This is a genomic window from Streptomyces sp. DS1-CR2 (assembly GCF_055760475.1).
Map to the genome: position 1 here is coordinate 2,412,600 of NZ_CM147085.1, position 110,459 is coordinate 2,523,058.

The following is a 110,459-nucleotide window of genomic DNA, read 5'->3' on the forward strand; positions in this document are numbered from 1 at the left end:
GCGCAAGTCCGTCCTGACGACGATCCTGCTGACGGTGACCGTCGTCATCGTGAGCCTGGTCGTCGGGCTCGGCCTCGCGCTGCTCCTCGACCGGAAGTTCCGCGGCCGCGGCCTCGTGCGCACGCTCCTCATCGCGCCGTTCCTGCTGGTCCCCGTCGCCGCCGCGCTGCTGTGGAAGCACGTCCTGTACAACCCCGAGTACGGGCTCCTCAACGGCCTGCTGCACTACGTCGGCGGCCCCCAGCCCGACTGGATCTCCAACACCCCGCTGCTCGCCGTCGAGACGGCCCTGGTGTGGCAGTGGACGCCGTTCATGATGCTGATCCTGCTCGCGGGCCTGCAGTCGCGCTCCCCCGAACTGATCGAGGCGGCCCGGATGGACGGCGCGGGCAACTGGCAGGTCTTCCGGTATCTGACGCTGCCCCACCTGCGCCGCTACCTCGAACTGGGCGCCCTGCTCGGCTCGGTGTACATCGTGCAGAACTTCGACGCCGTCTTCACGATCACCTCGGGCGGCCTCGGCACCGCCAACCTGCCGTACACCGTCTACCAGAGCTTCTACCAGGCCCACGAGAACGGCCTCGCGTCGGCCGCCGGCGTCCTGGTCGTCATCGGCTCGATCATCATCGCGACGTTCGCGCTGCGCGTGGTGTCGTCGCTGTTCCGCGAGGAGGCGTCCCGCGCATGAATCTCCGTCTACCGCGTGTGAAAGGGCTCGGGCTCGTCGCCTGGCTCGCCGGCATCCTGTTCTTCCTGCCCATCGCCTGGATGGTGCTGACGTCCTTCCACTCGGAGGAGAACGCCGCCACCAACCCGCCCTCGTTCGCGGCCTCCCTCACCCTCGACGGCTACCGTGACTTCTTCGGCACGGCGGGCGGCGCGAGCCCGTGGCCCGCGCTCATCAACTCGACGGTGGCGTCGCTCGCCTCGACGCTGTTCGTCCTGGTCCTGGCCCTGCCGGCCGCCTACGCGCTGTCGATCCGGCCCGTGAAGAAGTGGACCGACGTCCTCTTCTTCTTCCTGTCGACGAAGATGCTCCCCGTCGTAGCGGGCCTCCTGCCGATCTACCTGTTCGCCAAGAGCGCCGGGATGCTCGACAACATCTGGCTCCTGGTCATCCTCTACACCTCGATGAATCTGCCGATCGCGGTGTGGATGATGCAGTCGTTCCTCGCCGAGGTGCCGATCGCGGTCATCGAAGCCGCGCGGATCGACGGGGCGCGCCTGCCGACCCTCCTCGCGCGCGTGGTGGCCCCCATCGCCATGCCGGGCATCGCCGCGACCGCGCTGATCTGCTTCATCTTCAGCTGGAACGAACTCCTCTTCGCGCGCGTGCTCAGCGGTGTCGTCGCCCAGACCGCGCCCGTCTTCCTGACCGGCTTCATCACGAGCCAGGGCCTGTTCCTGGCGAAGGTGTGCGCCGCGTCCCTCGTTGTCTCCCTGCCGGTACTCGCCGCGGGATTCGCCGCCCAGGACAAACTGGTCCAGGGCCTGTCGTTGGGAGCTGTGAAATGAAGGCCGCCGTCATCGAGTCCGCCGGCAAGGCAGTGGTCACGGAGGTCCCCGACCCCACTCCGGGTCCGCGTGACGTCGTCGTGGAGGTCGCGGCGTGCGGGCTGTGCGGCACCGATCTGCACATCCTCCAGGGCGAGTTCGCGCCGACACTGCCGGTGGTGCCCGGTCATGAGTTCGCGGGGGTGGTCGTCGGCCTCGGGCGTGACGTGCGCGAGGTGTCGGTCGGCGACCGCGTCGCCGTCGACCCGTCGCTGTACTGCTACGAGTGCCGTTACTGCCGCTCGGGCCACAACAACCTGTGCGAGCGGTGGGCCGCGATCGGCGTCACCACCGCGGGCGGCGCCGCCCAGTACGCCGTCGCGCCCGTGGCCAACTGCGTACGCCTGCCCGACCACGTGCGCACCGAGGACGCGGCCCTCATCGAGCCCCTGTCGTGCGCCGTGCGCGGCTACGACGTACTGAACTCGCGCCTCGGCTCCCATGTGCTGATCTACGGCTCCGGGACGATGGGCCTGATGATGCTGGAGCTCGCCAAGCGGACCGGCGCCGCAAGCGTCGACGTCGTCGACCTCAACGCGGACCGGCTCGCCACCGCCCGCAAGCTGGGCGTCTCGGGGTCCGGGGCCGACGCGGACGAGCTCGACCGGCCGCAGGGCTGGGACGTCGTCATCGACGCGACGGGCAACGCGGGCGCGATCCAGGACGGTCTCGGGCGCGTCGCGAAGGCGGGGACGTTCCTCCAGTTCGGCGTCGCGGACTACGCGACGCGCGTGTCCGTCGACCCGTACCGGATCTACAACCAGGAGATCACCATCACCGGCTCGATGGCCGTCCTGCACAGCTACGAGCGGGCCGCCGAGCTGTTCGCGGGCGGTGTCCTCGACCCGGACGTGTTCATCAGCGACCGGCTGCCGCTCGACGCGTATCCGCAGGCGCTCGACCAGTTCGCGTCCGGGGTGGGGCGCAAGATCGTGGTGGTGCCGTGAGCCATCGGTGGGAAGTCATCGGCAGGTAAGGGAACGGCAAAGCCGTATCGCTCGTTACCCCGGCATGACCGCTATGACCCCCGGCTCGAACATCCCGCTGTCCACCGCCCGCGTGGCGGTGGACGTCGCCGCCCCGGTGCGGCTCGACGTCTCGGGCCTGCTGCTCACCGCCGACGGCAAGGTACGTTCCGACGACGACTTCATCTTCTACAACCAGCCCTCGGGCCCGGGCGTGACCTACCGCTCGGGCGGCGGCACGGCACCGGACGCGATCGTGGTGGACACGTCCGCCGTGCCGCCAGGCATCGAGAAGATCGTCGTCACCGCGAGCCCGGACGCGGCCGGCCAGACCTTCCAGGGCATCGAGCCCACGGCCACGATCAAGGCCGACGACGGCTCCGTGCTTGCCACGTTCACACCGCCGCAGCTCGGCACCGAGACGGCTCTCGTGATCGTCGAGATCTACCTCCGTAACGGCGCCTGGAAGGCGCGCGCGGTGGGCCAGGGCTATGCCAACGGCCTGGCGGGCATCGCCACGGACTTCGGTGTGAGCGTCGAAGAGCCCGCGGCCCCGGCTCCGGCCCCCGCGCCGGTGCAGCCCGTGCAGGCCATGCCCGCGCCGACCACTCCCCCGGTCGACCCGCGCGTGGCACCGCCCGCGCCCACCGCCGCCCCGCCCGCCCCGCCCGCCGCTCCCGCTCCGGGCGCCGGGAAGATCAATCTGGACAAGGGCCGCGTCAGCCTCCAGAAGAACCAGACGGTGTCCCTGGTCAAGGGCGGACAGCCGCTGCTCTCGCAGGTCAAGATGGGCCTCGGCTGGGAGCCCGCGTTCCGGGGCAAGGACATCGACCTGGACGCGTCGGTCATCGCCTTCGGCCCCCAGCGCAACCACGTGGACAGCTGCTACTTCGGCAAGCTCTCGATCGTGAATGGCGCGATCAAGCACTCCGGCGACAACCTCACGGGCGAGGGCGGCGGGGACGACGAGGTCATCGTCGTCGACCTGGGCCGGCTCCCGCAGGAGGTGACGGGCCTGGTGTTCACGGTGAACTCGTTCTCGGGCCAGAAGTTCACCGAGGTCGCCAAGGCGTACTGCCGGCTCATCGACGCGGCGACGGGCGAGGAGCTGGTCCGCTTCGACCTGACGAACGCGGAGGCGCAGACGGGCGTGATGATGGCGAAGCTGATCCGCCAGTTCTCCGGCGAGTGGGACATGACGGCCATGGGCGACTTCGTGAAGTCGCGGACGGTGCGCGGCATGGTCAAGCCGGCGGCACAGGCGCTCTGAGAACGGCCTGCGGCACAGGCTCCCCCGAGGACGGCAGTCCCTCGCTCATGCGAGCGAGGGGTTGCCGCCGGGATCCGGGGCGTCACGAGGGGTGACGGGCGGACACGACAGAGGCGGCCGGCGGCACGGAAACCCGTGCTGCCGGCCGCCTCATGGCGTCAGCCAACGAACCCGTGGACACGACCCCCGAATCCAGGGCGCCGGTTCCGAAGCGTCGGATACGTCAGAGCTTGGACAGCTTGGAGAACGGGCTCAGGAATCGGCCCTGCTGCCCGGCGAAGTCGATGAGCACGGCTTCCTCGCCCTCGACTCCGATGATCCTGCCGAGGCCGTACTGATCATGGGAAACGCGGTCGCCCACGGCGAACTGCTCTACCGGCGGAGCGGGCTTTGCCGGAACGTTGAAGGGGCTGCCCGGAAGTTGGCGGCGCGTACTGGGGGGCCTTGTCATTCAACGAGTATGCGCCCCGCGCGCCCACGGACACTACGTCTACGTCCTCACACTTCGGTGACGATGTCGGTGAAACACCCCTCTCGACCTGCGCTCACCTGCGCCTGAGCCCTCCGGCGTGGGCTTTTGCAGCGACGCAGATCACTGGAACAGGGCGCTGTAGGCGTTCAGGGCGGGCTGACCACCGAGGTGGGCGTACAGGACGGTCGCGTCGGGGCCGATCTCGCCCCGGGCGACCAGGTCGATCATCCCGGCCATCGACTTTCCCTCGTACACGGGATCCGGGAACCCTCCGGTGCCTGCCTGGCGTCGCAGTGATCGTCGGCGGTACTCGGCGGCCCGGGTCTTCCGGTCCTCCCTGCCCGCCGGCGGCGAGCCGCGGTACCGCTGTTCGAAGCCGTACAGGAGGATGGCGTTCCATGGTGCGTCTCGCGGGTTACCGCCTCGTCAGTCAGCTCGGCGACGGCGGCACGGGGACCGCGCACCTGGCGCGCTCACCGGCGGGCCGGGTCGTGGTGGTCAGGACAGTGCGGGAGCCTCTCGCCGCCGAGCCGCAGTTCAGGGCGCGGTACCGGTGGGAGACCGAGGCGGCGCGGGCCGTGCGGGGGCCCTTCACCGCGGCCGTGCTCGACGCCGACCCCGAGGCGGCGGTGCCCTGGACCGCGGCGGAGTTCTGCGTGGGCCCCTCGCTGTCCGAGGCCGTGGCGGCGCTCGGCCTGCCTGACCCGGGTGCCCTCGCCGCGATCGGCGCCTCGCTCGCCGGAGCGCTCACGGCGATCCATGCGACGGGGCTCGTGCACGGCGATCTCAAGCCGGCGAACGTCGTCGTGACGGCCGCCGGGCCCAAGGTCATCGACTTCGGGGTCGCGAAGGCGGCGGTCCCGGGCGGCGGAACACCCGGCATCGGCGAGCCGGCCGCTGAACCGGCCGGCTCCCCCGGCTTCATGGCGCCCGAGCAGATCACCCACGCCGTCCCGGCCGGCGCCCCCGCGGACGTGTTCGCGCTCGGCGCGCTGCTCGGCCTCTGCGCGACGGGCCGCAATCCGCACGGCGCGGGCAACGCCCCGCACGTCATCCACCGCACGCTGCACGAGGAGCCCGACCTGGTCGGAGTCCCGGACCAGGAGTGGGAGGCGTTCCTCGGCAGCTGCCTGGCCAAGTCCCCTTACGCCCGTCCGACGGTCCCCGAGGTCCTGGCGTGGTGCGTGGCCCGGGCGACCCCGTATCCCTGGTGGGAGCAGGAGGAGGTCGCGGCCCTCATCCACGTACACGAGGAGTCGCTCGCGGAGAGGCTGTCGGCGGAGGAGCAGGACTGATCCGGGGACGACCGCGGCCGACGCGCACGGCAGGTGCGTGCGCGTCGGCCGGAGGTCAGCCGTCAGCCGTCAGTCGTCAGTCATTTCGGTGGAGCGTGATCAGTTCGAGCGCTGGCGCTTCCACGGCCCCGTGATGGCGAGCATGATGCCCGGGGTCTGGATGTTCGCGTAGAGGGTCCGGCCGTCGGGCGAGAACGTGACGCCCGTGAACTCGCTGTACTCCGGCTCCTGTTCGGTGCCGATGTTCAGCTCGTTGCGCGCGATCGGGTACGTGCGTCCGCTGTCGGTCGCGCCGAACAGGTGCTGGATGCCGTTGCCGTCCTCGGCGATGACGAGGCCGCCGTACGGGGAGACCGTGATGTTGTCCGGGCCGTCGAAGGCACCGGCCCCCGACGCGTCAGCCGGGTCCGCGTTCACGCCGAGCAGGACCTTGAGCGTCAGGGTGCGGCGCTTGGGGTCGTAGAACCAGACCTGTCCGTCGTGCTGGACGGGGCTCTCCTCACGGGCGAACGAGGAGACGATGTACGTGCCGCCGTCGGCCCACCACATGCCTTCGAGCTTGCGGGCGCGGGTGACCTCACCGGCGGCGAACTGCTTGCGCACGGAGACCGTCTTGGCGTCGCGGTCGGGCACGTCTACCCAGTCGACGCCGTAGACCGTGCCGATCTGTGTGGCGCGCGACAGGTCGTCGACGAAACGGCCGCCGGAGTCGAAGCACTTGGTGGCCTGGAGGACGCCCGCGTCGTCGGCGAGCGTGCGCAGCTTGCCTCGGCCGTGCTGGAAGCCCTTCGGCGGGGTCCAGCGGTAGAGCAGGCCGTTGGGGCCGGACGCGTCCTCGGTGAGGTAGGCGTGGCCGCGCTTGGGGTCGATCACGACGGCCTCGTGGGCGTACCGGCCGAAGGCCTTGACCGGCTTGGGCTCGCGATTCGCGCGGCGGTCCGCGGGGTCGACCTCGAAGACGTAGCCGTGGTCCTTGGTCATGCCGTTGGCGCCGGCCTTGTCCTCGGTCTCCTCGCAGGTCAGCCAGGTGTCCCAAGGGGTGCGCCCGCCGGCGCAGTTGGTGGCGGTGCCGGCGATGCCGACCCACTCGGCGACCTGTCCGTCGCGGCGGACCTCGACGACGGTGCAGCCACCGGCCGCGGCCGGGTCGTAGACGAGACCCTCGGCGAGCGGGACCGGGTACTTCGCCTTGGTGCGGGCGCCCCCGATCTCGTGGTTGTTGACGAGCAGCGTGGCGCCGCGGGGACCGTCGAAGGTGGCGGTGCCGTCGTGGTTGGACGGGGTGGACTCGCCCGACTCCAGGGTCGTCTTGCCCGTGTACGTGATGACGCGGTACGAGAATCCGGCGGGCAGCGCGAGCAGGCCCTTCGGGTCGTCCATGAGCGGGCCGTAGCCGACACCGTGGTGGCCCTCGGTGTGCGCGACGTCCCCGTATTCACCTTCGGCGGCGTCCCCTTCGGCGGCCAGCGCACCGGGAGCGGTGGCGAGCGCGCCGACGGTGCCGGCCAGGGCGATGCCCGCGCCCGTGGCGGCGGAGCGTCTCGTGAAGTCCCTGCGGGTGAGCGACATGGTGTCTCCTGTGACCGGGTTGCTGTGGCGGTGGAGCGGGCGCTGATGCTGTTTCGGCCACACGTTCCCTGCCATGCCTGAACGGCGGCTGAACTCCGCACGACGTCGACAGAGCGAACACGTTCACGGTCGTCGGCGGGTGCGACGGGCGGTACGCGAAAGGGGGCGGGGCGCCCTCGCGCCCCGCCCCCTGACCGTCCCGGCGTCGCTGTCCGGCTATCCGCCCTGCGCGGACCGCGCCTTGAACGCCGCCTTGCGGGCCTCCTTGGCCACCTTCTTGTCGGGGTGCAGACGCCCCATCGCCTCCAGGACGTCCGCCGTCGCCGGGTGGTCCACCTTCCAGGCCGCCGCGAAGAACCCGCGGTGCTGGGCCGCGAGCCCCTCGACCAGGCCCTGGAGCTCGTCGGAGTTGCCCTCCAGGGCGAGCTGCGCGGCGATCGTGTCGACGGTGAGCCAGAAGATCAGGGACTCCGGCGGCGCGGGCACGTCGCTCGCCCCGCGCTCGGCGAGCCAGACCCGCGCGAGACCGCCCAGTTCCGCGTTGTCGAGCACCTCCCTGAGCGCCGGCTCCGCCTCGCCGCCCACGAGGGACAGCGCCTGCTGGCAGCGCAGCCGCCGCAGCGGCGCCCCGGCGTCCGCGCCGCGCGCCGCGGCCAGCAACTCCCGTGCCGCCACGAGCGGTTGGCGCCGTGTGAGCCACTGCTCGATCTCGTCCTGCGCGGCGGCCTGCGGGAAAGACGACGTGCCGTCGAGCAGCGTGTCGGCGCCCTTGTCCGCGAGGTCGCCTACGACGGGCGCGTCGAGGCCCGCGTCGATCATGCGCGCGCGGACGCCGTAGAGCCCGAGCGGGGTGAGGCGCACCATGCCGTACCGCGTGACGTCCGAGTCGTCGAAGGCGTCGGGCTCGTCGGCCCCCTCACCCTCCCCGATCTCCGCCATCAGGGCCTCGTCGACCGGCTGGAACTCGACGAGCCCCACCGGGACGAGCAGCCGGAACTGGTCGTCCAGCTTCAGCATCGCGTCCGACACCTGCTCCAGGACGTCGTCCGTGGGTTCGCCCACGCCGTCGGGCACGATCATCGACGCGGCGAGGGCGGGCAGCGGGACGGGCTCGTCGCCGGCGCCGCCCTCGGTGACGGTCAGGAGATAGAGGTTGCCGAGGACGCCTTCGAGGAAGTCTGCCTCCGCCTCGGGGTCCCAGTCGAGCTGCGAGAAATCGACCTCGCCGGTCTCCTCCAGGACGTCGACGAGGTCGTCCAGGTCCGGGATGCTCGCGTCGGCGAGCGCGGTGTCCAGGGCGCCGAGCCAGAGGGCGAGGATGTCCTGCGGGCTGCCGGAGGCGACGACGGCGAGGTCCTCGCCCGCGGCGACGGTGCCCTCCTCCTCGTCCACGATCTCCACGAGCCCGGTGTCGACCGCGACCCGCCAGGCCTCGCTGGCGTCGGCGGCCCCTTCGGCATCGGCGCCGAGCCCGAGTTCGAGCGCCGCGGCGGGCAGCTGTTCCTCGACGAGTTCGCCGCCCGCGCCGACCCGGGTCGCGGGTCCCGCCCAGCGGGCGAGCCGCACCGCGCGGGAGAGCAGCGGGGTGGCGAGGGCGTCGCGCGCGAGTTCCGCTTCGGAGCGCAGCCTCGCCGGCGGCAGGGGGGAGCTGTCTGACATCGCCTTGTTCTCCTCCGGACGTGTTGTGCGACCGCTCAGCCTAGACGGATTTGGCAGCATGCCGCCCGGTTCATGTACCCGTCAGGAACCGTACACCGCTGAAACCTTGACAACTCCCCTTGCTCCACAAGACATTTACGCGCGTAGAAGAGCACGGAGCGGCCCGCTCGCTCCACCCTCGTCCCGGCGCCTCACACACGTCCCCGGAGGGACCCCTTGCCGAGCAAGAACTCGTCACGCCTCGCCGCGCTGACCGTCGCCGCCGTCTGCTCCACCGTCTCCACCGTCGTCCTCACCTCGCCCGCGCACGCGGACGCGATACGCATCCATGACATCCAGGGCGCGACCCGGATGTCCCCGCTGGCCGGGAAGCAGGTCACGGACGTGGCCGGCGTGGTCACGGGGGTCAGAAGCTACGGCTCGTCCAAGGGCTTCTGGATCGAGGACACGGCGCCCGACGCCGACCCCGCCACGAGCGAGGGCGTCTTCGTCTTCACCAGCTCAGCCCCGAAGGCCGTCACCGGCGACGCGGTGACGGTCTCGGGCACGGTCTCGGAGTACGTCCCCGGCGGCGCCTCGTCGGGCAACCAGTCCGTCACGGAGATCACCAAGCCGACGGTCACGGTCGTCTCGTCGGGCAACGCGCTCCCGGCCGCCACCGTCATCGACGCGAAGTCGGTCCCCGCCGCGTACGCTCCGGCCGGCGACCCGGCGGCGAACGGCTCGGTCAACGCGCTGCCGCTGCGCCCGTCGACGTACGCCCTCGACCTCTACGAGTCCCTGGAGGGCATGAACGTACGCGTCGGCTCCTCCCGCGTCGTCACCGCCTCCGACGCGTACGCCGAGCTGTGGGTGACGGTCAAGCCGCACGAGAACCCCACGCGCCGCGGCGGCACCGTCTACGGCTCGTACGGGTCCCAGAACACGGGCCGCCTGCAGATCCAGTCGCTCGGCACGGTCGCCGACTTCCCGGCCGCGAACGTCGGGGACACCCTGGCGGGACGGACCGAAGGACCCCTGGACTACACCCAGTTCGGCGGTTACACGCTGGTCGCGCGGGAGCTCGGCACCCTGGACAAGGGGGGCCTGGAGCGGGAGACGACGCGGAAGCAGAAGCGCGGCGAGCTGGCCGTGGCCACGTACAACGTCGAGAACCTGGATCCGGGCGACGGCACGTTCGCCGCGCACGCGACCGCGATCGTCGACCACCTCCAGTCCCCCGACGTCGTGTCCCTGGAGGAGATCCAGGACAACAACGGCGCGAAGGACGACGGCACGGTCGCCGCGGACGTCACGGTGAACAAGCTGATCGACGCGATCGTCGCCGCGGGCGGCCCGAAGTACGACTGGCGCTCCGTCGACCCGGTCAACGACCAGGACGGCGGCGAACCCGGCGGCAACATCCGCCAGGTGTTCCTCTTCAACCCCGAGCGCGTCTCGTTCACCGACCGCGCGGGCGGCGACTCCACGACGCCGGTGGGCGTGACGCAAACGCACGGGCAGGCCGCGCTGACCGCGTCCCCGGGCCGGATCGCCCCGGCCGACGCGGCGTGGAAGAACAGCCGCAAGCCGCTCGCGGGCGAGTTCGTCTTCCGCGGCAAGACCGTCTTCGTGATCGCCAACCACTTCGCGTCGAAGGGCGGCGACCAGGGCCTGACGGCCCAGTACCAGCCGCCGGCGCGCAGTTCGGAGACCCAGCGCCACGCGCAGGCGGACGCGGTGAACGGCTTCGTGAAGGAGATCCTCGAGGCGCAGAAGAACGCCGACGTCGTCACGCTCGGCGACATCAACGACTTCGAGTTCTCCGGCACGGCGCAGCGCCTGGAGGACGGCGGCACACTGTGGTCCGCGATCAAGTCCCTGCCGAGGAGCGAGCGTTACACGTACGACTACCAGGGCAACAGCCAGGTCCTCGACCAGATCCTGATCAGCCCGTCGATCCGGCACGACGACTTCGCGTACGACAGCGTGCACGTCAACAGCGAGTTCAACGACCAGATCAGCGACCACGACCCGCAGGTGCTGCGGTTCCGTCCCTAGCACCTGCGGGCCTGTCCGTAGCACCTGCGGGCCTGTCCGCAGCACCGGCGGGTTGTCCGGCGGGCGGGGTCGTCAGGCGAAGACCCCGTCCAGCCAGCCGCGCCAGGCGGTCTCGTCCTGCGCGGCGTCGGCGTCCGGCGCGAAGTCGTGGACGACGATGCCGACGGGCGCGCCCCAGCGGCCGCGGCCGAAGATGCGGTACAGGGCGTCGTCGGTGCGCAGGCCGATGAAGTACGGGTTGCGGTAGTCGAGCACGGCTTCCATGGTCTCGCCGCCGGGGCCCCGGACCCGCAGCTTCGTGCCCTCGGCGGCGCCGTCGGGCAGGCCGAGGGCGCGGCCGACGACGACAAGGGCCTCGGTGTTCGCGGACGCGGCGGGCCCGTCGAACATGGTGAAGGCGACGGGGCGGCCCGCGAAGTGCGTCAGGTACTGACGCAGCGTGTGCAGGTAGAAGTCGGTGTGCTTGTCGGCGCCGTCGTAGTAGTCGTCCCAGTTGTCGGTGAAGATCCCGCTGTGGACGTAGCGGACCCAGGCGCGGCGGCCGCCGTCGCGGGCCTCGATGACGTGGTCCAGTTGATTGAGGGTCTGGAACGGGGGCAGCGCGTCCGGGTTGTCCGAGCGGGCGGTGAGGCGGTGCTCCGGATCCCAGGCCGTGATCGTGGCGCCGTGCGGCCCGCGGCCGCCCTCCTTAGGCTCGTACTCCATCGGCCACAGCCAGCCGCCGGTGCCCGAGGTGAGCGCCTCCCAGACCTGCTCGGGGGTGGCGTCGACCTCGAACTCGCGGGCGATCTCGAATTCCCTGGGTTCGTTCGTCATGGCGGTAACTCCTTGGTGCGGTCAGTGCGGTCGGTCTTCGAGGGGCGGTCGGGGCTGCGGATCCTTCACCGAGGGATGCACGGCGATCACCACGCGGTGGTCGCGGCCGCCCTCGGCGGATCCGTCGTGGTATTTGCGGACGAGCGCGCCGATCCCTTGGGTCAGCTCCTCGATGAACGCGGCCCGGTCCGCGGCGGACGCGAACCTGACCTCGCCGTCGAGGGCGTAGGTGGCGAGGCGCTTCTTCGCCTTGGCGGCCCCGGTCAGCAGCGCTCCCACGTCCTGTACGAGGCGTGCCGCGACGGCGAGCAGCCAGCGTGCGGAGAGCTGGTCGCGGGCCCGGTCCGGGTCGGGCTGCACGGCGCCGAGCGCGACCGGTGAGATCACGTACGAGGCGGCCGTGGCCCGCATCAGGCGCTCGGTGACATTGCCCTTGCGCCGCTCCCCCGCCAGCTCGACCAGGCCGTGCTTCTCCAGCGCCTTGAGGTGGTAGTTCACCTTCTGGCGCGGCAGGCCGACCTTGGGGGCGAGCATCGCGGCGGATGCGGGTCCGGCGGCCAGCTCCGCGAGCAGCCGGGCCCTGATCGGGTCGAGGGAGACCGCGGCTGCCGCAGGGTCCTCGATCACGGTGACGTCCAACATGAGTCCACCGTCCCACCGAAAACTTTTTTTGTCCAGGCGACTTGATTGTTCGGCGAGTCACGGCCGCCCGACAGACGCCGTTACGCGGCCGGCCCCGGCACGAGGCTCAGCGCGCGCCAGGCGGAGAAGAAGACGAGGCCGGCGCCGGCTCGGGTGGGATCGGGGTGGCTGGTCGTACGCGCGGTCACGGCTGCCTCCGGGAGTGGACGACGCTTCGGGTGACCTCTCGCTCGCCCACCCTCGAATGTCAACCATGGTTGAGGCCAAGGCCCCGGGAGCAGGCCGGGGGCGCGGGCAGATCACGTGGCGCCACGTGGCGCCACGTGGTGCCACGCGGCGCCACGCGGCGCCATTAGGGGTGCCAGAGTGGACACGACCCGGCATGGCGCCGCTCTGACACAACTCGGCGCCAGCACGTCTCCACAGGTCAGGGCCGCCCCCCTGCCTCCAATCTGCAACCACTCTCCCCATACGCTTGCGCATGGCGCCATCATGGTGCCACTATGGCGTCATGGACCTCACGCCGTATGTCGACAACCTCCGCCGCGAACTCGCGGTGGCCGCCGAAGCCGGCGGCGAAGAAGCCCGCGAGCTGGCCGAACGGCTCACCGCTCCCCTGGAGTCGGCGACCCGCCTGACGATGCTCAATGTGCTCTCCGCCGCGATGGACGAGATCACCCGTGAACTCGCCCCCGGATCGGTCGACGTACGGCTGCGCGGGCTCGACCCCGACTTCGTGGTGACGCGGCCGGCGGCGGACGAGGCGTACGAGGCGGCGTACGAGGACCGGAGCGGGCCCGCCGAGCCGCTCAAGGCGCCGGCCCCGGCGCCCGCCGACGGCGACGACGGCGGCACCGCCCGCGTCAATCTGCGCCTGCCCGCCCACCTCAAGACGCGCGCCGAGGAGGCCGCGAACCGCGAGGGCCTGTCGGTCAACGCGTGGCTGGTACGAGCCGTGTCGGCCGCGGTCGACGGCGGCACCCCGTCACGTGCGCCGGGAGGTACCAAACCCACCCGCACCACCCGCACCGTCGGACAGAGCTTCACGGGCTGGGTGCGCTGACCGCGCCTCCGCCCGCCCGAATTCACCCGGAACTTCACCCTGAGACCCAAGAGGACGGGACAGCCATGCCTTCTTTCGACGCTCCTTTCGACACTCCCGAGCCGATCTCGGCCACCGCCCACGTGGAAGCCGGGTCCATCCGGTTCATCGCCACCGACCGGCTCGACACCCTCGTCGACGTGCAGCCGCGCGACCCGAAGAAGGACCAGCACGTGCGGGCCGCCGAGCAGACCGAAGTGCGGTACGCGGGCGGCCTGTTGACCATCAGGACGCCCAAGGGCCGCCGCCTCATCGGCCCCTCCGGAGTCGTAGACGTGACGGTCGAGCTGCCCACGGGCTCCCAGGTGGAGGTGGCCGGCGCCTGGACCCAGGTGAACGGTGAGGGCCGGCTCGGCGAGGTCCGCGTGAAGACCTCGTCGGGCGATGTCCGCCTCGAGACCAGCGGGCCGCTGCACCTGTCCGCGTCCCACGGCAGCGTCACCGTGGACCACGTCCAGGGGTCTGCCGAGATCACCACCAGCTCCGGCAGCGTGCGCCTCGGCACCGTCGACGGTCAGGCCGTCCTGAAGAACTCCTCCGGTACCACGACCGTCGGCGACGCCCTGGGCGATCTGCGCGTGAACGGCGCCCACGGTGACATCTTCGTCGGGCGCGCAGAGGGCTCGGTCGCGGCCACCACCGCCCACGGCGCCCTGCGCGTCGACGAAGTCGCCCGCGGCACCGTCCAGTTGGAGACCTCCTACGGCGCCATCGAGATCGGCATCCGCGGGGGCACGGCCGCCTGGCTCGACGTGAGTTCGGCCGCCGGCCAGGTGCACAACGGGCTCGGCGCCTCCGACGGCCCCGACAAGTCCGAGGACACCGTCGAGGTCCGCGCCCGGACCAAGTTCGGCAACATCGACATCCGCCGCGCCCGGGCCTGACCCGCCCCAAGTTCCTTACGCCACCGGCCACTTCACCGCCACCACGTCATCGCTCACCACGCCTTCGATTGGGAGGGCTCCATGCCTTCGTCTGTCATGCCCACGCCCAGGTTGGGCAACGGCCAGCAGCCGCCCGCCGCCGTCTCCACCGCCGATCTGCGCAAGTCCTACGGCGACAAGACCGTCCTCGACGGCATCGACCTGCACATCCCGGCCGGCACCGTGTTCGCGCTGCTCGGGCCGAACGGCGCGGGCAAGACCACCGCCGTGCAGATCCTGTCCACGCTCATCTCCGCCGACGGTGGCCAGGCCCAGGTCGCGGGCCACGACGTCGCCACTTCACCGGAAGGCGTGCGTGCCGCAATCGGCGTGACCGGTCAGTTCTCCGCCGTCGACGGGCTGATCACCGGCGAGGAGAACATGTTCCTCATGGCGGACCTGCACCACCTGTCCAAGCGCGAGGGGCGGCGGGTCGCCGCCGAGCTGCTCGAGCGGTTCGACCTGACCGACGCCGCGAAGAAGCCCGCCTCCACCTACTCCGGCGGCATGAAGCGCCGCCTCGACATCGCCATGACGCTGGTCGGCAGCCCGCGGATCATCTTCCTCGACGAACCCACCACCGGCCTCGACCCGCGCGCCCGTCACAACATGTGGGGCATCATCCGCGAGCTGGTCTCCGACGGGGTCACCGTCTTCCTCACCACCCAGTACCTGGATGAGGCCGACGAACTCGCCGACCGCATCGCCGTACTCAACAACGGCAAGATCGCCGCCGAGGGCACCGCCGAGGAACTCAAGCGGCTCATTCCCGGCGGACACATCCGGCTCCGCTTCACCGACCCGGACGCCTACCAGTCCGCCGCCCTCGCACTGCGCGAAGCCCACCGGGACGACGAGGCCCTCGCACTGCAGCTCCCCAGCGACGGCAGCCAGCGCGAGCTGCGCTCCCTCCTCGACTGGCTGGACGCCGCCGCCATCGAGGCGGACGAGCTGACCGTGCACACCCCCGACCTCGACGACGTGTTCTTCGCCCTGACCGGCGGCGCCGGCGTGCCCGCCCAGCCGAACCAGCCGAACCAGCCCAAGGAGACCGCCCGATGAGCTCCCTGTCCCTCGCCGTGCGCGACTCGTCCACGATGCTGCGCCGCAACCTCCTGCACGCGCGGCGCTACCCCTCCATGACGCTGAATCTGCTGCTCACGCCGGTCGTGCTGCTGCTGCTCTTCGTCTACATCTTCGGGGACGTGATGAGCGCGGGCATCAGCGGTGGCGGTGCGGACCGCTCCGCGTACATCGCCTATCTCGTCCCGGGCATCCTGATGCTGACCATCGGCGGCACCACGATCGGCAGCGCGGTGTCCGTCTCCATGGACATGACCGAGGGCATCATCGCCCGCTTCCGTACGATGTCGATCCACCGCGGGTCGGTGCTCATCGGGCACGTCGTCGGGAGCGTGCTGCAATGCGTGATGAGCGTGGTGCTCGTCGGGGCCGTCGCCGTGGCGATCGGGTTCCGCGCCACTGACGCCACCGCCCTGGAGTGGATCCTGGCGGTCGGACTGCTGGCGCTCGTCTCCCTGGCGCTCACGTGGATCGCGGTCGGGATGGGCCTCTCCAGCCCGAACGCGGAGGCGGCCAGCAACAACGCCATGCCGCTGATGGTCCTGCCGCTCCTGTCCAGCGCCTTCGTGCCGGTCGACGCGATGCCGGGCTGGTTCCAGCCGATCGCCGAGTACCAGCCGTTCACCCCGGCCATCGAGACGGTGCGCGGACTGCTGCTCGGCACCGAGATCGGCAACAACGGGTGGCTGGCCGTGGCCTGGTGCGTGGCGCTGGCCGTACTCGGCTACGTCTGGTCGCGCTCGCTCTTCAACAGCATCGGTAAGCGCTGAACACAGAGCACAGAGCACAGAGCACAGGCACACACAAGGGCGGGGCGCCCACTCACCGACAGGGAGTGAGCGCCCCGCCCTACTGCTGTCCCCCGAGCCGCGCGGCGCTGCGCTCCGCCTCGGCGAGGATCGCGTACCGGTCGGCCACGATCGCCTCCGCGTCGGCCACCGCCCGTTCGGCGGCGAGGCGGCGCCCGGCATGTGAGTGCGGGTCCGGCGCGGGGTGCCTGCGGCGCCACCAGCCGTCACACGCGGCGTAGATGCCACTCGTACAGATCAGCAGGGGACCGGCGAGGGCCAGGACGATGTCACGCACCACGGGATCCTTATACGTTTTATATGTCTACGCATACGTGCAACTTCTTCCTGATAACTCGGAATCCGGGCGCACTCCCTGAAGGTCACCCCTCGGCCAATATCCCGGCGGAACTCGGCCACGCACCCTCGACTGCTTAGCAAGACTTGCCGCTACCTCGTAGGGGAATTAAGTGGAGTCGCATGGCCGGGGCGCCGAGACTGCACCTATGAGCCTCACGAACTCCCCGCACCCGCCCTTCGGCCGCGCCCTGTGCGCCATGGTCACGCCGTTCGCCGACGACGGCGCCCTGGACCTGGACGGCGCGCAGCGCCTGGCGGCCCACCTGGTGGCCGAGGGCTGCGACGGTCTCGTCCTGTCCGGCACCACCGGCGAGTCCCCGACGACGTCGGACGAGGAGAAGGCGGCGCTCGTGCGGGCCGTGAAGGACGCGGTCGGGGAGCGGGTCCCGGTCGTCGCGGGCATCGGCACGGCCGACACGCGGCACACCGTCGAGCTGGCGGCCGGGGCCGAAAAGGCGGGCGCGGACGGCCTGTTGGTCGTCAGCCCGTACTACAGCCGCCCGCCGCAGGACGCCATGGAGGCGCACTTCCGCGAGATCGCGGACGCGTCGGGGCTGCCGGTGATGCTGTACGACATCCCGGGCCGCACCGGCACGCGCATCGAGCCGGACACCCTGATCCGGCTGGCGTCCCACCCCCGGATCGTGGCCGTCAAGGACTGCGCGTACGACATGCTCGGCACGCAGAAGGTGCTCGGCGCGACCGGTCTCGCGTACTACGCGGGCTGCGAGGAGTTCGCGCTTCCGCTGTACGCGGTGGGCGGGGCGGGCTTCGTGTCGACGGTCGCGAACGTGGCGCCGCGCGCGCTGCGGGCCGTCCTGGACACCTTCGACGCGGGCGACACCCGGGAGGCGGCCCGGCGCCAGCAACTGGCCGCGCCCCTCGTGGGGTTGATGATGGCGTCCGGCCTGCCGGGCACGGTCACCGCGAAGGCGCTGCTCGGCGCGCTCGGCCTGCCTGCCGGCCCGGTCCGCGCACCACTGCGGCCCGCCGGCCACGAGGTGACCGACGGGCTGCTGTCTGCGTACGAGAGCCTCGTCAGCGCGTAGTGCTGTGCCTTCCCGGGGGACAACCCCCGGACCCCCGGCCGGACAGACGCATCCTCGGTCAGCGCGTCGTGAACTGCGGTGTCCAGCGGCCCGGATAGTCGTCGGACGCCTTGCGGAAGTCGCTGAGCTGGACGACCTTGTCGCTGCCGATGGTGAGCAGGAGCAGCTGGTTGTGGAACTCGCCCTTGCCGCTGCACTTCTTCGGGTCGCAGCCCCAGGCGATGAGCCGCTTGTTGTCGGCCCAGGCGAGCAGCTGCTGCCCCGGCACCTTGGTGATCATCTTGCCGCTGAGCGGATCGACGATCGCCGAGGCGATCTCGTCGCCCTGGCCGGCGAAGTCACCCGCGACGAGCTTGCCGTCCGGCGAGAGCCCCGCCTCCACCCACGACAGATGCTTCTCCACGGCGGGTGTGGCCACCTTGCGGCCGTTGAGGTCGTAGTAGATCCGGCCGGGCTCCATCGGGATCCGCTCGTAGACGAGCTTGCCGTCGTGGCTGAACGCGAGGTCGGCGCGCGCGTTCGGCGACCAGCCCATCTCGTCCTTCCAGAAGGGAAGTTCGTGCCAGTCGGCCTTGCCGGAGGCGACGTCGACGACGGCGAACCCGGTCCGGCTGGCGACCGGCCCCGGCTGGTCCTTGCCGTTCTCGTTCATCTTGTGCGACCAGTACAGATGGTCGGGGCTCTTGGAGTACGTCGTGGCGAGGAGCTTCCTGCCGTCCGGCGAGAACGTCACACCGCCCACGCCCTTGTCGAGCTCGATCCACCGCTCCACCTTGCCGGTGATCAGGTCGAGCAGGCCGATGCGGTCGACGGGCAGCCGCTTCTCCAGGACGGCGGCCGTCCGCATGCCGGGCGCCACGTCCACCCACGACCACCGGGTGGTCCTGTCGTACTTGCCGGTCTTCTGGTTGAGCAGCCCGAAGGTGCGCCGCATCTCGGCGTCCCGGCCCGGCAGCCCGACCTTCTTGTACGTGGAGAACGCGGCCAGCGCCGTGTCTCCCGCCGCGATGAGGTCCCGCGGCGGCGACTGGTCCGGGTGGGCGATGATGTCGCTCTGGTTCATTTGGCTCGCGGGGCGTACGTCCTGGCCGCCCGAGTTCAGGACGGGCACGGCGACCGCGGCGACGACGACCGCGGCCGTGGCGACCGCGGCTCCCGCGATGGCGCGGACCCGGCGGCGGTGCCGCACGGCGAGCACCCGGTCGGCGAAGCCGGACGGTACGGTCGCGCCGTCGGCGGCCTGTTCGCGCAGTGCGTCACGGAGCAGTTCATCGACGTTCACGGACGCACCTCCATGGGCGAGAAGTCACGGGACGGCAGGTCTTCGGCGTCGGCCGGACCGAGCGCGGCGAGCTCGGGCGCGAGGCTGCGCAGCTTGGCGAGCGAGCGGTGCGTGGTCGAGCGCACCGTGCCCACCGAACAGCCGAGCAGGCGGGCGACGTCCGCCTCGGGCAGGTCCTCGAAGTAACGCAGGACGAGTACGGTGCGCTGCCGGGTGGTGAGCCTGGCGAGCGCAGTGCGCATCACGATGCGCAGGTCGGCGGCGTGGGAAGAGTCGACCCCTGTACGACTCTCCGGCGGCTCGGCGACGGTCAGTTCCCGTCCGCGCCACTTCAGGCGCCATCTGCTGATCTGCTGGCGGTAGAGGATCTGCCGTACGTAGGCCTCCGGTTCGTCGATCCGGTGCCAGCGTCCGGCCGCCTTGATCAGCGCGTTCTGGAGCAGGTCCTCGGCGGCGTGCCGGTCGCCCCCGCTGAGGAGCACCGCGGTCCTCAGGAGCGCGGACGACCTGCTCGCCACGAACTCGCGGAAGCTGTCCCAGCGATCCGCACCCGCCTCGCCCGCCGTCTGCCCGGCATACCCCGCTGGTGCTTCCCTGCCCGCATCCATCTTCACCTTCTCTTCCCCGTCGGGCGGCCCTGCTGCCCCCCTGCTGTTCCTGGTGACGCGCGCGGTGCCCCCTCGCTATGCCTGCGTGCGCGAGAAATGCGCGGGACATGGTGCGCGGGATGACGCGAGTGGCCCGCACCGGATGCCGGTGCGGGCCACTTCGGTTGCGGGGTGCGTCAGTTGTGGCTGTGCAGAATCTCGTTCAGGCCGCCCCACACCGCGTTGTTCGGGCGGGCCTCGACGGCGCCGGAGACCGAGTTGCGGCGGAAGAGGATGTTCGAGGCGCCGGACAGGTCGCGGGCCTTGACGATCTCGCCGTCGGGCATCGTGACGCGCGTGCCGGCGGTGACGTACAGGCCGGCCTCGACGACGCACTCGTCGCCGAGGGCGATGCCGACGCCCGCCTCCGCGCCGACGAGACAGCGCTCGCCGATCGTGATGCGGACGTTGCCGCCGCCGGAGAGCGTGCCCATGGTGGAGGCACCGCCGCCGATGTCGGAGCCGTTGCCGACGACGACGCCGGCGGAGATGCGGCCCTCGACCATCGACGTGCCGAGCGTGCCGGCGTTGAAGTTGACGAAGCCCTCGTGCATGACGGTGGTGCCCTCGGCGAGGTGCGCGCCGAGCCGGACGCGGTCGGCGTCGGCGATGCGGACGCCCTTCGGCGCGACGTAGTCCGTCATGCGGGGGAACTTGTCGATGGACGTCACGGAGAGGTACAGGCCCTCGGCGCGGGCGTTGAGGCGGACCTTCTCGACGTCGTCGACGGCGACCGGGCCGAGCGAGGTCCAGGCGACGTTGGCGAGGAGGCCGAAGACGCCGTCCAGGTTCTGCCCGTGCGGCTTGACCAGCCGGTGGGAGAGCAGGTGGAGGCGCAGGTACGCGTCGTGCGCGTCGAGCGGCTTGTCGTCGAGCGAGGCGATGACCGTGCGCACGGCGACGGTCTCCACACCGCGGCGGGCGTCGGTGCCGATGGCCTTCGCGGCGCCCTCGCCGAGCAGTTCGGCGGCGCGCTCGGCGGAGAGCCGCTCGGTGCCGGCCGGGCCCGGCTCGTCCTGGAGGGACGGGGCGGGGAACCAGGTGTCGAGGACAGTGCCGTCGGCGGTGAGCGTGGCGAGGCCTGCGGCGACGGCGCCGGTGGTGCGCTGAGCGGTGGTGCTGGCGGGAGAGTCAGACATGAGTGAAACCTAACCGGAGGTGCGCCGCGGGGGCGAACCGGTACGGCCGGTGTCTCAGGTACCGGGCGCGCCGCGCTCCCCCGGCCGGTCGGCCGCGGCACCGTCCGCGTCCTCGCCGGGCGCTCCGTCGATGACCCGCGCGAGCATGTCGCGCGCGTACTCCTCCTCGTAGACGGCGTCCGTGAGCAGCACCTGGAGGCAGATTCCGTCCATCAGGGCGACCAGCGCGCGGGCCGTGACCGGGTCGGTGCGGCGCGCGAGCCCGGCGGCGAGACCCGCGCACCACTCGGCGGCGACGGGCCGCAGCGCGGGCCTGCGCAGGGCGGCGAGATACAGCTCGTACTCGAGCTCGACGCCGGTGCGGTCACCGGCGAGCCACTCGCCGAGGACCGCGGAGAGCCCGGCGGCGAGCCGGGAGCGCGGCGCCTCGAGGACGGCGCTGCCTTCGACGGCCTTCGCGAACCCCTCGTTGGCCTGGCGCAGCGCGGCGACCAGCAGTTCGTCGAGGGTCTTGAAGTGGTACGTCGTCGAGCCGAGCGGCACATCGGCCTCGGCGGCGACGCTGCGGTGGCTGAGCCCGCCGATGCCCTTCTCGCCCGCCACCCGGATCGCGGCGTCGATGATGCGCTGCCGCCGCTCGGGGTCGTAGCGCCGCGCCATCAGTGGGCGCCGCCCAGGTTGAGCAGCACCACGCCGCCGATGACCAGGGCGATGCCCGCGAGCCGGGCCGCGGTCATCGCCTCGCCGAGGAAGAGCATCCCTATTCCGGCGATGACGGCCGTGCCGACACCGGCCCAGATCGCGTACGCGGTCCCGACCTGCACGGTCTTCAGCGTCTGGGCGAGCAGCGCGAACGCGATCAGATAGCCGGAGACGGTGATCAGGGAGGGCCAGAGCCGGCTGAATCCTTCGCTGTACTTCATGGCGGTGGTGGCGGCCACTTCCGCCGCGATGGCGCCGGAGAGCAGTACGTATCCCATGTGTACGAGTGTACGCAACGTTGTGTACGGGCGTACACAGCACGGTCGGGCTATCGTGTCGCGATCACTGTGGGGGGCCACAGGGACGAGCTACTCCTGGGAGTACGGCGAGATGACGGACATGTGGGGACAGGGACCGGGTCAGGGACCCGGATACGGACCGGGCGGCTACGGCTGGGGCGGTGCCTGGACCCCGCCGCCTCCCCCGCCGCAGCCCGGCGTCATCCCGCTCGCCCCGCTCGGCGTCGACCGGATACTCGGCGGCGCCTTCACCACGATGCGCCGCTACGCGAAGCCGCTGTTCGGCACCGTCCTCATCGTGTACGCGGTGCTCGCCGCGCTCATGGCGGGCGCGCTGGCACTCGCCTACGCGGCCGTCTCCGACGACGTGCGGGCGCTCCTCGACCGGCACACCGAGTTCGAGTGGAGCCACGCGCGGCCGGTGTTCACCGCGTTCGGCGTGGTGTGGGCCGTCGGCATGCTGGCGCTCACGGTCGGCACGGCGTTCATCCAGTCCTCGTGCACCGTGGTGCTGCGCGAGGCGGTGCTCGGCCGACCCGCACGCTTCGGGGCGGTGTGGCGGCGCGCCTGGTCCCGCACCCCTTCGGTGCTCGGCGTGGGCCTGCTGATGGGCCTGATCGCGCTGATTCCGGCGGGCCTGGCCGTGGCGTTCTTCGTGTCGATCGTGGTCATGCTGCTCACGCAGTCGGTCGCGCCGGTCGGCATGCTGTTCCTGCTCCTGGCGGTGACGGTGCCGCTCGTGGTCTGGGTCTACGTCCTGTTCCTGTTCGGCCCGGCGGCCGCCACGCTCGAGGAGGCCGGGCCGATCCAGGCGCTGCGCCGCTCGGCGCGCCTCGTGCGGGGCGCCTGGTGGCGCACGTTCGGCATCTCCCTGCTGGCCGGCGTGATCATGATGGTGGTGTCGCTCGCGGTGCGCGTGCCGCTCCAGATCGCGATGCCCGACACGACTGTGCAGGCGTACGAGCCGGGTCGGAGCGCGTCCGACGTGTTCGAGGCGATGCTGCCGCAGCTGGGCTTCATCATGGCCCTGTCCATGATCCTCAACCTGCTGGTGCAGCTGGTGAGTTCGGTGTTCCTGCCGCTGGTCACCGCGCTGCTCTACATCGACCAGCGCATCCGCAGGGAGGGCCTCGCCCACACCCTGGAGCTCGCGTCCCGGTCCGACGCCTAGGGTCTTTCGTTCGGATCGGGCACCACAAGCGGGCCTGCATGGGCAGGCCCGCTCCACGCCCGCGGACCAGCCGGTGACGCCGAACCAGGCGGCCCTGGACTTCTTCCGCTCCGGGTGCGTGAGGTCCTTGGCCTCGGTACCGTCGCCGTAGAGGCCGGCGGAGCCGTTGTCGGTCAGGAGCTGCGCGCGGGCGCCGGACTGCGTCAGGTCGGGCACGCTCACCACGGCCTCGCAGCCGCCGGGGTCGCTCGTCGGCAGGTCCATCCACTTGACCGGCGCGTGTCCCGCGACGGCGTCCCATTGGTACAAGCCACGGCCCTGCGCGGCGACGGCCACCTGCCGGGTGGCGTCCGACCCGGTGACGGTGACGGTGACGTTCCCGGTGTCGACGAGAACCTTCGGCCACGCGACGTGCGTCAACTACAGGCGTACACACCGCGACCATGAACGAGCACCAGACAGCACGGCCCCCCGTGCCGGGAGCACAGGGGGCCGTACGGGTGTGAATGACCAGAGGGAGCGATCAGACGTTGAAGCCGAGCGCGCGCAGCTGCTCGCGACCCTCGTCGGTGATCTTGTCCGGGCCCCACGGCGGCATCCAGACCCAGTTGATCCGGAGCTCGTTCACGATGCCGTCAGTGGCCGACTTCGCCTGGTCCTCGATGACGTCGGTCAGCGGGCAGGCCGCGGACGTGAGCGTCATGTCGATCGTGGCGATGTTGGCGTCGTCGATGTGGATGCCGTAGATCAAGCCGAGGTTGACGACGTCGATGCCCAGCTCGGGGTCGACGACGTCGTAGAGGGCCTCGCGGACCTCTTCCTCGGACGCCGGCTTGGTGGTCACAGTCTCGCTCATGCCGTCTTCCTCTCCGCGCCGTCCAGCGCCTGGGCCGTCGCGTCCTTCCACGCCATCCAGCTCAGGAGGGCGCACTTCACACGGGCCGGGTACTTGGAGACACCGGCGAACGCGACCGCGTCCTCCAGCACCTCCTCCATCGCGTCGTCGGGCTCGATCCTGCCCCGCGACTGCATCAGCTCCAGGAAGGTCTCCTGGATCTTCTGCGCCTCGGCCAGGTCCTTGCCGACGAGCAGCTCGTTCAGAACAGAGGCCGAAGCCTGGCTGATCGAGCAGCCCTGGCCCTCGTACGAGACGTCACTGATCGTAGAGCCGTCGTACTTCACGCGCAGCGTGATCTCGTCGCCGCACGTCGGATTGACGTGGTGCACCTCGGCGTCGCCATCGCGCAGACCGCGCCCGTGCGGGTGCTTGTAGTGGTCCAGGATGACGTCCTGGTACATCGAATCCAGCTTCACACCAACCAACCTCGCGTCTCTACCAGACCTCGTGCCACGTGCCGTTCCGGCCGGGGGTCCGGGGGTTGTCCCCCGGGATAGCACAGCACGTCCCCAGCCAGCCCCTCAGCCGAAGAAGTTCCGTACGTGCTCCAGGCCGTCGATCAGCGCGTCGATCTCGCCGGGCGTGGAGTACAGATAGAACGACGCTCGCGTCGTCGCAGGAATTCCGTAGCGGAGGCAGACGGGGCGGGCGCAGTGGTGACCCACGCGGACCGCGATGCCTTCCTCGTCCAGAACCTGGCCCACGTCGTGCGGGTGGATGTCACCGAGCGTGAACGAGATCGCGGCGCCGCGGTCCTCGGCCGTGGTGGGACCGATGATCCGCAGGTCCGGGACCTCGAGGAGACGCTTCACCGCGTACTCGGTGATCGCGTGCTCATGCTGGGCGATCTTGTCCATGCCGATCGAGGTCAGGTAGTCCACGGCCGCGCCGAGGCCGACGGCCTGGGCGATCGGGGGCGTACCTGCCTCGAACTTGTGCGGCGCCGGCGCGTACGTCGACGAGTGCATGGAGACGGTCTCGATCATCTCGCCGCCGCCCAGGAAGGGCGGCAGGTCCTCGAGGAGCTCCTGGCGTCCCCACAGGACGCCGATGCCCGTCGGGCCGCACATCTTGTGGCCGGTGAAGGCCACGAAGTCGGCCTGGAGCGCCTGCACGTCGAGCACCATGTGCGGGGCGGCCTGGGACGCGTCGATGAGGACGAGGGCGCCGACCTCCTGGGCGCGGCGCACGATGGCCTCGACCGGGTTGAGGGTGCCCAGGATGTTGGAGACGAGGACGAACGAGACGATCTTCGTCTTCTCGGTGATGATCTCGTCGATGTTGGAGAGGTCGAGGCGGCCGTCGTCGGTCAGCCCGAACCACCGCAGCTTCGCGCCGGTGCGCTGCGAGAGCAGCTGCCACGGCACGATGTTGGAGTGGTGCTCCATCTCCGTGATGACGATCTCGGTCTCGTGGTCCACGCGGTAGGGCTCGTCGGCCCAGCCCAGCATGTTCGCCACGAGGTTGAGCGACTCGGAGGCGTTCTTGGTGAAGATGACCTCGTCGCGGCTCGGCGCATTGATGAAGGCCGCGACCTTGTCACGCGCACCTTCGTACAGCGCCGTGGCCTCCTCGGCGAGCACGTGCACGCCCCGGTGGACGTTGGCGTTGTGCTGCTCGTAGTACTCACTGAGCGTGTCGATGACCTGGCGCGGCGTCTGCGAGGTCGCCGCGTTGTCCAGGTACACGAGCTTCTTGCCGTCGTGAAGTACCCGGTCGAGGATCGGGAAGTCCTTGCGGATCGCCTCGGTGTCGAGGAGGCCCGGCAGCTGTGTCACGCGGATGCGCCGCCCTTCGTGTATGCCTCGTAGCCCTCGGCCTCGAGCTTGTCGGCGAGCTCGGGGCCGCCGGACTCGACGATCCTGCCCTGCGAGAAGACGTGGACGAAGTCCGGCTTGATGTAGCGCAGGATGCGCGTGTAGTGCGTGATCAGCAGGGTGCCGACCTCGCCGGTCTCGCGGACGCGGTTGACGCCCTCGGAGACCTGCCGCAGCGCGTCGACGTCGAGGCCGGAGTCGGTCTCGTCGAGGATCGCGATCTTCGGCTTGAGGAGCTCCATCTGGAGGATCTCGTGGCGCTTCTTCTCGCCGCCGGAGAAGCCCTCGTTCACGTTGCGCTCGGCGAAGGCAGGGTCCATCTGGAGCTGCTCCATCGCGGTCTTGACCTCCTTGACCCACGTGCGCAGCTTGGGGGCCTCGCCGCGGATCGCGGTGGCCGAGGTGCGCAGGAAGTTGGAGACCGAGACGCCGGGGACCTCGACCGGGTACTGCATGGCGAGGAACATGCCGGCGCGGGCGCGCTCGTCGACGGACATCTCGAGGACGTCCTCGCCGTCGAGGGTGACGGTGCCCTGGGTGATCGTGTACTTGGGGTGACCCGCGATGGAGTAGGCGAGGGTCGACTTGCCGGAGCCGTTCGGGCCCATGATGGCGTGCGTCTCGCCCTGCTTCACGGTCAGGTCGACGCCCTTGAGGATCTCCTTGGTGGAGTTGTCGGCCTCGACGGTGACGTGCAGGTCCTTGATTTCAAGCGTTGCCATGGGTGCCTCAGGACTCCTGGGAGAGGGAGACGAGTACGTCGTCCCCTTCGATCTTTACGGGGTAAACGGGGACGGGGCGCGTCGCGGGAAGGCCGGACGGCTTACCGGTGCGGAGGTCGAACGAGGAGCCGTGCAGCCAGCACTCGATCTGGCAGTCCTCCACCTCGCCCTCGGAGAGCGACACGTTCGCGTGCGAGCAGATGTCGTTGATCGCGAACACCTCGCCCTCGGTGTAGACGACCGAGACCGGCGTGCCGTCGAGTTCCACCCGCTTCGGGGTGTCCTCCTCCAGCTCGCTCAATCCGCAGGCCCGGGTGAACCGGGCACGGTCGACGGCCATCAGACGGAAGCCTCCAGCTCGGCCTCGATCTTGGCGAGCAGGCGCTCCTGGACGTCCGGCAGACCGATCTGCTGGACAAGCTCGGCGAAGAAGCCGCGGACCACGAGGCGGCGGGCATCTTCGGCCGAGATGCCGCGCGAGCGCAGGTAGAAGAGCTGCTCGTCGTCGAAGCGGCCGGTCGCCGAGGCGTGGCCGGCGCCGACGATCTCGCCGGTCTCGATCTCCAGGTTCGGGACCGAGTCCACGCGGGCGCCGTCGGTCAGAACCAGGTTGCGGTTCAGCTCGTACGTGTCCGTGCCCTCGGCGGTGGCCTCGATGAGGACGTCACCGATCCACACGGCGTGCGCGTCCTGGCCCTGGAGCGCGCCCTTGTAGGCGACGTTCGACTTGCAGTGCGGGGCGTCGTGGTCGACGAGGAGGCGGTGCTCCTGGTGCTGGCCGGCGTCGGTGAAGTACAGACCGAGCAGCTCGGCCTCGCCGCCGGGACCCGCGTAGTTCACGCGCGGGTGCAGCCGGACGAGGTCACCGCCGAAGGTGACGACGACGGACTTGAAGGAGGCGTCGCGGCCGACGAGCGCGTTGTGCTGCGCGACGTGGACGGCCTTCTCGTCCCAGTCCTGGACGGAGACGACGGTCAGCTTGGCGCCGTCGCCCAGGATGTAGTCGACGTTGGCGGCGAGCACCGCGTCACCGGTGTGGTCGATGACCACGACGGCCTCGGCGAACGCGCCGAGCTCGATGACCTGGTGCGCGAAGGCGGTGCCGCCCTCGCCGTGCACGGCGATGCGGATGGGCTCGGTGAGCACCATCTCCTTGGGGACGGACACGACCGAGGCCTTCTCGAAGGACGAGAACGCCTGGGCGGCGACCCGGTCCACCGGCTTGCCGGCCTTGCCGACGCGGGCGTCGTCGCGCCCGACGGTCTCCTGGGTGACGCCCGCGGGGGCGCTCACCTCGACGCGCAGGCCGCCCTGGGCGACCGCCGTCCCGTCGTGCAGGCCGCGCAGCCGCTCGAGCGGCGTGAACCGCCACTCCTCCTCACGGCCGTGCGGGACCGGGAAGTCCGCGACGTCGTAGGACGGGGGCGCGCTCATGCGCGTCGCGACGGTGGACTCGGCGGCCACCGCGATGGATCCGGCGGTGGTCGAACCCACCGGGATGTTCTGAGCCTCAGCCATGGCTGTCGTGGTGCTCTCTTCCTGGATAAGTCTGGTTCGCTGCCTGTGGGGACGGCCGTCAGCCGACGGCGCCTTCCATCTGCAGCTCGATCAGCCGGTTGAGTTCGAGGGCGTACTCCATCGGCAGCTCCTTCGCGATCGGCTCGACGAAGCCGCGCACGATCATCGCCATCGCCTCGAACTCCGTCATACCGCGGCTCATCAGGTAGAAGAGCTGGTCGTCGGAGACCTTGGAGACCGTCGCCTCGTGGCCCATGGACACGTCGTCCTCGCGGACGTCGACGTACGGGTACGTGTCGGAGCGGGAGATCGTGTCGACGAGCAGCGCGTCGCACAGCACGTTCGACTTGGAGCCGGCGGCACCCTCGCCGATCTCGACCAGACCGCGGTACGAGGTACGGCCGCCGCCACGGGCCACCGACTTCGACACGATGTTGGAGGAGGTGTTGGGCGCCATGTGGACCATCTTGGAGCCGGCGTCCTGGTGCTGCCCCTCGCCCGCGAAGGCGATGGAAAGGGTCTCGCCCTTGGCGTGCTCGCCCATCAGGTAGACGGCCGGGTACTTCATGGTGACCTTGGAGCCGATGTTGCCGTCGATCCACTCCATGGTCGCGCCCTCGTACGCCACGGCGCGCTTGGTGACCAGGTTGTAGACGTTGTTCGACCAGTTCTGGATGGTCGTGTAACGGCAGCGGGCGCCCTTCTTCACGATGATCTCGACCACCGCGGAGTGCAGGGAGTCCGACTGGTAGATCGGCGCCGTGCAGCCCTCGACGTAGTGGACGTAGGCGTCCTCGTCGACGATGATCAGCGTCCGCTCGAACTGGCCCATGTTCTCCGTGTTGATACGGAAGTAGGCCTGGAGCGGGATCTCGACGTGCACGCCCTTGGGGACGTAGATGAAGGATCCGCCGGACCACACGGCCGTGTTCAGCGACGCGAACTTGTTGTCGCCGACCGGGATGACCGTGCCGAAGTACTCCTTGAAGAGCTCCGGGTGCTCCTTCAGGGCCGTGTCGGTGTCCAGGAAGATGACGCCCTGCTCCTCCAGGTCCTCGCGGATCTGGTGGTAGACGACCTCGGACTCGTACTGGGCCGCGACACCGGCGACGAGGCGCTGCTTCTCCGCCTCGGGGATGCCGAGCTTGTCGTACGTGTTCTTGATGTCCTCGGGCAGGTCCTCCCAGGACTGGGCCTGCTTCTCGGTGGACCGCACGAAGTACTTGATGTTGTCGAAGTCGATGCCCGACAGGTCCGAGCCCCAGTTCGGCATGGGCTTCTTGTCGAAGAGGCGCAGTCCCTTGAGGCGGAGCTTGGTCATCCACTCCGGCTCGGACTTCTTGGCCGAGATGTCGCGGACGACGTCCTCGTTGATGCCGCGCTTGGCAGAGGCACCGGCGGCGTCGGAGTCGGCCCAGCCGTATTCGTACTTGCCCAGACCCTCGAGCTCGGGGTGGGCAGTCTCCTCGATGGGGAGCGTCATGCGGGGTTCCTCCCGGCGGTGCTTGCAGATGCGTTTGTGTCGTTTTTTGGGGCGGTGGACTTGGGTGCGATCTTCGGAATGAAGGTCGTACACACCCCGTCGCCGTGGGCGATGGTGGCCAGCCGCTGCACATGTGTGCCGAGCAGCTGGGAGAAGATCTCGGTCTCCGCCTCGCACAGCTGCGGGAACTGCTCGGCGACGTGTGCGACCGGGCAGTGGTGCTGACACAGCTGCTCGCCGACCGGTGCGCTTCGCGCCGTAGCAGCGTACCCGTCGGCGCTCAGGGCCTTGGCGAGGGCTTCCGTGCGCTCCTCGGGGGCGGCGGACTCGACGGCAGCACGGTAGGCACCGGCCTGCTCGGCGATCCTGGCGCGGGCGAAGGCGACGACGGCCTCCTCGCCGCCCTCGCGCTGCGCGATCCAGCGCAGGGCGTCGGCGGCGAGCTTGTCGTACGACTGGTCGAAGGCGTCCCGGCCGCAGTCCGTCAGGGCGAACACCTTGGCGGGACGGCCGCGCGTACGGGCTCCGTAGATCTTCTGTTCACGTGCTTCGACGACCTCGTCGGCGGCCAGCGCGTCGAGATGGCGGCGCACGGCCGCCTGGGTGAGACCGAGGCGGCCGGCCAGATCGGCGACGGTGGACGGGCCGTGGTCCAGGATGGAGCGGGCGACCCGGTTGCGCGTCGAACGCTCACCGGTCGCGATCTCCTCCTGCGGGGCCCCCTGGGGAGCCTCCTGAGCCTCGCCGACGTATTTCACAACGCCATTGTTGCGTAATTCCTCAAGCCCTGACAAGCGGGGTCCGGAACGATCTCCGGTGCACTGCATCACTTAGGCATACCTAAGATGACCTGCGGAAACGATCTTTGATCGATCAATCCGGTGGTGCCGCCCACCTCTGCGAAGAACGCTGCACCCCCTGCCTGCACCCCCTCCCACCGGCCCACTTGTCACCCGGACCACCCTCACCACCGACCTCCGCGCCCTCGGCGTCCTCCCCGGCGAGACCCTCCCCCTCGCTCCACTCCTCTCCTCCCTGAGCGCGCTCGGCCGGGTCTGCGGAGGGGCCGTTTCCGTGGTCCAGGGTCTGCTCGACGCGCTTGGCCCGAACGGGACACTCACCGTCCCCACGCACACCGGCGGCAACTCGACCCGGCCCAGTGGCGCAGGCCCCCCGTGCCTCAGGAGTGGTGGGCCGAGATCCGCGCGTCGATGCCCGCGTCCGACCCGGCAATCACGCCCGGCGACGGCATGGGCGTGATCACCGAGACCGTCGGCCCGAGGCACTGCGCAGCGCGCACCCCCAGACGTCGTACGCGGCGCTCGGGCCGCGGGCCGCGGGCCGCCGCGATCACGGATGGTCACACCACCGACTGCTCCCTCGGGCGAGCACAGTCCGCTGGCCCGCCTGGAGGAACAGAACGCGCGCGTGCTCCTCCTTGGCACGACCTTCGCCACCTGTACGGCCTTCCATCTCGCCGAGTACCGGATGGCCTCCCCGTGGACCGAAAGGGGACGCGCGGTCCTCACCCCCGGTGGCCGGCGCTGGGAGCCGGTGCCCGAGGTCGACGTCAGCGCCGACGGGTTCGACGAACTCGGCGCGGCCTTCGAACGCGACCGCGCGGTCGTACGCGGCCGGGTGGGCGGGGCGGAGGCCCTGCTCTTCCCGGTGGCCGACGCCGTCGCGTACGCCCAGGGATGGCTGGCGAGGCGCCGGACCTGAGCGCCATGGGCCCCGCCCGCCGGGGACTCGTGGCACGTCCTTAGACTTGGCGCTCATGCGAAGCGAGCCCGTCGTCCGGATCCAGAGTCTGGTCAAGCGGTACGGAACCAAGACCGCGGTCGACGGCCTCGATCTGGAGGCCTCGGCCGGCATCACCGCCGTCCTCGGCCCCAACGGCGCCGGAAAGACCACCACGATCGAAACCTGCGAGGGCTACCGCCGTCCGGACGCGGGAACGGTCCGGGTCCTCGGCCTCGACCCCGTCGCCCAGGCGGGCGAACTGCGCCCCCGGATCGGCGTGATGCTGCAGTCCGGAGGCGTCTACTCCGGCGCCCGCGCGGACGAGATGCTCCGCCATACGGCGAAGCTCCACGCGCACCCCCTGGACGTGGACGCGCTGATCGAGCGCCTCGGCCTCGGCAGCTGCGGCCGCACCACGTACCGCAGGCTCTCCGGCGGCCAGCAGCAGCGCCTCGCGCTCGCCATGGCCGTCGTCGGCCGCCCCGAGCTCGTCTTCCTGGACGAGCCGACCGCCGGCCTCGACCCACAGGCACGCCGCGCGACCTGGGACCTCGTACGAGATCTGCGGTCCGACGGCGTCTGCGTCATCCTCACCACGCACCACATGGACGAGGCGGAGGAACTCTCCGACGACGTCGCGATCATCGACGCGGGCCGCGTCATCGCGCAGGGCTCCCCCGAGCAGCTGTGCCGCGGGGGCGCCGAGAACACCCTGCGCTTCTCCGGACGCCCGGGGCTCGATGTCGCCTCGCTCCTCAAGGCCCTCCCGACGGACTCCGCGGCCGCCGAGCTCACCCCCGGCTCGTACCGTGTCAGCGGCGAGGTCGACCCGCAGCTGCTCGCGACGGTGACGTCGTGGTGCGCGCAGCACGGCGTGATGCCGGAGAAGATCTCGGTCGAACGCCACACCCTCGAAGACGTCTTTCTGGAAATGACCGGCAGGGAGCTGCGGGGATGAACAAGGCCCAGCCGACCCCCGGCCGGGGGTCCCGGGGTCGCCCCCCGGGAAGACACAGCCTGGAAATGACCGGCAGGGAGCTGCGCGGATGAGTGTCGCCGGTACGTATACGCCGAAGCCGGGGGCCGCGCCGCTGTCCCGCATGATCGGCGCGCAGGCCGTCCTCGAGACGAAGATGCTCCTGCGCAACGGTGAGCAGCTGCTGCTCACCGTCATCATCCCCACCCTGCTGCTCGTCCTGTTCAGCGCGGTCGACATCGTCGACACGGGCGACGGGAAGGCCGTGGACTTCCTGGCCCCGGGCATCCTCGCGCTCGCCGTCATGTCGACCGCGTTCACGGGCCAGGCCATCGCGACGGGCTTCGAGCGCCGCTACGGCGTACTCAAGCTGCTTGCGTCCTCGCCGCTGCCGCGCTGGGCCCTGATGACCGCGAAGACGCTGTCCGTGCTGGTCACCGAGGTCCTCCAGGTGATCCTCGTGACGGTGATCGCCTTCGCGCTCGGCTGGTCCCCGCAGGGCAACCCGCTCGCCGTGCTGCTCCTGCTCGTCCTCGGCACGGCCGCGTTCTCCGGGCTCGGGCTGCTCATGGCGGGCACGCTCAAGGCGGAGGCGACGCTGGCCGCCGCGAACCTGGTCTTCCTGCTCCTGCTCGTCGGCGGCGGCGTCATCGTGCCGCTCGACAAGTTCCCGGACGCGGCGCAGACCGTCCTCGGGCTGCTGCCGATCTCGGCGCTCTCCGACGGGCTGCGGGACGTCCTTCAGCACGGCGCGGCGATGCCGTGGGGCGACCTCGGGATCCTCGCGGTCTGGGCGGTCCTCGGCCTGGGCGCCGCGGCCCGCTTCTTCCGCTGGGAGTAGGCCGTACGGCACGTGCGGGGCGTCACAATCGTCCCGGATCGGCCCCCTCGTGAAGACATGCACAAGCGGCGCCCTACGATGGGGCCCGTGCCAAACGTGACCCCCGCCGACGCCGCCCGAGCCGTGCGCAACCCGCTCGCCTTCATCGCCGAACGCTGGACCCCCGCTCAGCGGACCGTCCGGCGCGCCGCGCTCTCCGCCGTCGTCATGACGGTGGTCATCGTGGTCACCGGCGGCGCGGTGCGCCTGACGGGCTCGGGCCTCGGCTGCCCGACGTGGCCCAAGTGCACCGACGAGTCCCTCACCGCGACGAGCGCGATGGGCTTCCACGGAGCCATCGAGTTCGGCAACCGCATGCTGACGTACGTCCTGTGCGCCGCGGTCGGCTGGGCGATCATCGCCGCCCGCTCGCAGAAGCCGTGGCGGCGCGGCCTGACCCGGCTCGGCTGGGCCCAGTTCTGGCTCGTCATGGGCAATGCCGTCCTCGGCGGCATCGTCGTCCTCGTCGGCCTCAACCCGTACACGGTCGCGGCCCACTTCCTGCTGTCCACCGCGCTGATCGCGGTCGCCACGGTGATGTGGCAGCGCACGCGTGAGGGTGACGCCGCACCGCGCCCCCTCGTCGGCAAGGCCGTGCGGCAGCTCGTCTGGATCCTGACGACGGCCACGGTGGCGCTGATCATGGTCGGCACGGTGGTGACGGGCTCGGGCCCGCACGCCGGCGACTCCAGCGACGTGGCGCGCATGCCGCTCGACTGGGAGACCATCAGCAAGGTGCACGCCGTCCTGGCCTGGATCGTGGTGACGCTGACGTTCGCCCTGTGGTTCGTCCTCAAGGCGGTCGACGCCCCCAAGGGCCCCCTGCACCGCACCCGCGACCTGTTCCTCGTGCTGCTCGCGCAGGGCGTCATCGGCTACGTCCAGTACTTCACCGACCTGCCCGAGGTCCTCGTCGGCCTGCACATGCTGGGCTCGGCCCTGGTGTGGATCGCGGTCCTGCGGGTCCTGCTGTCACTGCGGGAGCGCCCGCTGGGCACGGCCGATGTCCCGGCCCAGGCGGACCCGGCCCTGACCACCGTCTGACCCGGACAGCCCGCGGCCCGGGTCAGCCGCCCCGCGCGGCGGCGCCCGTGCCGCTGAGGCCGTAGACCCGCTGGGCCGTCACCGAGCCGATCATCCCTGCGACCCGCTGCGCGTCCGCCAGGGACCACGCGCCGTCCGAGACCCAGCCGCCGAGCACCCGCCCGAGCGCCTCGCGGAACAGCCGCGCCCCCACCACATGCAGCTCCGGCAGGCCGTGCGCGCCGCTGGAGAACAGCAGCTTGCCGAACGGGGCGAGTTCCAGGATCTCCGCGAGTACGGCCGCCGCGCGCGCCCCGGTACGGGCGAGCGCCGGACCGAGGTCCGCGTACACATGCGGGAAGATGCCGGCGAGGTGCGCCGCGTGCCGGTGATACGGGTAGCCGTGCAGCAGGATCAGGTCTGTGCCGAGTCCGGCCGTGGCGCGGGCGAAGTCGGTGAGCAGGACCGGGTCGGTGCGGTCGAGGCGCAGGCCGGGTTCGCCGAGTCCCGCGTGAAGTTGCAGCGGCCGGCCCGAGGCCACCGCGATCCACAGGAGATGGCGCAGGAGCACGGGGTCGGTGAGGGGTCCGCCGACGCGGCGCGCGGCGAGCCAGCGTCCCGCGGCTCCGCGCACTTCGCCGGGTCCCGGCGGCTGGGGCGCGAACGCGAGGCCGTGCCGTACGCCCGCCACCGAGGTGAACGCGACGGCGTTCGCGGCCGCGGCGTGCACGGACTCGGCGAGGTTGGCGAGCAGGGACTCGACGGTGCCCGAGGTGTCGGCGACCTGCTCGGCGAGGAGTTCGAGGCGGACGATTTCGTGCGCGTCCGCGTCGCCGGCGGAGGCCATCTCGCGCGGCCCGGTCAGGTCGCCCGGCAGTCCCGTGTCGACCAGGTACGTCGTGATGCCGCTGCCCCGCAGCAGTCTGCGGCCCGACTCCACGACGCCCAGTTCGCGGCGCCGCGCGAGGTAGCGGGCCGGCGGGCAGTGCGGTTCGAGGCCGAGGAGCGGCGGACACCAGCGGCGTACGGCGAAGCCGGTCTGGGTGTCGAAGAAGGTCGTGCCGGGGGCGGGCGGGCGGTCGCCCCGGCCGAGATGGGCCTCGAACGTGCCGAGGCCGAGTTCCGTCCGCAGTACCCCGTGGCAGTACTGGTCCACGAGGGATGGCGTGTCGATCATCCGGGCTCCCGTAGATGGACCGTGTCTCTACCTCTCTACGGTCCTAACGGGTGAACCCTGCGCCAGGTGTTGCACTCGTACACCTGACGCATTGAACGGGCGCTACTTGTTGTTGGACGGGCGCTACTTGTTGCTCGGGCCGCCGAGCTGGATGCCCGCCATGCGGGTCCACTCGTACGGGCCGGTCTTCACCTTGGCGGCGAACTCGCCGTCGAAGTCCTCGTGCATCGTGATGCCGGCCTTTTCCACGGCCTTGCGGGCCACGGTGTCCGAGGGCGCCACCAGATTGCCCCACTCGCCGTCCTCACCGACGAGCGCGATGCGGATGCCGCGCTCCCCCATGTACGCGAGCTGCCCGCCGGCGCCGCCGTGCCGCTTGGCAAACGCGCCGATCTCACGGGCGAGCCGGGCGGCCCTGCGCTCGTCCTTCGCCGCCTGCTTCGGGTCGTCAACCGCTTGAGTGTCTGCCATGGACAAGATGCTACTGAGAGGTAGATCAACAGGCGACGGGCGGGGGGCGTGGCCTTGGCCACTCCCCCCGCCCGTCGGAAAGGTCCTGGTTGGGTCAGCGCAGGAAGGGGTCCACCGCGACCGCCACGAAGAGGATCGAGACGTAGGTGATCGACCAGTGGAAGAGGCGCATCTCCTTCAGCTTCGCGCCCGACACCTCGGCGTTGGCGCGGTTCTGCAGCCCGTGCGCCTCCCACAGCCAGAACCCGCCGGCCAGCAGGGCGACCGCGGTGTAGAACCAGCCGGTGTAGCCGAGCGGCGTCAGGAGCAGGGAGACGGCGACCATCACCCAGCTGTAGATGACGATCTGCTTCGCGACCACCTTGTTCGAGGCCACGACGGGCAGCATCGGCACGCCCACGCGCGCGTAGTCGTCCTTGACCTTCATGGACAGCGGCCAGTAGTGCGGCGGCGTCCAGAAGAACATGACGAGGAAAAGGATGACCGGGGCCCACGACATCGAGTTCGTGACCGCGGACCAGCCGATGAGGACCGGCAGGCAGCCGGCGATGCCGCCCCAGACGATGTTCTGCGAGGTACGGCGCTTCAGGATCATCGTGTAGACGACCACATAGAAGAGGAGCGCGCCGAGCGAGAGCCAGGCGGAGAGCCAGTTGACGGTCAGCCCGAACAGCAGCGTGGAGATGACCGCGAGGGCGATGCCGAAGGCGAGGCACTCCCGGGGGCTGACCATTCCGATGACCAGTGGCCGCTGCGACGTGCGCTCCATGAGCGCGTCGATGTCACGGTCGATGTACATGTTCAGCGCGTTGGCACCGCCCGCGGAGAGGTAGCCGCCGAGGCAGGTGAGGAACACCAGCTTCAGGTCGGGCACACCCTGCTGCGCGAGGAACATGACCGGAACCGTGGTGATCAGCAGCAGTTCGATGATCCGCGGCTTGGTCAGCGCCACGAATGCCTTGAACCGGGCCCCGAGCGGCCGTTGGCTCGGGCTGATGCTCGTCCCGAGTTGCCCCGCTGGACGGGATTCGACGGCCGTCACGCACACCCCTGACAGAGACTCCCAGCAAGCCCCCGGATGTGAAGTCCCGGTAAAGGCTCGCGCGTACCACGCCACTGTAGACGTTGCCTATACCTGGCCCTTCGCGGGGGTCGGTTCGTGTTTCCCAGCCTCCCAGATGAGCAGGTGCGCATTCACTTGTCGAGTGGCGCGGATGCCTGTCAGGAGGCGGATTCCGGCCCGGCCCGGCAGTCTGGATTGAGTCGAAAAAATGCGCGTACTTGCAGGGGTAGGCTCGACAACAGTCGGTGAGCCCATCATCACCGGCATCCGACATGTGGAGAGGAGCCCTGACCCAGGGTGAGCACCAAGCCGACCACCACAGACCTCCAGTGGACCGAGTTGGACCAGCGGGCCGTTGACACCGCTCGTGTCCTGGCCGCGGACGCCGTACAGAAGGTCGGTAACGGCCATCCGGGTACGGCGATGAGCCTGGCACCGGCCGCGTACACCCTCTTTCAGAAGGTGATGCGGCACGACCCGGCGGACGCCGACTGGGTCGGGCGCGACCGGTTCGTGCTGTCCGCGGGACACTCGTCCCTGACCCTTTACATCCAGCTGTACCTGGCCGGTTTCGGCCTCCAGCTCGATGACCTGAAGGCCTTCCGTACCTGGGGCAGCAAGACCCCGGGGCACCCGGAGTACGGGCACACCACGGGCGTGGAGACGACGACCGGGCCGCTCGGCCAGGGTGTCGCCAACGCCGTGGGCATGGCGATGGCCGCCCGCTACGAGCGTGGTCTGTTCGACCCGGAGGCGGCCCCCGGCACCTCCCCGTTCGACCACCACATCTTCGCGATCGCCGGCGACGGCTGCCTCCAGGAGGGCATCTCCTCCGAGGCGTCCTCGATGGCCGGGCACCAGAAGCTCGGGAACCTCGTCCTCCTGTGGGACGACAACCACATCTCGATCGAGGGTGACACGGAGACCGCGGTCTCCGAGGACACCATGAAGCGGTACGAGGCCTACGGCTGGCACGTGCAGCGCGTGGAGCCGAAGGAGAACGGCGACCTCGACCCCGAGGCCCTGTTCGCCGCGCTCGAGGCCGCGAAGGCCGAGACCGGGCGTCCCTCCTTCATCGCGATGCGCTCGATCATCGCCTGGCCCGCGCCGAACGCGCAGAACACCGAGGCCGCGCACGGCTCGGCGCTCGGCGACGACGAGGTCGCGGCCACCAAGCGTGTACTCGGCTTCGACCCGGAGACGTCGTTCGAGGTCGCCGACGAGGTCATCGCGCACACGCGTGAGGCGCTGGACCGCGGTCGCGAGGCGAAGGCCGAGTGGGAGAAGTCGTTCGCCGCCTGGCGCACGGCCAACCCGGAGCGTGCCGCCGAGTACGACCGCATCGAGGCGACCGACCTGCCCGAGGGCTGGGAGTCGCACCTGCCGACCTTCGAGACCGGCAAGGGTGTCGCCACGCGCGCGGCGTCCGGCAAGGTTCTCCAGGCGCTCGGCGCGGTCATCCCGGAGCTGTGGGGCGGCTCTGCCGACCTCGCGGGCTCGAACAACACGACGATCGACAAGACGTCGTCGTTCCTGCCGGCGGACAACCCGCTGCCGGAGGCCGACCCGTACGGCCGCACGATCCACTTCGGCATCCGCGAGCACTCGATGGCCGCCGAGATGAACGGCATCGCGCTGCACGGCAACACCCGCATCTACGGCGGCACCTTCCTGGTGTTCTCCGACTACATGCGCAACTCGGTCCGCCTGTCGGCCCTGATGCACCTGCCGGTCACGTACGTGTGGACGCACGACTCGATCGGTCTGGGCGAGGACGGTCCGACGCACCAGCCGGTCGAGCACCTGGCGGCGCTGCGCGCGATCCCCGGTCTGAACGTCGTCCGCCCCGCGGACGCCAACGAGACCGTGATCGCCTGGCGCGAGATCCTCAAGCGGTACACGAAGGTGTTCGGCAAGGGCGCTCCGCACGGCCTGGTGCTGACCCGTCAGGGTGTGCCGACGTACGAGGCGAACGAGGATGCGGCCAAGGGTGGTTACGTCCTGCTCGACGCCGAGGGTGGCCGGCCTCAGGTGGTCCTGATCGGTACCGGCTCCGAGGTGCATCTCGCCGTCGAGGCGCGCGAGCAGCTCCAGGCCGAGGGGATCCCGACGCGAGTCGTGTCCATGCCGTCGGTCGAGTGGTTCGACGAGCAGGACCAGGAGTACAAGGACTCGGTCCTGCCGCCGTCGGTCAAGGCGCGTGTCGCGGTCGAGGCCGGTATCGGTCTGACGTGGCACCGCTTCGTCGGTGACGCCGGACGGATTGTTTCGCTGGAGCACTTCGGTGCTTCCGCCGACGGCAAGGTCCTCTTCCGGGAGTTCGGTTTCACTGGTGACGCGGTGGCCGCGGCCGCCCGGGAATCGCTCGCCGCAGCCCAGCGCTGACGCTCATATACGACACGTAGGAGATGCATTTTCCATGACAGACGCACTGAAGCGCCTCTCCGAAGAGGGCGTCGCGATCTGGCTGGACGACCTGTCGCGCAAGCGGATCACGTCCGGCAACCTTGCCGAGCTGATCGACCAGCAGCACGTCGTGGGCGTCACGACCAACCCGTCGATCTTCCAGAAGGCGATCTCGCACGGTGACGGCTACGAGCAGCAGCTCGCCGACCTCACCGCCCGCAAGGTCACCGTCGAAGAGGCCATCCGCATGATCACGACGGCGGACGTCCGTGACGCCGCCGACATCCTGCGTCCGGTCTTCGAGGCGACCGGGGGCCAGGACGGCCGCGTGTCGATCGAGGTCGACCCGCGTCTGGCCCACGAGACGGCGGCCACGGTCGCCGAGGCCAAGCAGCTGGCCTGGCTGGTGGACCGCCCCAACACGCTCATCAAGATCCCGGCGACGAAGGCGGGCCTGCCCGCGATCACCGAGGTCATCGGCAAGGGCATCAGCGTGAACGTGACGCTGATCTTCTCGCTGGAGCGCTACCGCGAGGTCATGGACGCGTACCTGGCGGGTCTGGAGAAGGCGAAGGCCGCTGGCCTGGACCTCTCCAAGATCCACTCGGTGGCGTCCTTCTTCGTGTCCCGCGTGGACTCGGAGATCGACAAGCGCCTGGACGCCCTCGGCACCGACGAGGCCAAGGCGCTCAAGGGCAAGGCCGCGCTGGCCAACGCCCGTCTCGCGTACGAGGCGTTCGAGGAGGTCTTCTCTTCGGACCGCTGGGCCGCGCTCGACAAGGCGCAGGCCAACAAGCAGCGTCCCCTGTGGGCGTCGACCGGCGTGAAGGACCCGGCGTACAAGGACACCCTGTACGTCGTGGACCTGGTCGCGCCCGGCACCGTCAACACCATGCCGGAGGCCACGCTCGACGCGACCGCCGACCACGGTGAGATCACCGGCAACACGATCGCCGGGACGTACGACCGGTCCCGCGCGGAGATCGCGGCGGTCGAGAAGCTCGGCATCTCGTACGACGACGTCGTTCAGGTGCTCGAGGACGAGGGCGTCGACAAGTTCGAGACGTCCTGGAACGACCTGCTCAAGTCGACCGAGGCGGAGCTCCAGCGCCTCGCCCCTTCGGAGGGCTGAGATCTTGACCCCAGTTCATGGAGCGAACCCGCTCCGTGACGCCGCAGACCGACGGCTCCCGCGTATCGCGGGGCCGTCGGGCCTGGTCATCTTCGGTGTCACGGGCGATTTGTCCCGTAAAAAGCTGATGCCCGCCGTTTATGACCTCGCCAACCGGGGTCTGCTTCCGCCGGGCTTCTCGCTCATCGGCTTCGCCCGACGCGAATGGGAGGACGAGGACTTCGCGCAGGAGGTGCACGACGCGGTCAAGGAACACGCGCGTACGCCGTTCCGCGAGGAGGTCTGGCAGCAGCTCGTCCAGGGCATGCGCTTCGTCCAGGGCAACTTCGACGACGACGACGCCTTCGAGCGACTGAAGACGACGATGCACGAGCTCGACAAGGCGCAGGGGACGGGCGGCAACTTCGCCTTCTACCTCTCCGTGCCCCCCAAGTTCTTCCCGCAGGTCGTGCAGCAGCTGAAGAAGCACGGCCTCGCGGACGCGCCCGAGGGTTCGTGGCGCCGCGCGGTCATCGAGAAGCCGTTCGGCCACGACCTCGAGTCGGCCAAGGAACTGAACGCGATCGTGCACGAGGTGTTCGCCCCGGACCAGGTGTTCCGGATCGACCACTACCTCGGCAAGGAGACCGTCCAGAACATCCTGGCCCTGCGCTTCGCCAACACCCTCTTCGAGCCGATCTGGAACCGGAGTTACGTCGACCACGTACAGATCACGATGGCTGAGGACATCGGCATCGGCGGCCGTGCCGGCTACTACGACGGCATCGGCGCCGCCCGCGACGTCATCCAGAACCACCTGCTGCAGCTCATGGCGCTGACCGCCATGGAGGAGCCCGCATCCTTCGACGCGGACGCGCTCGTCGCCGAGAAGGCCAAGGTGCTCGGCGCGGTCCGGCTGCCCAAGGAGCTCGGCGACCACACGGTCCGCGGCCAGTACGCGGCCGGGTGGCAGGGTGGCGAGAAGGCCGTCGGCTACCTCCAGGAAGACGGCATCGACCCCAAGTCGAAGACCGACACCTACGCGGCCATAAAGCTGTCGGTCGACAACCGCCGCTGGGCGGGCGTCCCCTTCTACCTGCGCACCGGCAAGCGCCTCGGCCGCCGCGTCACCGAGATCGCCGTCGTCTTCCAGCGCGCGCCCCACTCCCCCTTCGACCACACGGCGACGGAGGAGCTCGGCCAGAACGCGATCGTCATCCGCGTCCAGCCGGACGAGGGCATCACGGTCCGCTTCGGCTCCAAGGTGCCCGGCACCTCCATGGAGATCCGGGACGTGTCGATGGACTTCGCCTACGGCGAGTCGTTCACGGAGTCGAGCCCGGAGGCGTACGAGCGGCTGATCCTGGACGTCCTGCTCGGCGACTCGAACCTCTTCCCGCGCACGGAGGAGGTCGAGCTGTCCTGGAACATCCTCGACCCGATCGAGAAGTACTGGGACAAGCACGGCAAGCCGGCCCAGTACCAGTCCGGCACGTGGGGGCCCGCCGAGGCGGACGAGATGCTCGCACGAGACGGACGGAGCTGGCGCCGGCCATGAAGATCGACCTCACGGACACCACGTCCAGCAAGATCAACAAGGCGCTCATGGAGGGCCGCCGGTCCATCGGCACGCCCGCCGTCGGCATGGTACTCACCCTCGTCATCGTGACCGACGAGGAGAACGCCTACGACGCGCTGAGGGCCGCGAACGAGGCGTCCCGCGAGCACCCCTCGCGGACCCTCGTGGTCATCAAGCGCGTCTCCCGTTCGCCGCGCGACCGTACGACGTCGAGGCTCGACGCCGAGGTGCGCGTCGGCGCGGAGGCGGGGACCGGCGAGACGGTCGTCCTGCGGCTGTACGGCGAGGTCATCAACCACGCCCAGTCGGTCGTCCTGCCGCTGCTCCTGCCGGACGCCCCGGTCGTGGCCTGGTGGCCGGTGAACGCGCCGCTCGACCCGGCCAAGGACCCGCTGGGCGCGCTCGCCCAGCGCCGCGTGACGGACACATACGCGGCGGAGCAGCCCAACGACGAGCTGGAGGCCCGCGCCGGCGCCTACACGCCCGGTGACACGGACCTGTCGTGGACCCGGATCACGCCGTGGCGCTCCATGCTCGCCGCCGCTCTCGACCAGGTGGCCTGCAAGGTCAACTCGGTGGAGGTGGAGGGCGAGGAGTTCAACCCGAGCTGCGAGCTGCTCGCCATGTGGCTCGCGGACCGGCTCGACGTGCCGGTCAAGCGGTCGGTGTCGTCGGGCCCCGGCCTGACGGCCGTACGTATGGAGACGGACTGCGGCGCCATCGTGCTCGACCGTCCGGACGGTTCGCTGGCCACGCTGTCGATCCAGGGGCAGCCGGACCGCGCGGTGGCGCTCAAGCGCCGCGAGACGTCCGAGCTGATCGCGGAGGAACTGCGCCGCCTCGACCCGGACGACACGTACGCTGCCGCGCTGAAGTACGGCGTGCACCGGCTGGGTGAACCGGCGGCGGCGCCGGACGGGCAGGGGCCCGCGGCCGACGCGGACGCTCCTGCGGCCGCTTCCGCTCCCGCGAAGAAGGCGGCGGCCAAGAAGGCGCCCGCCAAGTCCGCCGCCGAGAAGTCCGCTTCGAAGGCGGCCGCCAAGTGATGAGCACGGCACCCCAGTTGGTGGTGCACCGCGACAAGGAGCTGATGGCGCAGGCCGCCGCGGCCCGGCTCATCACGAAGATCGTGGACGCCCAGGCCGCCCGCGGCTACGCGTCCATCGTCCTGACGGGCGGGCGCAACGGCAACGGACTCCTGGCCGCCCTCGCGACCTCTCCCGCCCGGGACGCGGTCGACTGGACGCGCCTCGACCTGTGGTGGGGCGACGAGCGGTTCCTGCCGGACGGCGACCCCGAGCGCAACTACACGCAGGCCCGCGAGGCGCTCCTCGACTCGGTGCCGCTCAACCCGGCCCGGGTCCACCCGATGGCGGCTTCGGACGGCCCGTACGAGGTGGACGCCGCCGCGCAGATCTACGCCGCCGAACTGGCCGCCGCAGCGGGGCCGGAGGACCACGGTCCGGTGCCGACGTTCGACGTGCTGATGCTGGGAGTCGGCCCGGACACGCATGTCGCGTCGCTCTTCCCCGAGCTGCCGGCGGTCCGGGAGACCGAGCGCACCGTCGTCGGTGTGCACGGTGCGCCCAAGCCGCCGCCCACCCGCATCTCGCTCACGCTCCCGGCGATCCGGGCCGCGCGCGAAGTGTGGCTGCTCGCGGCGGGCGAGGACAAGGCGGAGGCCGCGGCCATCGCGCTGTCCGGCGCGGGCGAGATCCAGGCGCCGGCCGCGGGCGCGTACGGCCGCTCGCGCACGCTGTGGCTGCTCGACTCGGCGGCGGCCTCACAGCTCCCGCCCGAGCTGTATCCGCCGCACGTCGCCTGAGGCTCGCCGCGCGCGAAGACACGAACGCAGGGGCCCCGCACCGAAGTTGGCCGGTGCGGGGCCTCTACGCGTGCGCCCTGCGATAGCTGCTGCCGTCACGCTCCCGTACGAGCAGCCCGTCGTTCACGCAGTATCTGCGCAGCGCCGAGGTGTCCTCGTGAACCGTGCGGAACGCGTCGTTGACCTCGCCCTCGGTGTAGGTGCGCTCGGTGTCGAAGAGCGTGTCCGTGAGGTGGACGAGGAGTTCGTGGCGCACGGCGGCGCGGACCGGGATCGAGGTGAGGCGGCCGCGGGCGAAGAACCCCGTGAGGCGGCGCGGCACGGCGGGGTGGATCTCCGCCGGGCGCTCGCGGCGGAACACGGAGGGGTCCGCCCGCAGCGTTCCGTCCGGCCGTCGCTCGACGAGCCCGGTGGAGACGAGTCGTCCCAGGTGCTTGCGGACGGCCGGGGAGTCCTCGTCGCGGGGCGCCAGCTCGTCCAGCACGATCCGCGCGTAGAGCTTCAGTCGTTCGGGGTCGGCGAGCGCGGACATGAGCTGGTCCATGAGGTCCTCCCGGCAGGTGACGCGACCGGAGCAGTGTCACCCGCCACGGGCGGCGGCGCATCCCCATTAGATGCGCCGCCCAGCGATCTAACGGCCCCGCAGTTCGCGGTACTTGGCCACCAGCGCCTTGGTGGACGGGTCGAGTCCCGGCACGTCGGTGCCCTCCGTGAGGGCGGGCTCGATGCGCTTGGCGAGGACCTTGCCGAGCTCGACGCCCCACTGGTCGAAGGAGTCGATGTTCCAGACGGCGCCCTGGACGAACACCTTGTGCTCGTAGAGCGCGATGAGCTGGCCGAGGACGAACGGAGTGAGCCGCTTCGCCAGGACCGTCGTCGTCGGGTGGTTGCCCCGGAACGTCTTGTGCGGCACGAGCTCCTCGGGCACCCCCTCGGCACGGACCTCGGCCGGGGTCTTGCCGAAGGCGAGGGCCTGCGTCTGCGCGAAGAAGTTGGCCATCAGCAGGTCGTGCTGCGCGACGAGTCCCGGCAGCAGGTCCGCCACGGGCTCGGCGAACCCGATGAAGTCCGCCGGGATCAGCTTCGTTCCCTGGTGGATCAGTTGGTAGTAGGCGTGCTGCCCGTTGGTGCCGGGGGTGCCCCAGACGACGGGGCCCGTCTGCCAGTCGACCTCCGTCCCGTCCCGCGTCACCGACTTGCCGTTCGACTCCATGTCGAGCTGCTGGAGGTACGCCGTGAACCGGGAGAGGTAGTGCGAGTACGGGAGCACCGCGTGCGACTGCGCGTCGTGGAAGTTGCCGTACCAGATGCCCAACAGGCCCATCAGGAGAGGGACGTTGGACTCGGCGGGGGCGGTGCGGAAGTGCTCGTCGACGAGGTGGAAGCCGTCGAGCATCTCGCGGAAGGCGTCCGGGCCGATCGCGATCATCAGCGAGAGGCCGATGGCGGAGTCGTACGAGTAGCGGCCGCCGACCCAGTCCCAGAACTCGAACATGTTGGCCGTGTCGATGCCGAAGTCGGAGACCTTCTCCGCGTTCGTCGACAGGGCCACGAAGTGCTTGGCCACGGCATCCTGGCCGGCCCTCAGACCGGTGAGGAGCCAGTTGCGCGCGGAGGTCGCATTGGTGATCGTCTCGATCGTCGTGAACGTCTTCGACGCGATGATGAACAGCGTCTCGGCCGGGTCGAGATCCCGCACGGCCTCGTGCAGGTCCGCACCGTCCACGTTCGACACAAAACGGACCGTCAAGTCCCGGTCCGTGAAGGAGCGGAGCACCTCGTACGCCATCGCCGGACCGAGGTCGGAGCCGCCGATGCCGATGTTCACGACGTTCTTGATGCGCTTGCCGGAGTGGCCCGTCCACTCGCCCGAACGGACCCTGTCCGCGAAGGCAGCCATCTTGTCGAGCACGGCGTGCACCTGCGGGACGACATCGACGCCGTCGACCTCGATCACCGCGTCACGCGGGGCCCGCAGCGCCGTGTGCAGCACCGCCCGGTCCTCGGTCGTATTGATCTTCTCGCCGCGGAACATGGCGTCCCGCAGACCGAAGACATCGGTCGCGGCGGCGAGCTCGCGCAGCAGGCGCAGCGTCTCGTCCGTGACCAGGTGCTTGGAGTAGTCGACGTGCAGATCGCCGACCTGGAGCGTGTAGTCGGAGCCGCGCGCCGGATCGGCGGCGAACAGCTCACGCAGCTGCACGTCTCCGAGTTCTTCCCGGTGCTTGGCGAGCGCCGTCCACTCGGGCATCTGATTGAGCCTGCGGCTTTCTGCGTTCATCTCGGACTTCAGCCTTCTCTCGTACCTGAGTACGTACCTTGCCCCACTGCTTGACCAACCTAATTGATCAGGGCCCGGTATACGGCATCTGTCCGGACCACTACGGCCGAACGAGTCCGGCCGGACACTTGGGTGTGTCCGGCCGGTGCTCAAGTCCTAGATCTCGCCCCGCAGTTTGGCGAGCGCCTCCGCGAGGATCGCCTCGCCGTCCGCGTCACTGCGCCGCTCGCGCACATACGCGAGGTGCGTCTTGTAGGGCTCGGTGCGGGGCGGGTCCGGCGGGTTGTCCCGGTCCTGCCCGGCAGGGAAGCCGCAGCGCGGACAGTCCCAAGTCTCCGGCACCTGCGCGTCGGAGGCGAAGCTCGGCTGCGTCTCGTGCCCGTTGGAGCACCAGAAGGAGATGCGCAGACGCGGCGCGGACTCGCCGCGCTCCGCCTCGCCCATCGGCCCCGCCCCGACCCGACTTCCTCGGATCGCGTTGCCACTTGCCACGGTCGTAACTCCCTGCGTGATGGTGCCGCGGAGCTTGTCGGCGTCTCGCTCCGCCGCGGGCGCCTCAGTCTACGTAAGGCCCAACGCGCGTCCAGTGATTGGAGTTACATCCCCGCCCCTAGACGCAAGCCCCATGATAGGCCGCGCCGGAGGGCGCGTACCGAACATGGGGCCTTATGTGCGCGATGTGCAGGTGTGACGGCGTCAGTTGTTGACCTTCATGAGCAGGCCGAGCACGACAATGCACGCGAACCACAGCAGACCGAGCACGATGGTGATGCGGTCCAGGTTGCGCTCGGCGACCGACGAGCCGCCGACGGACGACTGCATGCCGCCACCGAACATGTCGGAGAGACCGCCACCCTTTCCCTTGTGCATGAGCACAAGGAGCATCAGCAGCAGGCTGAAGACGATCAGGGCGATCGAGAACCCCATAACCACGGCTGGTCCCTACTTCCTGGCAATTCTCTCGGACTGATAGGTACTGCGATGAATCCGTACTGCGACTTATATGTGCTGCGGGGGCCCGGTGAAAAGCCACCCGGCCCCCGCAAGGGTACGACGTAACGCCGCTACCGCATACTCACTGGTCGCGGAACCGGATGATCTTGACGAACTCCTCGGCGTCGAGCGCCGCACCGCCGACGAGGGCGCCGTCGACGTCGGGCTTCGACATGATCTCCGCGACGTTCCCGGACTTCACTGAGCCGCCGTACTGGATGCGGACCTTGTCGGCCAGCTCCTGGGAGTACAGCTCGGCGAGCTTGCCGCGGATCGCCCCGCAGACCTCCTGGGCGTCGTCGGCGCCGCAGACCTTGCCGGTGCCGATCGCCCAGACCGGCTCGTACGCGATCACGACGGTCTCGGCCTGATCGGCCGGGATGTCCTTGAGGCCGCCCTCGACCTGCGACAGCGTGTGGGCGACGTGGTCGCCCGCGTCGCGGACGTGGAGCTCCTCGCCGACGCAGAGGATCGGGGTCAGGCCGTGCTTGAAGGCGGCCTTCACCTTGGCGTTGCAGACTTCATCGGTCTCGTTGTGGTACTGGCGGCGCTCGGAGTGGCCGACTGCCACGAACGTGCACTTGAGCTTGGCGAGCATCGGGCCCGAGATCTCGCCGGTGTAGGCGCCGGAGTCGTGGGCCGAGATGTCCTGGGCGCCGTACTTGATCTTGAGCTTGTCGCCGTCGACCAGGGTCTGTACGGAGCGCAGGTCGGTGAAGGGCGGCAGGACCGCGACCTCGACGGCGTCGTAGTCCTTGTCGGACAGGGCGAAGGCGAGCTTCTGGACGTGGGCGATGGCCTCGAGGTGGTTGAGGTTCATCTTCCAGTTGCCCGCCATCAGCGGCGTGCGGGTGGTCATTGAGGTTCAGTCCTCCAGTGCGGCAAGGCCGGGGAGCGTCTTGCCCTCAAGGTATTCGAGGGAGGCGCCGCCGCCGGTCGAGATGTGGCCGAATGCATTCTCGTCGAAGCCGAGGAGCCGGACGGCCGCGGCCGAGTCGCCACCGCCGACGACCGTGAAGGCCGGGGAGTCGAGGAGCGCCTGGGCGACCGCCCTGGTGCCCTCGGCGTAGTCGGGGTGCTCGAAGACGCCCATGGGGCCGTTCCAGAAGACGGTCCCGGCGTCGGCGAGCTTCGATGCGTACAGCTTGCGGGTCTCCGGACCGATGTCGAGACCCTCCTGGTCGGCCGGGATGGCGTCCGCGGCGACGGTGCTGGGGTTGGCCGGGGCCTTGGTCTTGAGGTCGGGGAACTCCGGCGCGACCAGGACGTCCACGGGGAGCACCAGCTCGACGCCGTTGTCCTCGGCGCGCTTGATGTACTCCTTGACGGCCGGGATCTGGTCCTCCTGGAGGAGGGAGATGCCGACCTCGTGGCCCTGGGCCTTGAGGAAGGTGTAGGCCATGCCGCCGCCGATGAGCAGGCGGTCGGCCTTGCCGAGCAGCTGGTCGATGACGGCGAGCTTGTCGGAGACCTTGGCCCCGCCCAGCGCGACGACGTACGGCCGCTTGACCTCGTCGGTGAGCTTCTTCAGGACGCCGACCTCGGTGGCGATGAGGTAGCCGGCGTAGTGCGGCAGGCGGGCCGGCAGGTCGTACACGGAGGCGTGCTTGCGGTGCACGGCGCCGAAGCCGTCGCCCACGTAGACATCGGCCAGGGCGGCCAGCCGGTCGGCGAACTCGCCGCGCTCGGTGCCGTCCTTCGACGTCTCGCCGGCGTTGAAGCGCAGGTTCTCGATGACGGCGACCTGGCCGGGCTCCAGACCGTCCACCGCGTCGTGGGCAGCGGGGCCGACGGTGTCCTGGGCGAACGCGACCGGCTCGCCGAGGAGCTCGGCGAGGCGCTCGGCGGCAGGCAGCAGCGAGAACGCCGGGTCCGGGGCTCCCTTGGGGCGGCCCAGGTGGGAGGCGACGATCACCTTGGCGCCCGCGTCGGCCAGGGCCTTGACGGTGGGCAGGACGGCGCGGATGCGGCCGTCGTCGGTGATCTGGCCGTCGGCGAGAGGCACGTTGAGGTCGGCGCGGACGAAGACCCGCTTGCCCTCGACCCCTTCGGCGAGAAGTTCGTCGATCGTCTTCATGGCTGGACTCCTGGACTACTTGGGTGGGCTGACGCACAACAGGGCCCGGACGGCGCGTCGTTGCGCGGTCCGGACCCTGTGCTCACATCGAGATGCCTGCTCTGGATTTAGAGCTGGCCGCCGACGAAGACCGTGAGGTCGACGAGACGGTTGGAGTAGCCCCACTCGTTGTCGTACCAGCCGAGGATCTTCACCGAGTTACCTTCCTGGACCATGGTCAGGGAGGAGTCGAAGGTGCAGGACGCCGGGTCGCCGACGATGTCGGAGGACACGATCGGGTCCTCGGTGTAGGACAGGTAGCCCTTGAGGTCGCCGTCCTCGGAGGCCTTCTTGAACGCGGCGTTGACCTCGTCCTTGGTGGTCTCACGCGCCAGGGTGACGACCAGGTCGGTGGCCGAGCCCGTCGGGACCGGGACGCGCATCGCGATGCCGTCGAGCTTGCCCTTGAGCTGCGGGAGGACCAGGGCGGTCGCCTTGGCGGCACCGGTGGTGGTCGGAATGATGTTCTCGGCGGCGGCACGGGCGCGGCGCAGATCCGAGTGCGGGAAGTCCAGGATGCGCTGGTCGTTCGTGTACGCGTGGACCGTGGTCATCAGGCCCTTGACGATGCCGAAGTTCTCGTCGAGAACCTTGGCCATCGGCGCCACACAGTTGGTGGTGCAGGACGCGTTCGAGATGACGTGGTCCGTCGCCGGGTTGTACTGGTCCTGGTTGACGCCCATCACGATGGTGATGTCCTCGTCCTTGGCCGGAGCCGAGATGAGGACCTTCTTGGCGCCGCCGGCGATGTGCTTCTCGGCGTCGGCCTTCTTCGTGAAGATGCCGGTCGACTCGATGACGATGTCGACGCCCAGCTCGCCCCACGGGATGTCCGCGGGGTTGCGCTCGGAAAGGACCTTGATGGTGTGGCCGTCGACGGTGATGGTGTCGGCGGTGTGCGTCACCTCGGCCTTGAGGCGGCCGAGGATGGTGTCGTACTTCAGAAGGTGTGCGGTGGTCGCGGTGTCACCGAGGTCGTTGACAGCCACGATCTCGATGTCTGCACCCTGCTCAAGCAGCGCGCGGAAGTAGTTACGCCCGATGCGGCCAAAGCCGTTGATGCCTACGCGGATCGTCACGAACCGATCTCCTCGTTGGTACGCCGGTTTTAGACGCCGGCGAGTTGTATGGGATGTCCCCGACCGCCTCCGACCCTACCTCTCCGAAGCCCTCCGGGTGACATTGAGTGGGCCCTTGCGCGGCCCGGCGGCCCGTACCGCCCAGTAGGGGCTCGGACCGCCGGGATTCCCGCTCATCTGGCGCTTTTCGCGAAAAGTGAGCGGGGTATTTTGTCCGTTTTTCGGCCTGGCCTTTCTCAGCTCCTCAGGGAGGCCAGCGCCTTCCCCACGAGCACGCTGCGCTCGGCCGCCGTGGCGACGTGTTCGAGACCGAATCCGAGGAGCACGGTGTCCTTGGTGCTGACGGCTCCGTATGTCTTGAACAGTTCACCCGCACGGGCCCAGTTCTTGGTGACGACGGGGCTGCCCGGGGGCGGGCCCGCGACCGTCCAGGCGCCGAACGACGACTCGAAGCCCTCGGTCTCCTTCACGGCGCCGCCGGTCACGACGGACGCGTTGTCGGCGAGGACGCCGTGGCCGCCGCTGCCGGGGTCGGTGATGTAGCTGAGCGAGACCTCGACCGTCTTTCCGGCGTAGGCGCTCAGGTCGAAGGTCACCGGCTTCCAGCCGTCCGAGGCGCCGGTGAGGCTGTTCCAGGAGCCGGAGGTGCCGGTGGCCCTGCAGCCCGCGCTGCCGGGCGTCAGATAGCGCTTGAGAGCCGGGTGCTCCTTGATCAGGAATCCGGCCTCGCACTCGGCGGGGACGGCGTTCGTCGTGGCGCCGCCGGCCTCGGGCAGCGTCGTCCAGTCCTCGGCACCCGCCGTGTGCGCCTCAAGGACCGCGTGGTCGTAGCCGGGCTCGGTGTCCCACAGGAGCTGGAACTTCAGGGCCGGCTTGTCTGCGGCGGAGACCCCGGTGAGGTCGATGGTGCGGGTCAGGCGCTTCCAGCCGTCGTCCGTGTGCACGGCCGCGGCCATGGAGCTGCCCTCGTAGGGGCTGTACGGGTTGGGGGTGCCCGCGTACGCACCGGCGCCCGCGCTCGTGAACTGCGGGTAGTCGGCCTTGGACAGCACGTCGGAGGTGGCCTGGTAGGTCGCGGCGATGTTCAGCGGGTTGCCGGGAGCGTCGCCGAGGCCCGCGGCGGCGCCGGTCAGCACGCCGGATCCGGCGAACTTCGAGGCGCCGGGTGTCGACGTACGCGAGTACGCGCCCAGGTAGTACTGGCTGAAGTCGTTGGTGGTGGTGTCGCCGATGCTGACGGAGCCGCCCGCCTGCTCACCGGCCTCGATCAGCTTGCCGCCCTCGTTGAGGTAGTCGCGCAGGGCGAGCTGGGTGGTGAGGCCGGGGCGGTCGGCGCCCGTGTAGTGGACGACGGTCCTGAAGTGGTCGAGCACCGCGAGTGCGTCCGGGGCGCCCTGCGTGGCGACGTTCCACACGAGCGGGGTGCGGCCGTTCGCCTTCAGCGCGTCCACGTACGCCTTGCTCTGCCCGCCCGTGGCGTCGTTCTCGGCGACGACGAGGGTGTCGGCCCTGGGCCGCTCGGCCACGGTGTACGTGAAGTGGTCGCTGGAGGTGCGCTTCCCGGACTTGCCGCGTCCTGTGAACCAGACCTCGACCTTGTCGCCCGGGTCCGCGCCCTCGATCCTCGCGCGGTACGCGTCGAAGTGGAGGTTGTCCTCGCCGCCGTAGGTCTCGCCGCCCTTCCAGGCGCGCAGGTCCTCGTCGTGCGTACGGCCGCCGTCGACACGGTAGTTGAGCTCCTTGTCGCGCAGCGACCTGCGGGCGGTCACGGAGACTTCCTGGTCGGCGCCGCGCGCGTACGACGTGCTGAAGGCGGCCGGGGTGAAGTCGGGGGCGTCGAGGCCGACCGAGGAGGACGGCTGATCGGGGTGCGCCGCGGTCTCGGCCACGGAGAGCGCGAACGGGACGTTCTTGACGAACTCCTGCTGGATCAGCTTCTCGTCGTCCGGGAAGGTGAAGACCGACTCGCAGTCCTCGGGGCGCCACTGGTCGTCCGGGTCGACGGCCGACGCGGTCTGACATTCACTCATCTCCGGCGTGAACATCCCGATGCCGTTGACGTTGCCCGCGTGCCCGTCGGCCTCGCCGTTGGTGGTGTACAGCTCGGAGGAGACCTGTGGGTGGTAGCCGGGGATCGCGGAGTTCTCGGGGGTTCCGGCGAGCGCCTTGTAGAGCACGTCGTCCGGCGTCGGGGTGGCCACCTGCCAGCCCACTCCGTAGAGCAGCAGCTCGGCCGCGGAGTGGTAGTTGATGGCGTACCGGAAGCCGATGCGCTTCTCGAAGGCGTCGAGGGCCTTCGTCTCGGGCTCGGAGCCGGGGCTCGCGCCGCGATAGGTCTCGCTTGCGGGACTCGGGGACGAACCCTCGTCGTCGTAGCCCCACTTGTAGGCGAAGTTGCGGTTGAGGTCGACGCCGTCGCCCGTGGTGATCGCGCCGTCGCCGTTCACGTCCCGCATGTTCTTGCGCCACTGGCGGTCGCCGTCGGGGTTGAACGTCCAGTCGTATCCGTCGGGGTTGGCGGACAGGACGAACCACATCTCCGTGGAGTCGACGATCTTCTTGATGCGCTTGTCCTTGGAGTAGTTGTCCAAGTAGTAGTGCATCAGGCGGCGGGTCATCTCGGGGGTGATCCACTCGCGGGCGTGCTGGTTGGACATGTAGAGCACGGACGGCTTGGCGCCGTCCCTCGTCGTACGGGCGCCCTTGCTGAGCTTGAGCGCGAGGATGTCCTGGCCCTGGAGCGTCTTGCCGATGGAGACGACCTTGGTGAGGCCGGGGTGCGCCTGGCCCGTCCTGACGATCTCCTCCTGGAGATTGCCCTTGCCGCTGTAGGGGCGGAACACGCCGTCGCCCGCGGCCGCCACGCGCGCTCGCGCCTTGGCGGAGAGCGTGTGCTCGGTGAGCTCGACGCCCTTCCTCTCCAGCTGCTCGGCCTGCTTGTCGGTGAGGTAGACCTCGACCTCGGCCTTCCCCTTCTCGGGGGCCTGTTCGCCGAGTTCGTGTCCGTCCTGTCCGGCCGCGAGGAGCAGGGGTACCTGCTCCTTCGTGACCTCGGCGCGGAACACCTTGACCGGATCGGAGTCCGACCGGGGTGCACCGCGGCTCTCCGCCTGGGCGACGGGCGTCAGTCCCGCGCCTCCCAGTCCGCCCAGTACGAGTGCCGTGGCCGCGAGGATCGATCTCGCTCTTCGTCTCATGAGCCCCCCTTGCAGTTGTGTACCCGCAGTTGTGTACCGCAGAAGCAGTTGCGTACCGCAGAAGCAGGTGAGTAGCGCAGAAGCTGTGGTGAACCGCAGAAGCGGCTGTTTACCGCAGAAGCGAACAGACGCCAGACTCATGACAGTTCATGGTCAAGTCAAGGGCGCGTCAAAGGGGTCCCGTCACGCCTTGCCCGGTCCCCATGGGCAGCGAAAACGCCGGTGCCCGGGCCCCGGCAGGGCGCCGGCACCGGCGTGAGGCATTCCGCTCCGGGGTCAGCCGGCGAGGTTGTCGGCCATCTCCTCGCTGATGTTCGACTCCGTGCCCGGGATGCCCATGTCCTGGGCCCGCTTGTCGGCCATCGCGAGCAGGCGGCGGATGCGGCCCGCGACGGCGTCCTTCGTCAGCGGTGGGTCGGCGAGCGCGCCCAGCTCCTCCAGGGAGGCCTGCTTGTGCTCCATGCGCAGCCGGCCGGCGGCCGCGAGGTGTTCAGGCACCTCGTCGGCGAGGATCTCCAGGGCGCGCTGCACGCGGGCCCCGGCGGCGACGGCGGCGCGCGCCGAGCGGCGCAGGTTCGCGTCGTCGAAGTTGGCCAGGCGGTTGGCGGTGGCGCGGACCTCGCGCCGCATCCGCCGCTCCTCCCAGGCGAGCACCGACTCGTGCGCCCCCATGCGGGTGAGCAGGGCGCCGATGGCGTCCCCGTCCCGTACGACGACACGGTCCACACCCCGTACCTCACGGGCCTTGCCCGCGATCTGGAGGCGGCGTGCGGCCCCGACCAGGGCCAGCGCGGCCTCCGGGCCGGGGCAGGTCACCTCAAGGGAGGAGGAGCGGCCGGGCTCGGTGAGCGAGCCGTGCGCCAGGAAGGCCCCGCGCCAGGCGGCCTCGGCGTCGCAGGTGGCCCCCGAGACCACCTGCGGCGGGAGACCCCGGATCGGGCGGCCGCGGCCGTCGACGAGACCGGTCTGGCGCGCCAGCTGGTCACCGCCGGCCACGACCCGTACGACGAAGCGCGAGCCCCGGCGCAGCCCGCCGGGCGCCATCACGATCAGTTCCGAGCTGTGCCCGAAGATCTCGAGGATGTCCCGCTTCAGCCGTCGTGCCGCCATCGCGGTGTCCAGCTCCGCCTCGATCACGATGCGGCCGCTCACCAGGTGGAGCCCGCCCGCGAAGCGCAGGATGGCCGAGACCTCTGCCTTTCTGCAGCAGGTCCGGGTGACGGGAAGCCGGGAGATCTCGTCCTTCACCGCTGCCGTCATCGCCATGGGCCGATCCTTCCATGCATCCGAAAAATACGGTCGTACGCGGCGGCCAACAGCTCCGGATCGTGCCTCGGAGTCCCGTCGGGCCTGGCCACAGGCGCCAGCTCGACCGCAGCGCCGAAGCCCTCCTTGGCGGCGTCGGTCAGGGACTCGCGGTCGGGCACGGCGGCCTCGTCGGCCAGCACCACGTCCAGGGCGAGTTTAGGGGCGTGTCGTCCCAAAACCTCCAAATGACGCTGCGGTGAGAACCCCTCGGTTTCTCCGGGCTGCGGCGCGAGGTTCAGCGAGAGGACCCTGCGGGCCTTCGTCGCCATCAGCGCGTCGAGCAGCTCGGGCACCAGCAGATGCGGGATGACGGAGGAGAACCAGGAGCCGGGGCCGAGCACCACCCAGTCGGCGTCGAGCACCGCGGCGACTGCCTCGGGGACGGCCGGCGGGTCGTGCGGCACGAGGTGCACGGACTGCACCTCGCCGGGGGTGAGCGCCACCGTGGCCTGGCCGCGCACCGTGTCGATGTCATCGGGGCGGGTCGGGTCGTGCCCCTTGACCAGGGCCTGGAGCTCCAGCGGCACCGCGGACATGGGCAGTACGCGCCCCTGCGCACCCAGCAGCTTGCCGACCAGGTCGAGGGCCTGCACATGGTCGCCGAGCTGCTCCCACAGAGCGACGATGAGCAGATTGCCGACGGCGTGCTCGTGCAGGTCGCCCTGGGACTGGAAACGGTGCTGGATGACGCGGGCCCAGGTCTGGCCCCAGTCGTCGTCGCCGCACAGGGCCGCGAGGGCCTTGCGCAGGTCGCCGGGCGGCAGGACGCCCAGCTCGTCGCGGAGCCGGCCGCTGGAGCCGCCGTCGTCGGCGACGGTCACCACGGCGGTGAGGTCGCCGGTGATGCGCCGCAGGGCCGCCAGTGACGCGGACAGGCCCATGCCGCCGCCGAGGGCGACGACCTTGGGCTGGGCGCCGCGCCGGCGGCCCGTGGGAGGGGTGACCCGGCGGAGCCTGCTGCCGAGCCGGAGGGTGCGACCGGTCATTCGCGGCCCATGTCCCGGTGGACGACCACGGTCTCCACGCCTTCCGCCGCGATGCGCGCGGCGAGCTTCTCCGACATCGCGACGGAGCGGTGCTTGCCTCCGGTGCAGCCGACCGCGATCGTCACGTACCGCTTGCCCTCGCGGCGGTATCCGGCGGCGATGAGCTGGAGCAGCTCGGTGTACCGGTCCAGGAACTCCTTGGCGCCGGGCTGGCCGAAGACGTAGTTCGCCACCTCTTCGTTCAGGCCGGTGAAGGGGCGCAGCTCGGGGACCCAGTGCGGGTTCGGCAGGAAGCGCATGTCGACGACCAGGTCGGCGTCGACGGGCAGGCCGTACTTGAAGCCGAACGACATGACCGTGGCTCGCAGCTCGGGCTCCTCGTCGCCGGCGAACTGGGCGTCCATCTTGGCGCGCAGCTCGTGCACGTTCAGGCTGGAGGTGTCGATGACCAGGTCGGCGTCGCCGCGCAGCTCGCGCAGGAGCGTGCGCTCGGCCGCGATCCCGTCGACGATGCGGCCGTCGCCCTGGAGGGGGTGCGGGCGGCGCACCGACTCGAAGCGGCGCACCAGGGCCTCGTCGGAGGACTCCAGGAAGACGATGCGCCGGGTGACCTGGCGGGACTCCAGGTCGGCGAGGGACTGGTGGAGGTCGTCGAAGAAGCGGCGGCCGCGCACGTCGACGACGACGGCGATCCGGGCGACATTGCCCTGGGAGCGGGCGCCGAGCTCGACCATGGTGGGGATCAGCGCGGGCGGCAGGTTGTCGACGACGAACCAGCCGAGGTCCTCCAGACACTTGGCGGCCGTGGAACGCCCGGCGCCGGACATCCCGGAGATGATCACCAGCTCGGGGATCGCCGCTTCGGGCGCCCCGGGGGTCTCGCTCGTCGTACCCGTACTCACCTGTGCTCCGTCTGTCTCCGCCGCCTGGCCCGCCGGGTCATCGGGGGCCGGCTTTGGTGCCTGTTCGCCCTGCTCGTTCTCGTTCATGGCTCCTGCCCCCGTCGTCCTTCCGAGGTGGCCGCGGCCGTGGCCGTGGGGTCCTCGTCTTCAATGATCTCTCCTGTGGCCGTGTTCACGGCCGGTGCGGCGGGCTCCGCGTTTGCGAAGGCAGCCACGATCGTCTCTGCCGTCTTGCGGCCTATGCCGGGAACCTCGCAGATCTGATCGATTGTGGCCGATCGCAGGCGCTTCACCGAACCGAAGTGCTTGATCAGGGCATGCTTGCGCGCGTCCCCGAGACCGGGCACCTCGTCGAGCGGCCCGGCCCGGAAGCGCTTGGCCCGCTTGGTGCGCTGGTACGTGATCGCGAAGCGGTGGGCCTCGTCACGCACGCGCTGGAGAAGATAGAGGCCCTCGCTGGTGCGCGGAAGGATCACCGGGTCGTCCTCGTCGGGCACCCAGACCTCTTCGAGGCGCTTGGCCAGGCCGCACACCGCGATGTCGTCGATGCCCAGCTCGTCCAGCGCCCGCTTGGCCGCCGCGACCTGCGGCTGCCCGCCGTCGACGACGACCAGCTGGGGCGGGTACGCGAACCGCTTGGGGCGGCCGTCGTCCTCGGTGAGACGGGACTCGATCGGACCGTCCTCGTCCGTCAGCTCGGCGTCGGACCACTCCCCCGACTTCTCCTGCGCCGCCAGATAGCGCTTGAAGCGGCGCGTGATCACCTCGTGCATGGAGCGGACGTCGTCCTGCCCCTCGAAGCCCTTGATCTGGAAGCGCCGGTACTCGCTCTTCCTCGCCAGTCCGTCCTCGAAGACGACCATCGAGGCCACGACGTCGTCGCCCTGGAGGTGGGAGATGTCGTAGCACTCGATGCGCAGCGGGGCGCTGTCCAGCTCGAGAGCCCCGGCGATCTCCTCCAGGGCGCGCGAGCGCGTGGTGAGGTCGGAGGCGCGCTTGGTCTTGTGGAGCGCGAGCGCCTGCTGCGCGTTCCTGTGGACCGTCTCCATGAGGGCCTTCTTGTCGCCGCGCTGCGGGATCCTCAGCGACACGTTCGACCCGCGGCGCGTGGTGAGCCACTCCTGTACGGGTTCCAGGGGCTCGGGCAGCGCGGGCACGAGGACCTCCTTGGGAACGGCGTCCCCGCGCTCCTCGCCGTACAGCTGCTGGAGCGCGTGTTCGACGAGGTCACCGCTGGTGACCGCCTCGACCTTGTCCGTGACCCAGCCGCGCTGGCCGCGCACGCGCCCGCCCCGCACATGGAAGATCTGCACGGCGGCCTCGAGCTCGTCCTCGGCGAGGGCGACCAGGTCGGCGTCCGTGGCGTCGGCGAGGACGACGGCGCTCTTCTCCATCGCCTTGCGCAGCGCCTCTATGTCGTCACGCAGGCGTGCGGCGCGCTCGTACTCCATCTCCTCGGCGGCGTCCGTCATGTCCTTCTCGAGACGGCGGATGTACGTGCCGGTGCGGCCGGTCATGAAGTCGCAGAAGTCCTCCGCCAGTTCGCGGTGCTCCTCGGGCGAGACGCGGCCCACGCAGGGGGCCGAGCACTTGCCGATGTAGCCGAGGAGGCAGGGGCGGCCGGTGCGGGCGGCGTTCTTGAAGACGCCGGCGGAGCAGGTGCGGACCGGGAAGACACGAAGCAGCAGGTCGACGGTGTCACGGATGGCCCAGGCATGCCCGTAGGGACCGAAGTAGCGCACGCCCTTCTTCTTCTGGCCGCGCATGACCTGCACGCGCGGGAACTCCTCGTTCATCGTCACCGCGAGGTAGGGATAGCTCTTGTCGTCGCGGTACTTGACGTTGAACCGGGGATCGTACTCCTTGATCCAGGAGTACTCCAGCTGGAGCGCCTCGACCTCCGTGGACACCACGGTCCACTCCACGGACGCGGCCGTGGTCACCATGGTGCGGGTGCGGGGATGCAGGTTCGCCAGGTCCTGGAAGTAGTTGGCCAGGCGCTGGCGCAGGCTTTTCGCCTTCCCGACGTAGATCACCCGGCGGTGCTCGTCACGGAACCTGTACACCCCTGGGGAGTCCGGGATCTGTCCCGGCTGGGGGCGGTAGCTGGAAGGGTCGGCCATGTCAGACACCCTACTTGCGGCCACCGACAGTGAGGTTGCCCGCGCGATTCCCGGAGCGGTCCGGCGCCCGCCCGGCGAGACGGTTTGCGCAGCGAGTCTTGTCCGGTTCAGATCAACACGCTTCAATGCCGGGTGAATTGGGGCCGCGCACGCCCCGGCCGGACGGCCGTTGTGAGGACGCACGGGGGAGGGCCCTGGATGTCGTACGGCACACAGCACGCGGACGCCGGCGCGCCCGCACTGGAGACGGCCCTGCGGGCGGGGCCCTTCCATGTCGCCCTGCGGGCCGCGATCACCGCGCGCGGGCTGCCGCTGCACCGTGTGCAGCACCATCTGACCCGGCGCGGCGTCACGGTCGGCGTCACCAGTCTGAGCTACTGGCAACAGGGGGCGAGGCGCCCGCAGCGCACCGAGTCGCTGCGGGCGGTGCGCGCCCTGGAGGAGATCCTGGACCTGCCCGACGAGTCCTTGATCCGGCTGCTCGCCAGGGACGAGGAACACACGGCCCGCCAGCGCCCCTCGACCCGCTCCTACCGCTCGCTCGTCGAGGCCTCGGGCGTCCTCGAACAGTTCCTCGCCGAGCTCGGCTCGCCCCCGGACGGCGGCCTGCACACGGTCGGCCACCACGAGCGGGTGCGGATCGGGGCGCGCCGCGAGCTCCTCGGCCTCGACTCCCAGCACATCGTGCGCGCCCACCAGGACGGCGTGGACCGCTATGTGGCCGTCCACCACGGAGACCCGGGATGCAGCACCGATCACATCTCGGTGCGCGCCCTGGAGAACTGCCGGACGGGGCGGGTGCGCCGGCACCGCGGGACGGGCGTCGTCGTGGCGGAGCTGCTCTTCGGCGCGCGGCTGCGGGCCGGCGACACGTTCCTCTTCCGCTACGGCTTCGAGGACGGCACGGCGGGCCCCTCATCGGAGTATCTGCGCGGCTTCGGCGTCGCGGGCGGGCAGTACGCGCTCCAGGTCAGATTCACCGAGGGCGTCCTGCCCGTGCGCTGCCACCGCTTCACCCAGCACTCGGCGGCGGCCCCGCGCGGCGGCCGTCAGGACCTGACGCTCAGCGCGAGCCACCGTGCCGTCCATGTGGTGGAGCCGCAGGTGCGGGCCGGGATCCTGGGGATCGGGTGGGACTGGGAGGCCTGATCGGGGTCCAGGTGCGGTCAGGCCTCCGGGCCCGCGACGATCTTGCCGTTCTTCACCACGACCGGCACCTTCGCCAGCGGCTGCGTCGCCGGGGCGTGCAGCACCTTGCCGGTCTCGGCGTCGAACTTGCTGCCATGGCAGGAACACGTGAGTTCCGTGCCCTCCAGCATGCTGATGGGGCACCCCGCGTGCGTGCAGATGGTGCTGAACGCGGCGTACTTGTCGGCCGCCGGACGGCTGACCACCACGTTCTCGTCCCGGTACAGCTTGACGCCGCCGACGGGCACCTCGTCGGCCTTGCCGAGGTGGACCGGGGCCGTCGGCGCCGCATCCGGGCCGTCGTCCGATCCGCCCGTCGAGCAGGCGGCGATCCCGAGCCCCGCGGTCCCGGCGAGGGCGGCACCCCGCAACACGGTTCGACGGGCGGGCGACGTGCCGGGCATGAGGACTCCAGGGATCGGTCGGGGTGGGGCGGGCCGCTGCTGCACGCCAAGGCGCACATCGGTCGCAGATCCGACCATACCGGTGGGGCACGTGACGGCTCGGGGGACCCTCTCGTCCAGCCTCGGCTTCGCGCCCGCCTCTCTGCTCATGGCCGCGATGGTCGCAACGCTCACGGCCATCTCGGTGGCCACGCTGCGTCCCGACACGAAGGGTCTGCCCGAGTCGGTCCCGGACGTGCCCGCTTCCGGCCGGGGCGGTGTGCCCGAGCCCGCGAGCCTTTAGCCTGTGCCTCGGCCCTGCCCCTCCGATCCACCGCACCCCAGCAGTTCAGCACTCCAGCACTGCCGCACCGCTTGGCCGTTCGGCCCGAAAGGAACCACCCGTGATAGTCGTCGCCGGAGAGGCCCTGATCGACCTCGTGCCGCAGGGCGGGGCCGCCGATGACGGCGGCGACGACCTGCCCGCGCTGGCGCCCCGGCTCGGCGGCGGCCCTTTCAACACCGCGGTGGCCGTCGGCCGGCTCGGCTCCCCCGTGGCCTTCTGCTCACGGGTCTCCCGCGACGCGTTCGGCCAGGCGCTGCTCGGCGGGCTCGCGCGGGCGGGTGTCGATGTGTCGTACGTCCAGCGGGGCGACGAACCGACGACGCTGGCGGTCGCGTCGATCGCCGCGGACGGATCGGCCGGTTACTCGTTCTACGTCGACGGCACGGCCGACCGGCTCTTCTCGGTGCCCGACCGGCTCCCGCCGGGCACACGCGCGGTGTCGTTCGGTACGTGCTCGCTGGTTCTTGAGCCGGGCGCGAGCGCGTACGAGGAGCTGATGCGGTCGGCCTCGGCCCAGGGCGTGTTCACCGCGCTCGACCCGAACATCCGGGCCGCCCTCATCCCCGACCCGGACGCGTACCGGGCGCGCTTCAAGAGCTGGCTCCCCTCGACCGGCCTGCTCAAGCTGTCCGAGGAGGACGCGCAGTGGCTGGGCGGCACCCCGCAGGAGTGGCTGGCCTCGGGGCCCGCGGCCGTCGTGATCACGCGGGGCGGCGACGGCCTGACGGTCTTCACGCAGGGCGGCGCGCGCTACGACGTACCGGGTGAGCGGGTCGATGTCGTCGACACGATCGGTGCGGGCGACACCGTGAACGCGGCGCTGATGCACGGTCTGGCCTCGTGGGACGCGCTGTCCGTGGAGGCGGTGGCGGGCCTGGGCGAGGACGACTGGCGCCGGCTGCTGCGGTTCGCCGCCCGCGCGGCCGCGGTCACCTGCTCGCGGGCGGGCGCCGAACCTCCGTACGCATCCGAACTCCCGCCGCTGTAGCGGCCGTTCACGCGCTCGGGTCGGCTGTTCACGGACTGCCGGTCACCCGTCGACCGCCCGCAGCGCCCCCGGCCTGCGCCCGTTGAGGCGGTCCAGGGCGGACGCCGTGGTGTCGTCGGCCGGGAGGTGGACGACCAGGCTCTGGCCGTCGGCGTCGGACATGGACAGCGTCTCGTAGGCCAGGCGGAGTGTGCCCGCCTCCGGGTGTGCGACGACGTCCACGCCGGTGCGCCGGGGCAGGGAGGGGACGGCGGCGAGCCGGTCGGCGAAGGGCGCCCCCGCGGTGACGGTCAGCTCGTCGGCGAGCGCGGCGACGTGCGGGTCGTGGATCGACGCCCCGTGCCGGAGGTGGGAGACCTGCTCGTCGGCCACGCGGTCCCATTCGGGGTACGCGGTGCGGGCGCGCTCGTCGGTGAAGACGTACCGCACGAGGTTCGGCTGTCGGGCGTCGAGGATGCCGAGTGGGCGCGCGTACCGCTCGTAGGCGTCGGTGTACGCGATGAGGTCGCCGATCCAGTTGACCAGGACCGCAGGGGTGGGTTCGAGGCGGTCGAGGAGGACGCGCACCGTGGGGCGGATCGTGCGCGAGAGGGAAGCGGCCACCGCCCCGGCGCACAGCATGCCGTCCCCGCCGGACTCCTTCACGAGGCGGCGGAGCAGGAAGCGCTCGTCGACGGGGAGGAGCAGCGCGTCGGCGAGGGCGCCGAGGACCGGGGGTGACGGGTTGCGATCGCGGCCCTGTTCGAGACGGGTGAGGTATTCGACGCTGATGCCGGCGAGCGTGGCCAGCTCGGAGCGCCGCAGGCCCGGGGTGCGGCGCCGCGCGCCGGCGGGCAGTCCCACCTCGGCGGGTGTGACGGCTTCGCGCCGGGTGCGCAGATAGGTGCCCAACTCGTTGTCGCTCACCCGTCGAACGTATCAACGTAAGGGGTCGCTGATCGTGGCCCTGTCACTACCAGTCTTGGCCCGGCCTTCCTCCGGTCCGCCGGTGACCGCAGGGTGGACGCATGACCTACAACGACAACTCCGCTGCCGCTGCCACGACTTCGGCCATCGCACTGCCTCTGGTGGCCGGCGACTGGACACTCGACCCGCTGCACTCGGCAGTGAACTTCACCGTCCGACACCTCGGGATCGCGAAGGTGCGGGGGCGCTTCGCGCAGGTGGAGGCCGCGCTGCACATCGGCGAGAGGGTGGACGACATCAGGGTGAACGCCACCATCGCACTGGCCTCGATCGACACGGGCAACGCCGACCGTGACGCGCACGTCCGTCAGGCCGATCTGCTGGACGTGGAGCGCCGTCCGACGATGACCTACGTCTCGCACGGCGTGTCGGGGAAGGGCGACGACTGGTCCCTGGAGGGCGAGTTGACCATCGGTGACGTGACGCGGCCGGTGGCACTCGCCGTGGAGTTCGGCGGGGTGGTGGACGTGCCGATGGACGGGAGCCGGCATGCGGGGTTCGAGGCGACGGGCGAGATCCGGCGGAGCGACTTCGGCCTGGACTTCGGGGCCGGTCTTATTGGTGATGTTGTCAAGATTCAGCTGGACATGCAGTTCGTGGAGCCGCAGGGCCAGGGTGGCTGACAGATGAACGCGTGGCGCCCCACGGGGAGTTCCCGTGGGGCGCCAGGTGTTTTCCGTGCGGTCGCGGACCGCCCGCGGTCAGGCCTTGCCGGCCCGCGTGGACTTGGTCGCGGTCTTCTTGGCGGCCGTGACCTTCTTCGCCGCGGCCTTCGTGGCGGTCTTGCCGACCGGCGTGGTGTTGGCCCTGGCCACCTTCTTCGCCGGGGCCTTCGCGCTCGCCGAGACGGTCTTCTTCGCGGCCACCGTCTTCTTCGTACGCGCCGCGGGCACCGACGCGTCGCTGAACCGGTCGGCGCCGAGGATGTCGCGCAGGAACTTGCCGGTGTGACTGGCCGGTTCGCCCGCGACCTCTTCGGGGGTGCCCTCGGCGACGACGAGGCCGCCGCCGTTACCACCCTCGGGGCCCATGTCGACGACCCAGTCGGCGGTCTTGACGACGTCGAGGTTGTGCTCGATGACGATCACCGAGTTCCCCTTGTCGACGAGGCCCGACAGGACGGAGATGAGCTTGCTGATGTCATCGAAGTGCAGACCGGTGGTCGGCTCGTCGAGAACGTAGACCGTGCGTCCCGTGGACCGCTTCTGCAGCTCACTGGCCAGCTTCACGCGCTGCGCCTCGCCTCCGGAGAGGGTCGGCGCGGACTGCCCGAGCCGGACGTACCCGAGGCCGACGTCGTTCAGCGTGCGCAGGTGGCGGGCGATGCCCGGGACCGCCTCGAAGAAGCCGAGCGCCTCCTCGATGGGCATGTCCAGGACCTCGGCGATGGACTTGCCCTTGTAGTGGACGTCCAGCGTCTCGCGGTTGTAGCGCGCCCCGTGGCAGACCTCGCACGGGACATAGACGTCCGGCAGGAAGTTCATCTCGATCTTGATGGTGCCGTCGCCGGAACAGTTCTCGCAGCGGCCGCCCTTGACGTTGAAGGAGAAGCGTCCGGGCAGATAGCCGCGGACCTTCGCCTCGGTCGTCTCGGCGAACAGCTTGCGGACGTGGTCGAAGACTCCGGTGTACGTCGCCGGGTTCGAGCGCGGGGTGCGGCCGATCGGCGACTGGTCGACGTGCACAACCTTGTCGACGAGATCGTCGCCCGCCACGCGCGTGTGCCGACCGGGAACGCTGCGCGCCCCGTTCAGCTCGCGGGCGAGGTGTGTGTACAGGATGTCGTTGACCAGCGTCGACTTGCCGGAACCGGAGACACCGGTGACCGCGGTCAGGACGCCGAGCGGGAACGACACGTCGATGTCGCGCAGGTTGTTCTCGCGGGCGCCGTGCACGGTCAGCTTGCGGGTCGGGTCCACGGGGCGCCGGATGGCCGGCAGCGGGATGGACTTCTTGCCCGACAGGTACTGGCCGGTGATCGACTCGGCGTTGGCGAGCAGCTCCTTCAAGGGACCGCTGTGGACGACCTTGCCACCGTGCTCACCCGCGCCGGGGCCGATGTCGACGACCCAGTCGGCGACCTTGATGGTGTCCTCGTCGTGCTCGACGACGATGAGCGTGTTGCCCATGTCGCGCAGCCGTACGAGGGTCTCGATCAGGCGGTGGTTGTCGCGCTGGTGCAGGCCGATCGAGGGCTCGTCCAGGACGTAGAGCACGCCGACCAGGCCGGAGCCGATCTGTGTCGCGAGGCGGATGCGCTGGGCCTCGCCGCCGGAGAGGGTGCCGGCCGCGCGGTTGAGCGAGAGGTAGTCGAGGCCTACGTCGACGAGGAACCGCAGCCTCTCGTTGACCTCCTTGAGGACTCGCTCGGCGATCTTCTTGTCGCGCGCGTTGAGCTTCAGCTCGCCCAGGAAGTCCGCGCAGTCGCTGATGGACATCGCGGAGACCTCGGCGATGGACTTCTCCATCACCGTGACGGCGAGAACGATCGGCTTCAGGCGCGTGCCCTCACAGGTGGGGCACGGCACCTCGCGCATGTAGCCCTCGAAGCGCTCGCGGCTGGAGTCGCTCTCGGCCTCGCTGTGGCGCCGCTTGACGAACGGGACGGCGCCTTCGAAGGGGGTCGTGTAGACCCGCTCGCGGCCGTACCGGTTGCGGTAGCGGACCTCGATCTGCGTCTTGTGGCCGTACAGGAGGGCCTTCCTGGCGCGCTGCGGCAGGCCCGCGAAGGGGATGTCGGTCCGGAATCCCAACGCGTCCGCGAGGGCGCCGATGAGGCGTCCGAAGTAGTCCTTGGTGTGCCCGTGCGACCAGGGGTGGATGGCGCCCTCGTCGAGGGACTTTTCCTCGTCCGGGACGATCAGCTCGGGGTCGACCTCCATGCGCGTGCCGATGCCGCTGCAGTCCGGGCAGGCGCCGAAGGGCGAGTTGAAGGAGAAGGAGCGCGGCTCCAGCTCCTCGAAGGACAGGTCGTCGTACGGGCAGTACAGGTGCTCCGAGTACATGCGCTCGCGCTCGGGGTCGTCCTCGGGGAGGTCGACGAAGTCGAGCACGACCATGCCTCCGGAGAGGCCGAGCGCGGTCTCCACGGAGTCGGTCAGGCGGCGCTTGGCGGATTCCTTCACCGTGAGGCGGTCGACGACCACCTCGATGGTGTGCTTCTCCTGCTTCTTCAGGGTGGGCGGTTCCGACAGCTGGATCGTCTGTCCGTCGACCCGGGCGCGGCTGTACCCCTTGGTCTGGAGGTCGGCGAAAAGGTCGACGAACTCGCCCTTGCGCTCGCGCACGAGCGGCGAGAGCACCTGGAAGCGGCTTCCCTCGGGCAGGTCGAGGACCTTGTCGACGATGGCCTGCGGCGACTGGCGCGAGATGGGGCGGCCGCACTCGGGACAGTGCGGCTTGCCGATGCGCGCGAAGAGCAGGCGCAGGTAGTCGTAGACCTCGGTGATGGTGCCGACCGTGGAGCGCGGGTTGCGCGAGGTCGACTTCTGGTCGATCGAGACGGCCGGGGAGAGGCCCTCGATGAAGTCGACGTCCGGCTTGTCCATCTGGCCGAGGAACTGACGGGCGTACGAGGAGAGCGACTCGACGTACCGCCGCTGCCCCTCGGCGAAGATCGTGTCGAAGGCGAGCGACGACTTGCCGGACCCCGACAGACCCGTGAAGACGATGAGCGAGTCGCGCGGGAGGTCGAGCGAGACGTTACGGAGATTGTGCTCGCGCGCGCCACGGACGATGAGACGGTCGGCCACGCCGGTCCGCACCTTTCTTGAGAGGAGCAACAGGGGCGGGGCCCCTGACTTTCGACACTAGGGGGGCCACCGTCAGCGATGGACTGTTTTCCATGGTTGGTAACAAACCCGGACCACCAAGAATGCCCGATGCCGCTTCCGAGCTTATAGCACGTACATTCGATTCTGGGCCTCGGTCGGCCGCCTTCACCCGATCGAGTGGCGGCGCTATTGTCTGCGCCATGAGCGATCATGTGCGCGACCTGGCCTCTGTACGTGAAGCGACCGACCGGCTCCTCACCGCTGTCGGCACGCTGGACAACGCGGCTGTGGCCGAGTCGTCACGGCTTCCCGGCTGGAGCCGGGGCCATGTCCTCGCCCATCTCGCCCGTAACGCGGACGCACTCGCGAACGTCCTCGCCGGCCGGCCCATGTATCCGAGTGCCGAGGCGCGCGACGCGGACATCGAGCGGGACGCGCCGCGCGACCTTCGCGAGCACCTCGATGACCTGCGGACCAGCGCCGCCAGCTTCGATCGCCGGGCCGAGGCCCCGGCCGACTGGGCGCGCACGGTCGAGCTGCGCAACGGCGTCAAGGACTCCGCGTCCCGGATCCCCTTCCGGCGCTGGGCCGAGGTCGAGCTGCACCATGTGGACCTCGGGATCGGGTACGAGCTGGAGGATCTGCCGGAGGAGTTCACACAGCTCGAGATCAACTTCCTTGCCGCGCGCTTCCGCGACCACCCGGGCCTTCCCGCCCTGCTCATCGAGGAGGACGACGGCCGGAGGATCCCGACGGGCGCCGTCCAGGGGCTCTCCCTGGAGCAGATCCAAGGCGGCGAGACGCCCTCGCACGACGTCTTGATCCGCGGCCGTCAGGCGGACCTCCTGGGCTGGCTGGCGGGCCGTCGGGACGGCGCCGGGCTCACCACCGAAGGTGGCGCCCTGCCCGCCCTGCCCCCGCTATAGGCTGAGTCCCATGACGTACAGCGGAGCGGTGAAGGTCGGCGGCCCGGCGGATGTGCACGAGCTGCAGGACCTGATGATCTCCAAGGTCGCGGTCGGCGCGATGAACAACAACGCGTATCTGCTGCGCTGCCGCGCCACCGGCGAGCAGCTCCTGATCGACGCGGCGGCCGACCCGGAGACGCTGCTGACCCTGATCGGGGACGACGGCATCGCGTCCGTCGTCACGACGCATCAGCACGGGGACCACTGGCAGGCGCTCGCCCGGGTCGTGGAGGTCACCGGCGCGCGTACGTACGCGGGCCGTTACGACGCGGAGGGCATCCCGGTGCCCACGGACGTGCTCGTCGAGGACGGGGACACGATCAACGTCGGCCGGGTCTCGCTGACCGCCCGGCATCTGGTCGGCCACACGCCCGGCTCGATCGCCCTCGTCTACGACGACCCGCACGGCCACCCCCATGTCTTCACCGGGGACTGCCTGTTCCCGGGCGGCGTGGGGAACACGTGGAAGGACCCGAAGGCCTTCGCGAGCCTGATCGACGACGTCGAGTCGAAGATCTTCGACCGGCTCCCCGACGAGACATGGGTCTACCCCGGGCACGGGAACGACACGACGCTCGGCGCCGAGCGTCCGCATCTGCCGGAGTGGCGCGAGCGCGGCTGGTGAGTCAACGCCCGGCATCGCCGGGCGTGTTCACTCCACGGACCTTCGAGGACCGGCGGTACTAGACCGTCGCGACGCCGGGCTCCGCGAGGGCCGCCACCCGCTCCACCGCGAACGCGTATCCCTGAACGCCGCATCCGGCGATCACGCCGTCCGCCCGGAGGGACACGTAGGAGTGGTGCCTGAACTCCTCGCGCTGGTGGATGTTGGAGATGTGGACCTCGATGACCGGCAGGCCGTCGCACGCGTTGAGGGCGTCCAGGATCGCGACCGAGGTGTGCGAGTAGGCGGCCGGGTTGATCACGATGCCCACGTGGTTCTGGCGCGCCTCGTGGATCCAGTCCACCAGCTCGCCCTCATGGTTGGACTGCCGGAAGTCGACGCTCCCGCCGTGCACGGCCGCGGCCTTGGCGCACAGGGCCTCGACGTCCGCGAGGGTGTCGGACCCATAGATCTCCGGCTGCCGGCGGCCGAGGAGATTCAGGTTCGGGCCGTTCAGGACCATGATCGGGGCGTTGGCGAGGGTGCGGGGCACAGGGGACCTCCGTGCGTCGGGCGGCTGCTCACCCAGGGTCTATCACGAGGCGTCACGGTGCTGCCCAGCCGTATCACCATGACCGATCACCATGACCGTCACGGCGTGACGGCGAGCTCCACGTACGCGGCGAACACCACGAGGTGGACTCCGCCCTGGAGCGGGGTGGCGCGGCCGGGGACGACGGTCAGCGTGCTCACCAGCATCGTCAGGACCAGCAGCACCATCTGTGTGGCGCCGAGTCCGAGGACGAGGGGCCCCGACAGCCAGAACGAGGCGATGGCGACGGCCGGGATGGTCAGTCCGATACTGGCCATCGCGGAGCCGAGCGCGAGGTTGAGGCTCGTCTGGACGCGGTCGCGGCGGGCCGCGCGCACGGCCGCGATCGTCTCGGGCAGCAGGACGAGGAGCGCGATGATCACGCCGACGACGGAGTGCGGCAATCCGGCAGCCTCGACGCCGGACTCGATCGTCGGGGACACGCCCTTGGCGAGGCCGACGACGGCGACGAGGGCGAGGCCGAGGAAGCCGAGGCTGATCAGGGCGGTGCGGGTGGTGGGCACGTCCGCGTGGTCGGCGTCGATGACGTTGCCCTGCTTGGTGATCGGCAGGAAGTAGTCGCGGTGCCGCACGGTCTGGGTCGCCACGAAGATCCCGTACAGGACGAGCGCCGCGGAGGCCGCGAAGATCAGCTGAGTCGTGGAGAACTCCGGGCCCGGCTTGCTCGTGGTGAACGTCGGCACCACCAGGCAGAGCGTGGCCAAAGTGGCGACGGTGGCGAGTGCGCCGCCAGTTCCCTCGGACTGGAATACGGCGACGCGGTGCCGGAACGCGGCGGTGAGCAGGCTCAGTCCGACGATGCCGTTGCACGTGATCATGACGGCGGCGAAGACGGTGTCGCGGGCGAGGGTGGCGCCCTTCTCGCCGCCGTCGACCATCAGGGTGACGATCAGCGCCACCTCGATGACGGTGACGGCGACGGCGAGTACGAGGGAGCCGAAGGGTTCACCGACGCGGTGGGCCACCACCTCGGCGTGGTGGACGGCCGCGAGGACGGACGCTGCGAGCACGACGGAGACGACGGCGACGACGGCACCGGGCAGTGAGCGGCCCCAGGTGAACACCAGCAGGACGACCGCGAGGACGGGGACGACGGCCGTCCATTGCGTGAGCAGTCTCCGGAGCCCAGCGATCATGCCATTGATGGTGCACCGACGGTGCGGGGGCCGCGACTTCGGGACGGGCCCGTGTGCGTGGGGCCCGAACGAGGGAAGGAGCGCGCGGCCGGCAGCCGCGCGCTCCTTCTCTGTGCCGGGCTCCGAGCCGGGCCTTGTACCGGACCTTGTGCCGGGCTCTGTGCCAGGCGGGTCAGGCCTTGATGCTGTCCTTGCGCGCGCCGTCGGTCGCGCCGCCGTCCTGGTCGCCGTCGTCCCCGCCGTCGAGAGCCTGCTTCTGCGCCTGCTTCTTGGAGGCGATGAGGCTGGCGATGGTGGTGATCGCCAGGACGCCGCAGATGACGGCCAGGGAGACCGGGATGGAGATCTCCGGCACGTGCACCCCGGACTCGTGCAGCGCGTGCAGGACGAGCTTCACGCCGATGAAGCCGAGGATCACCGACAGGCCGTAGCTGAGGTAGACCAGCTTCCTGAGGAGTCCGCCGATGAGGAAGTACAGCTGGCGCAGACCCATCAGCGCGAACGCGTTGGCCGTGAAGACGATGTACGGGTCCTGGGTCAGGCCGAAGATCGCCGGGATCGAGTCCATCGCGAACAGCACGTCGGTCGTGCCGATCGCGAGCATGACGACCATGAGCGGCGTCAGGATCCGCTTGCCGTTGACCCGGATGAACAGCTTCGTGCCGTGGTACCGGTCGGCGACGCCGAACTTCTTCTCGATGGACTTGAGGAGGCGGTTCTCCTCGAACTCGTCTTCCTCGTCGTCCGACATCGCTTCCTGGATGAGCTTCCAGGCGGTGTAGATGAGGAACGCGCCGAAGATGTAGAAGACCCACGAGAAGTTGGCGATGACCGCGGCACCGGCCGCGATGAAGATGGCGCGCAGCACCAGGGCGATCAGCACACCGAACAGCAGGACGCGCTGCTGGAGCTGGGACGGCACCGAGAACTTCGCCATGATCAGGATGAAGACGAAGAGGTTGTCGACGCTCAGCGACTTCTCGGTGATGAAGCCGGCGAAGAACTCGCCCGAAGCCTGTGAGTTCCCCCAGATCAGCAGACCGATCCCGAAGAGGGCGGCCAGCACGATCCAGACGACCGTCCAGATTCCGGCTTCCTTGATCGATACGTCGTGGGGCTTGCGCCCGATGAAGAAGTCGACCGCGATCAGGGCGACCAGACCAAGAATGGTCAGCACCCAAAGGGTCATCGATACGTCCACTGCGCCTCCGGCGTCGTACGGCTACTGATCAGCGTCGTCGCTGCCGGAGGTCTCTTCCACCCGGGCGGCCTCAGCTCGCCTCGGGCCGACGCCCCGGGACCGATGTCAGTCCGTATTGACGGGAACGCCGCGTTCGGGAGTACTCCCCTCCGCTCCTCGGAGCCTACGGGAAAAACCCATGAAACGTAAAGCGTTCGGTAAAGATACGTTCAAAACCGGTGCTCAGAGGAGTCAGATGCCCTGCTCTCGTCGCGCTCTGGCGACCTCTTCGAGGACCTGCTCCAGGATCCGGCTGCCGGGCGGGACATTCGGCGGCTCGTACGTCCACGCGTGTCCCACCCAGGGGTCGGCGAGGTGGTCGTCGGGTACGGGCGTGAGGCGCAGCAGCGCGCGCCAGAGCGGGTCGAGGACCGGTCCGTACTCGGCGGCGTCCTCACGATCGGCGACCATCAGGAGGTGGACGCCGACGGCGGGGCCCTCGTCGGCGAGGTAGCGCAGCCGGGTCACCGCGCGGTCGTCGAAGCCGTGCGGGAAGTCGTTGATGATCAGCAGCTGCTCGGCGGTGTCCAGGTCGGGCGGCAGCGCGTCGGCCGCTCCGCCGCGGACCGCCATCTGCACGAGGTCCACGCGCTGGATGAGCCGCGCGAGCACCTCGGAGACGCCCGCCACCCCGGCGGCCGGCGGCCCGGCGAGCACTCCGGCCCGCACGAGCGGGGCGAGCGCCCCTGCGGCCGACCCGGCCGGGTCGATGACGTGCACGGCGAACTCGCCGGCCGGGTAGACCGCGAGGAGCCGCGCGGCGTGCTCGACGGCGCTCCGCATGGCGCGGCGGCGCAGCTCGTCGGACTCGGTGAGCGCGTCCGCCCCGGAGCGGCCGCTGTCGATCCACATGCCGCGCTCCAGGGGCAGCCGCACGAGCATCGGGATGCGCAGGCCGAGACCGCGGGACTCGGGCAGCTGGAGGTCGCCCAGGCGCAGGGCCATCGGGATCTCCATGGGGCTGCGGTACGCGTGCCAGACCGGGTTGTCCCAGCCCGCGTAGGCCGGGGGCAGGGCGGGCTCGACGACGGCGGACTCGGCGGCCAGCTGGGCGAGGTCGCGGTCGAGGGCCTCTCGCGCCTGATCGACAAGCCGTCCGTGCTTGGTGCGGGCGGCCTCGCGCGCGGCGTCGCCCTGGCCGCCGATCCGGCTGCGCGGGTCGGACAGGGCCTTGTCGAGCTCCTGCTCCATACGGGAGTCCGCGAAGTCGACGGCGCTGCGGTACGCGGCGACGCAGCGGGCCAGGTCCTCGAACATGCCCCACACCTGGTTGTAGAGCCGCTCGTCCATGGACCAGCCTGTCGCGTCTCCGGCGACGGGGACGGCGGGCTCCCCCGGCGCGCCGGGGGAGGCGGCGGGCGCGGGGGCGGGTGGTGCCGGGGCCTGGCGGCCGGGGTGCGTGTAGTCGACCGGGCCCGTGCCGCCCGTCTGGCCGGAGGCGTGGGCCTGCGGCTGAGGCTCGCTCGTCGGCCGCGGGGCGGGGGGTGACTGGGGTTCGGGGGGCGACTGGGGCTGCTGGGAGCGGGGCGGGGTGGTGCTCGGCATCGCGGCGCCGGCGACGGACGCCCCCGCTCCGGTGTCCGCCATGGCGCTCGCCCCGGAGGCCGCCGTCCGGGGCGGAGGCGGCGCCACCGTACGCGCGAGGCCCCGCGCCACCGCTTCGCCGATCTCGCCCGCGAGAGCTCCCGCGTCCGGGAGCCCCTGGTCCGTCAGGAGTGCTCCGAGGCCGCCCGCGTATCCCTGGCCCACCGCGCGCACCTTCCACGCGCCCTGGCGGCGGTACAGCTCCAGGGCTACGACGGCGGACTCGGCGTCGAGGTCGGTGATGGTGTAGCTGGCGACCTCGGAGCCGTCGAGTCCGGTGACGGCGACGAAGGGGGCCGCGACGGCGCCGAAGCGGTCGGGGTCACCGGGTCCGGTGGGCAGCGCGAGCAGCACGCTGACGCGGTGGGCGGCCTCGGGCACGGCGTCCAGGTCGACGGCGAGGCGATGGTCGGCCGCCGCCTGCCGGGGGACCTCGAGCCCCGGCAGCGCGGGGGCGCCGGGGTGCGCGACCCAGTCACGGCCGTGCACCTTGCCCTGGTCGTCGCTGAGCGTCGCGCCCGCCACGATCGGCGCTCCCGCCGACACGCGGATCTCCAGACGGTTCTGGGTGAGGGGGTGGTTCTGCCCCCGGACCAGCTCGGCCGTCATCGCCTTCTCCCCCTCGTCCCGTCCGCCTGCTCTCGCGTCCCCGCTACCTCACAGGCCCGGCAGAATCGCCGGCATGAGGTCCTGGAACGTGCGGCCGTTGGCCGGCGCGCCCAGGGCGGTCATCTGCCAGCCGGCGCCCGCGCGGTGCACCTTCGCCATGATCTGGGCGGTGTACTGGCCACCGCCGTCGAGCGTGTAGCGGGCCAGCTCCTGGCCGTTGGTCTCGTCGACCAGGCGGCAGAACGCGTTCTGCACCTCCTGGAAGGTCTGGCCGGTGAACGAGTTCACCGTGAAGACGATCTGGTCGATGTGGACGGGGACGCGCTCGAGGTCGACGAGGATCGCCTCGTCGTCGCCGCCCTGGCCGGCGCCGCCGACGAGGTTGTCACCGGTGTGGCGCACGGAGCCGTCGTCGCTGACGAGGTGGCGGAAGAAGACGACGTCCACCGGCTGCTTGTCCGCGAACAGAACCGCCGAGGCGTCGAGGTCGATCTCCCGCGTGCGGGTCCCGAACAGGCCGCGGCGCGGGGCGGCCTGCCAGCCGAGTCCCATCCGGACGGCCGTGAGGTTGCCCCCGTCCTGCTTCTGCAGGCTGATCGCCTGGCCCTTGCTCAGATTGACACCAGGACCCTTGGAAAAGTTGGCCGTCACGCGTCCGTCCCCTCTCGAACTGTGCTCTGCACCGCCCGTCCGGACGGTTGAGGGAACCCTACGCAGGGCCACTGACAACGCCGCACAACGGCAAGGGCTTTGTGTCGGTGTTGCAACACACCGTGCGGCATGCCGGATCCGTCCGGCATGCCGTGGGGCGTGCGGGGTGCCGTGAGGTGTGCGGGGTGCGGGGTGCGTCAGGCCAGCCCGGCTTCCTTCATCTGGCGCAGCTCCTTCTTCATCTCCGACACCTCGTCACGCAGGCGCGCGGCGATCTCGAACTGGAGATCCCCGGCGGCCGCCCGCATCCGGTCGGTCAACTCCTCGATCTGCTCGGCGAGTTCGGCCGCGGGACGGTCGGTGGGCACCGGCTGCGCCGCCTTGCCCTTGGCGGCCTTGCCACCCGTCTTCTTGGCGCCGGCCTTGGCGAGCGCGGGCACGGGCGCCTTGGCACCCTTGCCGTCCTTCGCGCCCTTGCGGTAGCCGGAGCCGAGGAGTTCCTCGGTGTCGACGTCCTCGCGTGCGATGGACGCGACGATGTCGTTGATCTTCTTACGGAGGGGCTGGGGGTCGATCCCCTTCTCCATGTTGTACGCGATCTGCTTCTCCCGGCGGCGGTTGGTCTCGTCGATGGCCTTCTCCATCGCCGGGGTGATCTTGTCCGCGTACATATGGACCTGGCCGGACACGTTGCGCGCGGCGCGGCCGATGGTCTGGATCAGGGAGGTGCCGGAGCGCAGGAAGCCCTCCTTGTCGGCGTCGAGGATCGCCACCAGGGAGACCTCGGGCAGGTCGAGGCCCTCACGGAGCAGGTTGATGCCGACGAGGACGTCGTACTCGCCCGCGCGCAGTTCGCGCAGCAGCTCGACGCGGCGCAGTGTGTCGACGTCACTGTGCAGGTAGCGCACCTGGATGCCCAGCTCCAGGAAGTACTCGGTGAGGTCCTCGGCCATCTTCTTGGTGAGCGTGGTGACGAGGACGCGCTCGTCCTTCTCGGTGCGCTTGCGGATCTCGTGCACCAGGTCGTCGATCTGGCCCTCGGTGGGCTTGACCACGACTTCGGGGTCGATGAGGCCCGTGGGACGGATGATCTGCTCCACGAAGCCGTCGCCTCGCGCGAGCTCGTACTTGCCCGGGGTGGCGGACAGATAGACGGTCTGGCCGATGCGCTCCTGGAACTCCTCCCACTTCAGGGGGCGGTTGTCCAGGGCGGACGGGAGCCGGAAGCCGTGGTCGACGAGGGTGCGCTTGCGGGAGGCGTCGCCCTCGTACATGGCGCCGATCTGCGGCACCGTGACATGCGACTCGTCGATGACGAGGAGGAAGTCGTCCGGGAAGTAGTCGAGCAGTGTGTTCGGCGGGGAGCCGGGCGAGCGGCCGTCGAAGTGCATCGAGTAGTTCTCCACGCCGGAGCAGGAGCCGATCTGGCGGAGCATCTCGAGGTCGTACGTGGTGCGCATGCGCAGCCGCTGGGCCTCGAGCATCTTGCCCTGCTTCTCCAGCTCCGCGAGGCGCTCCCCGAGCTCCTTCTCGATGTCGTTGGCCGCGCGCTCCAGGCGCTCGGGTCCCGCCACGTAGTGCGTGGCCGGGAAGACGTACAGCGACTCGTCGTCGCTGATGACCTCACCAGTGAGGGGGTGGAGGGTGGAGAGCGACTCGATCTCGTCGCCGAACATCTCGATGCGGACGGCGAGCTCCTCGTAGACCGGGAAGATCTCGATGGTGTCGCCGCGGACGCGGAACGTGCCGCGGCTGAAGGCCACGTCGTTGCGCGTGTACTGGATGTCGACGAAGCGGCGCAGCAGATCGTCCCGGTCGATCTCGTCGCCGACCTTGAGCGACACCATGCGGTCGACGTACTCCTGCGGCGTGCCCAGGCCGTAGATGCACGAGACGGAGGCGACCACGACGACGTCACGCCGGGTGAGCAGCGAGTTCGTCGCGGAGTGGCGCAGGCGCTCCACCTCCTCGTTGATCGAGGAGTCCTTCTCGATGTAGGTGTCCGACTGCGGGACGTACGCCTCGGGCTGGTAGTAGTCGTAGTACGAGACGAAGTACTCGACCGCGTTGTTCGGCAGCAGCTCGCGGAACTCGTTGGCCAGCTGGGCGGCCAGCGTCTTGTTCGGCGCCATCACGAGGGTGGGGCGCTGGAGCTTCTCGATCATCCACGCGGTGGTGGCGGACTTACCTGTTCCGGTCGCACCGAGGAGGACGACATCCTTCTCACCTGCGGTGATGCGCCGATCCAGGTCGGCGATGGCTGCCGGCTGGTCGCCGCTTGGCTGGTAGGGACTGACGACCTCGAAAGGTGCCACCGTGCGTTCGATCTTGGATACGGGCCGCATGGAATCCACCGTACGACCCCGCACTGACAACGGGGCCGGATCAGCCTGCCCGCCGCAGGGGGCGGACGGCCCGGCCCGCCCTGCTCGCGGCCTCCACGGCGTCCAGCCGGTCGGGCCTGCCCGTCATCATCATCGGGTCGAACACCACCACGACGGCGGCCAGGAGCAGGAAGCACAGGGGACCGATCATCAGGGGCGCGAGGAGTTCGGCGGGAGTGTTACCGGCAGGGGTGCCGCCGCTTCCGTGCACGTGGACGCTGAGGGCGGCCATTCCGGTGTAGTGCATGCCGGTCACCGCGAGACCCATGACAAGGCTCGCGCCGACGCTCCAGCTGAACCCCCTGACCTGGACCGCGGCCCAGAGCGCGGCGGTGGCGGCGGCCATGGCGATCACTACGGAGACGCCGACAGTGAAGGTGTTGTACTGAAGCGTCCCGTGTAGGCGCATGCCGGCCATGCCGAGGTAGTGCATCGACGCGACGCCCAGTCCGGTGACCGTGCCGCCGGTGAACAGGGCCGTCCCTGTAGCGCCCCGGTAGCCGACGATGAAGATCCCTATCCCGACCATGACGATGGCGACGCCCAGGCTCGCGAAGGTCGTCGGTTTGTCGTAGTGGATCGGGGTGCCCTGCACGCGGAAGCCCATCATCGCGATGAAGTGCATCGTCCAGATTCCGGACCCGATCGCAGCCGAGCCGAGCGCAAGCCAGCCGGGCCGCCAGGACTGGGTGACGAGCAGCGATCTGGTGGTGCAGCGCAGGCCCAGCGCCCCGCCGAGGCAGGCCATGAGGAACGCCACCAGCGGCGTGACCAGTCCATAGCTGAATCCGTCGACCGTGCCCTGCATCCGCTGCAGCCCTTCCGCCCTGATGTTCCTGATGTGTTCCGTTGGCGCCCCTGGCAACGGCTGCTGGAGCGACCGCGATTGGAGCAGAGATTAAGGCTCCCGCGGGAACGTCTGAACGATTTTCCGGCAAAGCCTCACGACACCCACCCTCGGGGTGCACGTCCTCCCACCACTCCGTTCAGTGTGTGGCCATCCTTCACCTGTCTTCCGTTGGCAACTCACTGTCACTGTCGTTCAGTCCTTGATCCCTCGACGCGAGGAGTACACGTGTCCGCACGCGCAGCCACCGCGACCGCCGCCCTGGTGGGATTCGTCGGCGCCCTGGTCCTCCCCACCGCCGCCGAGGCGGCCCCGCGGAACAACGCACCTGTGGTCGTCGCACACCGCGGCGCCTCCGGGTACGCGCCCGAGAACACCCTGCAGGCCATCGACAACGCAGACAAGCTCGGCTTCGACTGGGTCGAGAACGATGTGCAACGCACCAAGGACGGCCGGCTCGTCGTCATCCACGACACGAATCTGGCACGCACCACGAACGTCGAGCAGGCGTTCCCCGGCCGCGCCCCGTACAACGTCCGCGACTTCACCGCCGCGGAGATCGCCAAGCTCGACGCCGGCCGCTGGAAGGGCGCCAAGTTCAAGGGTGCCCGCGTCCCGACCCTCACCCAGTATCTGGACCGGGTCGACCACCACCACCAGAAGCTCCTCATGGAAATCAAGAACCCGGAACTCTACCCGGGCATCGAGATGGACATCCTGCACGTGCTCGGCAGGGAGGGCTGGCTCAACCGCGATCACGTCAGGACCCGCCTGGTGATCCAGAGCTTCAGCGCCGACAGCGTTCGGACCGTTCACGTGCTCCGCCCCGACATCACGACGGGCTTCCTCGGTACCCCCGCCGTGAGGGACCTGCCCCGGTACGCCCGGTTCGCCGACCGGATCCACCCCGGCTACGGGACGATCTCGGACCGGTACGTCGCCTCGGTGCACGCACTCAAGGGCCCTCACGGCAAGCGCCTGAAGGTCTTCACCTGGACCGTGAACGACGCGGCGACCGCGCGGCGCGTGGCCGGTCTCGGCGTGGACGGCATCATCAGCAACTTCCCGGATGTCGTGCGCAAGGCGGTGGGCGGCGGCCAGTAGAGGCGATGGCGGGCCGGGGGAGGCGGGGCCGACGGACGGCGCGGGCCGTTGTCAGTGGCTCCCCGTACGGTGGTCGGCATGAACGCCAATGGGCAGAAAGCCACTGGGGAAAGCGCCGCCGGGGACAGGACCGGAGACGGCGCCGGGCTCACGGCCGTCTGGGCCGTCGTCGGCACGGACATCGGGCCGCTGCTCCTCGCCGCGACGGACGCCGGCCTGGTGAATGTCGTCTTCCACGCCTCCCCCGCCGTGCGGGACTCCGCGGTCGAGCGGCTCGGTTCCCGGCTCGGGACCGAGCCGGTCGAGGCCCCGGACTCGCCGCTCCTGGCCGAGCCCAAACGCCAGCTGAAGGCCTACTTCGCCGGTGAGCGGCGCGACTTCGAGCTGCCGCTCGACTGGTCGCTGATCTCCGGGTTCAACCGGCAGGTCCTGCGCGAGCTGGCGTCCGGCGTCCCGTTCGGCTCGGTCGTCGGTTACGGGGATCTGGCGGGCCGCGTCGGACAGCCGGGGGCGGCGCAGGCGGTGGGCGTGGCCATGGGAGCCAATCCGCTGCCGGTCGTGGTGCCGTGCCACCGCGTCGTGGAGAGCGACGGCGGCATCGGCGGATTCGGCGGCGGCCTGGAGACGAAGCGGCAGCTGCTCGCGCTGGAGGGTGTCCTTCCGCAGCCGCTGTTCTGAGGCGCGGGAGCCGCTGTTCCGAGGCGCGGGAGCCGCTGTTCCGAGGCGCGGGAGCCGCTGTTCCGAGGCGCGGGCACTGGTCGGCGCCAGGCCGTGCGGGAATGCCCGGTGTTCGAGGGTGGGTGCCGGCTGGCACACTGCGCCGGTGCTCATACCCGATTCCGCCGCGCGCCGCCGCCCTTCCGTCCTCGAGACGCCCCAGGACCTGGCCGGGCTGCGCCGCCGTGTCACCGCGGTACTCGTCGCGAGCCAGATACTCGGCGGACTCGGCGTCGCCACCGGTATCGCGCTCGCCGCCGTGCTCGCCAAGCAGGTCAGCGGGGACGAGGCACTCTCAGGTCTCGCGCCGACCGCGACGGTCGCCGGAACCGCCCTGCTGTCCGTTCCGCTCGCCGCCCTGATGACGGCGCGCGGGCGCCGGCCCGGGCTCGTCCTCGCGTATTTGATCGGCGCGCTGGGGGCCGGGGTCGTCGTACTGGCCGCCGCGGTGGGGAGCTTCCCGCTGCTGCTCATCGGCATGGCCGGGTTCGGCGCCGCCTCGTCGGCCAATCTCCAGGCGCGGTTCGCGGCCGCCGACCTGGCCGAGCCGCAGCGCCGGGCGCGGGCGATCTCGAATGTCGTGTGGGCCACGACGATCGGCGCCGTGTTCGGGCCCAACATCGCGGCGCCCGCGGGCCGCAGCGTCGCCGGACTCGGCATCCCCGCGGCGGCGGGCCCCTTCCTGTGGGCGGCCGGGGTCTTCCTCGTCTCGGCCGTCATGGTGCAGCTCCTGCTCCGTCCCGACCCGCTCCTTACCGCCCGCGCCCTGGATCCCGAGGAGGAGAAGTCGGCCGGAGGGCGGTCGATCCGTGCCGGGTTCGCCGCGGTCGCCGCGTCGCCGCGCGCCCGGCTCGCCCTCGCGACCGTCGCCGTCTCGCACACCGCGATGGTGTCGATCATGTCGATGACGCCTGTCGACCTCGGCCGCCACGGTGCGAGCATCGACCTCATCGGCCTGGTCATCAGCGGGCACATCGCGGGCATGTACGCGTTCTCGCCGGTGATGGGCCGGCTGTCGGACCGGCTCGGGCGGCTCTCCGTCATCGGCCTCGCCGTGGGCCTGCTCGCCTGCGCGGCGCTGCTCGCGGGCACGGCGGGCGGCAGCCACGGGCAGACCGCCGCGGGCCTGTTCGTCCTGGGGCTCGGCTGGTCCGCGGGCCTCGTCTCCGGTTCGGCCCTGCTGACCGACTCGGTGCCGCAGGCGGCGCGGGCCGCCGCGCAGGGCCTGTCCGACCTGACCATGAACACGGCGGCGGGCGTCGGCGGCGCGGCAGCGGGCCTGGTCGTGGCGACGGCGAGCTACGCCTGGCTCAACCTGGCCGCGGCCTGCCTCCTGCTGCCACTCGCCGCGCTCGCCCTCTTCAGCCGGCGGCCCGCGACGGCGTGATCAGGGCGGCGTGGCGGTAGTCGGTGATCGGGCCACCATGACGCCGGTCAGCGCAGCGTGATGTGGTACGCCTTCCGCAGGGTCTCGTGCACAGTCCATGTCGTACGGTCGCCCTCACGCAGTACGGCCGCGACGCCGGGGCCCACCTCCAGCGTCTGCCCGCCCTCGACCTCGACCGTCGCGCGACCGGAGACGACCACGAACAGCTCGTTCGCCTCGGTGTCCGTCACCACGCCCGGCGTGATCTGCCAGATGCCCCGCAGCTGCTTGCCGTCGGCGGACTCCCAGAGCACCTTGCCCGTGACGACAGGGGCGCCCGAGACGATCTGCTCCGGATCGAGGGGCTCAGGTTCGAGTTCAACGTCCGGGATGTGTACGGCAAAAGAAGCAGTGGCCTGATCATTCGTGGTCATGAACGGTCACTCTAGGCAGCGTGGACCCCTCTGTTCACTGGACGACCCGTACCTCGGTCACGGCCCGGACTGGACGGCTCGTCAAGGGGAAGAGACCTTGAGACAACGTCCCGGGCGCCGCGTGCCCGGGTTCTAGGGAGTCGTGGGGACATGGAGATTTCCGGCGTCATCAGCGCGATCGTGATCGGCATCGTCATCGGCGTCCTGGGCCGGCTCGCCCTGCCGGGCCGTCAGCGCATCGGCATCCTGGCGACGGTCGTCGTCGGCATCGTGGCCGCGCTGCTCGGTTCGGCCATCGCCGCGGGCATCGGTGTCGCGGACACCAAGGGGGTCGACTGGGTGGAGTGGCTGATCCAGATCGGCCTGGCCGCCCTGGGCGTGGCCCTGCTCGACCGCGGCCGGACAGGCGGCCGGTCGCGCGGCCGTGCGTGGGGCCGCGCGCGCCGCTGAACCGCAACCCCGGCATGGCCCCCCACACGGCCAGCGCCTGTACAGCCGGCCCCTGTACGAGCAGGGCCGCGCCCCGTATCCGGCCTTTCAGGCCTGTTCGTAGTGACGCGCTTCGAAGACGTTCCCGTCGGGGTCGCGGAAGTAGAAGCTGCGGACGGCCGGGCCGCGGGCGCCGTACGAGTGACGGCCGTGGTCCGAGACCGGCACCTCGCGCTCCTCCAGACGGGCGCGCAGGCTGTTGTAGCCGCCTTCGGTCAGGGCGATGCACACGTGGTTGACCGGGTGCCCGGCGCTCTTGTCGCCGCCCGGCACCATGTTCATGCGGGCCGCCATGGGCAGCGGCGCGAGGTCGAGGATGGTCTCCTCGTTGAGCCGCACCGAGGGGAACGAGACCGTGCCCTCCTTGAACTCGGCGACCCTGAGGGGTTCGAGGCCGACGGCCTGCTCGTAGAAGTCCGCCGCGGCCACCGGGTCGCTGACCCAGAGCACGACATGGTCGAGGCGTGCCGTGTGGTCCGGCATGCGCTCAGAGTTGTCCGTCATGCGCTCAGGCTGCTCGGCCGGCCGTCGCACCGCAAGTGTGTGCCGGTACACCGTGAGTGTTCACCGTCATGCCGCTGGGGTTTGGGCGTGCGCGCCGCCCGCCATGGATGAGGGGAGACCCGACAGGCAGGAGGCAGGCGCGTGGTGCTGGTGTCCGATGAGGTGCGGGAAGCGGTGGCGGCGGGCCGGCCGGTCGTGGCCCTGGAGTCGACGATCATCGCGCACGGGCTGCCGCGCCCGCGCAATCTGCGGGTGGCGCTCGAACTCGAAGAGCTCGTACGCGCCGAGGGAGCGGTCCCCGCGACGATCGCCGTTCTCGACGGAAACCCCCAGGTCGGCCTGGACAAGGGCCAGTTGGAGCGGATCGCGACGCAGGACGGCATCCGCAAGCTGAGTCACCGCGATCTGCCGCTCGCCGTGGCGACGGGTGCGAGCGGGGCGACGACCGTGTCGGCGACAGCGCTGCTCGCGGCGCGCGCGGGGGTACGGGTGTTCGCCACGGGTGGGCTGGGCGGGGTGCACCGGCGGTGGACGGAGACGCAGGACGAGTCGGCCGACCTCGGGCTGCTCGCGCGGACGCGGATCACCGTGGTGTGCGCGGGCGTCAAGTCGATCCTGGACGTACCGGCGACCCTTCAGCGCCTGGAGACCCTGGGAGTGCCGGTGGCCGGGTACGGAACCGGTCGCTTCCCCGGCTTCTATCTGTCCGACTCGGGCCATCCGGTGGACTGGACATTGCGCGGTCCGGCCGAGGTGGCCGGGGTGATGCGGGCTCAGGACACGCTGGGCGGGACCGAGGCCGCGCTGATCGTGGCGAACCCGGTGCCCGAGGCGGAGCAGCTCGATCCCGCGCTCCACGCGCGCGTGCTGGACGATGCGCTGCACGCGTGCGACGCCGAGGGCGTCACGGGGCAGGCGGTCACGCCGTTCCTCCTGGACTACCTGGTACGGCACACGGACGGCGCCTCACTGGAGGCCAATCTCGCGGCGGTACGCGGCAACGTACGGCTCGCGGCGCGCATCGCGGCGGCCTGGGCGCGGCCGTGAGCGGAACACTCCTGGTCGTCGGGGACGTCGTCACGGACATCGTGGCCCGGCACGACGCCCCGCTCGCGGCGGGCACGGACACGGCGGCGGAGATCCGTACGCTGCCGGGGGGCGCGGGGGCGAACGTGGCGTGCTGGGCGGCCCATTCGGGCTGCCCGGATGTGGCGTTGCTCGGGCGGGTCGGCGCGGACTCGGCGGCCTGGCACGAGGAGGCGCTCACGCGCGCGGGGGTGCGTCCCCGGCTCGTCGTCGACCCGGAGGCGGCGACCGGCACGGTGATCGCGCTGGTCGACACGGGAGCCGGCGCCGAGCGGACGTTCCTCACGGACAGCGGGGCCTCGCTGCGCCTCTCCCCCGCCGACTGGTCCGCGGACCTGCTCGGCGGGGTCGCGTGGCTGCATCTGTCCGGGTATCTGTTCTTCTCCGCCGAGGGGCGCGGCCTGGTCGCGGCGGCGCTGGCCTCGGCCCGCGCGCGTGGGGTGCCGGTGAGTATCGATCCCGCTTCGGCGGGCTTCCTCAGGGAGCTGGGGCCCGACCGGTTCCTGGCGCTTGCCAAGGGCGTGGACGTCCTGCTGCCCAGCAGGGACGAGGCGGAGCTGCTGAGCGGCGTCGGAAACGCGGAGGTCGCGGCGGCGAAGCTCAGTGGGTGGTTCCCCCTGGTCGTCGTCACGTCGGGGGTCGCGGGAGCGGTGGTGGCGCAGGGCGGGGCGGTACGCGCGCGCGTGCCGTCGCTGCCGGCGGTGGCGCGGGACTCGACGGGGGCGGGCGACGCGTTCACGGGCGCGTTCCTCGCCGCGTGGGTGCGGGGCGCCGGGCCACGGGAGGCGGCGACGGACGGTTGCCACGCGGGGGCGCTGGCGGTGGCGCGGGTGGGGGGCCGACCGCCGCCGCGCTGAGAGCGACCCGGCCGCCCACGAACGGGAGAACGGCGGACGTCCTAGGCCCGCTTCCGTCCCCAGGCCGAGATCAGCGGCGCCGTCGCCAAGTCCATCGTGCCGGTCGCGACATCGGCCAGGTGGCGGTCGATCTCCTCATCCGTGGCGTGGCCCGCGCGGACCAGGGACTCGCGGATCTGCTGGAACGTGGCCGTCTCCAGGGCCTCGCACGCCTCGGACGTCAGCGGGAAGTACGCGTCGGCCTCCACCTGGTGCAGGCCCGCCTCCCGCAGCAGCCTCGGCAGCCTGCGGCCGTACGACAGGTCGGCGCCGCGCTCCGCGAGCAGCTTGCGGAAGCCGCGGCGGAGCCGGTTCGCCAGCTCCTCGGCGGGGCCGTGCTCGTCGGGGCAGGCGAGCGGCTGGAGCGCAGGGTCGGCGTCCTCGACGAGCAGCCGTCCGCCGGGCCGCAGCGCGCGCAGCATCGACTTCAACGCCCGCTCCCTGTCGGGCACATGGACCAGGACGAGCCGGGCGTGGACCAGGTCGAAGCCCTCGGCGGGCGGCTCATCGGCGGCCACGTCGTGGCGGCGGACCTCGATGGGGGAACGGGCGGCGGACGTCTGCCACGAGGTGTCGATGTCGGTGGCGAGGACCCGGCCGGTGGGGCCGACCTTCTTGGCGAGCCAGGAGACCACGGAGGTGCCGCCCGCGCCGACCTCCCAGCAGCGCCAGCCGGGGCCGATGCCCAGCCGTTCGATGTGCCGGAACGTCGTGGGGTCGAAGAGGGTCGAGAAGGCGTCGAAGCGCCGGCCCGCCTCTTGCTGCTGGTTGTCCAGGAGATAGCCCTCGGATCGCGTCATGTCGCGATCATCCCAGTTGTCCTGCCCGGTCCCGGGAGGCGGTTCCGCGCGTTCCGAAGGGGAGCCTTCCGTTCCCCCAGGGGCCGTGGGCGTTGTCGCCGTGAGCTGGCAGACTGGCCCGCCGAGTCACCACAACACGATGTCACACCGCGCAAGGAGCCCCGCATGTCGATGGCAGGCAACCTGCGGAAGGTCGGAGATCTCCGAAAGGTGTCCGACCTGCGCAAGGTCGGACGCCTGAGAAAAGTGGCGCGCCTGGCCCGGCGGCACCCCCGCGTCGACCTGAGCCACCCCGCCCGCTCGCCGCTGGGTTCCGCGGTCGTCAAGTGCGTGACGTACCGGGACGGCGTCCGTGAGCAGGCCGGGCGCGATCTCGTGGACGCGGTCGACCGGGTCCGCAAGTCCGACGACGGCTTCGTCTGGCTGGGGCTGCACGAGCCGACGGAGCTGGAGTTCGCGGACATCGCCGAGCTGTTCGACCTGCACCCGCTGGCCGTAGAGGACGCGGTGCACGCGCACCAGCGGCCGAAGGTCGAGCGGTACGGCCAGACGCTGTTCGCCGTGTTCAAGACCGTCTGTTACGTGGAGCACGCGGAGCTGACCGCGACCAGTGAGGTCGTCGACACCGGCGAGATCATGGTGTTCATCGGCCGGGACTTCGTGATCACTGTGCGGCACGGGAGGCACGGCTCGCTGGGCCCGGTGCGCGAAGGCCTGGAGGCGGACCCGGAGCAGCTCGCCAAGGGCCCGGCCGCTGTGCTGCACGCGATCGCCGACCATGTGGTCGACGACTATCTCACCGTGATCGACGCCGTCCAGGCCGACATCGACCAGGTCGAGGCGGATGTGTTCGCCGAGGACGGCGCGCGCACCGACCCGGGCCGGATCTACCAGCTCAAGCGCGAGCTGCTGGAGCTGAAGCGGGCCGTCGTGCCGCTCGCCCGGCCGATAGAGGAGCTCTCGGGCCGCCCCTTCCAGGTGGTGGCGCCGGAGATACAGGCGTACTTCCGGGACGTCTCCGACCATCTGCTGAGGGCCGCCGAGCAGATAGCGTCCTTCGACGAGCTGCTGAACTCGATCCTGCAGGCCCATCTGGCGCAGGTCACGGTGGCTCAGAACGAGGACATGCGCAAGATCACGGCCTGGGCCGCGGTCGTGGCCGTGCCGACCATGGGCTGCGGCGTGTACGGGATGAACTTCGACCATATGCCGGAACTGCACTGGCAGTTCGGGTATCCGCTGTTCCTGGGCGTGATCGCGAGCATCTGTTTCGTCCTGCACCGCGCCTTCCGGCGCAACGGGTGGCTGTGACCCGTCGCGGCGGACAGCGGGCCGTTCTCGGTGGCGGCGGGCCGCTTTCTGGAGAAGTGGCCCGCCGGAGCGTGCTCTCCGGGGTCAGCTCTTGGCGTAGACGCTCTCGACCCAGGCCGACATCTGGTCGTCGGACAGGTGCGCCGCGAGGTCGGCCTCGCTGATCATGCCGACGAGGCGCTTGTTCTCGATGACGGGCAGCCGGCGGATCTTGTGGCCCTGCATCTCCTGGAGGACCTCTTCGACGTCGGCGCCCGAGTCGATCCAGCGGGGCGTCCCCTGCGCGAGGTCACCCGCGGTGATCTCGGAGGGGTCGTGGCCCACGGCCACGCAGCCGATCACGATGTCGCGGTCCGTGAGGATCCCGCAGAGGCGTTCGTTCTCGTCGCTGATGGGCAGCGCGCCCACATTCAGCTGACGCATGAGCTGGGCGGCGCGGTCCAGGGTCTCGTGAGCGGGGATCCACTGCGCACCGCGGTGCATGATGTCTCCGGCGGTGGTCATGGGCTACCTCCCGGTGCCGGTGGCCGGCGCAGCACGGTTGCGCCGCAGGTCCCGGCGCAACTCATTCTTCCCGCCCTGCCTCGGGCCCGCACCTGGGAGCGGACCCGCCCGACACATGAGCGCGCCCGTCACGAGGGCAGCCCGCCCCAGGCCGGATGCCGGGGGTCGTCCGCCCGGACGACCACGTCCGCCGTGCCGGCCGGGTCGGTCTCGCTGTCGTAGCGCTCGAAGGCCGGCAGCGTCCACTGCTCGCCCTCGGGTGTACGGCGTCGCAGCGCGCCCGGCGACAGCTTGAGGTGCACGGTCAGGTCGAACGGGAACCAGTGCCCCATGAGCAGAGGCCCGTGCAGCAACAGAACGCCGCCGGGCGGCAGTTCGACGTAGGAGCTGCGCGTCGCGCGGTCGGCCGCCGGGTCCCACAGGTCCGGCAGGACGCGTCCTGTGCCGCCCGGTTCGAGCGGCCCGAAGACCTCGCGCCACAGCGCGGCCGTGTCGAACCAGCCGCTGTAGTAGGCCTCCACGTCCTCGCGCCCGTACTCGAAGCGCAGTGAGGCGGGCCGCAGGAAGCCGCCGGTGTCCACGGCGAGCGAGGGGCGTCCGCGCACCCGCAGCGCCTCCCCGACCAGTGCGGCGAGGTCACCGGGGCGGGCGGCCGGCGGGCCGTCGATGGCGATACGGGGCCACGGACTCCCGTCGCCCGGCTTGAGTTCGAGCAGCCTCTGGGCGAGGGCGTCGACGAGCCGTTCCCAGGTGATCGCTTCGAGTCGCACGCGCCTCATGATGCCTCGCCCGCCGCAGGGGAGCCGAGGGGGACCCGTACCCCTGCGACGCGTTCTCGCCCGCGCGCGGGGAATGAACCGCGTATGACCGCCAAGGCCCGGCCCGACCGGGCCCCCCGACGCCGGACTCCCCCGCCGCACACCGGCCTCGGCGGGCCGGTCGTCGTGCAGCCGCTGAAGCGCCGGCAGTGCGCGGAGTGTCACCGGGCGCCGCTGGACCTGCTGACCCTGGAGGACGGGGCGCCGCGCTGTCTGGACTGCGCGGACCTCGGGCATCTCGTGTATCTGCCGCGCGGCGACTGGGCCCTCACCCGCCGTGCCAGGGAAGGGAGTTCGCTGTCGGCAGTGGTCGTTCGTTTCCATCGGCGGCGCGGCCGGTACGAGCGCCAGGGTGTTCTCGTGGAGGAGGAGGCGCTCGCCCGCGCCGAGGAGCGGTGTCTGGCGGACGCCGATGCGCGGGCGAGGCGCCGGGCGCGGGACGCGGCGCGCAGGGCGGCACAGGACGTGTCGTTCACGGCCGCGTTCGCGCGGGAGATCCTGCGGCTCTTCCCCGGCTGCCCGCCGGACCGGGCGGAGGCCATCGCGGCGCACGCGTCCCTGCGCGGCAGTGGCCGGGTGGGGCGCAGCGCGGCGGGCCGCGCCCTGTCCCGGGCCGCGGTGACGGCGGCGGTGCGGGCGGCGGTGCGGCACACGGAGACCGCGTACGACGCGTTGCTGATGAGCGGGGTGCGGCGGGGCGAGGCCAGGCGGAGAATCGGGGGGCAGGTGGAAGCCGTACTCGCTGCATGGCGCGCGCGGGAATCGTGAGAGGTGTGTATGCCGCACGGTGGCGGCCGTCTCGTCCGTGCGGCAGGATCTTGAGCGGACCGCGAGGCCAACGGCGTCGCCGGCAGGGGGGAGTTGTGATGATCGAGGGACCGTACTTCGTGCTCACCGTCCTGGGCGTGCTCGCCTGCGGGGTGTCGGCGGGCGTGTTCATCGCGTTCTCGACCTTCGTGATGAAGGGGCTCGCGGCGCTCCCGCCCGCGCAGGGCATCGCGGCGATGCAGGCGATCAACGTGGCCGCGGTCAACCCGGCGTTCATGGTGGTGTTCCTGGGGGCCGCGGCGCTGTGCGTGGTGCTTGCCGTCGTGACGTTCGTGCTCTGGCCGGAGCAGGGCACCGTGGAGCTGCTGCTCGGCAGCGCGCTCCAGCTCGCGGGCGCGTTCGGCGTGACCGTCGCCGCGAACATCCCGCGCAACGACGCGCTCGCGAAGCTCGACCCCGAGGCGCCGGACAGCGAGGAACCGTGGCGCAGGTATGTGTCCGAGTGGCTGATGTGGAACCACATCAGGGGTGGTGCGTCGCTGGCCGCGTCGGCCTCGTTCATCCTTGCCCTGACCTGAGCCTTCGCGTCCTGCCGCACCCCTTGCCGGCGCCCCTGCGCACCGGGGGAAACGGACGTATCGTGGCGAGAAGGACTCGGCAAGGGAGACGGCCATGGCCGACCCCAAGGGCTTTCTCACCACTCCCCGGCAGGACTGGCCACGCCGCCCTGTCGGCGAACGGGTCCAGGACTGGGACGAGGTGTACGTCCCCGGGGCGCTCCTGCCGATCGTCGAGGCGCAGGCCGACCGCTGCATGGACTGCGGCGTCCCGTTCTGTCACGAGGCGTGTCCGCTCGGCAACCTGATCCCGGACTGGAACGACCTCGTGTCGCGGGACGACTGGCGGGCGGCGAGCGACCGGCTGCACGCCACGAACAACTTTCCCGAGTTCACCGGGCGCCTGTGCCCCGCGCCGTGCGAGGCGGGCTGCGTCCTGGCGATCAACCAGCCGGCCGTGACCATCAAGAACGTCGAGGTCGCCATCGCCGACCGCGCCTGGCAGGACGGCCTCGCCCCGCCCAATCCGCCCGAACGGCTGTCCGGCCGCACGGTCGCCGTGGTCGGCTCGGGCCCGGCGGGGCTCGCGGCCGCCCAGCAGCTGACGCGCGCGGGGCACACGGTCGCGGTCTTCGAGCGGGACGACCGGCCGGGCGGACTGATGCGGTACGGCATCCCCGCTTTCAAGATGGAGAAGCGCCATCTGGACCGCAGGCTGGCGCAGTTGAGGGACGAGGGGGTGCGTTTCCGTACGTCGACGGAGGTGGGCCGTGACATCGGCGCCGCCGAGCTGCGGTCCCGCTTCGACGCGGTGGTCCTGGCGGTCGGCGCCACGGCCTGGCGCGAACTGGAGGTTCCGGGGCGGGAGTTGGACGGGATCGTGCAGGCGATGGAGTATCTGCCGCTGGCCAACCGCGTGTGCGAGGGCGACCTGGACGCCTCTCCCCTGTCGGCCGCAGGCAAGCACGTCGTGATCGTCGGCGGCGGCGACACCGGCGCCGACTGCCTGGGCACGGCGGTGCGCGAGGGCGCCGCGTCCGTCACGCAGCTGGACATCTACGGGCAGCCGGGCGCCGAGCGCGACGAGCTGGCCGAGCCCTGGCCGACGTATCCGAAGATCTACCGGATGTCCGCCGCCCACGAGGAGGCCGGGGAGCTGCGGACCGCGCCCGCGGCGCACGTTGACGCGCGCCTCTTCGCGGCGTCCACGCTGCGTTTCGAGGGGGACGAACGGGGCCGGGTGAGGGCGTTGCATCTCGTCGAGGTCGACGAGACGCGGCGGCCCCGGGAGGGTACGTCCCGGGAGCTGCCCGCCGATCTGGTGCTGCTCGCCCTCGGCTTCTCGGGGCCCGAGCGCGGGGCCGGCGGCCCGGTCGGCCAGCTCGGACTGGCCGTGGAGGAACGCGGCATGCTCGCCCGCGACGCGCGCTTCACGACCTCGGTGCCCGGCGTGTTCGCGGCCGGGGACGCGGCCCGTGGCCAGTCGCTCATCGTGTGGGCGATCGCCGAGGGCCGCTCGGCCGCCGCCGCGGTGGACCACTGGCTGACCGGCTCGACGCGGCTGCCCGCGCCGATCGGGCCGTACGACCGTCCGATGACGGCCTGAGGCCGCCGCCGGTCGGCGCGCGTCGTTCATTTGCGCTCGTCGGTGCCCGCGACCTTGGCGGTCGACAGGGCGATCCGGTTCCAGGTGTTGATCGTGAGGATCAGGGACAGGACGTGGGCCAGCTCCTGCTCGTCGAACTGGGCGGCGGCCTCGGCGTAGACGTCGTCGGGGACGCCGCCGTCGGCCACGAGCGTGACGGCCTCGGTGAGCGCGAGCGCCGCGCACTCCCGGGCGCTGAAGAAGTGCCGGGCCTCGCGCCACACGGCCACCATGTGCAGCCGGTCCTCGCTCTCGCCGGCCTTGCGCGCGTCGTTGGTGTGCATGTGGAGGCAGTACGCGCAGTGGTTGAGGTGCGAGGCGCGGATCTGGATCAGCTCGACCAGGGCCGGGTCGAGGCCCTCGCGGGCGGCGGCGTCGAAGCCGATGAGGGAGCGGAAGACCTTGGGCGCGGCCTTCGCGAAGTCGATGCGGCCGGCGGAGTGGGAGTGGGTGTTCGCCGCGGTGATCGTGTTCGTCGTCATGACCATGAATCTACGGGCCGGATAGACCTCTTGTAGGGTGCATTTCCATGGCGGATTCATGGGTCAATTCTGCGGAGCGCGTCGGCGCCGACCTGCATCTTGACTTGTCCGGGGCGGGTAGCCGCAGGGCCGCTCTCATGGGGGCCCTGCGCGACGCCGTCCGCTCGGGGCGGCTGGCTCCTGGCACCCGGCTGCCGCCCTACCGTTCGCTCGCCGCCGATCTCGGCGTCGCCCGCAACACGGTCGCGGCCGCGTACGCGGAGCTCGTCGCCGAGGGCTGGCTGACCGCGCGGCAGGGCTCGGGGACGCGTGTCGCCGAGCGGGCCGGGCCGCCCGCCCCCGGCCGCGTCCCGAAGAAGGGTCCGGCCCGCGCACACGGGCCACGCCACGACCTCCGCCAGGGCACACCCGACGCGTCGTCCTTCCCGCGCGCGGATTGGGCGGCCGCGTACCGGCGTGCGCTCCAGGCCGCGCCGAACGAGGCGTTCGGGCCGGGCGATCCGCAGGGCCGCGCCGAGCTGCGGGTGGCGCTCACGGAGTATCTGGCCCGCGCGCGCGGCGTGCGGACGGAGCCGGACCGCATCGTGATCTGCTCCGGCTTCGCGCATGCCCTGCGGCTTCTGTTCAACGGCCGGGTGCTGCGCGGACAGCTCGCCGTGGAGTCGTACGGACTCGGCTTCCACCGCGAGATCCTGACGGCGGCGGGGGTGCGGACGCTTCCTCTGACGCTCGACGAACACGGCGCGCGCGTCGGTGAGTTGACGGCCGGCGCGGGCCGGGCGAGGGCGGCGCTGCTCACACCCGCGCACCAGTTCCCCACGGGCGGCCCGCTGCACGCGGAGCGGCGTACGGCGGCCGTCGACTGGGCACGCGCGCGTGGCGGGCTGATCGTGGAGGACGACTACGACGGCGAGTTCCGCTACGACCGCAGGCCCGTCGGCGCGGTGCAGGGCCTCGACCCCGAACGGGTGGTCTATGTCGGCTCGGTGAGCAAGAGCCTGTCACCGGCGCTGCGGCTCGGCTGGATGGTGCTCCCGCGGGAGCTGGTGGGGGATGTCGTCGCGGTGAAGGGCGAGCGGGAGGCGTGGGCGAGCGTGCCGGACCAGCTGGCGCTCGCGGACTTCCTGGTCTCGGGGGCGTACGACCGGCATGTGCGGCGGATGCGGCAGCGGTACCGGGGTCGGCGCGACCGGCTGGTGGAGGCGCTCGCCCGGCGGGCGCCCGGGGTGGCGGCCACCGGGATCGCGGCCGGGCTGCACGCGGTGCTGCGGCTGCCCCCGGGGACCGAGCGGTCCGTGGTCAAGGCCGCCACGTGGGGCGGTGTCGCCCTCGATGGCCTCGCGGAGTTCCGTCATCCGCAGGCGACGATGCCGCACACGGACGGGCTGGTGGTGGGGTACTCGACGCCGTCGGACCATGGCTACGGCGCCGCGCTGGACGCCCTGTGCGGGGTGCTGCCACCGGACTGAGACCCCACCTCGGGGTTCACGGCTCGCGCACCCGTCCGCTCCGCTCACGAGAGCAGGAAGTCCGCCGCCCCGGCCTTCGCGCCCTCGATGAACGCGGTGATCTCGCCCGGGGTGTAGATCAGGGCGGGGCCGTCCGGGTCGGCCGACTGGCGCATCGCGACCCGGCCGTCGGCCAGCTTCATCGCTTCCACGCAGTTGCCGCCGTTGCCGCCGCTCCAGGGCTTGTGCCAGCCCTCGTTGCCGAGTTCGCGGGCGGGCATCCCGTTGTAGATGACCTCACCGTCGACCCCTCGTATGCGGGCCTTGATCCGATCCATTCACAGCTCCTTGCGGAGATCCCGGAGGATGTCCTTTGTGCGGTGTGCCGTCGCGGCATGTGCCGCCATGCGGTCCATGACCTCCAGGTGGGTGGCCACCTCGGGGCGTGCGTCGAGATAGACGGCGCCGGTCAGGTACTCGCTGTAGACCATGTCCGGCAGTTCTGACATGGCAAATCGGAACAGCACGAAGGGGCCGTACGTGCCGGGGTGCGGGCCGGAGGCGAACTCGGCGATCTGCAGCGTCACGTTGGCCAGCTCCGTGACTTCGAGGAGCCGGTCGATCTGGCCGCGCATCACGTCGGGCCCGCCGACCGGGCGGCGCAGCGCGGTCTCGTCCATGACCATCCACAGGCGCGGGGCGTCCTCACGGGTGATCAGCTCCTGACGCTGCATCCGGAGCGCGACATGCCGCTCGACGACGCCGGGGTCCTCGGCGAGGGCGCGGCCGACGGCTCCGGAGCGCAGCACGCCACGCGCGTAGTCCTCGGTCTGCAGAAGCCCGGGAACGAAGTGGGGCTCGTACGACCGGATGAGGCTGGCGGCGCCCTCCAGGCTCACGTACATCGAGAACCAGCCGGGCAGGATGTCGTGGAACCGCTGCCACCAGCCGGGCTTGTTGGCCTCTTCGGCGAGCGTGACGAAGGCGTCCGCCTCTTCGTCGGTGACGCCGTAGGACTTCAGGAGGAGCTGGAGGTACGGGATCTTCAGGCCGACCTCGGCCATCTCCATGCGGCGGACGGTGGCGGGGGCGACGCGCAGGACCTTCGCGGCCTCCTCGCGCTTGAGCCCGGCGCGTTCGCGCAGGTCCTGGAGGCGCCGGCCGAGGACGACCTGGCCAACGGTCGGAGCGGACCGCGGTTCGCTCACGCCCCCTACCTCCCCGTCGTCCCTGTGGTCCTTTTGCGGTCGCGCGTGTGGCCGCGCTCCCAAGGGGAAACCGGGCTGCCCCGACGCCCGGTCATTCCGGGCAACTTCCCTGAAATCGTCGGCATTTTCGCCATGAAGGGCGCCGTACGGCACACCGCCGTCAGCAGTGTGCCATGGCTCGGCGCCCGAGCACACTGCACTCTGCACATTTCAGAGTGGCTCTTGCCAAGTGTTCACGACGGGGAGATAGTGGCAAGCGTGACTCCGTCCGTGCCGTTAGGAACAGAAGTCGGCGAAGCTACGCTCGGTGACGAAACCGGTGCGCGCTCCGGCGCCGCGTCCGTGCGCCGCCGCAGCAGCTTCGAACTGGCTCCCCACCCGGGCTCTGCCGCTCAGGCCCGGAAGCTGACGCGCGCCCACCTCAACGGCTGGGCAGTGTGCGATGACACCTGCGACGCGGCCGCCCTGGTCATCTCCGAACTGGTCACGAACGCGATCGTCCACACCGCGAGCAGCCGCATAGTGTGCGAGCTCCACGACGGTGACGACCGGGTGCGGATAGCTGTGCGTGACGAGGGCTGGGCCCCCGGCGAGCCGCATCCCGCCCGCCGTGTCGCGCCGGAGGAGGAGCACGGGCGTGGCCTGCTGCTCGTGGCGGCGGTGAGTACCGCGTGGGGCGCGCAGGAGACCGGCCCCGGACTCCTCGTGTGGGCCGAGCTCGCACGCGACGCGGACAGCGCGCAGGACGCGAACGCCGCCCAAGAACACTCCGCCGTCGCGGGACTCCATGGGATTCCCAGACCGCACCGCAGCGGTGAACCGCACACCGGCGGAGCGCCTCACTCCCCCGACACGGGACCGGGCACCGAACGAGGCCCGGCTTTCGACACAGACCAGTTCGAGTCAGAGTTCGAGACGGGGTCCCGCACCGGCTTCGGGCCGGCCGCCGGCCCCGGTACGGGGACAGGGGCGGGAGCCGGGTGGGTGTGGTGACGACGCGCACGACGGATCTCGACTCGCTGGTCCGCTTCTCACGGCAGCGGCAGATCCTGCGGACCGCCCCGCTCAGGCTCGCCGTCCCCGACGGCATGACCGCGCCGCTCGGCTGCGACGCCGTCGCGGTCCCCGAGGCATGCGGGCGCGCCATGGTCGCGCGGCTGCCGCGGATGGGCTGCGTGTACGCCGACGGTGACCGCTGGTGGTGGATCGTTCCCTCGGACTCGGATGTCGCCCTGGAGTGGCCGGCCCCGGCCAGCTACACGACCGGCGCGCTGGTGCCGGACGCGCGGCGCGCGCCCGGACTCATCCACCGGCCCGACGGCAGCGTCCCCTACACCCCGCCGATCCCGCTCTATCTCGCGCTGTGCCGGGTCACCGGCACGACGCCCGCCTGGTCCCGTTCGATCGGCGCGGGCGCGGCCGACGCCGCCTGAACCGCACGCTCCACCGGATCAGCCCGCGGCGACCTCCGCGCGCGGCACGATCACCAGGAAGGCGTCCGTCGCGAGGTCCATGACGACCTCAGCGGGCCGACCCTCCAGACGCCGGTCGCGCGCGAACTCCTCGGCCGGCCACGACCCGCGCGGCCCTCCCGCGGGAAAGCGTTCAAGTACCACTCGTCCGTCGATCATCGTGCACCCTGCCCCCGTCGTCGTACGTGCGCTGTCGCGCGTTCTTATGGAGAAGAACGCCCGCGAGGCGCCCGGGGGCTCGCAACGTGACGACACTGACATCGAGTTGAGACGCGCAGCGCCGCTACGCCGGTCCAATCGGCCGCCGAGTCAGTCCAGATACTCGTCGTGATAGCGGACCCGCGCGCTGCTCGCCGGGGCTCCGAGCGCCGACGCCCGCCCCCGCGGCTCCTCCCACGCCTCCTGCCGGCCGAGCGCGGTCAGGTCGAGCAGGTTGTTGACGGAGCCGATGCCGTCGAGGCCACGGCCCGTCGTGGAGTACGTGTGGTAGACCCGGTCGCCGTCGCGCAGGAAGCAGCTGAGCCCGGGCAGGTCGCGGGGCCCCTCGTCGGACGCGAAGCCGAAGTCCTGGTTGAAGTCGCTCGTGGCCGACGAGTACCAGGGCATGGTCCAGCCCATGCGGGCCTTGAACGGCAGGAGTTTGGTGAACGGCGCGCGCGACACGGCCGCGAACTCCGTACCCCTGGCGCGCAGATGGGAGAGGTGGCCGATCTGGTCGAGGAACGCGGAGCAGCCGGGGCAGCCCGCGTCCTGGTCCGGGCCGAACATGAAGTGGTAGACGACGAGCTGGGAGCGGCCCTCGAACAGGTCGAGAAGCTCCGCCTTGCCGTCGGGCCCCTCGAAGACGTACAGCTTCTCGACCTCCACCATGGGCAGTTCGCGGCGCTGCGCGTTGAGCGCGTCGCGGGCGCGGGTCGCCGCCTTCTCCCTGGCGAGCAGTTCTTGGCGCGCGCCGAGCCACTCCTCGCGGGTGACGACGTCCGGCAGCCCCATGGGTCCTCCTCTGGTCGGTACTCCTCGGGTGGTTGACCGGGGGGCTTCGCGTAACTCATCGCTCGGCGGCAGAAATCCTTCGCACTTCTTTTGGGGGATCCGTTGTGTTCGCTGAGCATGCACTGTTGTCCGCTGACGCCGACACCACCACAATGCACATGTCAAAACCGGTAGTTGTCGGTTTCAGCAAGCAACGGGAGAGGACCCCCACATGAACAAGCCTCTCGTCGGTGCGGTGTTCGGCCTGCTCCTCATAGGAGCAACAGCCGCGCCCGCCACGGCAGTCGGAGCCCAGCACGAGGCCAAGGTCAAGGCAAAGGCGGTCACCTTCGCCGGGACGGTGGCGCTCAGCAACTGCTCCGGTTCGGTCGTCCGCGTGCCGGACTCCCAGCCCACGGACCCGGCCCTGGTCATGTCCAACGGGCACTGCCTCGAGAGCGGTTTCCCCGGCCCGGGCGAGGTCGTCGTCGACCAGCCGTCGTCCCGCACCTTCAGTCTGCTCGACTCCGCGGGCAGCAAGGTCGCGACGCTGCGCGCGGACAAGATCGCGTACGGCACGATGACGGACACGGACGTCTCGCTCTACCAACTCACCAGCACCTACGAGCAGATCGAGAGCTCGTACGGCATCAAGGCCCTCGAACTGTCGGCCTCGCACCCCACGGCCGGCACGGCCATCACGGTCGTCTCCGGCTACTGGAAGAAGACCTACAGCTGCAGCATCGACGGCTTCGCGTACCGCCTCAAGGAGGGCGAGTGGACCTGGAAGGACTCGGTCCGCTACACCTCCACGTGCAACACGATCGGCGGCACCTCGGGCTCCCCCGTCGTCGACCAGGCGTCCGGCAAGGTCGTCGCGGTCAACAACACGGGCAACGAGGACGGCGCCCGCTGCACGGACAACAACCCGTGCGAGGTCGACGAGAACGGCACCGTCACGGTCCGCAAGGGCATCAACTACGCGCAGGAGACGTACGGGATCGTGCCGTGCGTCGGGATCGGCAACAAGATCGACCTGAGCGCGGCGGGCTGTGAGCTGCCCAAGCCGTAACTCTCCCGCCTAGGCAGCGAGTTCCGCGAGCAGCGCGTCGATCCGTTCGGCGTGCTGCTCCGGGACACGGCCCGTGTCGTCGAGGTGCACGGCGCAGGACGTGGTCGTGTCGACGAGGGCTTCGAGGGTGACGGCTACGTCCTCCGTGCCGGCCGTGTGCCGGGCGAGCGAGGGAAGTTCGGCGGCGGCGAGGTCGATCGCGGTGCGCGCCTCTGCGAGCGCGCGGTACGCCTCGCGGCGCAGCGTCCACCGTCCGGCGCGGTCGTCGGACCCGCTGAGCACATGGAGAACGTAGGCCTGCGCGGCCTCGCCGGCGGTGGCCAGGCGCGTACGGACGGCGCCGCCGCCACGGCCCGGCACAGGCAGCGGCAGGTGGCCCACGCAGAGCACGATCGCGCACGCGAGCAGCGTTTCCCCGATCCGGGCCAGGGCCATCTGCGGTTCTCCGCCCACCATCACGAGGGACAGCACGAAGACGGTCACGACGGCAGTCTGGGCGGCGAAGTGCCGTGTGCCCACGGGAATCAGCGCGCCGCCGAGCACCACGAGCGCGACGGGCCCCGCGGGGCCGGGCAGCAGCGCAGCGAGCCCCGCGAAGAGCGCCGCTCCGAACACCGTCCCGAACGCCCGGCACAGCACGCGAGAGGCGAGCGGCCCGAGGTCCGGCTTGACGAGGAAAACGGCGGTCGCGGGCAGCCAGTACCAGTGGGCGTTGTGGAGGAGCTGGGCGACGGCGGCACCGGCCCCGAAGCAGAGCGCCACCCGGATCCCGTACTCGCGCCCGGCGGGGCCGACGACTCTGCGCAGGGCGGTGACGGGGGTGCGGCGGCGGGTGTGCAGCGGCTGGGGCCCGGCTTCGCGCGGCCGGTCGTCGAGGCCGGTGGCACTCGCGGTGACAGGGACCGGGGCGATACGGGTCCGGCCACGTACGGGTCCGTCGAAGGCCACGGCCGCGTGCAGCAGCGCCTCGTCCAGCGCGCGCAGGGCCGCGTCGGAGCGGGCGGGTGCCGGCAGCGGGCCGCACGGCTGCGCGGTACGGACGGCGTCGGCGAGGCGCCACAGACCCTCCGACGCGCGGGCCGGGAGAGGGCTTCCCGCCCAGGCGAGGGCGGTGGCCGCCTCGCCGAGCGGCAGGGCGGCGGCGTACTGCGCATGGAGGCGGCGCTCTTCACCGGAGCCCGCGAACCGGCGCAGACGCGGTCCCGACAGGGCGTCCTGCGCGTGATCGAGCGCGGCGGTCAAGGCGGCGCGTTGTGCGGTGGCCCGGGGTGAGCCCGCCGCGTCGACGAGCCCGGCGACGGCCGCGTACACCTGGGCGACGGCGGCGCGTTCGCCGTCGAAACGGTACGCACCTGCCCCACTCGGCGACGGCAGCACGCCCCGCAGCACGAGGAGCCAGCCTGCGCCCGCGAGGAACAGCAGGGCCCGCTGCCAGCCGGCCTCCGGCAGCGGCATGCCCGCACCGATCGCGACGGCGACGAGGAGTTGTGTCCCGCAGGCGGACGCGATCGGCCCGACGGCGCTGAGGGCGCCGCCCGCGAACCCGAGCAGCGCGAACACGCCGACCAGCGCGGCGGAACCGGCATGCGCGCCGACCCACGTACCGAGGGCGAGTCCGCCCGCACCGACCAGGGCAGGGACCCCGATCCGGGGCACCGAGGCGCGACGGCTGCCGGGCCGGTCGTTGATTCCCGCGAACATGGCACCGAGCGCGGCGAGCACCCCGGCGGAGGGACGGCCTGCGAGCAGGGCCACGACGAGGAGTGGCCCGGCGGCGAGTGCGCCGCGCACGACGGCGCTCCATGGGACGGGGCCGCGCTGGGCGCGCAGCGCGTGGCCGAGCCAGGGCGGAAGGGGGCGGAGGGCGGTGCGCACGGTGCTCCTGTCGGCGGGTCCGGGGCGGGGGTGTGCCGCGGGACGACGTCGGCCTGGGCTGATGCGTCAATGGTAGGTGGCGTATTCGGAGGGAAAGGTACGTGCGCGTTTCCACGATGTGACGATGTGCGGGACTTCGTGCGGGACTCCTCGGGACGGGCCCGCCGCAGGTCACCCGGGTGGCGGCATGGCAGGATTGCGCGCCGTGAGCAGCGAGGACGGCTGGCCGGACGTGCCCGGCGACACGGCCCTGACGATTCGGGTCCCGGAGGCGGACGCCGTCGTGCGGGCGCCGTTCCCGGCCCACGTCACGGTGCTGTACCCCTTTCTCCCCGCCGCGCGGATCACGCCGGAGGTCCACGCCGAGTTGTCGGCGCTGTTCGCGGACCGGGCCCCGTTCGACCTGACGTTCGCGGAGTTCCGCCGCTACCCGGGTGTCCTCTATCTCCCGCCCGCTCCCGAGGACCCCGTCCACGCCCTCACGAAGTCCTTGCGGGAGCGCTGGCCGGAGGCGGTCCCCTACCGGGGCGTGTTCGGGCCGGACGGTCTGGAACCCCACCTCACGCTCGCGAACGACGAGGGACCCGAGACGTACGAGGCGGCGTACGACGCGCTGGAGCGGGAACTGCGACCCATGTTGCCGGTGACGGCGCGCGTCGGGTCGGTGCGACTGATCGTGACGGACGGGCGGGTGTGGGAGGACAAGGCTGTGTACGAGCTGGGGCGCTCACCCGCACAGCCTGCACCCCTGATCCCGCCCGCCCAGCCTGTACGGCCGGCTTCGCCCGCTCAGCTCCTGCGCGCGGAGTCGACGGCGCTCTCCAGGAGGAGCTGAGTCCGGTCGACCACGTCGGCCAGGTCGCCCGACGCCCCTTCGAGCAGGCTGTGCACGCCCAGCAGCCCCGCGCGCTCCAGGAGCCGCTTCTCGTTGGTGACCCAGGCGCCGCGCGCGGCGAGTACGGCGTGGGCGGCCGACATCGCGGCCACGGCGACCGCTCCGTACACCTCGGCCCTGCCGCCCTGGGGCGCGTTGTTGGCCTTGGCGTAGTGCAGCGTGCCCAGGGCGCGTCCCCACCACATCTCGGGGGCAGCCCGCCGCAGGGCCGCGGGATAGCCGGCGGGCCTGGGCACCGTACCGCTCAGCACTTGGTTGACGGCGAGCTCGGCGACAACGAGGTAGGTCGGGATCCCGGCCAGATGGAACATCAGGGGCTCCCAGCGGACGCGCCCCCGCCCGGCGTCGGCCAACTCCCGTTCCACCACATCGAGATCGCGGTAGTGGACGTCGACGCGACGCCCGTCGACAGTCAGCCAGGCCCCGCCGTTGAAGACCCCGCCACCCCACCCACCGATCTCGGAGACCTCCCCCTCCCACCCGACGCCCCGCAGGTCGTCCGGCTGGAAATCACCCCGGTAGTAGATCGCGAAGTCCCAGTCGCTGTCGGGTCGTTGAGTGCCCTGAGCCCGCGATCCGCCGAGCGCTACGCCCCGCGCACCGGGAAGCGCGGCGAGCCGCTCGGCAACGTGCTCGAGGAAAACGGCATCGGTCATGGCTTCGGGTGCGGCAGGCATGGGTCCACGCTATCGACGGCGCCGGAGGAGGGTCGACTCCATTACGGGTGTCCAGGGCGCGCACTTGGGGGCGGACGCGTACATGACGGAGAATCGCTCGTACGCATACGCGTTGCGTGCCCGCCGGACAAGGAGTTCTGTGCCAGCCGGACCCACCCGACCCACCCGTTCCGTGATCGGTGCTGCCGGTACTCGCCCCTGCACCCTCGTGGTGTGCAGGGGCTGCTGCTGCGGCAACACGGCGAAGTACCCCGGCTACGACCACGCGTGGCAGCTGGAGCGGCTGCGGGCCGCGGCCGACTCCTCCGGCGGGCGGGTCGCCGTGCGGGTGACGGACTGCCTGGGCCCCTGCGACCAGGCGAACGTCTTGGTCGTGCAGCCGTCGGGCGAGGGCCGGCGGCGCGGCGGGCGCCCCGCATGGGTGGGCTGGTCGATGGGGGACGACGCGACGGACGAGATCCTGCGCTGGGCCGAGGCGGGCGGCCCCGGGGTCGCCCCGGCCCCGGCCGCTCTGGAGCTCCAGTTCATCGAGACCCCGGGCGAACGGACCCGCCGCCGCACGCGCCGCTGACGGCGGCGCCCGACGGCTGCACGGAAGCCGGGGAAGGCCATCGACGGGATGGGCGGCGAGCCGCTCCAGATCGGCGCGGAGCCTGTCCATCGGGCCGCCGACTTCGGCTTGCAGGGCACTGGCGTCCATGGCGTCCATACGCCTCGCTGTCCGACGACTGGCCTTGAGATGCATGCCATTTTGTCCGGATAATCCGTCGGGGTGGCGTGTGGCGTCCGGGTGACTCGCCGGATCGGGGCAATCCGGGACTAAGGTCGAGGCATGGCTTCGGATACTGCTTCGGATACTGCCTCGGATTCCGGTTCGGGCACTGGTTCGGATACGGCTTCGAACGCGTCGGCGGCGCGGGCGGCCACTCCCGGCGCCGGTGAGAGCGTGCGGATCGACAGCTGGATCTGGTCCGTGCGGCTGGCCAAGACGCGCTCGGCGGGCGCGACGGCATGTCGGGGCGGGCATGTGAAGATCAACGGCGAGCGCGTGAAGGCCGCCCACAACGTGCGCGTGGGCGACGAGGTGCGGGTGCGCCAGGCCGGCGGCCACGAGCGGGTCGTGATCGTGAAGCGCCTGATCCGCAAGCGCGTGGGCGCCCCGGTGGCCGTCGAATGCTATGTGGACAACAGCCCGCCGCCCCCGCCGCGCGCGGCCGTCGCCCCCGTGGCCATCCGCGACCGCGGCGCGGGCCGCCCGACGAAGCGGGACCGCAGGGACATGGACCGGCTGCGTGCGACGTTCGGTGCGGGCCCCGTACCCCCGGCCGAGCACGACGGAAACGAACGCGACAAAGGCTGACCCCGTACGTCGACGGGATCAGCCTCTGGCCGCGCGGGTCACGCCCGGCGCTTGACCAGGCGGACCAGATCCGCGTTGCTCCGGCGCCGTGTCCACGCGAGCAGCGCCAGCGGGACGATCAGGACGAGCGGCGTCGCCGCGTTCTCCCCGTCGAAGTAGGACATCTGCACGACGAACGCGCCGGCCATCAGCGCGCCCAGCGCGATCGGGGCGACCCCGGAGAGCACCGGCACCAACAGGGCGATTCCACCGGCCAGTTCGAGGACGCCGATGACGTACATCGCCGCGCTCCCCCACCCGATCGTGTCGAACGACTCGACCGCTGACGGGTGCGCGATCAGCTTGGGCAGGGCGCTCGCGACGCCGTAGAACAGCGCGAGCAGCACCGTGAGCGTGCGCAGCGCGATACGGGCGGCGCGCGCCCTGCCGGCGGCCGGGGCGGAGGTGACGGAGACGGCGGAAGCGGCGGTCGTGACGGGGGCGGTGGTCTCGGACATGGGGTGCTCCTCGGTGAGTCGGCGCCGGGCCTCGCTGTCCGGCTGTCACAGAGGTAGACGGCGGCAGCCCGGGCAACTCATCGGTCGCCCGGCACCCTATGCAAGCACCGCCCGGACCCACACCTGGTCGTCCGTGAGGTACTGGTCGACCTTCAACCCGGCCTGCGCGAGCGCCTCTTCGAACTGCTCCTGCGTCAGGGGACGCGCCAGGAACGTGTGCGTCCAGGCCGCGTCGGGGAACTCGTACTCCGCACGGACCGAGTTCACCCCGTCCCCCACGGGCTCCGCGGACACGATGCGGACCGTGAAACCGCTCGGGTCCACGCGCTCGCGCGGCAGGTTCGTGTGATAGTCCGGGCCCTCGCGCTGGATCAACACACAGCCATTGACGGCGACATGACGCCGACAGGTGTCGAGCAGCCCCTGCCGCACCGCCACGTCCCCGGCATGCACGAGGAACGACGCGAGCAACACCACGTCGAACGTCCCGCCCGCCTCCAGCGACTCGACCGGCGAACAGATCGTCCGCGCCCCGCGCACCCGCTCCAGCATCTCGGCGGACTCGTCCACGGCCGTGACCGTGAAGCCACGCTCGATGAGGGGGTGCGTCATCCGGCCGACGCCACTGCCCAGTTCGAGAATGCTCGCTCCCGCGGGCACGGCCGCGGCGATGATGTCGGGCTCGTCCCCTACGGGCAGGCGCGCGTACAGATCGACCGCGCAGCCGTCCGGCGTGATGGCGCCGGGTCCCGTCCCTCCGTATCCCTCACGCATCTCAAGGCTCATGTCCTTTCAACGAGCCGTCCTGGGGCGGCAGTTCCCGACCACGGCAATGGGAACCAGCCATGCCCTCCGTACCAGTGCCCGCCGCTCCGCAGATGGTCGCCGACGGCCCGTTCGACGCTCGTACGGCGCGGCAGGGTCTCGACGGGGAGACGGGGGTCACCGAAGACGAAGCCGACCGGGCCCTCGTCGTCGGGTTCCGTGTCCTCCCAGGACGTGCGAAATCGTTCCTGGAAGCGCACCAGGTTGGAGTCCTTCGGCAGCTGGTCCTTCAGCTGAGGGTCGAGGAGCCAGGAGTGGCAGACGGCGGCGTCGTAGCGCTCCTCGGGGTAGTACCGCGCGAAGAACTCCCCGGCCAGGGCCAGGGACCGGTCGCACGCGCGCGGGGAGAGCGGCCACGGAAGTCGGGGATGTGGAGGTTCATGCACTCCACCTCACCTTTTCAGGGAACGGTGCGCCGCGCGAGAGGCCGGACGTACCCGACGCCTTCGCCCGTGACGAGGCACCCTGGAGGGGGTGCCCCTTCACGGGCGGAGGTGGTGACGATGCGTACGGGCAGTGAACCCGCGACCGCGCGCAGTGCTCTGCGTGCCCGGCTGTGGCTCAGTATCTGGGGTCTGGCCTGGACTATCTTCGGCACGGTCGCGTTCATCCTCACGGATCGCCCGTGGTGGGCGTTCGCGTGCGGGGTGCTGTGGCTGATCGTGACCGTCGACCTCTTCATGATCACCCGCCACATCCGGCAGGGCCCGCACTACCAGCCGGGCCCCGACGTACCGCCCTACGATCCCCCGCGCGTACCGCCCTACAATCCCCCGGACGACAAGTCGTAGACCGCCCTGGAACTCCCTGGAACTCCCTGGAAGCCCCTAGGGGGCCTCGAAAGCGGCCGCGGCCACGTAGTCAGGCTGCGGATCGAGCGCCGCTGCCAGCCGGAAATGGCGCCTCGCCTGGTCCGGCCGCGCCGCACGCTGATAGGTGCGGGCGAGCGCGAAGTGTGCGAACGCGTTGTCCGGCTCGCGCTCCAGGACGATGGTGAACTCGAGCTCGGCCGCGCGCAGTTGGGCCGCCGCGAAGAACGCGCGGGCGCGCAGCAGCCGCGCCGCCGTGTTCTCGGGGTGGGCCGCGATGACCGGGTCGAGCAGTTTCACCGCGCCTCGCGGGTCACGCGCCGCGAGCAGATGCTCAGCGGCACGGAAGTCGATGACATGCGTCTCCGGGTTGGAGTGGGGCACAGCGGTCTCCCTCCTTCGTCGTCCACGTCAACGGCGTGGACTGTCGGCCCTATTCCTCCCCCGTAACACCCCGACGTACGTACGTCCGACCGCTCTGAAGGCTCAGCCCCAGGTCACGGTGAGTACCGCGCCGAGCACGGCCAGCGCCACACCCGCGGCCACGAACACCCAGTCGAGGGCGGCCCGCTCGCCGCCGATGAGCACGGTCTCACGCGGGTCGTCGACGTCGTACGCGATGCCGACGTGGCCGCCCGCCGGCAGCGGGAGCCGTCGGGTGGGCGGCACAGGGGACGTCACCTCGACGACGCGGCCGTCGTGCGTCTCGAACTGCAGCAGGGGTCGCTCGGAACCCGCCTGCGGGGGTTTCACGAGTGCCTGGGTGACGCGTCCGGCCTCGCTGATCCGCCGGGTCCGCCGCAGCCCGTACGCCCCGGCGAGGATCGCCACCAGGCCGCCGAGAAACGTGAACGCCGCCAGTACGACCACGCCCGTCCCCCTTCTAGGCCGCGGACGCCCGTTGTGCGAGGTCCGCCCAGACGGCGTCGACCCGCCGGTGCAGCTCGTCGAGCGGTACGTCGTTGTCGATCACGATGTCGGCGATCTCCAGGCGCTTGTCGCGGGTGGCCTGGGCGGCCATGCGGGCGCGAGCGTCCTCCTCGCTCATACCGCGCAGGCGCACGAGACGGTCGAGCTGGGTCTCGGGGCTCGCGTCGACGACGATCACGAGATCGTACAGCGGTGCGAGGCCGTTCTCGGCGAGCAGCGGTACGTCGTGCACGACGACGGAGTCACCGGTGGCGGCGGCTTCGAGTTCGGCGGAGCGGGCGCCGACCAGTGGGTGCACGATCGAGTTGAGGACGGCGAGACGGTCCGCGTCGGCGAACACGATCGCGCCGAGCGCGGGCCGGTCCAGCGAGCCGTCCGGGGCGAGCACGTCGCTCCCGAACGCCTCGACGACCGCGGCGAGTCCGGGAGTTCCGGGCTCCACGACCTCCCGCGCGATGCGGTCCGCGTCGATCAGTACGGCCCCGTGCGCCACGAGCAGCCGGGACACCTCGCTCTTGCCGGCACCGATTCCGCCGGTCAGACCCACCTTCAGCATGCGGGCAGCTTAGGCGAGGCCCCCACTGCTGACCACAGCCCCTATGCGTCGCCCTCGCGTTCGGCGAGGAACTTCTCGAACTCGAGGCCGATCTCGTCGGCGGACGGGATGTCGGTCGGTTCGGCCAGCATGTTCCCGCGGCTCTCGGCGCCCGCGGCAGCGTCGTACTGGTGCTCAAGTCCCTGGACGAGCGCGACGAGTTCCTCGTCGCCCTCCTGGATCTGCCGGTCGATCTCCGTCTGCGTGCGGTACGCCTCCGTGCGCAGCCCGTGCGCCACCGAGGGCAGCACGAGGCCGGTCGCCGCCGTGATGGCTTCGAGGACGGTGAGCGCGGCGTCGGGGTACGGCGAGCGCGCGATGTAGTGCGGGACATGCGCGGCGACACCGAGTACGTCGTGTCCGGCCTCCATGAGGCGGTACTCGACGAGGGACTCCGCACTGCCGGGGACCTGCGCCTCGTCGAACGGGCTGCGGTGGCCGGGGACGAGCTCGGTCCGGTTACCGTGCGGCGTGAGGCCCACGGGCCGTGTGTGCGGGACGCCCATCGGGATTCCGTGGAAGTTGACCGCGAGGCGCACGCCGAGCCGCTCGACGATTTCCTTCACGGCGGCGGCGAAACGCTCCCACTCGACGTCCGGCTCGGGGCCGGAGAGCAGCAGAAAGGGGGCGCCCGTGGCGTCCTGGACGAGCCGCACCTCAAGGGCGGGCACGTCGTAGTCCGACCAGCGGTCGCGCCGGAAGGTGAGCAGCGGGCGGCGGGCCCGGTAGTCGACGAGCCGGTCGTGGTCGAACCGCGCCACGACCTGGTGCGGCAGCGAGTCGAGGACACGGTCCACGATCTGGTCGCCGGTCTCACCCGCGTCGATGTATCCGTCGAAGTGGTAGAGCATGACCAGTCCGGCCGACTCCTGGGCGAGCGCCATGTCCACCACGGCCAGGCCCTTCGGCTCCCATGCGTACAAACCCTGCGGATCAAGCACTGTGACCGCTCCTCCTCGTGTTCGTTAGGGGAACGCGCCGTAGGGCGCGGGCATTCCCTCCCCGCGCCCCTCACAGACACCTCTTAGCTGTCGCGTGTCCCTACGCGGCCAGCGCGCGCGTGTGGAGCCTGGTGACTGCCCTGCGGGCGGAGGTGAACGCCCCGTGCTGCCATGCGTCCGTGTAGCTGAGCCAGTCCCCGGCGAAGTAGACGCGGCCTGTGGGTTCGTTGAGCGGCTTGTAGCGGGGGTCGTCGGGGCCGCCGGGGGTGTCGTGCCAGGCGGCTTCGAGGTGCGGGGTCTGGCGCCAGTGATGCGAGAAGGAGGAGGCGAGTTCGGTGCGGTACTTCTCGCCGTAGATCTTCACGCCGGCGGCCACGGCACGCTTCTCGCGCTCGCCCGGTGTGAGCTTGGCGTACGAGTCGGCGTCGCCGTCGTAGTTGTAGTAGCCGACGAGTACGCCACGCTCGCCGTGGAAGCCGTAGGAGGGGTGCCAGATGTGGGTGACGTCGAGGTCGGTCTCGGTGATGCCGCCGTAGATCTTGTGGTCGAGCTCCCACCAGCGGGACCGGTACTCCAGGCCGATCTTGCCCGCGGACTGCGGGGTGATGGCCTCCAGTGCGGACTGCACGCCGGAGCCGAGGTTGTGCGGGATTTTCGCGAGGATGTTGGGCGGCAGCGCGCCGACGCAGTAGTCGGCCTCGACGGCACTCGTCCTGCCGCCCTGCGTGTAGGTGACGGTGACTCCGCCCGCCGTCTGAGTGATCCTGCTGACGACGGCTCCCGTACGCACCTTGTGCGCACCGATCGCGCGCGTCAGCGCCTTCGGTATCTGGTCCATGCCACCCACGGGCTGGAACATCAGCATGGCCTGGTCGAAGCCGAACTCGAAGGAGAAGTACCGCCCGACGCCGCTGGCGAACACGTCCGACGCGGAGGGCACGTCGCCGAGCATCACTCCGGGTGTCCCGGTGGCGGCCGGGACGGTGCTGTAGCCGCGGCGCTCTGAGCCCTCGTAGGCGAGCTTGTCGCCGAGGTCCCCGAAATCCTTGAGGAACTCCATGAGGCGGTCCTGGTCGGAGGCGGTGAGTTCCTTGTCGAGAGCGCCCTTGTCGGTGGCCTTGGCGAGCAACTCCGATACGTAGCCGTACACATCGGCCTTGGCCGTGCGGTAGCGCACGGGCGCGGTCATGCCGGCGGACTCGTTGTAGAGATAGGCATCGGCGTTCGTGTTCGTGAACACCTCGACGGGGACACCGAGTTCGCGGCAGTAGTCGAGGGTGACCATCCACTGGGGCAGCCGCGCGGGCCCGGCATTCAGGTACTGGCCCTGTGCGAAGCGCGCCGTCTGCCGGTTGCCGTACAGGTCGACGGTGCTGTCGCCGCCGCGCACCGTGAAGTTGCGGCCGCCGGTGCGGTCCCTTGCCTCCAGGACCGTACAGTCGTAGCCCGCCTTGCCGAGTTCGTACGCCGTCGCGAGTCCGGCGATGCCGCCGCCCACGACGACGACCTTGCCGGCGCCGCGGCCGGTGAGCGTGAAGTCGCCCGACTTCGGTGCGCTGTAGGCCTGTTCGCGGGAGGCGGCCTGCGCGGTGGGGGCGAGGCCGAGGGCTCCCATGGTGGCGAACATCGCGCCCGCGCCACCGCTCACCCCGACGTTGCGCAGGAAGGCCCGGCGGCTCGAGCCCGCCTCCGGTCGCTGCTGTACTGCCATGCTGACGGCTCCCCTCACGATCTTGAGTGTCCGGGGATCCTTGCAACGGCCTGTTACGGCACAGGAGTTATTCGTGTATCTCCCACGTTTCCCTCCCCGCACAGCCCTTTGGTCCAGACCTTGACGCAGTCATGCCACGCCTCTACGTTCATATGCGCACCTAGGATTCATGTACAAGAACACCTTTTCGCACGAACCGACGGGAAGGCACCCCCCCACATGCGCATCCGTTCCGCGCTCCTGCCCGCTCTGACCGCCTCCGTGCTCGTCGCCGGAGCCGCCACGGCCCTCGCGACGCCCGCCGCCGGAGCCGCCCAGGTCATCGAGGTCTCCACCGCGGCGCAGCTCAAATCGGCGCTCACCGCGGCCGCCCCCGGCGACACGATCCATCTCGCCGACGGCACGTACACGGGCAACTTCCAGACGTCGATCGCCGGGAGTTCCGGCTCGCGCATCACCCTGACCGGCTCCGCGAAGGCGGTCCTCACGGCGGGCGGCGGCTACGGCCTGCATCTGAACGGCGCCTCGTACTGGACGGTCCAGGGCATCACCGTCACCGGCGGCCAGAAGGGCATCATGATCGACTCGGCGAACGGCGTCGTCGTCGACACGGTCACCGTCCACGGGCTCGACATGGAGGGCGTCCACTTCCGCAACTCCAGCACGGACGGGACGATCAAGAACTCGCGGATCTACGACACCGGCAACGACGGCCGCGGCATGGGCGAGGGCGTCTACGTCGGCACAGCCGGCGGAACCTCGGACAAGAGTGACCGCATCCAGATCACCGGCAACACGATCGGCCCGGACGTCGGCGGCGAGAACGTCGACATCAAGGAGGGCACGACGGGCGCGCGGATCGTGGGCAACACGTTCGACGGCAGCGGCCTGACCGGGGCCAACTTCGACGACTCCTGGGTCGACGTGAAGGGCAACGACGTCCTGGTCGAGAACAACGAGGGCAGCGCCACGACGAACACCGGCTACGAGACACACACCCAGCAGTCCGGCTGGGGCTGCGGCACGGTCTTCCGCTCCAACACGTCGGACCTGCGCGGCGCGACGGGCGACAAGCAGCTGGCGATCAACGTGACGAACGCCGGCGGAAGCTGCGTGACGACGGTCTACAGCAGCAACACGGTCACCGGCGGCAAGGGCCTGACGAACGTACCGGTCACTCCATAGGAAACGCCGGCGGACACAGAGAAGCGGGCCCGCACCCAAAGGGTGCGGGCCCGCTCAACTACTTACCGGAACCCGGAGGGTTCAGGTCAGCTCTGACCACCGGCCAGCTTCTCACGGAGCGCGGCGAGCGCCTCGTCCGAAGCAAGCGCGCCGGAGCTGTCGTCCGACTCCGAGGAGTACGAACCGCCGCCGCCACCGGACGCAGCCGGGGCGCCGGCCGGAGCGGCAGCACCCTCGGCCTCGGCCTGGGCGTCGGCCTCGCGGGACTTGATGACCTGAGCCTGGTGCTGCTCGAAGCGCTGCTGCGCCTCGGCGTACTGGGTCTCCCAGGCCTCGCGCTGGGTCTCGTAGCCCTCGAGCCAGTCGTTGGTCTCGGGGTCGAAGCCCTCGGGGTAGATGTAGTTGCCCTGGTCGTCGTACGACGCGGCCATGCCGTACAGGGTCGGGTCGAACTCGACCGCCGACGGGTCGGCACCGAAGGCCTCGTTGGCCTGCTTCAGCGAGAGGCTGATGCGGCGACGCTCGAGGTCGATGTCGATGACCTTGACGAAGATCTCGTCGTTGACCTGGACGACCTGCTCCGGGATCTCCACGTGGCGCTCGGCCAGCTCGGAGATGTGGACCAGACCCTCGATGCCCTCGTCCACGCGGACGAACGCGCCGAACGGAACCAGCTTCGTGACCTTGCCGGGGACGACCTGGCCGATCTGGTGCGTACGGGCGAACTGCTGCCACGGGTCTTCCTGCGTCGCCTTCAGCGACAGGGAGACACGCTCGCGGTCCATGTCGACGTCGAGGACCTCGACGGTGACTTCCTGGCCGACCTCGACAACCTCGGACGGGTGGTCGATGTGCTTCCAGGACAGCTCGGAGACGTGCACGAGACCGTCGACGCCACCCAGGTCCACGAAGGCACCGAAGTTGACGATCGAGGAAACGACGCCGGAGCGGACCTGACCCTTCTGGAGGGTCGTGAGGAACGTCTGGCGGACCTCGGACTGGGTCTGCTCGAGCCAGGCACGGCGGGACAGGACCACGTTGTTGCGGTTCTTGTCCAGCTCGATGATCTTGGCCTCGAGCTCCTTGCCCACGTAGGGCTGGAGGTCGCGGACGCGGCGCATCTCGACGAGGGAAGCCGGCAGGAAGCCACGGAGGCCGATGTCGAGGATGAGACCACCCTTGACGACCTCGATGACGGTACCGGTGACGATGCCGTCTTCTTCCTTGATCTTCTCGATCGTGCCCCAGGCACGCTCGTACTGAGCGCGCTTCTTGGACAGGATCAGACGGCCTTCCTTGTCCTCCTTCTGGAGAACCAGGGCCTCGATCTCGTCGCCGACCTTGACGACCTCGTTCGGGTCGACATCGTGCTTGATCGAGAGCTCACGGCTCGGGATCACGCCTTCGGTCTTGTAACCGATGTCGAGCAGGACCTCGTCCCGGTCGACCTTCACGATGACGCCGTCGACGATGTCGCCGTCGTTGAAGTACTTGATCGTCTCGTCGATCGCGGCGAGGAAGGCTTCCTCGTTACCGATGTCGTTGACCGCTACCTGCGGGGTGGTGGCGGTGGTCTCGGTGCTGCTCGTCATGTGGGTAAGGGCTCCGGTACGGACATTGAAGTCGTAGGTACTGCTACGCCGGGAGCCCGTGATCGCACTGCAGAAGGCCGGACAGCTCAGGAAGCGCCAATCCCGGAGGGGGCGCCTCGATTACCGAGGG

110 protein-coding genes and 4 pseudogenes (1 of these 114 only partly in view) are annotated in these 110,459 nt (G+C 70.6%); 47 read left to right on the forward strand and 67 right to left on the reverse strand.

Features of this window, described 5'->3' with window-relative positions; genetic code table 11:
- The 4 genes from ACY0PA_RS11925 to ACY0PA_RS11940 form a co-directional block, all read left to right on the forward strand.
- Positions 1–688, forward strand: the 3' portion of a protein-coding gene (locus ACY0PA_RS11925) for a carbohydrate ABC transporter permease (RefSeq protein ID WP_473084599.1). Its footprint begins 248 nt before the window's first position; 688 of the gene's 936 nt are visible here — the last part of the coding sequence; its start codon lies beyond the left edge, outside the window; the stop codon is at positions 686–688.
- Positions 685–1,515 (forward strand): carbohydrate ABC transporter permease, encoded by an 831-nt coding sequence (locus tag ACY0PA_RS11930; protein ID WP_473084600.1) that lies wholly within the window; start codon positions 685–687, stop codon positions 1,513–1,515. Before ACY0PA_RS11925 ends, ACY0PA_RS11930 begins: the two co-directional genes overlap by 4 nt.
- Positions 1,512–2,501 carry a zinc-dependent alcohol dehydrogenase family protein gene (locus ACY0PA_RS11935; protein WP_473084601.1) on the forward strand — a complete coding sequence of 330 codons (990 nt, stop codon included), beginning with the start codon at positions 1,512–1,514 and terminating at the stop codon, positions 2,499–2,501. Before ACY0PA_RS11930 ends, ACY0PA_RS11935 begins: the two co-directional genes overlap by 4 nt.
- A gap of 64 nt (positions 2,502–2,565) precedes the next feature.
- Positions 2,566–3,789, forward strand: coding sequence for a TerD family protein (locus ACY0PA_RS11940; RefSeq protein ID WP_473084602.1), 1,224 nt, complete (start codon positions 2,566–2,568; stop codon positions 3,787–3,789).
- Positions 3,790–4,012: 223 nt separating this feature from the next.
- On the opposite strand, the gene ACY0PA_RS11945 is transcribed toward ACY0PA_RS11940, so the two are convergent.
- Both ACY0PA_RS11945 and ACY0PA_RS11950 read right to left on the reverse strand, forming a co-directional pair.
- Complete coding sequence (locus ACY0PA_RS11945) at positions 4,013–4,240, reverse strand: CarD family transcriptional regulator (RefSeq protein ID WP_266565655.1); 228 nt, start codon at positions 4,238–4,240, stop codon at positions 4,013–4,015.
- A 141-nt stretch (positions 4,241–4,381) separates the two neighbouring features.
- Positions 4,382–4,531, reverse strand: a pseudogene (locus ACY0PA_RS11950) (1-aminocyclopropane-1-carboxylate deaminase); the annotation flags it as partial.
- A 128-nt stretch (positions 4,532–4,659) separates the two neighbouring features.
- On the opposite strand from ACY0PA_RS11950, the gene ACY0PA_RS11955 reads away from it, so the two are divergent.
- Positions 4,660–5,556: a serine/threonine-protein kinase gene (locus ACY0PA_RS11955; RefSeq protein WP_473084603.1), complete on the forward strand. Its 897-nt coding sequence runs from the start codon at positions 4,660–4,662 to the stop codon at positions 5,554–5,556.
- A 99-nt stretch (positions 5,557–5,655) separates the two neighbouring features.
- Here ACY0PA_RS11955 and ACY0PA_RS11960 read toward each other — a convergent pair whose 3' ends face one another.
- The gene (locus tag ACY0PA_RS11960) at positions 5,656–7,125 is read right to left on the reverse strand and encodes an alkaline phosphatase PhoX (RefSeq protein ID WP_473084604.1); all 1,470 of its coding nucleotides are present in this window, start codon (positions 7,123–7,125) and stop codon (positions 5,656–5,658) included.
- A gap of 216 nt (positions 7,126–7,341) precedes the next feature.
- Positions 7,342–8,784, reverse strand: a complete 1,443-nt coding sequence (locus tag ACY0PA_RS11965; protein ID WP_473084605.1) for a hypothetical protein — start codon at positions 8,782–8,784, stop codon at positions 7,342–7,344.
- Positions 8,785–9,000: 216 nt separating this feature from the next.
- On the opposite strand from ACY0PA_RS11965, the gene ACY0PA_RS11970 reads away from it, so the two are divergent.
- The gene (locus ACY0PA_RS11970; protein WP_473084606.1) at positions 9,001–10,824 is read left to right on the forward strand and encodes an endonuclease/exonuclease/phosphatase family protein; all 1,824 of its coding nucleotides are present in this window, start codon (positions 9,001–9,003) and stop codon (positions 10,822–10,824) included.
- Positions 10,825–10,896: 72 nt separating this feature from the next.
- On the opposite strand, the gene ACY0PA_RS11975 is transcribed toward ACY0PA_RS11970, so the two are convergent.
- Both ACY0PA_RS11975 and ACY0PA_RS11980 read right to left on the reverse strand, forming a co-directional pair.
- Complete coding sequence (locus ACY0PA_RS11975; protein ID WP_473084607.1) at positions 10,897–11,640, reverse strand: SRPBCC family protein; 744 nt, start codon at positions 11,638–11,640, stop codon at positions 10,897–10,899.
- A gap of 21 nt (positions 11,641–11,661) precedes the next feature.
- Positions 11,662–12,282: an ArsR/SmtB family transcription factor gene (locus ACY0PA_RS11980; protein ID WP_473084608.1), complete on the reverse strand. Its 621-nt coding sequence runs from the start codon at positions 12,280–12,282 to the stop codon at positions 11,662–11,664.
- Between the two features lie 511 nt (positions 12,283–12,793).
- Between ACY0PA_RS11980 and ACY0PA_RS11985 the strand changes: the two genes are divergently transcribed.
- From ACY0PA_RS11985 to ACY0PA_RS12000, 4 genes are all read left to right on the forward strand, one after another.
- Positions 12,794–13,345, forward strand: a complete 552-nt coding sequence (locus tag ACY0PA_RS11985; protein WP_473084609.1) for a hypothetical protein — start codon at positions 12,794–12,796, stop codon at positions 13,343–13,345.
- Positions 13,346–13,410: 65 nt separating this feature from the next.
- Positions 13,411–14,268 carry a DUF4097 family beta strand repeat-containing protein gene (locus tag ACY0PA_RS11990; protein ID WP_473084610.1) on the forward strand — a complete coding sequence of 286 codons (858 nt, stop codon included), beginning with the start codon at positions 13,411–13,413 and terminating at the stop codon, positions 14,266–14,268.
- Between the two features lie 81 nt (positions 14,269–14,349).
- Positions 14,350–15,369, forward strand: a complete 1,020-nt coding sequence (locus ACY0PA_RS11995; protein ID WP_473084611.1) for an ATP-binding cassette domain-containing protein — start codon at positions 14,350–14,352, stop codon at positions 15,367–15,369.
- Entirely contained in the window at positions 15,366–16,160 is a 795-nt protein-coding gene (locus tag ACY0PA_RS12000; protein WP_473084612.1) for an ABC transporter permease, read from the forward strand. The genes ACY0PA_RS11995 and ACY0PA_RS12000 overlap by 4 nt, the downstream gene beginning before the upstream one ends.
- A 79-nt stretch (positions 16,161–16,239) precedes the next feature.
- On the opposite strand, the gene ACY0PA_RS12005 is transcribed toward ACY0PA_RS12000, so the two are convergent.
- Positions 16,240–16,476, reverse strand: coding sequence for a hypothetical protein (locus ACY0PA_RS12005; protein ID WP_473084613.1), 237 nt, complete (start codon positions 16,474–16,476; stop codon positions 16,240–16,242).
- Between the two features lie 208 nt (positions 16,477–16,684).
- On the opposite strand from ACY0PA_RS12005, the gene dapA reads away from it, so the two are divergent.
- Positions 16,685–17,587 (forward strand): 4-hydroxy-tetrahydrodipicolinate synthase, encoded by a 903-nt coding sequence (gene dapA, locus ACY0PA_RS12010; RefSeq protein WP_473084614.1) that lies wholly within the window; start codon positions 16,685–16,687, stop codon positions 17,585–17,587.
- A 58-nt stretch (positions 17,588–17,645) separates the two neighbouring features.
- Here dapA and ACY0PA_RS12015 read toward each other — a convergent pair whose 3' ends face one another.
- From ACY0PA_RS12015 to ACY0PA_RS12035, 5 genes are all read right to left on the reverse strand, one after another.
- Positions 17,646–18,869 carry a WD40 repeat domain-containing protein gene (locus tag ACY0PA_RS12015; RefSeq protein ID WP_473084615.1) on the reverse strand — a complete coding sequence of 408 codons (1,224 nt, stop codon included), beginning with the start codon at positions 18,867–18,869 and terminating at the stop codon, positions 17,646–17,648.
- Positions 18,866–19,477: a SigE family RNA polymerase sigma factor gene (locus ACY0PA_RS12020; RefSeq protein WP_473086298.1), complete on the reverse strand. Its 612-nt coding sequence runs from the start codon at positions 19,475–19,477 to the stop codon at positions 18,866–18,868. The genes ACY0PA_RS12015 and ACY0PA_RS12020 overlap by 4 nt, the downstream gene beginning before the upstream one ends.
- 176 nt (positions 19,478–19,653) lie before the next feature.
- On the reverse strand, positions 19,654–20,655 hold the full coding sequence (dapD, locus tag ACY0PA_RS12025; protein WP_473084616.1) for a 2,3,4,5-tetrahydropyridine-2,6-dicarboxylate N-succinyltransferase: 1,002 nt from the start codon (positions 20,653–20,655) through the stop codon (positions 19,654–19,656).
- A gap of 54 nt (positions 20,656–20,709) precedes the next feature.
- Complete coding sequence (locus tag ACY0PA_RS12030) at positions 20,710–21,315, reverse strand: TetR/AcrR family transcriptional regulator (RefSeq protein ID WP_473084617.1); 606 nt, start codon at positions 21,313–21,315, stop codon at positions 20,710–20,712.
- On the reverse strand, positions 21,315–21,635 hold the full coding sequence (locus ACY0PA_RS12035) for a DMT family transporter (RefSeq protein ID WP_116502752.1): 321 nt from the start codon (positions 21,633–21,635) through the stop codon (positions 21,315–21,317). The genes ACY0PA_RS12030 and ACY0PA_RS12035 overlap by 1 nt, the downstream gene beginning before the upstream one ends.
- A 55-nt stretch (positions 21,636–21,690) precedes the next feature.
- Here ACY0PA_RS12035 and ACY0PA_RS12040 point away from each other — a divergent pair, with 55 nt between their 5' ends.
- On the forward strand, positions 21,691–22,827 hold the full coding sequence (locus tag ACY0PA_RS12040) for a DUF7847 domain-containing protein (RefSeq protein ID WP_473084618.1): 1,137 nt from the start codon (positions 21,691–21,693) through the stop codon (positions 22,825–22,827).
- Positions 22,828–22,899: 72 nt separating this feature from the next.
- On the opposite strand, the pseudogene ACY0PA_RS12045 reads toward ACY0PA_RS12040, so the two are convergent.
- The 9 genes and pseudogenes from ACY0PA_RS12045 to ACY0PA_RS12085 all read right to left on the reverse strand — a co-directional run.
- Positions 22,900–23,136: pseudogene (locus tag ACY0PA_RS12045) on the reverse strand (hypothetical protein); the annotation flags it as partial.
- Positions 23,137–23,350: 214 nt separating this feature from the next.
- Complete coding sequence (locus ACY0PA_RS12050; protein ID WP_100592412.1) at positions 23,351–23,683, reverse strand: metal-sulfur cluster assembly factor; 333 nt, start codon at positions 23,681–23,683, stop codon at positions 23,351–23,353.
- A complete protein-coding gene (gene sufU, locus ACY0PA_RS12055) occupies positions 23,680–24,141 on the reverse strand; it encodes a Fe-S cluster assembly sulfur transfer protein SufU (RefSeq protein ID WP_100592411.1) in 462 nt (153 codons plus the stop codon). The genes ACY0PA_RS12050 and sufU overlap by 4 nt, the downstream gene beginning before the upstream one ends.
- 105 nt (positions 24,142–24,246) lie before the next feature.
- A complete protein-coding gene (locus tag ACY0PA_RS12060; RefSeq protein WP_100592410.1) occupies positions 24,247–25,503 on the reverse strand; it encodes a cysteine desulfurase in 1,257 nt (418 codons plus the stop codon).
- Positions 25,500–26,264: a Fe-S cluster assembly ATPase SufC gene (sufC, locus tag ACY0PA_RS12065; RefSeq protein WP_100592409.1), complete on the reverse strand. Its 765-nt coding sequence runs from the start codon at positions 26,262–26,264 to the stop codon at positions 25,500–25,502. Before sufC ends, ACY0PA_RS12060 begins: the two co-directional genes overlap by 4 nt.
- A 7-nt stretch (positions 26,265–26,271) precedes the next feature.
- Positions 26,272–26,604 carry a non-heme iron oxygenase ferredoxin subunit gene (locus ACY0PA_RS12070; protein WP_473084619.1) on the reverse strand — a complete coding sequence of 111 codons (333 nt, stop codon included), beginning with the start codon at positions 26,602–26,604 and terminating at the stop codon, positions 26,272–26,274.
- Positions 26,604–27,782: a Fe-S cluster assembly protein SufD gene (gene sufD / locus ACY0PA_RS12075; protein ID WP_473084620.1), complete on the reverse strand. Its 1,179-nt coding sequence runs from the start codon at positions 27,780–27,782 to the stop codon at positions 26,604–26,606. The genes ACY0PA_RS12070 and sufD overlap by 1 nt, the downstream gene beginning before the upstream one ends.
- A gap of 58 nt (positions 27,783–27,840) precedes the next feature.
- Positions 27,841–29,265 carry a Fe-S cluster assembly protein SufB gene (gene sufB / locus ACY0PA_RS12080; RefSeq protein WP_227294060.1) on the reverse strand — a complete coding sequence of 475 codons (1,425 nt, stop codon included), beginning with the start codon at positions 29,263–29,265 and terminating at the stop codon, positions 27,841–27,843.
- Positions 29,262–30,023 carry a helix-turn-helix transcriptional regulator gene (locus tag ACY0PA_RS12085; protein WP_473084621.1) on the reverse strand — a complete coding sequence of 254 codons (762 nt, stop codon included), beginning with the start codon at positions 30,021–30,023 and terminating at the stop codon, positions 29,262–29,264. The genes sufB and ACY0PA_RS12085 overlap by 4 nt, the downstream gene beginning before the upstream one ends.
- A 316-nt stretch (positions 30,024–30,339) precedes the next feature.
- On the opposite strand from ACY0PA_RS12085, the pseudogene ACY0PA_RS12090 reads away from it, so the two are divergent.
- From ACY0PA_RS12090 to ACY0PA_RS12110, 5 genes and pseudogenes are all read left to right on the forward strand, one after another.
- A pseudogene (locus tag ACY0PA_RS12090) lies at positions 30,340–30,569 on the forward strand (AAC(3) family N-acetyltransferase); the annotation flags it as partial.
- Between the two features lie 52 nt (positions 30,570–30,621).
- Entirely contained in the window at positions 30,622–30,987 is a 366-nt protein-coding gene (locus tag ACY0PA_RS12095; RefSeq protein WP_473084622.1) for an AAC(3) family N-acetyltransferase, read from the forward strand.
- Between the two features lie 55 nt (positions 30,988–31,042).
- On the forward strand, positions 31,043–31,966 hold the full coding sequence (locus ACY0PA_RS12100; protein WP_473084623.1) for an ABC transporter ATP-binding protein: 924 nt from the start codon (positions 31,043–31,045) through the stop codon (positions 31,964–31,966).
- A gap of 88 nt (positions 31,967–32,054) precedes the next feature.
- Positions 32,055–32,825 carry an ABC transporter permease gene (locus ACY0PA_RS12105; RefSeq protein ID WP_473084624.1) on the forward strand — a complete coding sequence of 257 codons (771 nt, stop codon included), beginning with the start codon at positions 32,055–32,057 and terminating at the stop codon, positions 32,823–32,825.
- A 78-nt stretch (positions 32,826–32,903) separates the two neighbouring features.
- Positions 32,904–33,908 (forward strand): COX15/CtaA family protein, encoded by a 1,005-nt coding sequence (locus tag ACY0PA_RS12110; RefSeq protein ID WP_473084625.1) that lies wholly within the window; start codon positions 32,904–32,906, stop codon positions 33,906–33,908.
- Positions 33,909–33,930: 22 nt separating this feature from the next.
- On the opposite strand, the gene ACY0PA_RS12115 is transcribed toward ACY0PA_RS12110, so the two are convergent.
- From ACY0PA_RS12115 to ACY0PA_RS12125, 3 genes are all read right to left on the reverse strand, one after another.
- Positions 33,931–35,064 (reverse strand): amidohydrolase family protein, encoded by a 1,134-nt coding sequence (locus tag ACY0PA_RS12115; RefSeq protein WP_473084626.1) that lies wholly within the window; start codon positions 35,062–35,064, stop codon positions 33,931–33,933.
- Between the two features lie 123 nt (positions 35,065–35,187).
- Positions 35,188–35,535, reverse strand: a complete 348-nt coding sequence (locus ACY0PA_RS12120) for a hypothetical protein (protein ID WP_473084627.1) — start codon at positions 35,533–35,535, stop codon at positions 35,188–35,190.
- Between the two features lie 94 nt (positions 35,536–35,629).
- Positions 35,630–36,583, reverse strand: coding sequence for a heme o synthase (locus tag ACY0PA_RS12125; protein WP_473084628.1), 954 nt, complete (start codon positions 36,581–36,583; stop codon positions 35,630–35,632).
- 312 nt (positions 36,584–36,895) lie between these two features.
- Between ACY0PA_RS12125 and tkt the strand changes: the two genes are divergently transcribed.
- Genes tkt through pgl form a run of 5 tightly spaced genes read left to right on the forward strand, consistent with a single transcriptional unit; the run spans position 36,896 to position 43,519 of the window.
- Positions 36,896–38,983, forward strand: a complete 2,088-nt coding sequence (gene tkt / locus ACY0PA_RS12130; RefSeq protein ID WP_473084629.1) for a transketolase — start codon at positions 36,896–36,898, stop codon at positions 38,981–38,983.
- A 34-nt stretch (positions 38,984–39,017) separates the two neighbouring features.
- Complete coding sequence (gene tal / locus ACY0PA_RS12135; protein WP_473084630.1) at positions 39,018–40,136, forward strand: transaldolase; 1,119 nt, start codon at positions 39,018–39,020, stop codon at positions 40,134–40,136.
- Between the two features lie 4 nt (positions 40,137–40,140).
- Positions 40,141–41,673, forward strand: a complete 1,533-nt coding sequence (gene zwf, locus ACY0PA_RS12140) for a glucose-6-phosphate dehydrogenase (RefSeq protein ID WP_473084631.1) — start codon at positions 40,141–40,143, stop codon at positions 41,671–41,673.
- Positions 41,670–42,740: a glucose-6-phosphate dehydrogenase assembly protein OpcA gene (gene opcA / locus ACY0PA_RS12145; protein ID WP_473084632.1), complete on the forward strand. Its 1,071-nt coding sequence runs from the start codon at positions 41,670–41,672 to the stop codon at positions 42,738–42,740. The genes zwf and opcA overlap by 4 nt, the downstream gene beginning before the upstream one ends.
- Positions 42,740–43,519 (forward strand): 6-phosphogluconolactonase, encoded by a 780-nt coding sequence (pgl, locus tag ACY0PA_RS12150; protein WP_473084633.1) that lies wholly within the window; start codon positions 42,740–42,742, stop codon positions 43,517–43,519. Before opcA ends, pgl begins: the two co-directional genes overlap by 1 nt.
- Before the next feature lie 64 nt (positions 43,520–43,583).
- On the opposite strand, the gene ACY0PA_RS12155 is transcribed toward pgl, so the two are convergent.
- The 12 genes from ACY0PA_RS12155 to uvrC all read right to left on the reverse strand — a co-directional run bounded on the left by ACY0PA_RS12155 (position 43,584) and on the right by uvrC (position 58,504).
- Positions 43,584–44,063 (reverse strand): DUF2087 domain-containing protein, encoded by a 480-nt coding sequence (locus tag ACY0PA_RS12155; protein ID WP_473084634.1) that lies wholly within the window; start codon positions 44,061–44,063, stop codon positions 43,584–43,586.
- Positions 44,064–44,150: 87 nt separating this feature from the next.
- The gene (pgi, locus tag ACY0PA_RS12160; RefSeq protein ID WP_473084635.1) at positions 44,151–45,800 is read right to left on the reverse strand and encodes a glucose-6-phosphate isomerase; all 1,650 of its coding nucleotides are present in this window, start codon (positions 45,798–45,800) and stop codon (positions 44,151–44,153) included.
- Between the two features lie 156 nt (positions 45,801–45,956).
- Entirely contained in the window at positions 45,957–46,244 is a 288-nt protein-coding gene (locus ACY0PA_RS12165; protein WP_007448238.1) for an RNA polymerase-binding protein RbpA, read from the reverse strand.
- A 252-nt stretch (positions 46,245–46,496) separates the two neighbouring features.
- Positions 46,497–46,727: a preprotein translocase subunit SecG gene (secG, locus tag ACY0PA_RS12170; RefSeq protein WP_100592391.1), complete on the reverse strand. Its 231-nt coding sequence runs from the start codon at positions 46,725–46,727 to the stop codon at positions 46,497–46,499.
- A gap of 148 nt (positions 46,728–46,875) precedes the next feature.
- Entirely contained in the window at positions 46,876–47,652 is a 777-nt protein-coding gene (gene tpiA / locus ACY0PA_RS12175; protein WP_473084636.1) for a triose-phosphate isomerase, read from the reverse strand.
- 6 nt (positions 47,653–47,658) lie between these two features.
- Positions 47,659–48,870, reverse strand: coding sequence for a phosphoglycerate kinase (locus tag ACY0PA_RS12180; protein WP_473084637.1), 1,212 nt, complete (start codon positions 48,868–48,870; stop codon positions 47,659–47,661).
- Positions 48,871–48,977: 107 nt separating this feature from the next.
- Positions 48,978–49,988: a type I glyceraldehyde-3-phosphate dehydrogenase gene (gap, locus tag ACY0PA_RS12185; RefSeq protein ID WP_266565571.1), complete on the reverse strand. Its 1,011-nt coding sequence runs from the start codon at positions 49,986–49,988 to the stop codon at positions 48,978–48,980.
- 236 nt (positions 49,989–50,224) lie between these two features.
- Complete coding sequence (locus tag ACY0PA_RS12190; RefSeq protein WP_473084638.1) at positions 50,225–53,185, reverse strand: M14 family metallopeptidase; 2,961 nt, start codon at positions 53,183–53,185, stop codon at positions 50,225–50,227.
- A 276-nt stretch (positions 53,186–53,461) separates the two neighbouring features.
- Positions 53,462–54,451, reverse strand: a complete 990-nt coding sequence (gene whiA / locus ACY0PA_RS12195; RefSeq protein WP_100592386.1) for a DNA-binding protein WhiA — start codon at positions 54,449–54,451, stop codon at positions 53,462–53,464.
- The gene (locus tag ACY0PA_RS12200) at positions 54,442–55,479 is read right to left on the reverse strand and encodes a gluconeogenesis factor YvcK family protein (protein ID WP_473084639.1); all 1,038 of its coding nucleotides are present in this window, start codon (positions 55,477–55,479) and stop codon (positions 54,442–54,444) included. The genes whiA and ACY0PA_RS12200 overlap by 10 nt, the downstream gene beginning before the upstream one ends.
- Complete coding sequence (gene rapZ / locus ACY0PA_RS12205; protein WP_473084640.1) at positions 55,476–56,468, reverse strand: RNase adapter RapZ; 993 nt, start codon at positions 56,466–56,468, stop codon at positions 55,476–55,478. The genes ACY0PA_RS12200 and rapZ overlap by 4 nt, the downstream gene beginning before the upstream one ends.
- A complete protein-coding gene (gene uvrC, locus ACY0PA_RS12210) occupies positions 56,465–58,504 on the reverse strand; it encodes an excinuclease ABC subunit UvrC (RefSeq protein ID WP_473084641.1) in 2,040 nt (679 codons plus the stop codon). Before uvrC ends, rapZ begins: the two co-directional genes overlap by 4 nt.
- Before the next feature lie 198 nt (positions 58,505–58,702).
- Between uvrC and ACY0PA_RS12215 the strand changes: the two genes are divergently transcribed.
- Positions 58,703–59,653: a hypothetical protein gene (locus ACY0PA_RS12215; RefSeq protein ID WP_473084642.1), complete on the forward strand. Its 951-nt coding sequence runs from the start codon at positions 58,703–58,705 to the stop codon at positions 59,651–59,653.
- Positions 59,654–59,670: 17 nt separating this feature from the next.
- Here ACY0PA_RS12215 and ACY0PA_RS12220 read toward each other — a convergent pair whose 3' ends face one another.
- Positions 59,671–60,096, reverse strand: coding sequence for a Rieske (2Fe-2S) protein (locus ACY0PA_RS12220; protein WP_473084643.1), 426 nt, complete (start codon positions 60,094–60,096; stop codon positions 59,671–59,673).
- Between the two features lie 91 nt (positions 60,097–60,187).
- On the opposite strand from ACY0PA_RS12220, the gene ACY0PA_RS12225 reads away from it, so the two are divergent.
- Both ACY0PA_RS12225 and ACY0PA_RS12230 read left to right on the forward strand, forming a co-directional pair.
- Complete coding sequence (locus ACY0PA_RS12225) at positions 60,188–60,379, forward strand: hypothetical protein (RefSeq protein ID WP_473084644.1); 192 nt, start codon at positions 60,188–60,190, stop codon at positions 60,377–60,379.
- Positions 60,380–60,479: 100 nt separating this feature from the next.
- Positions 60,480–61,409 (forward strand): carbohydrate kinase family protein, encoded by a 930-nt coding sequence (locus ACY0PA_RS12230; RefSeq protein WP_473084645.1) that lies wholly within the window; start codon positions 60,480–60,482, stop codon positions 61,407–61,409.
- A gap of 42 nt (positions 61,410–61,451) precedes the next feature.
- Here ACY0PA_RS12230 and ACY0PA_RS12235 read toward each other — a convergent pair whose 3' ends face one another.
- On the reverse strand, positions 61,452–62,315 hold the full coding sequence (locus ACY0PA_RS12235) for a helix-turn-helix domain-containing protein (protein ID WP_473084646.1): 864 nt from the start codon (positions 62,313–62,315) through the stop codon (positions 61,452–61,454).
- A 101-nt stretch (positions 62,316–62,416) separates the two neighbouring features.
- Here ACY0PA_RS12235 and ACY0PA_RS12240 point away from each other — a divergent pair, with 101 nt between their 5' ends.
- Positions 62,417–62,998 carry a YceI family protein gene (locus ACY0PA_RS12240; RefSeq protein WP_473084647.1) on the forward strand — a complete coding sequence of 194 codons (582 nt, stop codon included), beginning with the start codon at positions 62,417–62,419 and terminating at the stop codon, positions 62,996–62,998.
- Between the two features lie 78 nt (positions 62,999–63,076).
- Here ACY0PA_RS12240 and uvrA read toward each other — a convergent pair whose 3' ends face one another.
- Entirely contained in the window at positions 63,077–66,127 is a 3,051-nt protein-coding gene (uvrA, locus tag ACY0PA_RS12245; RefSeq protein ID WP_473084648.1) for an excinuclease ABC subunit UvrA, read from the reverse strand.
- A gap of 221 nt (positions 66,128–66,348) precedes the next feature.
- Between uvrA and ACY0PA_RS12250 the strand changes: the two genes are divergently transcribed.
- Together ACY0PA_RS12250 and ACY0PA_RS12255 are read left to right on the forward strand one after the other, a co-directional pair.
- Positions 66,349–67,074: a maleylpyruvate isomerase family mycothiol-dependent enzyme gene (locus ACY0PA_RS12250; RefSeq protein ID WP_473084649.1), complete on the forward strand. Its 726-nt coding sequence runs from the start codon at positions 66,349–66,351 to the stop codon at positions 67,072–67,074.
- Between the two features lie 10 nt (positions 67,075–67,084).
- Entirely contained in the window at positions 67,085–67,741 is a 657-nt protein-coding gene (locus ACY0PA_RS12255; RefSeq protein ID WP_473084650.1) for an MBL fold metallo-hydrolase, read from the forward strand.
- Between the two features lie 58 nt (positions 67,742–67,799).
- On the opposite strand, the gene aroQ is transcribed toward ACY0PA_RS12255, so the two are convergent.
- The 7 genes from aroQ to ACY0PA_RS12290 form a co-directional block, all read right to left on the reverse strand.
- On the reverse strand, positions 67,800–68,273 hold the full coding sequence (gene aroQ / locus ACY0PA_RS12260) for a type II 3-dehydroquinate dehydratase (protein WP_266565544.1): 474 nt from the start codon (positions 68,271–68,273) through the stop codon (positions 67,800–67,802).
- A gap of 98 nt (positions 68,274–68,371) precedes the next feature.
- The gene (locus ACY0PA_RS12265; RefSeq protein WP_473084651.1) at positions 68,372–69,469 is read right to left on the reverse strand and encodes a calcium:cation antiporter; all 1,098 of its coding nucleotides are present in this window, start codon (positions 69,467–69,469) and stop codon (positions 68,372–68,374) included.
- A gap of 172 nt (positions 69,470–69,641) precedes the next feature.
- Positions 69,642–70,658: a TerC family protein gene (locus ACY0PA_RS12270; protein WP_473084652.1), complete on the reverse strand. Its 1,017-nt coding sequence runs from the start codon at positions 70,656–70,658 to the stop codon at positions 69,642–69,644.
- 243 nt (positions 70,659–70,901) lie between these two features.
- Positions 70,902–72,902, reverse strand: a complete 2,001-nt coding sequence (locus tag ACY0PA_RS12275) for a TerD family protein (RefSeq protein ID WP_473084653.1) — start codon at positions 72,900–72,902, stop codon at positions 70,902–70,904.
- Between the two features lie 48 nt (positions 72,903–72,950).
- Positions 72,951–73,553, reverse strand: coding sequence for a TerD family protein (locus tag ACY0PA_RS12280; RefSeq protein WP_100592369.1), 603 nt, complete (start codon positions 73,551–73,553; stop codon positions 72,951–72,953).
- Positions 73,554–73,750: 197 nt separating this feature from the next.
- Complete coding sequence (gene uvrB / locus ACY0PA_RS12285; RefSeq protein ID WP_473084654.1) at positions 73,751–75,898, reverse strand: excinuclease ABC subunit UvrB; 2,148 nt, start codon at positions 75,896–75,898, stop codon at positions 73,751–73,753.
- A 40-nt stretch (positions 75,899–75,938) separates the two neighbouring features.
- Positions 75,939–76,745, reverse strand: a complete 807-nt coding sequence (locus ACY0PA_RS12290) for an MHYT domain-containing protein (protein ID WP_473084655.1) — start codon at positions 76,743–76,745, stop codon at positions 75,939–75,941.
- A 267-nt stretch (positions 76,746–77,012) separates the two neighbouring features.
- On the opposite strand from ACY0PA_RS12290, the gene ACY0PA_RS12295 reads away from it, so the two are divergent.
- From ACY0PA_RS12295 to ACY0PA_RS12305, 3 genes are all read left to right on the forward strand, one after another.
- Positions 77,013–77,888, forward strand: a complete 876-nt coding sequence (locus ACY0PA_RS12295; protein WP_473084656.1) for a glycerophosphodiester phosphodiesterase — start codon at positions 77,013–77,015, stop codon at positions 77,886–77,888.
- A 78-nt stretch (positions 77,889–77,966) separates the two neighbouring features.
- Positions 77,967–78,566 (forward strand): methylated-DNA--[protein]-cysteine S-methyltransferase, encoded by a 600-nt coding sequence (locus ACY0PA_RS12300; protein WP_473084657.1) that lies wholly within the window; start codon positions 77,967–77,969, stop codon positions 78,564–78,566.
- Between the two features lie 151 nt (positions 78,567–78,717).
- The gene (locus ACY0PA_RS12305; RefSeq protein WP_473086299.1) at positions 78,718–79,992 is read left to right on the forward strand and encodes an MFS transporter; all 1,275 of its coding nucleotides are present in this window, start codon (positions 78,718–78,720) and stop codon (positions 79,990–79,992) included.
- A gap of 47 nt (positions 79,993–80,039) precedes the next feature.
- Here ACY0PA_RS12305 and ACY0PA_RS12310 read toward each other — a convergent pair whose 3' ends face one another.
- Complete coding sequence (locus tag ACY0PA_RS12310) at positions 80,040–80,405, reverse strand: cupin domain-containing protein (RefSeq protein ID WP_473084658.1); 366 nt, start codon at positions 80,403–80,405, stop codon at positions 80,040–80,042.
- A 150-nt stretch (positions 80,406–80,555) separates the two neighbouring features.
- Here ACY0PA_RS12310 and ACY0PA_RS12315 point away from each other — a divergent pair, with 150 nt between their 5' ends.
- A complete protein-coding gene (locus ACY0PA_RS12315; RefSeq protein ID WP_100592364.1) occupies positions 80,556–80,855 on the forward strand; it encodes a GlsB/YeaQ/YmgE family stress response membrane protein in 300 nt (99 codons plus the stop codon).
- A gap of 87 nt (positions 80,856–80,942) precedes the next feature.
- On the opposite strand, the gene ACY0PA_RS12320 is transcribed toward ACY0PA_RS12315, so the two are convergent.
- The gene (locus tag ACY0PA_RS12320) at positions 80,943–81,377 is read right to left on the reverse strand and encodes a VOC family protein (RefSeq protein WP_473086300.1); all 435 of its coding nucleotides are present in this window, start codon (positions 81,375–81,377) and stop codon (positions 80,943–80,945) included.
- Between the two features lie 162 nt (positions 81,378–81,539).
- On the opposite strand from ACY0PA_RS12320, the gene ACY0PA_RS12325 reads away from it, so the two are divergent.
- Together ACY0PA_RS12325 and ACY0PA_RS12330 are read left to right on the forward strand one after the other, a co-directional pair.
- Positions 81,540–82,445: a pseudouridine-5'-phosphate glycosidase gene (locus ACY0PA_RS12325; RefSeq protein WP_473084659.1), complete on the forward strand. Its 906-nt coding sequence runs from the start codon at positions 81,540–81,542 to the stop codon at positions 82,443–82,445.
- On the forward strand, positions 82,442–83,341 hold the full coding sequence (locus tag ACY0PA_RS12330) for a carbohydrate kinase family protein (RefSeq protein ID WP_473084660.1): 900 nt from the start codon (positions 82,442–82,444) through the stop codon (positions 83,339–83,341). Before ACY0PA_RS12325 ends, ACY0PA_RS12330 begins: the two co-directional genes overlap by 4 nt.
- 41 nt (positions 83,342–83,382) lie before the next feature.
- On the opposite strand, the gene ACY0PA_RS12335 is transcribed toward ACY0PA_RS12330, so the two are convergent.
- Positions 83,383–84,180, reverse strand: coding sequence for a methyltransferase domain-containing protein (locus ACY0PA_RS12335; RefSeq protein WP_473084661.1), 798 nt, complete (start codon positions 84,178–84,180; stop codon positions 83,383–83,385).
- A gap of 165 nt (positions 84,181–84,345) precedes the next feature.
- On the opposite strand from ACY0PA_RS12335, the gene ACY0PA_RS12340 reads away from it, so the two are divergent.
- Positions 84,346–85,491: a magnesium and cobalt transport protein CorA gene (locus tag ACY0PA_RS12340; RefSeq protein ID WP_473084662.1), complete on the forward strand. Its 1,146-nt coding sequence runs from the start codon at positions 84,346–84,348 to the stop codon at positions 85,489–85,491.
- An 84-nt stretch (positions 85,492–85,575) separates the two neighbouring features.
- On the opposite strand, the gene ACY0PA_RS12345 is transcribed toward ACY0PA_RS12340, so the two are convergent.
- Both ACY0PA_RS12345 and ACY0PA_RS12350 read right to left on the reverse strand, forming a co-directional pair.
- On the reverse strand, positions 85,576–85,995 hold the full coding sequence (locus tag ACY0PA_RS12345) for a CBS domain-containing protein (protein WP_473084663.1): 420 nt from the start codon (positions 85,993–85,995) through the stop codon (positions 85,576–85,578).
- Between the two features lie 128 nt (positions 85,996–86,123).
- Positions 86,124–86,774: a nucleoside/nucleotide kinase family protein gene (locus ACY0PA_RS12350; protein ID WP_473084664.1), complete on the reverse strand. Its 651-nt coding sequence runs from the start codon at positions 86,772–86,774 to the stop codon at positions 86,124–86,126.
- Positions 86,775–86,858: 84 nt separating this feature from the next.
- Between ACY0PA_RS12350 and ACY0PA_RS12355 the strand changes: the two genes are divergently transcribed.
- From ACY0PA_RS12355 to ACY0PA_RS12365, 3 genes are all read left to right on the forward strand, one after another.
- Positions 86,859–87,581, forward strand: a complete 723-nt coding sequence (locus ACY0PA_RS12355) for a DUF2293 domain-containing protein (protein WP_473084665.1) — start codon at positions 86,859–86,861, stop codon at positions 87,579–87,581.
- Positions 87,582–87,679: 98 nt separating this feature from the next.
- Positions 87,680–88,159, forward strand: a complete 480-nt coding sequence (locus tag ACY0PA_RS12360) for an anthrone oxygenase family protein (protein WP_473084666.1) — start codon at positions 87,680–87,682, stop codon at positions 88,157–88,159.
- Positions 88,160–88,253: 94 nt separating this feature from the next.
- Positions 88,254–89,744, forward strand: a complete 1,491-nt coding sequence (locus ACY0PA_RS12365) for a glutamate synthase subunit beta (RefSeq protein ID WP_473084667.1) — start codon at positions 88,254–88,256, stop codon at positions 89,742–89,744.
- A gap of 26 nt (positions 89,745–89,770) precedes the next feature.
- On the opposite strand, the gene ACY0PA_RS12370 is transcribed toward ACY0PA_RS12365, so the two are convergent.
- Positions 89,771–90,265: a carboxymuconolactone decarboxylase family protein gene (locus ACY0PA_RS12370; protein WP_473084668.1), complete on the reverse strand. Its 495-nt coding sequence runs from the start codon at positions 90,263–90,265 to the stop codon at positions 89,771–89,773.
- A 47-nt stretch (positions 90,266–90,312) separates the two neighbouring features.
- Between ACY0PA_RS12370 and pdxR the strand changes: the two genes are divergently transcribed.
- Entirely contained in the window at positions 90,313–91,734 is a 1,422-nt protein-coding gene (gene pdxR / locus ACY0PA_RS12375; protein ID WP_473084669.1) for a MocR-like pyridoxine biosynthesis transcription factor PdxR, read from the forward strand.
- 44 nt (positions 91,735–91,778) lie between these two features.
- Here the strand turns inward: pdxR and ACY0PA_RS12380 are convergent, their stop codons facing one another.
- Complete coding sequence (locus ACY0PA_RS12380) at positions 91,779–92,051, reverse strand: DUF397 domain-containing protein (protein ID WP_399970244.1); 273 nt, start codon at positions 92,049–92,051, stop codon at positions 91,779–91,781.
- Positions 92,052–92,921, reverse strand: a complete 870-nt coding sequence (locus ACY0PA_RS12385) for a helix-turn-helix domain-containing protein (RefSeq protein WP_473084670.1) — start codon at positions 92,919–92,921, stop codon at positions 92,052–92,054.
- A gap of 270 nt (positions 92,922–93,191) precedes the next feature.
- Between ACY0PA_RS12385 and ACY0PA_RS12390 the strand changes: the two genes are divergently transcribed.
- Together ACY0PA_RS12390 and ACY0PA_RS12395 are read left to right on the forward strand one after the other, a co-directional pair.
- Positions 93,192–93,914, forward strand: a complete 723-nt coding sequence (locus ACY0PA_RS12390; protein WP_473084671.1) for an ATP-binding protein — start codon at positions 93,192–93,194, stop codon at positions 93,912–93,914.
- Positions 93,902–94,354, forward strand: coding sequence for a hypothetical protein (locus ACY0PA_RS12395; protein WP_473084672.1), 453 nt, complete (start codon positions 93,902–93,904; stop codon positions 94,352–94,354). The genes ACY0PA_RS12390 and ACY0PA_RS12395 overlap by 13 nt, the downstream gene beginning before the upstream one ends.
- An 18-nt stretch (positions 94,355–94,372) precedes the next feature.
- Here the strand turns inward: ACY0PA_RS12395 and ACY0PA_RS12400 are convergent, their stop codons facing one another.
- Together ACY0PA_RS12400 and ACY0PA_RS12405 are read right to left on the reverse strand one after the other, a co-directional pair.
- Positions 94,373–94,552 carry a hypothetical protein gene (locus tag ACY0PA_RS12400; protein WP_473084673.1) on the reverse strand — a complete coding sequence of 60 codons (180 nt, stop codon included), beginning with the start codon at positions 94,550–94,552 and terminating at the stop codon, positions 94,373–94,375.
- A gap of 150 nt (positions 94,553–94,702) precedes the next feature.
- Positions 94,703–95,386, reverse strand: a complete 684-nt coding sequence (locus ACY0PA_RS12405) for a DUF899 domain-containing protein (protein WP_473084674.1) — start codon at positions 95,384–95,386, stop codon at positions 94,703–94,705.
- 211 nt (positions 95,387–95,597) lie between these two features.
- On the opposite strand from ACY0PA_RS12405, the gene ACY0PA_RS12410 reads away from it, so the two are divergent.
- Positions 95,598–96,437 carry a S1 family peptidase gene (locus ACY0PA_RS12410; RefSeq protein WP_473084675.1) on the forward strand — a complete coding sequence of 280 codons (840 nt, stop codon included), beginning with the start codon at positions 95,598–95,600 and terminating at the stop codon, positions 96,435–96,437.
- A 9-nt stretch (positions 96,438–96,446) separates the two neighbouring features.
- Here the strand turns inward: ACY0PA_RS12410 and ACY0PA_RS12415 are convergent, their stop codons facing one another.
- Positions 96,447–98,312 (reverse strand): FUSC family protein, encoded by a 1,866-nt coding sequence (locus tag ACY0PA_RS12415; protein WP_473084676.1) that lies wholly within the window; start codon positions 98,310–98,312, stop codon positions 96,447–96,449.
- Between the two features lie 205 nt (positions 98,313–98,517).
- Between ACY0PA_RS12415 and ACY0PA_RS12420 the strand changes: the two genes are divergently transcribed.
- Positions 98,518–99,147: a 2'-5' RNA ligase family protein gene (locus tag ACY0PA_RS12420; protein ID WP_473084677.1), complete on the forward strand. Its 630-nt coding sequence runs from the start codon at positions 98,518–98,520 to the stop codon at positions 99,145–99,147.
- Here ACY0PA_RS12420 and ACY0PA_RS12425 read toward each other — a convergent pair.
- Positions 99,102–99,884 carry a nucleotidyltransferase family protein gene (locus ACY0PA_RS12425; protein ID WP_473084678.1) on the reverse strand — a complete coding sequence of 261 codons (783 nt, stop codon included), beginning with the start codon at positions 99,882–99,884 and terminating at the stop codon, positions 99,102–99,104. The two genes, ACY0PA_RS12420 and ACY0PA_RS12425, sit on opposite strands and share 46 nt — an antisense overlap.
- A 139-nt stretch (positions 99,885–100,023) precedes the next feature.
- Here ACY0PA_RS12425 and ACY0PA_RS12430 point away from each other — a divergent pair, with 139 nt between their 5' ends.
- On the forward strand, positions 100,024–100,455 hold the full coding sequence (locus ACY0PA_RS12430) for a (2Fe-2S) ferredoxin domain-containing protein (RefSeq protein WP_473084679.1): 432 nt from the start codon (positions 100,024–100,026) through the stop codon (positions 100,453–100,455).
- A gap of 261 nt (positions 100,456–100,716) precedes the next feature.
- Complete coding sequence (locus ACY0PA_RS12435; RefSeq protein ID WP_473084680.1) at positions 100,717–101,244, forward strand: RNA-binding S4 domain-containing protein; 528 nt, start codon at positions 100,717–100,719, stop codon at positions 101,242–101,244.
- A 38-nt stretch (positions 101,245–101,282) separates the two neighbouring features.
- On the opposite strand, the gene ACY0PA_RS12440 is transcribed toward ACY0PA_RS12435, so the two are convergent.
- The 3 genes and pseudogenes from ACY0PA_RS12440 to ACY0PA_RS12450 all read right to left on the reverse strand — a co-directional run.
- Positions 101,283–101,741, reverse strand: a complete 459-nt coding sequence (locus ACY0PA_RS12440; protein ID WP_473084681.1) for a DoxX family protein — start codon at positions 101,739–101,741, stop codon at positions 101,283–101,285.
- Positions 101,742–101,837: 96 nt separating this feature from the next.
- Entirely contained in the window at positions 101,838–102,527 is a 690-nt protein-coding gene (locus tag ACY0PA_RS12445; protein WP_473084682.1) for a class I SAM-dependent methyltransferase, read from the reverse strand.
- Positions 102,524–102,951, reverse strand: a pseudogene (locus ACY0PA_RS12450) (acyltransferase domain-containing protein); the annotation flags it as partial. The gene ACY0PA_RS12445 and the pseudogene ACY0PA_RS12450, both read right to left, overlap by 4 nt.
- Before the next feature lie 118 nt (positions 102,952–103,069).
- On the opposite strand from ACY0PA_RS12450, the gene ACY0PA_RS12455 reads away from it, so the two are divergent.
- Entirely contained in the window at positions 103,070–103,357 is a 288-nt protein-coding gene (locus ACY0PA_RS12455; RefSeq protein WP_473084683.1) for a DUF6343 family protein, read from the forward strand.
- 36 nt (positions 103,358–103,393) lie between these two features.
- On the opposite strand, the gene ACY0PA_RS12460 is transcribed toward ACY0PA_RS12455, so the two are convergent.
- The 5 genes from ACY0PA_RS12460 to ACY0PA_RS12480 all read right to left on the reverse strand — a co-directional run bounded on the left by ACY0PA_RS12460 (position 103,394) and on the right by ACY0PA_RS12480 (position 107,552).
- Positions 103,394–103,759 (reverse strand): tetratricopeptide repeat protein, encoded by a 366-nt coding sequence (locus ACY0PA_RS12460; RefSeq protein ID WP_473084684.1) that lies wholly within the window; start codon positions 103,757–103,759, stop codon positions 103,394–103,396.
- A 102-nt stretch (positions 103,760–103,861) separates the two neighbouring features.
- Entirely contained in the window at positions 103,862–104,245 is a 384-nt protein-coding gene (locus tag ACY0PA_RS12465) for a hypothetical protein (protein ID WP_473084685.1), read from the reverse strand.
- Between the two features lie 13 nt (positions 104,246–104,258).
- Positions 104,259–104,861, reverse strand: a complete 603-nt coding sequence (coaE, locus tag ACY0PA_RS12470; protein ID WP_473084686.1) for a dephospho-CoA kinase — start codon at positions 104,859–104,861, stop codon at positions 104,259–104,261.
- A gap of 41 nt (positions 104,862–104,902) precedes the next feature.
- Positions 104,903–105,841, reverse strand: a complete 939-nt coding sequence (locus ACY0PA_RS12475; RefSeq protein ID WP_473084687.1) for a PAC2 family protein — start codon at positions 105,839–105,841, stop codon at positions 104,903–104,905.
- Between the two features lie 100 nt (positions 105,842–105,941).
- Entirely contained in the window at positions 105,942–107,552 is a 1,611-nt protein-coding gene (locus tag ACY0PA_RS12480) for a flavin monoamine oxidase family protein (protein WP_473084688.1), read from the reverse strand.
- A gap of 219 nt (positions 107,553–107,771) precedes the next feature.
- On the opposite strand from ACY0PA_RS12480, the gene ACY0PA_RS12485 reads away from it, so the two are divergent.
- A complete protein-coding gene (locus ACY0PA_RS12485) occupies positions 107,772–108,737 on the forward strand; it encodes a right-handed parallel beta-helix repeat-containing protein (protein ID WP_473084689.1) in 966 nt (321 codons plus the stop codon).
- Positions 108,738–108,823: 86 nt separating this feature from the next.
- On the opposite strand, the gene rpsA is transcribed toward ACY0PA_RS12485, so the two are convergent.
- Positions 108,824–110,329 carry a 30S ribosomal protein S1 gene (gene rpsA, locus ACY0PA_RS12490; RefSeq protein WP_473084690.1) on the reverse strand — a complete coding sequence of 502 codons (1,506 nt, stop codon included), beginning with the start codon at positions 110,327–110,329 and terminating at the stop codon, positions 108,824–108,826.
- Positions 110,330–110,459 lie beyond the last annotated feature (130 nt).

Bases quoted from the DNA above. Each gene is read 5' to 3' on its own strand.
- ACY0PA_RS11930 (WP_473084600.1), top strand. From the start codon at position 685: ATGAATCTCCGTCTACCGCGTGTGAAAGGGCTCGGGCTCGTCGCCTGG.
- ACY0PA_RS11935 (WP_473084601.1), top strand. From the start codon at position 1,512: ATGAAGGCCGCCGTCATCGAGTCCGCCGGCAAGGCAGTGGTCACGGAG.
- ACY0PA_RS11940 (WP_473084602.1), top strand. From the start codon at position 2,566: ATGACCGCTATGACCCCCGGCTCGAACATCCCGCTGTCCACCGCCCGC.
- ACY0PA_RS11945 (WP_266565655.1), bottom strand. From the start codon at position 4,240: ATGACAAGGCCCCCCAGTACGCGCCGCCAACTTCCGGGCAGCCCCTTC.
- ACY0PA_RS11955 (WP_473084603.1), top strand. From the start codon at position 4,660: ATGGTGCGTCTCGCGGGTTACCGCCTCGTCAGTCAGCTCGGCGACGGC.
- ACY0PA_RS11960 (WP_473084604.1), bottom strand. From the start codon at position 7,125: ATGTCGCTCACCCGCAGGGACTTCACGAGACGCTCCGCCGCCACGGGC.
- ACY0PA_RS11965 (WP_473084605.1), bottom strand. From the start codon at position 8,784: ATGTCAGACAGCTCCCCCCTGCCGCCGGCGAGGCTGCGCTCCGAAGCG.
- ACY0PA_RS11975 (WP_473084607.1), bottom strand. From the start codon at position 11,640: ATGACGAACGAACCCAGGGAATTCGAGATCGCCCGCGAGTTCGAGGTC.
- ACY0PA_RS11980 (WP_473084608.1), bottom strand. From the start codon at position 12,282: ATGTTGGACGTCACCGTGATCGAGGACCCTGCGGCAGCCGCGGTCTCC.
- ACY0PA_RS11985 (WP_473084609.1), top strand. From the start codon at position 12,794: ATGGACCTCACGCCGTATGTCGACAACCTCCGCCGCGAACTCGCGGTG.
- ACY0PA_RS11990 (WP_473084610.1), top strand. From the start codon at position 13,411: ATGCCTTCTTTCGACGCTCCTTTCGACACTCCCGAGCCGATCTCGGCC.
- ACY0PA_RS11995 (WP_473084611.1), top strand. From the start codon at position 14,350: ATGCCTTCGTCTGTCATGCCCACGCCCAGGTTGGGCAACGGCCAGCAG.
- ACY0PA_RS12000 (WP_473084612.1), top strand. From the start codon at position 15,366: ATGAGCTCCCTGTCCCTCGCCGTGCGCGACTCGTCCACGATGCTGCGC.
- dapA (WP_473084614.1), top strand. From the start codon at position 16,685: ATGAGCCTCACGAACTCCCCGCACCCGCCCTTCGGCCGCGCCCTGTGC.
- ACY0PA_RS12020 (WP_473086298.1), bottom strand. From the start codon at position 19,477: ATGGATGCGGGCAGGGAAGCACCAGCGGGGTATGCCGGGCAGACGGCG.
- dapD (WP_473084616.1), bottom strand. From the start codon at position 20,655: ATGTCTGACTCTCCCGCCAGCACCACCGCTCAGCGCACCACCGGCGCC.
- ACY0PA_RS12030 (WP_473084617.1), bottom strand. From the start codon at position 21,315: ATGGCGCGGCGCTACGACCCCGAGCGGCGGCAGCGCATCATCGACGCC.
- ACY0PA_RS12035 (WP_116502752.1), bottom strand. From the start codon at position 21,635: ATGGGATACGTACTGCTCTCCGGCGCCATCGCGGCGGAAGTGGCCGCC.
- ACY0PA_RS12050 (WP_100592412.1), bottom strand. From the start codon at position 23,683: ATGAGCGAGACTGTGACCACCAAGCCGGCGTCCGAGGAAGAGGTCCGC.
- sufC (WP_100592409.1), bottom strand. From the start codon at position 26,264: ATGGCAACGCTTGAAATCAAGGACCTGCACGTCACCGTCGAGGCCGAC.
- ACY0PA_RS12070 (WP_473084619.1), bottom strand. From the start codon at position 26,604: ATGGCCGTCGACCGTGCCCGGTTCACCCGGGCCTGCGGATTGAGCGAG.
- sufD (WP_473084620.1), bottom strand. From the start codon at position 27,782: ATGGCTGAGGCTCAGAACATCCCGGTGGGTTCGACCACCGCCGGATCC.
- sufB (WP_227294060.1), bottom strand. From the start codon at position 29,265: ATGACGCTCCCCATCGAGGAGACTGCCCACCCCGAGCTCGAGGGTCTG.
- ACY0PA_RS12095 (WP_473084622.1), top strand. From the start codon at position 30,622: ATGGTCACACCACCGACTGCTCCCTCGGGCGAGCACAGTCCGCTGGCC.
- ACY0PA_RS12100 (WP_473084623.1), top strand. From the start codon at position 31,043: ATGCGAAGCGAGCCCGTCGTCCGGATCCAGAGTCTGGTCAAGCGGTAC.
- ACY0PA_RS12105 (WP_473084624.1), top strand. From the start codon at position 32,055: ATGAGTGTCGCCGGTACGTATACGCCGAAGCCGGGGGCCGCGCCGCTG.
- ACY0PA_RS12110 (WP_473084625.1), top strand. From the start codon at position 32,904: ATGGGGCCCGTGCCAAACGTGACCCCCGCCGACGCCGCCCGAGCCGTG.
- ACY0PA_RS12115 (WP_473084626.1), bottom strand. From the start codon at position 35,064: ATGATCGACACGCCATCCCTCGTGGACCAGTACTGCCACGGGGTACTG.
- ACY0PA_RS12120 (WP_473084627.1), bottom strand. From the start codon at position 35,535: ATGGCAGACACTCAAGCGGTTGACGACCCGAAGCAGGCGGCGAAGGAC.
- tal (WP_473084630.1), top strand. From the start codon at position 39,018: ATGACAGACGCACTGAAGCGCCTCTCCGAAGAGGGCGTCGCGATCTGG.
- opcA (WP_473084632.1), top strand. From the start codon at position 41,670: ATGAAGATCGACCTCACGGACACCACGTCCAGCAAGATCAACAAGGCG.
- pgl (WP_473084633.1), top strand. From the start codon at position 42,740: ATGAGCACGGCACCCCAGTTGGTGGTGCACCGCGACAAGGAGCTGATG.
- ACY0PA_RS12155 (WP_473084634.1), bottom strand. From the start codon at position 44,063: ATGGACCAGCTCATGTCCGCGCTCGCCGACCCCGAACGACTGAAGCTC.
- pgi (WP_473084635.1), bottom strand. From the start codon at position 45,800: ATGAACGCAGAAAGCCGCAGGCTCAATCAGATGCCCGAGTGGACGGCG.
- ACY0PA_RS12165 (WP_007448238.1), bottom strand. From the start codon at position 46,244: ATGGGCGAGGCGGAGCGCGGCGAGTCCGCGCCGCGTCTGCGCATCTCC.
- secG (WP_100592391.1), bottom strand. From the start codon at position 46,727: ATGGGGTTCTCGATCGCCCTGATCGTCTTCAGCCTGCTGCTGATGCTC.
- tpiA (WP_473084636.1), bottom strand. From the start codon at position 47,652: ATGACCACCCGCACGCCGCTGATGGCGGGCAACTGGAAGATGAACCTC.
- ACY0PA_RS12180 (WP_473084637.1), bottom strand. From the start codon at position 48,870: ATGAAGACGATCGACGAACTTCTCGCCGAAGGGGTCGAGGGCAAGCGG.
- ACY0PA_RS12190 (WP_473084638.1), bottom strand. From the start codon at position 53,185: ATGAGACGAAGAGCGAGATCGATCCTCGCGGCCACGGCACTCGTACTG.
- whiA (WP_100592386.1), bottom strand. From the start codon at position 54,451: ATGGCGATGACGGCAGCGGTGAAGGACGAGATCTCCCGGCTTCCCGTC.
- ACY0PA_RS12200 (WP_473084639.1), bottom strand. From the start codon at position 55,479: ATGACCGGTCGCACCCTCCGGCTCGGCAGCAGGCTCCGCCGGGTCACC.
- rapZ (WP_473084640.1), bottom strand. From the start codon at position 56,468: ATGAACGAGAACGAGCAGGGCGAACAGGCACCAAAGCCGGCCCCCGAT.
- uvrC (WP_473084641.1), bottom strand. From the start codon at position 58,504: ATGGCCGACCCTTCCAGCTACCGCCCCCAGCCGGGACAGATCCCGGAC.
- ACY0PA_RS12215 (WP_473084642.1), top strand. From the start codon at position 58,703: ATGTCGTACGGCACACAGCACGCGGACGCCGGCGCGCCCGCACTGGAG.
- ACY0PA_RS12220 (WP_473084643.1), bottom strand. From the start codon at position 60,096: ATGCCCGGCACGTCGCCCGCCCGTCGAACCGTGTTGCGGGGTGCCGCC.
- ACY0PA_RS12240 (WP_473084647.1), top strand. From the start codon at position 62,417: ATGACCTACAACGACAACTCCGCTGCCGCTGCCACGACTTCGGCCATC.
- ACY0PA_RS12250 (WP_473084649.1), top strand. From the start codon at position 66,349: ATGAGCGATCATGTGCGCGACCTGGCCTCTGTACGTGAAGCGACCGAC.
- ACY0PA_RS12255 (WP_473084650.1), top strand. From the start codon at position 67,085: ATGACGTACAGCGGAGCGGTGAAGGTCGGCGGCCCGGCGGATGTGCAC.
- ACY0PA_RS12265 (WP_473084651.1), bottom strand. From the start codon at position 69,469: ATGATCGCTGGGCTCCGGAGACTGCTCACGCAATGGACGGCCGTCGTC.
- ACY0PA_RS12270 (WP_473084652.1), bottom strand. From the start codon at position 70,658: ATGACCCTTTGGGTGCTGACCATTCTTGGTCTGGTCGCCCTGATCGCG.
- ACY0PA_RS12275 (WP_473084653.1), bottom strand. From the start codon at position 72,902: ATGACGGCCGAGCTGGTCCGGGGGCAGAACCACCCCCTCACCCAGAAC.
- uvrB (WP_473084654.1), bottom strand. From the start codon at position 75,898: ATGCGGCCCGTATCCAAGATCGAACGCACGGTGGCACCTTTCGAGGTC.
- ACY0PA_RS12290 (WP_473084655.1), bottom strand. From the start codon at position 76,745: ATGCAGGGCACGGTCGACGGATTCAGCTATGGACTGGTCACGCCGCTG.
- ACY0PA_RS12300 (WP_473084657.1), top strand. From the start codon at position 77,967: ATGAACGCCAATGGGCAGAAAGCCACTGGGGAAAGCGCCGCCGGGGAC.
- ACY0PA_RS12310 (WP_473084658.1), bottom strand. From the start codon at position 80,405: ATGACCACGAATGATCAGGCCACTGCTTCTTTTGCCGTACACATCCCG.
- ACY0PA_RS12315 (WP_100592364.1), top strand. From the start codon at position 80,556: ATGGAGATTTCCGGCGTCATCAGCGCGATCGTGATCGGCATCGTCATC.
- ACY0PA_RS12320 (WP_473086300.1), bottom strand. From the start codon at position 81,377: ATGCCGGACCACACGGCACGCCTCGACCATGTCGTGCTCTGGGTCAGC.
- ACY0PA_RS12335 (WP_473084661.1), bottom strand. From the start codon at position 84,180: ATGACGCGATCCGAGGGCTATCTCCTGGACAACCAGCAGCAAGAGGCG.
- ACY0PA_RS12340 (WP_473084662.1), top strand. From the start codon at position 84,346: ATGTCGATGGCAGGCAACCTGCGGAAGGTCGGAGATCTCCGAAAGGTG.
- ACY0PA_RS12345 (WP_473084663.1), bottom strand. From the start codon at position 85,995: ATGACCACCGCCGGAGACATCATGCACCGCGGTGCGCAGTGGATCCCC.
- ACY0PA_RS12350 (WP_473084664.1), bottom strand. From the start codon at position 86,774: ATGAGGCGCGTGCGACTCGAAGCGATCACCTGGGAACGGCTCGTCGAC.
- ACY0PA_RS12355 (WP_473084665.1), top strand. From the start codon at position 86,859: ATGACCGCCAAGGCCCGGCCCGACCGGGCCCCCCGACGCCGGACTCCC.
- ACY0PA_RS12360 (WP_473084666.1), top strand. From the start codon at position 87,680: ATGATCGAGGGACCGTACTTCGTGCTCACCGTCCTGGGCGTGCTCGCC.
- ACY0PA_RS12365 (WP_473084667.1), top strand. From the start codon at position 88,254: ATGGCCGACCCCAAGGGCTTTCTCACCACTCCCCGGCAGGACTGGCCA.
- ACY0PA_RS12370 (WP_473084668.1), bottom strand. From the start codon at position 90,265: ATGACGACGAACACGATCACCGCGGCGAACACCCACTCCCACTCCGCC.
- pdxR (WP_473084669.1), top strand. From the start codon at position 90,313: ATGGCGGATTCATGGGTCAATTCTGCGGAGCGCGTCGGCGCCGACCTG.
- ACY0PA_RS12380 (WP_399970244.1), bottom strand. From the start codon at position 92,051: ATGGATCGGATCAAGGCCCGCATACGAGGGGTCGACGGTGAGGTCATC.
- ACY0PA_RS12400 (WP_473084673.1), bottom strand. From the start codon at position 94,552: ATGATCGACGGACGAGTGGTACTTGAACGCTTTCCCGCGGGAGGGCCG.
- ACY0PA_RS12405 (WP_473084674.1), bottom strand. From the start codon at position 95,386: ATGGGGCTGCCGGACGTCGTCACCCGCGAGGAGTGGCTCGGCGCGCGC.
- ACY0PA_RS12410 (WP_473084675.1), top strand. From the start codon at position 95,598: ATGAACAAGCCTCTCGTCGGTGCGGTGTTCGGCCTGCTCCTCATAGGA.
- ACY0PA_RS12425 (WP_473084678.1), bottom strand. From the start codon at position 99,884: ATGCCTGCCGCACCCGAAGCCATGACCGATGCCGTTTTCCTCGAGCAC.
- ACY0PA_RS12435 (WP_473084680.1), top strand. From the start codon at position 100,717: ATGGCTTCGGATACTGCTTCGGATACTGCCTCGGATTCCGGTTCGGGC.
- ACY0PA_RS12440 (WP_473084681.1), bottom strand. From the start codon at position 101,741: ATGTCCGAGACCACCGCCCCCGTCACGACCGCCGCTTCCGCCGTCTCC.
- ACY0PA_RS12445 (WP_473084682.1), bottom strand. From the start codon at position 102,527: ATGAGCCTTGAGATGCGTGAGGGATACGGAGGGACGGGACCCGGCGCC.
- ACY0PA_RS12455 (WP_473084683.1), top strand. From the start codon at position 103,070: ATGCGTACGGGCAGTGAACCCGCGACCGCGCGCAGTGCTCTGCGTGCC.
- coaE (WP_473084686.1), bottom strand. From the start codon at position 104,861: ATGCTGAAGGTGGGTCTGACCGGCGGAATCGGTGCCGGCAAGAGCGAG.
- ACY0PA_RS12480 (WP_473084688.1), bottom strand. From the start codon at position 107,552: ATGGCAGTACAGCAGCGACCGGAGGCGGGCTCGAGCCGCCGGGCCTTC.
- ACY0PA_RS12485 (WP_473084689.1), top strand. From the start codon at position 107,772: ATGCGCATCCGTTCCGCGCTCCTGCCCGCTCTGACCGCCTCCGTGCTC.
- rpsA (WP_473084690.1), bottom strand. From the start codon at position 110,329: ATGACGAGCAGCACCGAGACCACCGCCACCACCCCGCAGGTAGCGGTC.